Source organism: Variovorax terrae (assembly GCF_022809125.1).
GTDB lineage: Bacteria > Pseudomonadota > Gammaproteobacteria > Burkholderiales > Burkholderiaceae_C > Variovorax_A > Variovorax_A terrae.
Genome location: NZ_JALGBI010000001.1, coordinates 2964239 through 3078528, shown reverse-complemented (window position 1 = coordinate 3078528; position 114290 = coordinate 2964239). Strand labels below are relative to the sequence as shown.

Below are 114290 nucleotides of genomic sequence, written 5' to 3'. Positions count from 1 at the left end.
CGATGCGGCCGACGTTCAGGTAGGGGTGCTTGATGCCTGCGACGCCGGAGGTGACCTGCTGGTACAGCGTGTTCTGCGCGTAGAGCGCGTTCAGGATCTGCACCGCGCCCTGCAGCGCATCCACGCCGGTGTCGGGGATGGCGGCATGCGCCATCTTGCCGTGCACCGTCACTTCCATCTGCAGGCAGCCGTTGTGGGCCGTCACCACTTCGTAGGAGAAACCGGCCGCGATCATCAGGTCAGGCCGGGTCAGGCCGTTCCTGAGCAGCCAGCCCGGGCCCATCTCGCCGCCGAATTCCTCGTCGTAGGTGAAGTGCAGCTCCACCGCGCCCTTCAAGGGGGCGCCCAGCGATTCGAGCGCGCGCACGGCGAAGGTGAAGCTCGCGAAATCGGATTTACTGACAGCCGCGGCGCGGCCGTAGAGCTTGCCGTCCTCGATCTCGCCGCCATAGGGGTCGTGCGTCCAGCCTTCGCCCGGAGGCACGACGTCGCCATGCGCGTTCAGCGCGATGGTGCGGCCCTCGCCATAGCGGCGGCGCACGATCAGGTTGGTGATCGATTCGAGGCCGTAGGCCCGGACCTCTTCGGCGGGCACCGGGAATTTTTCGGCCTCGAAGCCGAAGCCCTGGAGCAGCTCGGCCGTGCGCTCGGCGTGCGGCGCGTTGTTGCCGGGCGGCGTGTCGGTCGGCACGCGGATCAGCTCCTGCAGGAAGCGCACCTCCTCGTCGAAGTGGGCGTCGATCCAGGCGTCAAGTTGTTGGTAGTCGGTCATGGGGTGTCGGAGGCAAGTTGATTCAGGAGCCGCTGGAAGGCTTCGACGGCGAGCTGCATGTCGTCGCTGGTGGTGCTTTCCAGCGGGTTGTGGCTGATGCCGGCGTTCTGGCCGCGCACGAACAGCATGGCCTGCGGCATCACCTCGTGCAGCTTCATGGCGTCGTGGCCGGCGCCGCTGGGCATGCGGTACAGCGGCACGCCCAGCGCATCGACCGCGTGCTCCCAGCGCTGCTGCCAGGCCGGTGCGCTCGGCGCGGCGGCGGCGCGCATGGTTTCTTCCACGGTGTGGCGCACGCCGCGGCGCTCGCAGATGATTGCGAGCTCGGCCAGCACGTCGGCCACCATGGCGTCGCGCTGCGCATCGGTGGGCGCGCGCAGGTCGAGCGTGAACTGGCAGCGCCCCGGCACCACGTTGGTGGAGCCGCCCGGCACCTGCAGGATGCCGATGGTGCCGACCGAATCGCCATCGCGCGCGGCGCGCTGCTCGAGGTACAGAGCCAGTTCAGCCACGGCCGTGGCCGCGTCGCGCCGCTGGTTCATGGGCGTGGTGCCCGCGTGACTGGCCATGCCGATCACCTCGCAGAGGTAGCGCACGCCGCCGTTGATCGAGGTCACGATGCCCAGCGGCAGGTCGAGCCCATTGAGCACCGGGCCCTGCTCGATGTGCACCTCGACGAAGCCGAGGTAGGCGCCGGGGTCGCGCCGCAGCGCGCCGATGGCTTCCAGCGTGGCGGGCAGGCCCGCGTGCTGCATGGCTTCGCGCATCGTGATGCCGTCGGCGTCCTTCTGCTCCAGCCACTCGGGGTGGAAGTCGTTCATCAGCGCGCCCGAGCCGAGGAAGGTGGCCTTGTAGCGCTGGCCTTCCTCTTCGGCAAAGCCGACCACCTCGAAATGGAAGGGCAGGCGCCGGCCCTGGCGTGCGAGCTCGCGCACACAGGCCAGCGGCGTGAAGATGCCCAGGCGGCCGTCGTACTTGCCGCCGTTGCGCACGGTGTCGTAGTGGCTGCCCGTGAGCAGGGTCCTGGCGCCCGGCTGGCTGGCATGGTAGCGGCCGACCACGTTGCCCACGGCGTCGATGGCCACCTCGTCGAAGCCGGCCTCGCGCATGTCTTGCGCGATGCGCTGGGCGGCCGCGCGGTGGGCGTCGGTCAGGTAGGTGACGGTGAGCTGGCCTTTCTCGGCAAAGCCCGGGTCGCTGAACTCGGCCAGCCGCTCGTGCAGGTCCCACACGAGGTTGCCGAGCGCGGGCTCGGCGCCGAACTTGTCGTTGAGCCGGATCTCGACGATGCGGTGGATGTTGCGCAGGCATTCGCGCAGCTCGTAGTCGGGGTGGTGGTGCAGCCGGCGCTCGAAGGTGTCGATGATCTCGCGCTTGTTCAACCCCGTGCCGCGCGGGCCGCGCACCGCCAGGATGAACGGGAAGCCGAACTTGGCGTTGTAGTCGGCATTGAGTTGCTGGATTTGCGCGAACTCCGCGGGCGTGCACTGCGTGAGCCCGGCCTTGCTCTGCTCGTGGGTGGATTCGGCCGTGAGCGTGTTGCTGACCATGGCCTTGCCGGCCAGTTCCGGGTGGGCGCGGATCAGCGCGAGCTGGGCCTCGCGCCCGGCCTGGTCGAGCACCTGCACCATGGTGTGCTTCAAGTGGGCCAGCGAGCGGAACGGCCGCTGCGCGATGGCGGCCTCGGCGATCCAGGGCGAATGCTCGTACAGGCCGTCCAGCATGCGGGCGGCATCGGCGGGCGTTGCCGCGTTGAGTTGGTCGAGGGTCAGGGCCATGTCAATCCTTGAAGGGGTGTACCTGCTTCCAGTGCCGCGCGAGGTCGAGGCGGCGGCAGATCCAGACGCGCTCGTGCTGCTGGATGTGGTCGAGGAAGCGCTGCAGCGCCGTGATGCGCCCGGGCCGGCCGAGCAGGCGGCAGTGCATGCCGATGCTCAGCATCTTGGGGGCTTCGTCGCCTTCGGCATAGAGCGCGTCGAAGCTGTCCTTCATGTACTGGAAGAACGGGTCGGCATGCGAGTAGCCCTGCGGCAGCGAAAAGCGCATGTCGTTGCAGTCCAGCGTGTAGGGCACGATGAGCTGCGGCACCACGCTGCCGTCGGTCTTCTTCACCTTCATCCAGAACGGCAGGTCGTCGCCGTAGTAGTCGCTGTCGTATTCGAAGCCGCCGTAGTCGGCCACCAGGCGGCGCGTGTTGGGGCTGTCGCGGCCGGTGTACCAGCCCAGCGGGCGCTCGCCGGTGAGCTGCTCGATCGCTTCCATGCCGAGGCGCATGTGCTCGCGCTCGACGGCTTCATCCAGGTTCTGGTAATGGATCCAGCGCCAGCCGTGGCAGGCGATCTCGTGGCCGAGCTCCTTGAAGGCGGCGGTCAGTTCCGGATGGCGCTGCAGCGCCATGCCGACGCCGAACACGGTGAGCGGCAGGCCGCGCTTCTCGAACTCGCGCAGGATGCGCCAGACGCCAGCGCGCGAGCCGTACTCGTAGATGCCCTCCATGCTGATGTGGCGGGCCGGGTAGGCGGCGGGGTTGAACATCTCGGAGAGGAACTGTTCGCTGCCGGCATCGCCGTGCAGCACGCAGTTCTCGCCGCCTTCCTCGTAGTTGAGCACGAACTGCACCGCGATGCGCGCCTGGCCGGGCCACTGTGCGTGTGGCGGGTTGCGGCCGTAGCCGATGAGGTCGCGCGGGTAGGGGAGGGTGCTGTCGTAGGCTGTCATATCAGTGAACTCCAGTGCAGCGAGTGGCTGCCGCGCCCAGGCCAGGAACACCGCGGGACCGGCTTCGCCGGGCCGCTGGTGTTGCACCCTGCAAGGGGGGAGGCGCAGCGAAGCGGAGCCTGGGGGTGTGCCTCATTGCAGTGCCATGGAAATGTCGTTGGTGGGAACCTTGCGGTCGAACGTGAGGTTTTCCTCGACGTGCAGCAGGTGCTCGTTCATCAGGCGCACGGCGCGTTCCTCGTCCTTGGCCGCGAGCGCCTTCACGATGTCGGCGTGCTCGTCGTTGGAATGCTCGGCCGCGCTGGTGGTCTGGTACATCAGGGTGATCAGCGCGCAGCGCGAGATCAGCTCGCCCAGCAGCTGCGCCAGCACCTCGTTGCCCATGAGCTCGGCCATGCGCACGTGGAAGTCGCCGAGCAGCTCGGTGCGGCCGGCCACGTCCTCGTTGTCGACGGCGGCTTTTTCCTGCGCCACATGCTCCCGCAGGGCCTTGATCTTGGCGGGCGTGACGCCGCGCACGAAGGCGCGCGTCATCTCGGCCTCGAGCATGCGGCGCACGGCGAACACCTGCCGGGCCTCGTCCACCGACGGCGCGGCGACGAAGGCGCCGCGCGCCGGCTCCAGGCGGATCAGGCGGTTCTGCGCGAGCTGGAACAGGGCCTGGCGCACCAGCGTGCGCGACACGCCGAAGTGGTCCGCCAGTTTCTGCTCGGCCAGCTTGGTGCCGGGATGCAGCCGGTGCTCCACAATGGCCTTGGTCAGCGCTTCGACGATGGTGCTGGTGGTGGACGATTCCATGATGTCATGATAGCCGGAATTGCAAAAAGTGTATACACTTTTGTCGACCGCCCGTTGAGTCCGGCGGATTCACCTCTTTTTTACTTTTCCCGAAAGGCGCGCGATGGGCTTGAGCACACATGTACTGGATACCATGCACGGCTGCCCCGCGGCGGGCATGGCCGTGGCGCTGTACACCACGCACGGCGACGACGCCACCCTGGTGCGGCGCTTCGTGCTGAACCACGACGGCCGCAGCGACGGCCCGCTGTACGACAACGCCAGCCTGCAGAAGGGCACCTACCGGCTGGTGTTCGACGTGGCGGGCTACTTCAAGGCGCGCGGCGTGGTGCTGCCCGAGCCCAACTTCCTCAACCGCGTGAGCCTGGACTTCGGCATCGCCCACACCGACCAGCACTACCACGTGCCGCTGCTGGTCAGTCCCTGGAGCTATTCCACCTACCGCGGCTCCTGAGGCCGCATCGCGCCATGTCCATGCGCCACACCGAGACCCTGCTGCGCCTGCTGGCGGCGCAGCCGGCCGTGCTCGTGACGGTGGAGTCGGTGCAGGGCTCGGGCCCGCGCGAGGCCGGCGCCTGGATGGCGGTGTTCGCGCAGGAGGTGGTCAACACCATCGGCGGCGGCAACCTCGAGTTCCAGGCGATCGACGAGGCGCGCGCGCTGCTGGGCTCGGCGGCGGCCGATGCGGCCCTGGCAGCCAATACGGCCGTGTCCCGGCGCTACCCGCTGGGGCCGGGCCTGGGCCAGTGCTGCGGCGGCGTGGTGCACCTGCGCTTCGAGCCGGTCGATGCCTCGCAACTGCCGGCGCTGCGCGAGCGGCTGTCGCGCGGCTTTCCGCCGGTGGCCCTGTTCGGCGGCGGCCATGTGGGCAAGGCGCTGGTGCAGGTGCTCGGGGCCTTGCCCTTCAGCGTGACCTGGATCGACAGCCGCGACGAGATCTTTCCGGCCGAGCTGCCGTTCAACGCGGTCTGCGAGCACTCGGACCCGGTGCAGGCCGCCGTGCCGGGCCTGGCACCCGGCACGCGCGTGCTGATCATGAGCTTCAGCCACGCGGAAGACCTGGACGTGGTCGCCGCCTGCCTCAGGCGCCTGCGCGTGCAGGACGACCTGCCCTACATCGGCCTGATCGGCAGCAAGACCAAGTGGGCCACCTTCCGCCACCGGCTGGAGCAGCGCGGCTTCGGGGCCGCCGAGCTGGCCCGGGTCACGAGCCCGATCGGCGTGCCGGGCATCTCCGGCAAGGAGCCCGAGGTGATTGCCGTGGCCGTGGCGGCACAGTTGTTGCAACTGCGATCCTAGGGTTTGTCCGGAGTCGTTTTCTGCACTGGGAGCTGTCGGGAGGTTCAAAAAGTGTATACACTTTTGGTGAACAGGTCGCAGCGGAGCTGGGCGCCCATCGGCGTCCTTGTTCGCGGCCGAAATTCTGCTCAGAGCGCCCGCAGTGGTGAGCAGGTTGGAAAACGACGCTGCCGCGCCACGGCATCGTGAAAGTTGAGAACACATGGAAAGCTATCTTCTCGACTGGGCCAACCTGCTGCTGCGCTGGGTCCATGTCATCACCGCCATCGCCTGGGTCGGCTCGTCCTTCTACTTCGTTTTTCTCGACAGCAGCCTCACGCCGCCGGTCGACGACGACCTGAAGAAGCAGGGCGTCAGCGGCGAGCTGTGGGCGGTGCACGGCGGCGGCTTCTACCACCCGGTCAAGTTCAACGTCTCGCCGCCGCAGTTGCCCAGGCATCTGCACTGGTTCTACTGGGAGAGCTACAGCACCTGGCTGTCGGGCTTCTCGCTGTTCACCGTGTCCTACCTCTGGAGCGCCAGCACCTACCTGATCGACAAGTCGCGCATGGACTGGTCGCCCGGCGCCGCCATCAGCGTGGCCGTGGCGTTCCTGGTGGTGTTCTGGATGCTGTACGACAGCATCTGCCAGCTCTTCGGCAAGCGCAAGAACGGCGACGCCATCGTCGGCGCGCTGGTGCTGGTGCTGGTCTGCGTGGCGTCCTGGCTGGCCTGCCACTGGTTCGCCGGCCGCGCCGCTTTCCTGCTGGTGGGCGCGATGATCGCCACCTCGATGAGCGCCAACGTGTTCTTCTGGATCATTCCCGGCCAGAAGAAGGTGATCGCCGCCATCAAGGCCGGCCAGCCGGTGGACCCGATCCACGGCCAGCGCGGCAAGCAGCGCAGCGTGCACAACACCTACTTCACGCTGCCGGTGCTGTTCGCGATGCTGAGCAACCACTACAGCTTCACCTACACCCATCCGCAGAACTGGCTGGTGCTGATCCTGATGATGTTCGCGGGCGCCGCGATCCGCCAGTTCTTCGTGATGCGCCATGGCTGGAAGCTCGGCCGCAACCGCCATCCGCTGCCCTATGCCCTGGTGGGCGTGGCGGTGATCGCGGGCGCCATCTTCTGGATGGCGCCGGCGCCGCAGGCCGCTATGAATTCTGTAGCAGGTAATGACCAGGGGGCGCGGACATCGGCCGCCAAAAACACCAAAATCGGGTTCCAGGAGGTGCAGCCGGTGCTGGCCCAGCGCTGCTACATGTGCCACGGCGCCCAGGTGCAAATGAAGAACGTGCGCCTCGATTCGCCCGAGCAGGTGAAGCAGCACGCGCAGGCCATCTACCAGCAGGTGGTGGTGACGAAGATCATGCCGATGAACAACGCCACCGGCATCACCGACGCCGAGCGTGCGCTGATCGGGCAGTGGTTCCAGGGCGGCGCCCGGACCGAATGAACCGGCCGTAGGTGGTTCCCACAGTGCGGTAGCGGCCAATGTCCCCTATGGTGTGCGATTCGGGTTCGAGTCAAAACGAGGAGACATACATGTTGCAAGTCCGACCCTGGGTCTGGAGAGCCGTTGGGGGCATGGCGCTGCTGGCGTCGCAGTGGGCGGGAGCCGCCCAGATCGTGGTGGCCCAGGTGGCGCCGCTGACGGGGCTGGACGCCAACCAGGGGCGGGCCTATTCCGCGGGCATGCAGCTCTATTTCAACCAGGTCAACAAGGCCGGCGGCGTGAACGGCCACACCTTCACGCTGGTGCGCAAGGACGACGGCGGGCACACCGAGGACACCCTCAACGGCACCCGGCAACTGCTGGCCGACAGCCGCCCGATGGTGCTGGCCGGCTACTTCGGCAGCCGCAGCGTCGCCGAGCTGGTGAGCTCGGGCCTGCTGGAAAAGGAAAAGATCGCCCTGGTGGGCTACCGCACGGCCGAGATCCGGCCCGAGGTGCCCGGGGTCTACAGCGTGCGCGCGAACCTGCGCGACGAGATCAACAAGATCGCCGAGCACCTCGTGACGGTGGGCATCAACCGGCTGGGCCTGTTGTACGAGGAGGGGCCCGGCGCCGCGGCGCTGGTCGCGGCGGCCGAGGACACCATGAAGCGCACCGGCGCGCGGATCACGGCCAAGGCCTCCTATCCCGCGGGCACCGCCAGCGTCAAGAAGGCGGTTGACGTCTTCATGGCGGCGCAGCCGCAGGCCATCATCATGGTGGCGTCGGGCGCCGCTGCCGCGGGCTTCATCGAGCAGTACCGCAGCGCGGGCGGCGCGGCCCAGCTGTTTGCTCATTCGGGGGCCGACATCGAGCAGCTGTCCAAGCGCCTGTCGGAGGAGCAGATGCAGGGCGTCGCCATCGCCCAGGTCACGCCCAGCCCCTACAAGATCGCGGGCCGGCTGGCCAAGGAATTCAACGACACGGTGACCAAGGCCGGCAACCTGGAGGTGCCCGTGAGCTACGCGATGATGGAAGGCTACATCGCGGCGAAGGTCATCGTCGAGGCCGTGCGGCGCATGGGCGCCAAGCCCAGCCGCGAGGGCATGCCGGCCGCGCTCGACAGCATGGACAACGTCGACCTCGGCGGCTACCTCATCGGCTACCGCCCCGGCATGCGCTCGGGCTCGCGCTTCGTCGAGCTGTCCATCATCAGCGGCACCGGGCGCATCCGCCAGTAAGCGCGGTTGTTGCGGCGCCTCCGTCGCGCAGCATCAGGGCAGTTTTGACCGCAGCGTGGAGTTACCGGCGGGTTACGAAGGCACAATCCGCGGTGGAGACACGCAATGACCGCCCCCAACCCCGCCGCACAGCCCCGCCAGTTCCTCGAATACCTCTACCAAGTCGCCGTGAAGCGGGCCCTGCCGCTGCACAACACGGCGGCCTGCCTGCCGCCGCCGCCCAAGGGCCGCACCCTCGTGCTGGGCGCCGGCAAGGCCGGCGGCTCGATGGCGCATGCGGTGGAGGCGCTCTGGCCGGCCGATGCGCCGCTGGAGGGCCTGGTGGTCACCCGCTACCACCACACGCCGCCGCGCCCCGAGGGGCTCAAGCAGCGCATCGAGATCGTCGAGGCCGCGCACCCCGTGCCCGATGCCGCCGGGCGGGCCGCCGCCGAGCGCATCCTGGCCCTGACGCAGGGGCTGACGAAGGACGACCTCGTGCTGTGCCTGATCTCGGGCGGTGGCTCGGCCCTGCTGACGCTGCCGGCCGAAGGCCTGACGCTCGAAGAGAAGCAGCGCATCAACAAGGCGCTTCTGGAGAGCGGTGCCAACATCGCCGAGATGAACTGCGTGCGCAAGCACCTGTCGCGCATCAAGGGCGGGCGGCTGGCGGCGGCCTGCGCGCCGGCGCAGGTGGTGACGCTCACCATCAGCGACGTGCCGGGCGACGACCCCTCCATCATCGCCAGCGGGCCGACGGTGCCCGACGCCACGTCCTGCGCCGAGGCCGTGGCCGTGCTGCAGCGCTACGGCATCGCCGTGCCGGGCGCGATCATGAGCCTGCTGGAGCAGGGCGCGCTGGAGACACCCAAGCCCGGCGACGCGGCCTTCGCAGGCCATGCGGTCCACCTGATCGCCACGCCCCAGCAGTCGCTGGAGGCCGCCGCCGAGGCCGCGCGCGCGGCAGGCCTCGACGCCCACATCCTGAGCGATGAAATGGAGGGTGAGTCGCGCGAGGTCGGCAAGGTGCATGCGGCGCTGGCGCGGGCCGTGGCGCAGCGGGGCCAGCCGTTCGGCAGGCCCTGCGTGATCCTGAGCGGGGGCGAGACCACCGTCACGGTGCGGCCGCTGCCGCCCGGCGCGGCCCGGGGGCGGGGCGGGCGGGCCGGCGAATTCTGCATGGGCCTGGCGCTTGCGCTGCAGGGCCAGCCCGGCGTCTGGGCGCTGGCGGCGGACACCGACGGCATCGACGGCGTGGAAGACAACGCCGGCGCCTTCGTCGCGCCCGACACGCTGCAGCGCGCACGGGCCGCCGGCATGAAGATCGACGCCTACCTGGACCGCAACGACGCCTACGGCTACTTCCAGCCGCTGGGCGACCTGGTGGTCACCGGGCCGACCCACACCAACGTCAACGACTTCCGGGCGCTGCTGATCCTGTAGCCCAGCGACTGACGCGGCGCGGCCCTTTTGCCTGTTTTCAGATCAAAAACAGGCGGATGTCCGCATCCCGCGGTCATCTTCTGCTATCAAAATGGAAGCGGCCGGCCCGTACCGGGCTGGCGCGCCGTCACAGATCGAGCACCAGGCGCTCGCCCTGGCTGCGCGAGCAGCAGATCATCATGGTGTCGTTCGCTGCCTGTTCGGCGGGCGAGAGGATGCTGTCCTGGTGGTCCACCGTGCCGGCCAGCACGCGCGTCTCGCAGGCGCCGCAGATGCCTTGCTCGCAGGACGAGGCCACATCGATGCCGGCTTCCTTGAGCGTGTCCAGGATGCTCTTGCCGCCCGGCACCACGACCACGCGCGCGGAGCGCGCCAGCTCGACCACGAACTCGCCCTCGGCCGACAGCGCGGTGCGGGCCTGGAAGCGCTCCACATGCACCTGCGCGCGCGGCTGCTGGCGGGTGGCGGCCTCGAAGGCGTCGAGCATCGGGCCGGGGCCGCAGCAGTAGAAATGGGTGCCGGGCGCCTGCCGCTCGGCGATGGCCTGCAGGTTGAGCCGCTCGCCCGGATGCTCGTCGTCGAAGAAGAAGTGCGCCTGCGGCAGGGCCTGCAGCTCGCGCAGGAAGGCCGCATCGGGCCGCGAGCGGCAGGCGTAGTGCAGCTCCCAGGAGCGGCCCTGCGCCTGCAGCGCCTGCACCATGGACCAGACCGGCGTGATGCCGATGCCGCCGGCCACCAGCACGCTGTGGCCGGTGGCCTCGGGCGCCAGCGGGAAGTTGTTGCGCGGCTCGCTGATCAGCAGCGTCTGGCCGACGCGCGCCGACTCGTGCAGGTAGCGCGAGCCGCCGCGGCTGGCCGCATCGCGCTTGACGGCGATCAGCAGGCACTGCGGGTCGTCGAGCCGGTGGCTGACCAGCGAGTACTGGCGCGCCAGCCCGCCGGGCAGCACCACGTCGATGTGGGCGCCGGCGTCGGCCGCCGGCATCGGCTGGCCGTCCAGCCGGCGGAACTCGATCAGCAGCGTGTCGCGCGCGGCGTAGCGGATCGATTCCAGGCGAGCGGGGAATGGCCCGGGGGCGGGGGAAGGGGTAGTCATGGTCATGCGGTGTCAGGCCCTAGCCCTTGCGGAAATAGTTGCCGGCGGGCACGCGGACCAGGTCCTGCGCGGCGTCGAAGATCAGGCCGGCCGGGTCCTGGCCGTCCTGCACGGCCTTGATCTGGCGCGCCAGGGTGCGCCGCAGCATGGCCACGCCCTTGTCGCTGGTGGCCAGGTGCTCCTCCGAGTGCTGCGTCACCGGGCCCTGGCCGACCTGGGCCTCCCAGTCGCCCGGGTACATCTGGCGCTCCTCGGGCGTCATCTTGGACCAGGGCCGCAGGTTGGGGCTGCGCGGCAGCCGGTCCACGCTCTCGGGCACCTTCATGATGATGCACAGGCGGTGGTTGGTGTCGTCCACCGGCACCACCCAGCCGACGCCGCCCGACGGGCCCTCGGTCAGCTGCACGTTGGGCACGATGCGCACATAGGGGAACATGGCCACGGTGATGCGGTCCATCTCGCGCCCGTCGTCGAGCTTGCGGTAGGCCGTGTACTGCATGCCGCTGCCGGTGTACTCCCAGTTCACGCTGGGCATCACGCCCATCTCGGGCACGAACTGCACGCCGCTGAAGCTGGTGTGCAGGATCGGGATGTGGAACGGGTCCATGATGTTCTCCCACTCCTGCAGCCAGTTGCAGGGCACCAGCTCCACGTCGTCGTCGCCGCCCGCGTAGAGGCTGGAGTGCGTCACCAGCAGCTTGTAGCCGGGCTCGACCTGCTCCAGGATGTCCCAGCGCGGCAGCACGGGCATCCTGTCGGGCGGGCCCATGTAGGCCCACACCATGCCGTAGCGCTCCTGCAGCGGATACCAGGGCTGGCGCACCTTGTCCTTGTGCTGGCCGCCGCCGGGCTCGCAGGGCTGGTCCAGGCAGTGGCCCTGCACGCCGAACAGCCAGCCGTGGTAGCAGCAGCGGATGCCTTCGGCCTCGACCTTGCCGTAGAACAGCGAGGTGCCGCGGTGCGCGCAGCGCGGATAGAGCAGGCCGGGGCGGCCCTTGCCGTCGCGGAAGATGATGAGGTCCTCGCCCAGGATGCGGATGTTCTGGGGCGTCGCGGTGACGCGCTCGGACAGCGTCACCGGATGCCAGTAGCGCCGCATGAACTCGCCGCAGGGCGTGCCCGGGCCCACTTCCGTGAGCAGGGCGTCATGCGTCGGCGGCTTGCGGCCATAGGCCATGCCAGAAAGATCGATGGGTACCCAGTCTGTCACCGTGTTCTCCTTCTCCAGTCGGTCATCACATCAGGGGGCCTGGCCAGGCAGGCCCGCGCCTTGGGCGGCGTCGGGCGATGTTAAATCAAAATTGACCGTTTGGTCAAACCTGTTGATTCAATTTTATCGGGCACCAGGCTGGCCGGGTGCGCGCGGGCTGGCGGCGCGCATCGGCCCTGGCGGGGAGGCATGGCGAAGCGGGGTGGGAAAGGGAATGAGGATGAGAGCGCTGAAAGCGCCTGGTGCCGGAGGCCGGAATCGAACCGGCACGCCTTGCGGCGGGGGATTTTGAGTCCCCTGCGTCTACCAATTTCACCACTCCGGCACGGAAGGGAAGAGAGCCTGAAATTATGGCACAGTGCATGTCATGAACTATCCCACCATCGAAGACGCCATTGGCAAGACGCCGCAGGTGGCGCTGCAGCGCATCGGCGCGGCGGAGAACGCGAAGCGCGGCAACGTGATCCTGGGCAAGCTGGAAGGCAACAACCCGGCCGGCTCGGTGAAGGACCGGCCCGCGCTCTCGATGATCCGGCGGGCGGAGGAGCGCGGCGAGATCAAGCCCGGCGACACGCTGATCGAGGCCACCTCGGGCAACACCGGCATCGCGCTGGCCATGGCCGCGGCCATCAAGGGCTACCGCATGGTGCTGATCATGCCGGAGGACCTGTCGGTCGAGCGCGCCCAGACCATGAAGGCCTTCGGCGCCGAGCTGATGCTCACGCCCAAGAGCGGCGGCATGGAGTACGCGCGCGACCTGGCCGAGAACATGCAGCGCGAGGGCAAGGGCCGGGTGCTCGACCAGTTCGCCAACCCGGACAACCCGCGCATCCACTACGAGACCACCGGGCCCGAGATCTGGGCCGACACGAAAGGCCGGATCACGCATTTCGTGAGCGCCATGGGCACCACCGGCACCATCACCGGCGTCTCGCGCTTCCTCAAGGAAAAGAACCCGGCGGTCAGGATCATCGGCGCCCAGCCCAGCGAAGGCTCGCGCATCCCCGGCATCCGCAAGTGGCCGCAGGAATACCTGCCCAAGATCTACGACCCGCAGTACGTGGACGAGATGGTCTACGTGAGCCAGGACGAGGCCGAGGAGATGTGCCGGCGCCTGGCGCGCGAGGAAGGCATCTTCGCCGGCATCTCGGCCGCCGGCGCCTGCTGGGTGGCGCAGGAGATCGCCAAGACGGTGGAGAACGCGACCATCGTGTTCGTGGTCTGCGACCGCGGCGACCGCTACCTGTCGACCGGCGTGTTTCCCGCGTGATTTTTGAAGAAATCCGGCCGATGTCCGCACGCAGCGGTCTTTCTAAGCTATCAAATCCGTAGCAAACGATGCATGAATTCAGGTTCTGCCCGAACTGCGCCACGCCGCTGCAGTTCATCGCGCAGATGGAGGACGGCGGCGAGAAGCAGCGCCTGCGCTGCGCGGCGTGCGGCTGGACCCACTGGAACAACCCGACGCCGGTGCTGGCGGCGGTGGTCGAGTACCGCGGCAAGGTCCTGTTGGCGCGCAACGCGGCCTGGCCTGGCCGGGCGTTCGGGCTGATCACCGGCTTCATGGAGGCCGGCGAGACGCCGCAGGGCGGCATCGCGCGCGAGATCAAGGAAGAGACCAACCTGGACGCCAGCGAGCTCAAGCTGATCGGCGTCTACGATTTCCAGCGCATGAACCAGGTCATCATCGCCTACCACGCGGTGGCCGACGGCGAGGTGAGCCTGTCGCCGGAGCTGGTGGAGTACCAGCTCTACGCGCCCGAGGCCGTCAAGTGCTGGCCCGCGGGCACCGGCTACGCGCTGGCCGACTGGCTCAGGACGCGCGGCCACGAGCCGCAGTTCATGGAGTGGGCCAAGCGCTAGCCAACCCGAAAATCGGGGAAAACAGCGGAAGGTCCGCATCCGCGGGTCGTTTTCTGCTATTTATTTCATAGCGACCAGCTTTTGTGCCCGCGCGGCGCGGCCGACGCCGGCTCAGTTGGTCACCGTGATCTTCTCGTCCACGATCACCTTGGTCCAGCGCGCGATGTCGGCGGCGAGAAAAGCCTGCGCTTCGGCGGCGGAGCTGGTCCAGCCCTCGGCCGCCTGCAGGCGCAGGCCCTCCAGGATGTCGGGGCGGCGCAGCGTGGCGTGGACCATCTCGTTGAGCCGGGCCACGATGGCCGGCGGCAGGTTCTTCGGCCCGGCCAGCGCATACCAGGCGCTCACGTCGAAATCGGGCACCACGGTCTCGGCCACCGTCGGAATGGCGGGGTAGAGCGAGAACCGGTTGCGCGACGTGACTGCCAGCGGCTTGACCTTGCCGCTCTCGATGTGCGAGGACATGCCCGCCATCGAGGTGTAGATGATCGGCACCTCGCCGCCCATCACCGCCATCGCCGGGGCGCTGCCGCCCTTGTACGGCACATGCGTGAGGCGGAAGCCGCCGCGCGCCTGCATCAGCACCGCGGCCAGGTGCATGCCGCTGCCGGCGCCGCCGGAGCCGTAGTCGATCTTGCCGGGCTCGGCCTTGGCCTTCTTCACCATCTCCTGCACCGTGGCAAAGCCCGCGCTCGGCCCCGCGATGATGGCGAACGGGCTGCGCGCCACCATCGAGACCATGGTGAAGTCGTTGACCGGATCGAACGGCAGGCTCTTGTACAGCCCGGGTGCGGCCGAGTGGCCCGAGGCCATCAGGAACAGCGTGTAGCCGTCGGGCTCGCTCTTGGCCACGAAGTTGGCGCCGATGGTGCCGCCCGCGCCGGGCTTGCCCTCGACGATGGCCTGCTGGCCGAACTTCTCGGGAAACTGCGCAGCGATCAGCCGCGCCAGGTTGTCCACCGGGCCGCCCGAGGTGAAGCCATGGACGATGCGCACGGGCTTGTTCGGCCAGCCCGTGCCGGCGGCCGGCGCCTGCGCGGCCACCGGCAGCGTGGCGGACGAGAGCGCCGCGACGGAGGCGAGGGTGAATTGACGGCGTTTCATATGAAGAACTCCTCGGGTTGGGGCCCGCGCTGGACCGGGCGGGAGACGAACTGGCCTTCCTCGAACATGCGCATGCGCGAGGCGAGCAGTTCCTGCTGGAGTGCGGCCAGGCGCTGCTCGTTGAAGGTGAGCTTGCCGTTGCGCTTGACGAATTCGCCGGCCACCAGCACGTTCTCGATATCGGAGGTCTCGGCGTACATCACCACGATGTGGGCGGCATTGCCGCCGGGCAGCGCCGGGAAGATGTTCATGCCGCGGCAGTCGAACATCACCAGGTCGGCCTGCTTGCCCGGCGTGATCGAGCCGGTCTTCTTGTCCAGCCCGAAGGCCTTGGCCCCGCCCATCGTCGCCCAGTACAGCGCGTCGCGCGTCAGCGTCGAGTGCTGGGTCTTGGCCGGCCACTGGCCCGCATGCCACAGGCTGCGGTTGTCCAGCTCGCGCTGGTGCAGGAAGGCATGGCGCGTAACGGCCAGCATCGAGCTGTTGAAGTAGGGATCGCAGTCGGTGCCCAGCGATGGCATCGCGCCGTGGCGGATCAGCCGCCCCAGCATCGCCGGCTGCTCGTAGTTGAGCATCTCCGTCAGGTTCGTCGCCGTGATCGTGCAGCCCGCGTCCAGCACGATCTTGAGCTCCTGCTCGTCGAAGCAGTTGCCGTGGCCGATGTTGTGGTCCGGGCCCAGCAGGCCTTCCTTTGCCAGGCGCGGGTAGCCGTCCTCCACCACGCGCTTGCCCTTGCGGCCGTAGGTGTGGGCCGAGTTGATCAGGCCGTACTCGCGCGCCAGTCGGATGTCGTGCGCGGCCACCTCGTACTCGCCCCAGTCCGGCCCGAGGATCGCCATCGCCAGCGTGACCAGGCGGTCGTCGGAGGCCAGGCGGCCGGTGCGCAGGCGGTGGATCTCCTCGCGCGGAAACGGCTTCTTGTGGTACGGCACCTCGCCCGGGCGCTCGGGCGGCTTGACGGTGCCGCGCGCGAACACGGCGCGGATGCCGGATTCCTCCAGGGCGTCGATCGCCACGTCGGTCATCTCGGCGTCGCGCAGGATGTGGCACCAGTCGACGATGGTGGTGGTGCCGTTGCGCATCTGGTTGAGCGAGCCCAGCAGGTTGCCCAGGTACACGTCGCGCACGCCGTAGCGGGTGGCGAGGTTCTGGTGCATGTTGGCGTGGTAGTCGCGGCTGCCGACCCAGTCGCTGCCGATGCCGCGCAGCTGGTATTCCCAGGTGTGGATGTGCGCATTGACGAGGCCGGGCGTGACGATGCGGCCGCGGCCATCGATCACCTCGGCGTCCGCCACGGACAGCTTGGGCGCGACGGCTGCGATCCTGCCGTCCTCGATGAGGATGTCGGCGTCGTCGAAATCCCCGACGTCGGGGTCCATCGAGAGGATGTGGGCGTGCTGGATGAGGGTGCGTGTCATGGGTTTCCTTGAAGAGAGCGGAGGTCTGGACGGGCCGGGCTCAGGCCGGCGCGCAGGCGAAGCCGGCCAACGATCGCCGGGCGGCACCGGCTCGGGGCGGGTGGCGGGGCGCGTCATGCCATTTCAGTGCAAACGTTTGCATTTCGGTGCGAAAAGAAGGGGCGGTGATCTTTTTCATTCCTTGCGAAATCCGTGCCAGTACAGGGGTGGGGCATGATCCACACCGATGGCCACCGTGCCGGGCAGAGGCCGGTGAGACCCTGGTGGCACGGCGTGCGCACCGTGGTTCCGGGCACCGGTATCCGGGCCGGCAAGCCCGTCTGGTGTTGTTCTGGCGCATGGGTCTGGGTCGTCGAACGGGAAGTGCAAACGTTTGCACATTTTCTGCAGCGAGGCCGGGAGCGTCCATGAGGGTTTCTGCCTAAGGGGCGGGATCCGGCGCTGCGCTTCGGTGCCGGGGCGGCGTCTAGAATGGCCCGCTCCATGGCTTCCTCCTCCCGCACCGGCCCCGCCGCCGTTTCCGCCCCGGTGACCATCCGCGATGTGGCGCAGGCTGCCGGCGTGCATGTGTCGACCGTGTCGCGCGCGCTCGACCCGAGGCGGCGCAGCCTGATCAGCGCCGAAGTGCTGGCGCAGGTGGAAGCGGCCGCGCGCAAGCTCGGCTACCGGCCCAACCGCGCGGCCTCGGCCCTGCGCACCGGACGCACCCACACCATCGGCGTGCTGCTGCCGGACATCACGAACGCGGTGTTCCCGCCGATCCTCGAAGGCATCGAGGCCAGCGCGGCGTCGCGCCACTATTTCATGCTCATGGCCCATGCGGCCGACAACGGCACGGCGCGCGCCATCGTCGAGCGCATGCTGGCGCAGCGGGTGGACGGCCTCGTCATGGCCACGGCCACGCGCGACGATCCGCTGATCGACTTCGTCACGGCCGCCGGCATCCCGGCGGTGCTGGTCAACCGCGCCGACGATTCCGGCCGGCTCGGCGCCGTCGTCAGCGACGACCGGCTCGCGATGAAGCTGGCCGTCGACCACCTCGCGCAGCTCGGGCATGTGCGCATCGCGCACCTCGCAGGCCCGCAGAACCTGCCGACGGGCGTGGGCCGCCGCCAGGGCTTCGAGCAGGCGCTGCGCGACCGGGGGATCAAGCCGTCCCCCATCATCGAATGCACGGCCTACAGCCGCGACGCCGGGCGCCTGGCGATGCAGCAGCTGCTGGCCCGGCCGAAGCGTCCGCAGGCGGTGGTCTGCTGCAACGACCTGGTGGCGCTCGGCGCCTACGATGCGATGCTCGCCGCGGGGCTGCAGGTGCCCCACGATTTGTCGATCACCGGCCACAACGACATGCCGCTGGTCGACCTGGTGTCGCCGCCGCTGACCACGGTGCGCCTGCCGCACCGCGAGCTGGGCTGGCGCGCCGCCGAAATGCTGTTCGAGTCGATCGCGGGCGAGGCCGGCTCGGCCTCGACGGTGGTGCTGCGCCCCGAGCTGGTGGTGCGTGCCTCGACCGCCGCGCCCCGGGTTTTGGCCGGCCATTGATCGCGTTGCCGGAGCGGGATTGGCGGAGTGCTTAAAATTCGGGCAATCCGAAGGAATTCCTGATGAACATCGACAAAGAACTCGACACCCGCGGCCTGAACTGCCCCCTGCCGATCCTCAAGGCCAAGAAGGCGCTGACCGAGATGCTCAGCGGCCAGCTGCTCAAGGTGGTGGCCACCGATTCCGGCTCGCTGCGCGACTTCCAGGCCTTTGCCAAGCAGACCGGCAACGAGCTGGTCGAGCAGCAGACGGTGGGCGGCGATTTCGTGCACGTGCTGCGCCGCCGCTAGCCGGCGCGGCGGCGGCCGCCGCCAGACGCTGAAAACAGCGAGGAGCGCTACAGCGCCAGCGACTTGAGGTAGCTGCGAAAGCGCTCGCCCACTTCGGGGTGCTGCAGCGCCAGTTCCACCGTGGCTTCGAGGAAACCCTGCTTGCTGCCGCAGTCGTAGCGCTTGCCTTCGTACTGCCAGGCGTGCACGCCCTCGGTTTCCATCAGGCGCGCAATCGCGTCGGTGAGCTGGATCTCGCCGCCCGCGCCGCGCGGCTGGTGGCGGATGTGGTCGAACACGGCGGGCGTGAGGATGTAGCGCCCGGCCACGCCCATGCGCGACGGGGCGGCCTCGGGCTGCGGCTTCTCCACCATCTGGCGCACCCGGATCAGGCGCTCGCCCACCGCTTCGCCGGCCACGATGCCGTAGCGCCGCACCTGGGCCAGCGGCACTTCCTGCACGGCGAGCAAAGATGTCTGCAGGCGCTCAAAAACGTCTGCCATTTGTGTCAGTACCGAGGCACCGCCGGGCGGGCCGGTCATCAGATCGTCGGCCAGCAGCACGGCGAACGGCTCGTGGCCCACCAGTTTCTCGGCGCAGAGCACGGCATGGCCCAGGCCCAGCGAGCGCGGCTGGCGCACATAGGAGCAGTCCATGTCGTCGGGCTGCATCGAGCGCACGAGGCTCAGCAGCTCGTGCTTCTGGCTGGCTTCCAGCTCGCTTTCCAGCTCGTAGGCCACGTCGAAATGGTCTTCGATGGCACGCTTGTTGCGTCCTGTCACGAAAATCATGTGGCGGATGCCGGCGGCATAGGCTTCTTCCACCGCGTACTGGATCAGCGGCTTGTCCACCACCGGCATCATTTCCTTGGGCTGGGCCTTGGTGGCGGGCAGAAACCGCGTTCCAAGCCCCGCGACGGGGAAAACGGCCTTGTTGATTCTTGTGACTTTCTGCATCGACATATTCGGGAATTCCCGCTAAAGTGTTTCAAATTGAACACAAATAAGTGACGAAAGCATCACTTTACCCATCTGATCACACAGAGGACAAAGGACGATATCCGGGTGGACATCTTACTTCTTGAGGCGCTGGTACCCGAAGCGATGGCCTGGCTGGAGTCGCGCCATTCCGTGGAGTACCGCCCCGAGCTGGCCGACGATGCCAGTGCCCTGCGCAAGGCCGTCTACAAGGCCGAGGCGGTCGTGCTGCCGCGCAAGGTGGTGCTGACGCGGGAGTTCCTCGATTTCGCGCCGCGGCTGCGCGCCGTGGCGCGCCTGCACGGCGGCACCGACAACACCGACCTCGAAGCCTGCCGCGAGCGCAGCGTCAAGGTGGTCCAGGCCCTGACGGCCAATGTGCGCTCCAATGCCGAGTACCTGCTGGCCGGCCTGCTGCTGCTGTTCCGGCGCGGCATCGGCTCGTCGCTGATCGGCAACCGCCATGCCGACATCCGGCTCGGCCGCGAGCTCAACGGCAGCACCATCGGCATCCTGGGGCTGGCGCCCACCGCCCATACGCTGGCGCTGATGCTGCACTCGCTGGGCGCCAAGCTGGTCGGCTACGACCCGGCCGTGCACCACACCGCGCCGATCTGGGAGCGCCTGCGCATCCAGCCCGTCAGCCTGCCGGAGCTGATGGCCCAGGCCGACGGCGTCTCGGTGCAGGTCATGTATGCCTCGCGCTACCGCGGCTTCGTCAACGACAAGGTGCTGGCGCACTGCAAGCGGGGCCAGGTCTGGGTCGGCACCAGCCGGTCTTCGCTGTTCGATCCGCAGGCGCTGGCCGGCGCGCTCGGCGATGGCCGCATCGACGCCTGCATGATCGACGGCGCCGAGGCCGGCTTCGCCTCGCGCGGTTCGCCGCTGCATGAAGTGGGCAACCTGTTCGTCACGCCGCGGCTGGGCTCGCACACGCGCGAATCGCGCCTGCGCGCGAGCTGGTATGTGGCCCACCGCCTGCATGACGCGCTGAGCGCGCCGCCCAACCTGGATTCGGTGATCAGCGCGCCGATGGGGTTGGCGGAGCCGCCGGCGGCCCGGGAAGAGCCGCAATTCATCATTCGTTGATGAAATTCGGCGAAGGTCCAGGCGGGGCGGTCCTGGGCTGCTCCTGAAAAGATAGCAACCCGCGGCGCCGGGCGCTCAGCCTCTCAACCCAGCCGGGTCAGCTGGTCCCGCACCTTGGCCAGCGTGGCGCCGAAATCCGCCATGCGCTTGCGCTCCTGATCGATCACCGCCGGCGGCGCCTTGGCCACGAAGGCCTCGTTGCCGAGCTTGGCGGTGGCCTTGGCGATCTCGCCTTCGAGCCGCGCGGCCTCCTTGCCCAGGCGGGCCTTCTCGGCCGCGACGTCGATCTCCATGTGCAGGCACAGGTGCGCCTCGCCGACCAGGGCCACCGGGGCGGCCTGCGCGGCCGCGGCCCAGTCGGCCTCGCTGTCGAACACCTTGACCTCGCTGAGCTTGGCCAGGGCCTGCAGCACCGGCGCGGCCTCGCGCAGGAAGGCGGCGTCGCCCAGCGCATAGAGCGGCAGCCGCGCCGCGGGCGACACGCCCATCTCGCCGCGCAGGTTGCGGCAGGCATCGACCAGCGACTTGAGCTTGGCGACATGCGCGATGGCGGCCTCGTCGATCTTCTGCGGCTGGGCCTCCGGATAGCGCGCGATGCTGACCGAGTCGCCAGCGATGCCCGCGACCGGCGCCACCTTCTGCCATAGCGCTTCGGTGATGAACGGGATGATGGGGTGCGCCAGCCGCAGGATGGCCTCCAGCGTGCGGATCAAGGTGCGGCGCGTGGCGCGTTGCTGCGCCGCGCTGCCGGTCTGGATCTGCACCTTGGCGATCTCCAGGTACCAGTCGCAGAACTCGTTCCAGACGAAGTCGTAGACCGTGTTGGCCACGTTGTCCAGACGGTAGTCCTCGAAGCCTTGGGCCACCTCGGCCTCGACCTTCTGCAGCACCGAGCTGATCCAGCGGTCGGCCGGGCTGAACTGCATGTAGCCCTCGAATTCGCCGCCAGGCTGGCACTGCTCCTTCGTGTGCTCCTTCAGCCCGCAGTCCTGGCCCTCGCAGTTCATCAGCACGAAGCGCGTGGCGTTCCAGAGCTTGTTGCAGAAGTTGCGGTAGCCCTCGCAGCGCTTGCTGTCGAAGTTGATGCTGCGGCCCAGCGAGGCCAGCGCCGCGAAGGTGAAGCGCAGCGCATCGGCGCCGTAGGCGGGAATGCCCTCGGGAAACTCCTTCTGCGTGTTCTTGCGCACGGTGGGCGCGGTCTCGGGCTTGCGCAGGCCGGTGGTGCGCTTCTCCAGCAGCGGCTCCAGCGAGATGCCGTCGATCAGGTCCACCGGGTCGAGCACGTTGCCTTCGCTCTTGCTCATCTTCTTGCCGTGCGAGTCGCGCACCAGGCCGTGGATGTAGACATGCCTGAACGGCACGCGGCCGGTGAAGTGCGTGGTCATCATGATCATCCGGGCGACCCAGAAGAAGATGATGTCGTAGCCCGTGACCAGCACGGTGCTGGGCAGGTAGAGGTTGTAGTCGTCGGTCTCGCCCGTTCCCTGGTGTGGCCAGCCCATGGTGGAGAAAGGCACCAGCGCGGAGGAATACCAGGTGTCGAGCACGTCCTCGTCGCGGCGCAGCGTCTTGCCCGGCGCCTGGGCCTGGGCTTCGGTCTCGCTGCGGGCCACGATCACCCGGCCGTCTTCGTCGTACCAGGCCGGGATCTGGTGGCCCCACCAGAGCTGGCGGCTGATGCACCAGTCCTGGATGTTGTTCATCCACTGGTTGTAGGTGTTGACCCAGTTCTCGGGCACGAACGTCACCTGGCCGGACTGGACGGCGTCGATCGCCTTCTGCGCGATGCTCCGGCCCGTGGGGTCGTCCTTGCCGACCTGGCTCATGGCCACGAACCACTGGTCGGTCAGCATGGGCTCGATCACCTGGCCGGTGCGCGCGCAGCGCGGCACCATGAGCTTGTGCTTCTTGACCTCGACCAGGAAGCCCTGCGCTTCGAGGTCGGCCACCACCTGCTTGCGCGCCACGAAGCGGTTGAGGCCGCGGTATTTCGCGGGCGCGTTGTCGTTGACGGCGGCGTCCAGCGTCAGCACGCCGATGATCGGCAGCTTGTGGCGCTGGCCCACGGCGTAGTCGTTCACGTCGTGCGCGGGCGTGACCTTGACCACGCCGGTGCCGAAGGCCTTGTCCACGTAGTCGTCGGCGATCACGGGAATGTCGCGGTCGCACAGCGGCAGCTTGACCGACTTGCCGACCAGGTGCCGGTAGCGCTCGTCCTCGGGGTGCACCATCACGGCCACGTCGCCGAGCATGGTTTCGGGCCGCGTGGTGGCCACGGTCAGCGATTCGCCGCTGCCGTCGGCCAGCGGGTAGCGGATGTGCCAGAGGAAGCCGTCTTCCTCTTCGCTTTCGACCTCGAGGTCGCTCACGGCGGTCTTGAGCTCGGGATCCCAGTTCACCAGGCGCTTGCCGCGGTAGATCAGGCCCTGCTCGTACAGGCGCACGAAGGTTTCGGTGACGACCTTCGAGAGCTTGTCGTCCATGGTGAAGTACTCGTGGCCCCAGTCCACGCTGTCGCCCATGCGGCGCATCTGCGTGGTGATGGTGTTGCCCGACTTCTCCTTCCACTCCCAGATCTTGGCGACGAAGTTCTTGCGGCCCAGGTCGTGGCGGCTGGTTTTCTGCTCCTGCAACTGGCGTTCCACCACGATCTGGGTGGCGATGCCCGCATGGTCGGTGCCCGGCACCCACAGGGTGTTGAAGCCCTTCATGCGGTGGTAGCGCGTGAGGCTGTCCATGATGGTCTGGTTGAACGCGTGGCCCATGTGCAGCGTGCCCGTGACGTTGGGCGGCGGTAGCTGGATCGAGAAGGCCGGCTCGCCGGCCTTGGGCGCCTGCGTGCCGCGCCAGCCCGCGGCGGCATAGCCGCGCCGCTCCCACTCGGGGCCCCAGTGGGCCTCGATGGCGGCCGGCTCGAAGGATTTGGACAGGCTGTTGAGGCCGGGTTGCTGCAGGGTGTCGCTCATGGCGTGGACTTCAAAATGACGAACGGCACCCGCAGGTGCCGTTGGATGACCGGGTGGGAAACCGCAATTTTACTTGGGGATGTCCTTTGCCGCCTCGATGCAGGCCTGCAGCACCTTGGCGTCGCCCACCTGGTTGGCCAGCAGCAGGACGAGGCGCGCGTTGAAGAGTTCGGACTGCGGCTGGCTCAGGCCCTGGTGGGCGTCCAGCAGCTGCTCGTAGAACAGGTCCGCGTCCTGGAAGTTGAGGATGGTTTTCATGCGGCCTCCTGATCGGCGCCCAGGGATTTCTCGATGGCGCGCACCAGCGCGGCGTCGATGGCCTCGCCGGTGGCGGCCACATAGCTGTCGGGGCGCAGCAGCGCCCAGGCATGGCCGGCCAGGTGGCAGGCGCCCCGCAGGTGGCCTTCAGGGTCGCGCACATGCTCGCGCACGGCGGCCGGGTCGCCGGCGCCCAGCACCTGCACGCAGCGCACGGGCGCCGCCTGGGCGAGCGCGCGCAGGCGTTGCCGGTCGGCCGCCTCGAGGCGGCCGAACACCAGCAGCAGCAGGTGGCCGCCGGCCCATTGCAGCAGGTCGTTGACGACGCCGCGGCTGCCGTCGGCCCACTGGAAGCCCACGTTCTGCACCGACAGGCCGCCGGTGCTGTCGCAGGCGCTGGAGCGGGTGTAGGGGTTGGCCACCGCCATGCGGCCGGTGTTGACGAACTGGCGCGCGAACGGGTGCTGCTTGGCCAGGCCGATGGCGGCGTCGCGGAACAGCCGCTCCACGCCGTCGGCCGGGCGCAGGAAGCGCGCCGTGCGGTTGGTCACCAGCACGTTCTGGCGCGCGGCCTCGTGGCGTTCCTCGTGGTAGCTGTGCAGCAGCGCGGGCGCGGCCTGGCCGCGCAGCACGGTGGCCAGCTTCCAGGCCAGGTTGTCGGCGTCGGCGATGCCGGTGTTGCCGCCGCGCGCGCCGAACGGGCTGACCACCTTGGCCGAGTCGCCCATGAAGAACACGCGGCCGTGGCGCATCTGGTCGATGCACTCGCTGCGGTAGGCGTAGGGGCCGACCCAGACGATCTCCACGCCGCAGTCCGCGCCGAACTGGCGCGCCAGGCGCTCGCGCACCACGTCCTCGCGGCTCACGTAGTCGGGGTCGGCGTTGGGCGCCATCTGGTAGTCGATGCGCCAGACGTCGTCGCCCATCAGGTGCTGCCAGACGGCGCGGTTTTCGTTGAACGGCGCCTCGACCCAGGTGTGGCGCTCGGTGGGCGGGCGCTTGGTGAAGCGCACGTCGGCGATGCACCAGCGGTCGTCGCCCTTCTTGGCGGTGACCGAGGCGTTGCACCAGCGCCGGAACGGGCTGTGCGAGCCGGTGGCGTCCACCACGTGGTCGGCTTCGATGCGGTAGCTGCCGGCCGGGGTTTCCACCGTGAGCGTGGCGCCGCCGGCGTTCTGCTCGAAGGCGGTGACGCGGCTTTTCCAGCGCAGGTCCACATGGCCGAGCTCATAGATGCGCTCGACCAGGAAGCCCTCGATGTAGAACTGCTGGATGTTGATGAACGGCGGCTGGCTCGAGAGGTTGTAGGCGCTTTGCTGGCGCAGGTCGAACGAATAGACCTCGTCCTCGCCCGCGAAGGTGCGGCCCACGCTCCACTGGATGCCCTTGGCCGCGATGCGTTCGTAGACGCCCAGGCGGTGGAAGATCTCCAGCGACTTCTGCGTGTAGCAGATGCCGCGCGAGGAGGCGCCCTTGACGCCCACGGTGTTGTCCTCGTCCAGCAGCACCGCCGCCACGCCCAGCCTGGCCAGCGAGCAGGCCAGCGTGAGGCCGGTGATGCCGCCGCCCACGATCACGACCGGGTGCCGCACCACCTGGCCCGAGGCCAGCTCGGGGGGCTCGACGAACGGGTATTCGGGCAGGGTGTAGCCGGCGCCCTGGGTGAATTCGTAGCCGTTGGTAAAGGCGGTGTCGGCGTAGTTTGCAGGCATGTCAGCCTCCAGCATGCGATTTCCTTGGTTTCATGGGTCTTTTGGGCCGGATGTCCAGGCGCCCTCGTGATTGTCTGCTATCAAAAATGTAGCGATTGAGGCCGCCGCGCTCATTCCAGCGTGATGCCGCGCTCCTTGATGAGCTTGTGCCAGACGCGCGTTTCGGCGGCGGTGTAGGCCACCATCATGCCCGCGTCGCTGGGCACCGGGTCCCAGGCGGCGTCGTACAGCTTCTTGCGCACGCCCGGGTTGTTGAGCGCGGCCTGCATCTCGGCATTGAGCTTGAGCTGGACGTCCCTGGGCGTGCTGGCCGGCACCACCAGGCCCTGCCAGGCGTAAGCCTCCACGTCCTTGTAGCCGAGCTCGGCCATGGTCGGCACCTCGGGCAGCTGCGGGATGCGCTTGGCCGAGAGCATGACCAGCGGCACCAGCTTGCCGGCCTTCACGGCGCTCATGCCGCTCGAGGTATCCACCATCATCAGCGGGATCTGGCCGCCCATCACGTCCTGCAGCGCGGGCGCCGCGCCGCGGTAGGGCACGTGCACCACGAACAGGCCGGTGCGGCTCTTGAGCAGCTCCATGGCCAGGTGGTGCGGGCTGCCGTTGCCGGGCGAGCCGTAGCTGTACTTGCCGGGGTTCTTTTTGAGCGTGTCGAGCAGTTCCTTCGCGTCCTTGATGCCGGCGGTGGGCGCGGCCACGATCATCAGCGGCGCGCGCGCCATCAGGCCGATGGAGGCGAAGTCCTTGGCGGGGTCGTAGGGCAGCTTCTTGTAGAGCGCGGGGTTGTAGACCAGCACGCCGTTGTCGGCGGTGAACACGGTGTAGCCGTCGCCCGGCGACTTGGCCGTGATGTCGGCGCCGATGATGGCGCCGGCGCCCGGCCGGTTGTCGATGACGACCTGCTGGCCGAGCTGCGCCGACATTTGCGCGGCGATGGTGCGCGCCAGAAAATCGGTGCCGCCGCCGGCGGGGTAGCCCACCACCCATTTGATGGGCTTGTTCGGGAAGTTCTGGGCCTGGGCGCCGGCCGAGAGCGTGGCGGCGGCGAAGGCCAGAGCCGGCAGCAGCGCGCGGCGGACGGAAGAAATCAGACGAAGCACATTTGTCTCCTCAAAGGGATGTGGCGATGAAAACGGCCCGCGGCGCTCGCTCTGCGGCGGCTGCTCGGGGCCAACGGGCTTACCTGGGGGTGAATTCGGGCCGGTCGTTCTGCTGCGGCTTGAGCGGCTCGGCGGCCCGGCCGGCGGCGCGGTCCTGGCGCCATTGCTCCTTGCGCGCCGTCCATTCCTGGAGGCGGGCGTGCGCGGTCTTGCTTTCCTGCAGCATCTGGAACTCGTCGGCCAGCTGCGCGGTGAGTTCCAGGCGCACGCCGTTGGGGTCGAAGAAGTAGATGCTCTTGAAGATGTGGTGGTCGGTCACGCCCAGCACCTCCACGCCCTCGGCCTGCAGGCGCGCCTTCATGTCCTCCAGGGCCTGCACCGAGTCCACGCGGAACGAGATGTGGTTGACCCAGGCCGGCGTGTTGGGCGAGGGCAGGGCGGCCTCGTCGTTGCCGAGGTCGAAGAAGGCGATGAACGAGCCATCCTGCAGACGGAAGAAAAAGTGCGTGTAGGGGCAGTACTCGCCGGTGCTGGGCACCACGTCGCTCTGGATGATGTGGTACAGCGGCAGGCCCAGGATGTCTTCGTAGAAGTGCCGGGTTTCCTCGGCATCCCGGGCGCGGTAGGCGTAGTGGTGCAACTGGTGGATGGGTGCCGGCGCCGGCAGGTGGGCGACGTCTTTCAGTACAGCGGCCATGACAGTCTCCTCGAAGAGGGTGAAGATTCAACTATGCGTAATGCATTTACTATAACGTAATTGCCATCTGATGCCAATCGGGAGGCGGCCTGTCTTATTGAGAATTATTATCAATACTATCGATGCCATAGCCAAATGCAATGTCATGGATTGACGCAGCTTATTAGACGGGCCGCTCTAACACGGCTAACCTGAGACGGTCTTAGACACATGGCTCACATGGCTGTTCGAGGCGACCCAGTCAGTTTGTTCAACCCACGAAGGAGATTTCCATGGCAGCACTCAAAGGCTCCAAGACGGAACAAAACCTCAAAGAGGCTTTTTCCGGTGAATCCCAGGCCAACCGCCGTTACCTGTACTTCGCAAACAAGGCCGACGTTGAAGGCCAGAACGACGTGGCGGCGCTGTTCCGTTCCACCGCCGAAGGCGAAACCGGCCATGCCCACGGCCATCTCGAATGGCTGGAGCAGTGCGGCGATCCCGCCACCGGCCTGCCGATCGGCGCCACGCGCGACAACCTGAAGGCCGCCGTGGCCGGCGAAACCCACGAGTACACCGACATGTACCCGGGCATGGCCAAGACCGCGCGCGACGAAGGCTTCGACGAAGTGGCCGACTGGTTCGAGACGCTGGCCAAGGCCGAGCGCTCGCATGCCAACCGCTACACCCGGGCGCTGAACGAACTCGTCGATTAAGCCCACCCCCGAAGCGCCTGTCGCGCTTCCCCCTCAAGGGGGCGCCACCAGCGGCCCGGCAAAGCCGGTTCCGCGGTGGCCCCCGCAAAGGAAGAACTTCCATGGCAGCACGCGAAGGCAATCTCGAAGCCCCCACACGCCACCCCATCGACTGGAAGAGCCCGGATTTCTACGACGAAGCGGCCACGCTGCATGAGATGGAGCGCATCTTCGAGATCTGCCACGGCTGCCGCCGCTGCGTGAGTCTGTGCGGCTCGTTCCCCACGCTATTCGACCTGGTCGACGAGGGCCAGAGCGGCGAGGTCGATGCCGTCGACAAGAAGGACTACTGGAAGGTGGTCGACCAGTGCTACCTGTGCGACCTGTGCTACATGACCAAGTGCCCCTACGTGCCGCCGCACGAGTGGAACGTCGATTTCCCGCACACCATGCTGCGCGCCAAGGCGATCAAGTTCAAGAAGGGCGAGGTCACGGCCGGCGAGAAGTTCCTGGCCTCGACCGACGTGCACGGCCAGTTCGCCGGCATTCCCATCGTGGTGCAGGTGGCCAACGCCGTGAACCACACCAAGCCGGCCCGTGCCGCCATGGAGAGCGTGCTGGGCGTGGACCGCAATGCCTGGCTGCCGGCGCTGGCTACGCGCAAGTTCCGCTCCGGCGCGCCCGAATCGAAGCCATACGCCGTGAAGGACGGCGCCAAGACCCCCGGCAAGGTGGCCGTCTATGCCACCTGCTACGTCAACTACAACGAGCCCGGCATCGGCCACGATCTGCTCAAGGTGCTGGACCACAACGAAGTGCCCTACGTGCTGGTGAGCAAGGAGAAATGCTGTGGCATGCCCAAGCTCGAACTCGGCGACCTCGATTCGGTGAACGCCAGCAAGGAAGCCAACATCCCGGTGCTGGCCCGCTATGCGAAGGAAGGCTATGCCATCCTCACGGCCGTGCCCAGCTGCACGCTGATGTTCAAGCAGGAGCTGCCGCTGATGTACCCCGCAGACGCCGACGTGCAGGCCGTCCAAGACGCGATGTGGGACCCGTTCGAGTACCTGATGGCGCGCAAGCGCGACGGCCTGCTCAAGACAGAATTCCCGCGGTCCCTGGGCAGGATCAGCTACCAGATCCCCTGCCACGGCCGGGTGCAGAACATCGGCAAGAAGACCGAGGAGATGCTCAAGATGGTGCCCGGCACCTGGGTCCAGACCAACGAGCGCTGCTCGGGCCATGCCGGCACCTTCGGCGTCAAGAAGGCCTACCACCAGCAGGCCCTGAAGATCGGCAAACCGCTGTTCAAGCGCATGGCCGAGCACCCCGGCTCGGGCCAGGGCGACGGCGGCCTGCCCGACTACATCAGCTCCGACTGCCCGCTGGGCGGCCACCACATCGCGCAGGGCTTCGAGGTCAACCAGCTCGGCGCGCCCAGGCTCGAGCATCCGCTGAGCCTGGTGCGCATGGCCTACGGACTCGAATGAGGAGACTTCCCCGATGACCATCACCCGCGACAGCCTCATGACGCTCGAGGCCTACAGCAAGTACCGCAAGGAGAACAAGCCGCAGATCATCGCGCACCGCAAGCTGCGCAGCGTGCACCTGGGCGAGCACATCACGCTGCAGTTCGAGAGCGAGACCAGCATCCGCTACCAGATCCAGGAGATGCTGCGCATCGAGAAGATCTTCGAGGAAGAGGGCATCGAGCAGGAGATCGAGGCCTACGCGCCCCTGGTGCCCGACGGCGGCAACTGGAAGGCGACCATGATGATCGAGTACCCCGACGTCAACGAACGCAAGCGCGAGCTGGCGCGCCTGATCGGCGTGGAGGACCGCCTGTTCGTCGAAGTCGAAGGCCATGACCGCGTCTACGCCATCGCCGACGAAGACCTGGACCGCGAGAACGACGAGAAAACCTCGGCCGTGCACTTCGTGCGCTTCGAGTTCACGCCTGCGATGCGCGCGGCAATCCAGGCCGGCGCCTCGGTGCGCCTGGGCTGCGACCACACCCACTACCCGGCGCACATGGACATCCCGGCCGACACGCTGGCCTCGCTGGCGGGGGATCTGGCGCCGGCCTGAGGTCGCGTCCGCAGCCGGCTACCGGTCGGCCCGCTCGGCCTGGACCGCCGACAGCGCCAGTCTTTCCACCAGCCCGGGGAACAGCCGCGCGAGGCGCCAGGCCACCCGTGCGCGCCCTGGAACGACGATGATGGCCTGGTTGCGCTCGATGGCGTCGAGCGCCTCCTCGGCGAAGGCCGCCACCGGATGGGGCGGGCCGGCGAGGCGCGTCAGGAAGCGGCGCATGTCGGGCACCCAGATGGGCGCAGGCAGGTCTGGCGCCCCCTTGCTGTCGAGCAGCGGCGTCTCGATGGCGGCCGGGCACAGCGCGCTGACGCGCACGCCACGCGTCGCCGCCTCGATGCGCAGGCTGGTGGACAGCCCGACCACGGCATGCTTGGTCATGGCATAGGGCGTCAGCAGCGGCCCGGGGACGAGGCCGGCCAGCGAGGCCGTATTGACGATGTGTCCGAAGCCCTGCTTCAACATCTGCGGGTAGGCCGCCAGCACGCCGTGGATCACGCCGCGCAGGTTGACGTCCAGGATCCGTTCCCACGCGACCTGCTGGATGTCGTCCGTCTCGCCGCCGACGGCCATGCCGGCATTGTTGAGCAGGTAGTCGAGGCGACCCTGCCGGTCCACCGTGGCTTCGACGATCGCGCGCACAGCGTCCGCGCTCCGCACGTCGAGCACTTCGCCGCGAACCGATGCTCCGCCCTCGGCCGCGACCTGCTGCACGGCGGCGTCGTTGACGTCGGTGGCCACCACCTGTACGCCGCGCCGGGCCAGCGCCAGTGTGAGCGCGCGCCCGATCCCCGAGCCGGCCCCGGTGACAATGGCCGTGGTGCCCTGCCAAGCCGATGTTGCCATTGCGTTTCTCCATGGTTGATGCCGCAGCGAACCCGTCGATGAGGCGATCCCGGCCGCGCTGCGTGCCGGGAGTGGGCTGTTATAGCGGGTTTGTAAGAAAATGTATGTAGGTGCCGGTGCGTGTGGCGGGCCGGCCACGCCGGGGCAGGCGTGCGCTGGGTCGCCGGCGCTGCGGCGCGGCCGGTGCATCCCGGATAATCGGAGCCTTCCGGGCGGTGGCCGCCCGTTTCTCCCGGTTTCCGGATTGCTTCATCCCTTCTCATGCTGTTTCTGCTGTCCCCCGCGAAATCCCTGGACTACGACACCCCTGTTCCTGCCGGCCTGCCGCACACCCAGCCGCTGTTCGTGAAGCAGTCCACCGAACTCATCGAGGTGCTGCGGCACCAGTCGCCGCAGCAGATCGCCGAACTCATGAGCCTGAGCGATGCGCTGTCGGCGCTCAACGTGGCGCGCTACCAGGCCTGGACGCCGAAGTTCACCGCGAAGAATTCGAAGCAGGCGGTGCTCGCCTTCAACGGCGACGTCTATGAAGGGCTGGACGCGAAGACGCTGAAGCCGAACGACCTGGCGTGGGCGCAGGACCATGTCTGCATCCTGAGCGGCCTCTACGGCGTGCTGCGCCCGCTGGACCGGCTGCAGCCCTACCGCCTGGAAATGGGCACGCGCCTGGCCGTCGGCGGCGCGAAGAACCTCTACCAGTTCTGGGGCACGCGCATCGCCGACTACCTCAACCAGCGGCTGCAGGCCGACCGCACGCCGGTGGTGGTGAACCTGGCCTCGCAGGAGTATTTCAAGTCGGTCGACCGCAAGGCGCTCAAGGCCCGCGTCGTCGAATGCGTGTTCGAGGACTGGAAGGGCGGCCAGTACAAGGTCATCAGCTTCCTGGCCAAGCGCGCGCGCGGGCTGATGGCGCGCTACGCCGCCACCCGCCGCATCATCACGCCGAAGAAGCTCGAGGGCTTCGACCTCGAGGGCTATGCCTTCGACGCGGCCGTCTCGCAGCCCGAGCGCCTGGTGTTTCGGCGCAGAATCTCATGAAGCCCGCTGCGCGCCGGCGGGCTGCCGTCTTGGAGGAGCAGAGTCCGTGAGTCAACAGCAGATCACGCCCCAGTTGCGCCAGTGGATCGTCGAGCAGGCGCAGGCCGGCCACGGCGCCGAGGCCGTGCTCCAGTCCATGCTCGCATCGGGCTGGGCGCGCGATGTGGCGGTCGAGGCGCTGGAAACCACGCTCCAGGACCATCTCGAAGAGCAGGCCGTGCGCCAGGGCCTGCCGCCCGCGGTGCAGGTGCCGGAGCCCGCGCTCGACGAGTCGCCGCTGTACCTCGATGCCGGCGACCGGCGCGTGCACGTGCTGCAGGCCATGTACAACCCGCGCGTCGTGGTGTTCGGCAGCCTGCTGTCGGACGAGGAATGCGAGGCCCTGATCGAGGCCGCGCGGCCGCGCCTGGCGCGCTCGCTGACGGTGGCCACCAAGACCGGCGGCGAGGAGCTCAACGCCGACCGCACCAGCAACGGCATGTTCTTCACGCGCGGCGAGAACGAGGTGGTGCGGCGCCTGGAGGCGCGCATCGCCCGGCTCGTGAACTGGCCCGAGGAGAACGGCGAGGGCCTGCAGATCCTGCACTACCGCCCGGGCGCCGAGTACAAGCCGCACTACGACTACTTCGATCCGGCCGAGCCCGGCACGCCCACCATCCTCAAGCGCGGCGGCCAGCGCGTGGCCACGCTGGTGATGTACCTGAGCGAGCCCGAGAAGGGCGGCGGCACCACCTTCCCCGACGTGCACCTCGAAGTCGCGCCCAAGCGCGGCAACGCGGTGTTCTTCAGCTACGAGCGTCCCCACCCCTCGACCCGCACGCTGCACGGCGGCGCCCCGGTGATCGCCGGCGAGAAGTGGATCGCCACCAAATGGCTGCGCCAGCAGCGTTTCGAGTAAAAAAGGGCCGAAGGTCCTTGTCAGACGGACACGCAATGCTATGAAAATAAGAGCAAACGGAATCGGCATCGAGGTCGAGGACACGGGCGGCGCCGATCGCCCGGTGGTGCTGCTGATCATGGGGCTGGGCATGCAGCTCATCGCCTGGCCGCCGGCCTTCGTGCAGGCGCTGGTGGCGGCGGGCTACCGCGTGATCAGGCACGACAACCGCGACATCGGCCTGTCCCAGCACTTCGACCACCTGGGCGTGCCCAACGTGCTGTGGCAGTCGCTCAAGCTCAAGCTCGGCTTCACGCCGCGCGCCCCGTATTCGCTGCAGGACATGGCGAACGACGCCGTGGGCCTGCTCGACGCGATGGGCATCGAGAAGGCCCACGTGGTCGGCGTGTCCATGGGCGGCATGATCGCGCAGCGCGTGGCGCTGACGGCCACCGGGCGCGTGCTGAGCCTGACCAGCATCATGAGCTCCAGCGGCGCGCGCGGCCTGCCCGAGGCCCGGCCCGAAGTCGTCCGCGCCCTGATCAGCCGCCCGGCCGGCAAGGGTCCGCAGGCCGTGGCCGACCACTACGTCAAGCTGTTCCGCATCATCGCCAACCCCGCGTTCCCGCTCGAGGAAGCGCAGATGCGCGAGCGCATCATGCAGGGCATCGAGCGCAACCACCATCCGGCCGGCACACTGCGCCAGCTGGTGGCAGTGGCGGCCGACACCGGCCAGCGCGCCGCGCAGCTCGGACGCATCACGGCGCCCACGCTGGTGCTGCATGGCCGGGCTGATCCGCTGGTGCCGTTCGCCTGCGGCGAGGACACGGCGCGGCGCATCCCCGGCGCCAGGCTGGTGGGCATCGATGGCATGGGCCACGACCTGCCGCCAGGCGTGGTGGAGCGGCTGCTCGAACCCCTGATTCCCCATCTGGGGGCCGCATGAACCAGCCCGAACAGTCCCAGCTCGGCAAGCCGGCGCCGTACACCGACCAGTACGACGCCTCGCTGCTGTTTCCCATCGCCCGCGCCACCAAGCGCGAGGAAATCGGCGCCGGCGGCCGCGTGCCGTTCTTCGGCGCCGACCTATGGACGGCGTTCGAGCTGAGCTGGCTCAACCCGCGCGGCAAGCCGCAGGTGGCGCTGGCGCACATCACCGTGCCTTGCGAGACACCCAACATCGTGGAGAGCAAGTCGTTCAAGCTCTACCTCAACAGCTTCAGCAACACCCGATTCGGCTCGGCCGACGAGGTGCGCGAGCGCATCCGCGCCGACGTGGGCGAGGCGGTCTGGCGCGGCGCGCCCGCCAGCGCCTCGGTCGGGGTGAGGCTGCTGCTGTCCGAGCTGTTCGACCGCGAGCCGGTGCACGAGCTCGACGGCCTGAGCCTGGACCGGCTCGACATCGAGTGCACGCGCTACACGCCGGCGCCCGAGCTGCTGACGGCGGCCTTCGACGAGCAGCCGGTCAGCGAAGTGCTGGTCAGCAACCTGCTCAAGAGCAACTGCCTGGTGACCGGCCAGCCCGATTGGGGCAGCGTGCAGATCGCCTACAGCGGCCCGCAGATCGACCAGGCCGGCCTGCTGCAGTACCTGGTGAGCTTTCGCAACCACAACGAGTTCCACGAACAGTGCGTCGAGCGCATCTTCATGGACCTGTGGACGCGCTGCAAGCCGGTCAAGCTCACGGTCTATGCGCGCTACACGCGCCGCGGCGGGCTCGACATCAACCCCTACCGCACCAGCCACCCGCAGGCCCTGCCGCCCAACGTGCGCACGGCCCGGCAGTGAAGGCGCGGGGCCGGCCGGCCCCGGCAGGCGGTAACGCTTTGTTTCGCCGCGTCGTGGAAAGATCACACGACTGCGCAGGGTGACCGGCTTTGGCGGTTTGCGGCACGGGGGCGGCTTGCCGGCCCGCGCGCAAGGGCGTAGCCTGCATCTGTCCTGGAACCGGTCCGGGCTCCCATGGAGAACTTGACATGCACTACATCTGGATGGCCCTCGTGGGCCTGGTGGTTGGCTTCATCGCGCGCGCCCTGCACCCCGGCAAGGACAACCTGGGCCTGATCATGACCGCGGTGCTCGGCATCGCGGGCTCCTTCGCGGCCAACTACGTGGGGCAGGCGATCGGCTGGTACAAGGCCGGCGAAAGCGCCGGCTTCATCGCCAGCGTGATCGGCGCCCTGGTGCTGCTGGTCATCTACGGCTTCGTCGCCAAGAAAACGGCCTGAGGCCGGCAGACCTCAGGAGCCGCCGGCGCCAAGGCTGGCTTCGCGCAGCGCCTCCAGCAGGCTGCGCGCCGCGGTGCCCAGGCCCTCGGGCCTGAAGATCGCGCCGAGCGCCTCCAGCTCCAGGCCCAGCTTGGGGTCGAGCCTGAGCATCACCAGGCCGCGCTCCTGCAGCCCGGGGCCGACCACCGAGAGCGGCATCGGCGCCACCACGCCGCCGGCCTGCAGCAGCGTAGGCAGCACCACCGGTGAGGTGGTCTGCACCGCGTAGACCTGGGGCTGCATGCGTGCCTTCTCGAACAGCGTGTCGAACAGGCGGCGGATCGGGAACTCCACCGGCGGCAGGATCCAGCGCTCTTCGGCCAGGTCGCGCAGGCGCACGCGGGCCAGCGCGGCGGCCGGATGGCGGCACGAGGCCACCAGCACCGCGCGATCGCGCCGCAGCGCCTCGAACCGCAGGCCCTCGGGCACCGGCGTGGACTGGCGCACCAGGATCAGGTGCAGCGCACCGCCGGTCAGGCCGGCGAGCAGGCGCTCGCTGCTGTCCTCGACCACCTCCAGTTGCAGGTCGGGGTGCTGCCGGTGGAAGGCGCCGATCACCGGCTCCAGCAGCCCGGTCAGCGCGGCCGGCGTGCCGCCGATGCGCAGCAGGCCGCTGGCGCCGGCCGCCAGCGCGGCCATGGTGCCGGTGGCCGTGCGCAGCGACTCCAGCACCGAGCGCCCGTGGTCGGCCAGCACGCGGCCGGCGGCGGTGGGCCGCATGCCGCGCGAATGCCGCTCGAACAGCTGCAGGGCCAGCAGCTCCTCCATCTCGCGCAGCATCTGCGTGGCCGCCGGCTGGCTGATGCCGACGGCCTCGGCCGCCTTGTGCAGCGTGGCCGTGGTGCCGAGCGCGACCACCAGGCGCAGGTGCCGCAGGCGCAGGCGCGCCAGCATGCGCTCGTTCATGACGGTGGGCGACAGTTCGGGATGGCTCTTTTTCATCGATTCGATCTGCTTATCGGAATGGCCTAAATTTTATTGGAATCGAATGACTGATGCCCGTAAGCTCGGCCTTCGCATTCCCTTCATCTTTCCCAATCACCACCCGAGGACGCCTTCATGAGCCGACGCTCTTTGTCGCTGAACAAACTCGTCTTGGCGATGGCCGTGTCGGCGCTGCCGATGCTGGGCCACGCACAGGACCTCTACGCCACCATCAACGCCAAGTCCAAGGCCATCGAGGCCAGGATGATCGACTGGCGCCGCGACATCCACCAGCATCCCGAGCTCGGCAACCAGGAAGTGCGCACCAGCGCGCTGGTGGCCAAGCACCTGCGCGCCCTGGGCTACGAGGTGCGCGAGAAGGTGGCCACCACCGGCCTGGTGGCAGTGCTCAAGGGCGGCAAGCCCGGCCCCGTGGTGGCGCTGCGCGCCGACATGGACGCGCTGCCCGTGGCCGAGGAGGTGGACGTGCCGTTCGCCTCCAAGGCCCGCGCCACCTGGGACGGCCGCGAGGTGCCGGTGATGCATGCCTGCGGCCATGACGGCCACACCGCGATCCTGATGGCCACGGCCGAGGTGCTGGCCTCGATGAAGGACCAGCTCCCCGGCACCGTCAAGCTGGTGTTCCAGCCGGCCGAGGAAAAACTGCCCAAGGGCGAGATCGGCGGCGCCAAGCGCATGCTCGAAGAGGGCGCGTTCGACGGCCCGAAGCCCGACGCGGTGTTCGGCCTGCACCTGGCGGCCGGCATGCCGGTGGGCATGATCGGCTACAAGCCCGGCGCCATCACGGCCGGCTCGGACGCCTTCCGCATGGAGGTCAAGGGCAGCCAGACCCACGGCGGCATGCCCTGGGCCGGCATCGACCCGATCGTGCTGGGCTCGCAGATCGTGCTGGGCCTGCAGACCATCCCGAGCCGCCAGATCGACGTGACCAAGGGCCCGAGCGTGCTCACCGTGGGCACCTTCAATGCCGGTCAGCGCTACAACATCGTGCCCGACAAGGCCGAGATGAGCGGCACGCTGCGCACCAGCAGCGAGGAGACGCGCCAGTTCATCATGAAGCGCGCGGCGCAGACGGCCGAGGACATCGCCCACAGCGGCGGCGGCAGCGCCCATGTGCACTGGGAGCCCAACGGCTACCCCGCCACCGTGAACGACGAGGCGCTGCTCGGCAGGATGCTGCCCAGCCTGTCGCGCGTGAGCGGCGCCAAGCCGCAGCTCGTGCCCATGGGCACGGGCGGGGAGGACTTCTCGTTCTTCGCGCAGCAGGCGCCCGGCCTGTTCGTGATGATCGGCGCCACCACGCCGGGGCAGGACATGAAGAAGGCCGCGCCCAACCACTCGCCGCGCTTCAACCCTGACGAGGCCAGCCTGCTGATCGGCCTGCGCACGATGCTCACGCTGACGCTGGACTACATGAACGGCGCCGCTGCCGCCGCGCCCGCCGCGCAGAAGTCGTAATCCGAGGAACGGCTCAGGGCGCTTCGCGGAAGCTGCCCAGGGCTGCCAGCGCCGGGAAACCGGCGCTGCGCTTTTCCTTCATCGCCGTCACCGCTTCGCGCACATGCGCGTTGCTCCAGATCGCGCCCTGCAGCCAGCCCATCTGGCGCAGCGAGTCGTCCACCGAGTGGTCGCGCGCATAGTTCACGGCTTGCTTGGTGCCCCAGATCGCCACCGGCGGCTTGGCGGCGATCTCGGCCGCGCACTGCAGCGCGGCGGCCCGCATCGCTTCGGCGGTGTCGAACACCTCGTTGACCAGCCCGTACGTCTGGGCCTTATGCGCCGGCAGGCGGCGGCCGGTGTAGGCCAGTTCCTTGACCACGGCCAGCGGCACCAGCTTGGGCAGGCGCTGCAGCGTGCCCACGTCGGCCACCATGCCGATGTTGATTTCCTGAATGCAAAAGAAGGCGTCGGCCGTGGCGTAGCGGATGCAGCAGGCCGTGGCCATGTCCACCGCGCCGCCGATGCAGCCGCCCTGGATCGCCGCGATCACGGGGATGCGCAGCGTCTCGAGCTTGGTGAAGGTGGCCTGCATGTCGGTCAGCAGGTCGAAGATGGCGGCGCGGCCCTCGGGGCTCTGGTCGTCCATCTGGATCGCGCCGCTGAAGGTCTCCAGCGCCATGCCGGCGCTGAAATGCTTGCCGGTGGAAGAGATCACCAGCGCGCGCGCCGCGCCGTCGCGGTGCAGCTGCGTGAGCACCTCGTCGAGTTCGCGCCAGAACAAAGGGTGCATGGTGTTCATGGCCTCGGGGCGGTTCAGCACGAGGTGGGCGACGTGGTGGTCGAGGGTGAGGGCGAAGCATTGCATGGCGAGTCTCCTGTGCCCGCCACTGTAAGGCTGGGGCCGGGCGGGGGCCTGGCAACTGCGTGACAAGGCCTGGCGTGGCAGCGCCTAGCGCGACGCCAGCCAGTCGCAGCGCAGCTTGTGGGCTTGGTGGGCCTTGCGCCGCCAGCGCGTGTAGAAGCGGGGCGCGAGGATGGCCGCGCCGCACAGCGGCAGGGCCCAGAACTGCTCGAAGGCATAGGCGGGCATCCAGCCGACCCAGCCCATCACCCAGACCGTGAGCACCGCGTCCCAGAGCTGGTATTCCAACGGGTGCTCCGACTTGTGGGCCACATGCCATTGCTTGATGCGCTGCAGTTCGGAGAGCGTCATGACAGCCTCCCGGAGGTGGATGCTTTAATGTAAGTTACATGTAAGCTTAAGTCAAATCCCCTGCGCGGGCGTCGGTTTCGGCAGCGCGGCAAACCGGCGCGAGCGCTCGGGGGCGCGTGCATACGCAGGCGCGGGCCGGCTGGATTCAGCGCAAACCGCTGCTGCAAAAAAAAGCTGCCGGCTGAATCCGCGGGCCGGGCGCGAGGCGTAAAGGGTAGGTCCGCAGCCACAGGGGTTGCGGCCAACCCACGATGCAACCCAGCCGGGTTGTGCTGACACCTCAAGGAGATTCTCATGCAGATCATCCAAGCTTCACGCCGTTCCTTCCTGGGCACCACGGGCTCGCTGTCCGCGGTGGCCGTGGCCCTGCTGGCGGGCCGGGAAACCCTGGCCCAGGGCATGGGCGGCGATCCGTCCAAGGACGTCTCCATCCTGAACGTGGCGCTCGGCCTCGAGCACGAGGCCATCAACGCCTACCAGCTCGGCGCCGGCAGCGGCCTGCTGCAAAAGCCGGTGCTCGACGTGGCCGTGCTGTTCCAGAGCCACCACAAGGCGCACCGCGATGCGCTGATCGCCACCATCCAGAAGATGGGCGGCACGCCGGTGGCCGAGAAGAAGCTCGACGACTACGCCCGGGCGCTGAAGGCCGACACGCTGAAGAACCAGAGCGACGTGCTGGACCTCGCGGCCCGCCTCGAACTCGGCGCCACCAATGCCTACCTCGGCGTGATCCCGGCCTTCGGCAACCGCGACCTCGCGAAGGTGGCCGGGCGCCTGGCGGCCGACGAGACCATGCACTTCACGGTGCTGACCAGCGCGCTGGGCCGCCCGGTGCCGGCCAACGCCCTGTCGTTCGGTGCGTGATGGGCGCCGGGGGATGGCCGGCGCGCCAGGCACTGGCCGCGGCCCTGCTGGCGGCCTGCGCCGCGGGCGCCCCGGCCCAGTCGGTCGAGCGCGGCCGGCAGCTCTATGAGACGCGGTGCGGCGCCTGCCACAGCGTGGACGCCAACCGCGTGGGCCCGATGCACCAGGGGGTGCTCGGGCGCCGGGCCGGCAGCGTGCCCGGCTTCGACTACTCGCCTGCCCTCGCGCACGCCGGCTTCCGCTGGGACCGGGCGCGGCTGCTGGCCTGGCTGACCGACCCCGAGGCGCTGGTGCCCGGCCAGAAGATGGGCTACCGGCTGGAGCAGGCGCAGGACCGCGAGGACGTGGTGGCCTACCTCGCCACGCTGAAGTGAGGCTGCGCCGGCTGTCAGAACAGCTGGTCCGTCAATGCTATGGAATCCATAGCGGAAGATGACCGCCGGGCGCGGACCTCCTGCTCTTTTTTCTCCAGATCGGCGGCCTCGGCCACGGTCGCCAGCGTGCCCACGCGCACGCCCAGCAGGCGCAGGCGCTGGTCCAGCGGCACGCGCTTGAGGCACAGGCCCGCCGTGTGGCGGATGGCCTTGGCATCGGCGGTGAAGTGCGCGAGCGTCTGGTCGCGCGTCACGCTCTTGAAGTTGTCGTAGCGCAGCTTGATGCCGATGGTCCTGCCCACGTAGCCCTTGCGCTGCAGGTCTTCCGCGAGCTTCTCGCACAGCCAGGTGAAGATGCGCCCGAGCTCGGCCTTGTCGCGCACCGCGTGCAGGTCGCGGTCGAAGGTGGTCTCGCGGCTCATCGACACCGGCTCGCTCTCGGTCACCACGGGGCGGCTGTCGCGGCCCCAGGCGGCGTCGTTCATCCAGGCGCCGTAGGCCTTGCCGAAGTGCTCGACCAGCCACTCGCGCGGCTTGGCGGCCAGCTCGCCGATGGTGCGGATGTCCAGGTGGGTGAGCCTGGCCTCCGCCTTGGGGCCGATGCCGTTGATCTTGCGGCAGGGCAGCGGCCAGATCTTCGCCTGCAGGTCGTCCTCGTAGACGATGGAGATGCCGTTGGGCTTGTTGAACTCGCTGGCCATCTTGGCGATCAGCTTGTTCGGCGCCACGCCGATCGAGCAGGTCAGGCCGGTCTTCTCGAAGATGCTCCTCTGGATCAGCCGCGCCAGCACGCGCCCGCCGTCGCGCTGGCCGCCGGGCACGTGGGTGAAGTCGATGTAGACCTCGTCCACGCCGCGGTCCTCCATGACCGGCGCGATCTCGGTGATGAGGCTCTTGAACAGGCGCGAGTAGCGCCGCACCTCGTCGAAATCCACCGGCAGCAGGATCGCCTGCGGGCACAGCTTGGCGGCCTTCATGAGCCCCATGGCCGAGCCCACGCCGAACTGCCGCGCTGGGTAAGTGGCGGTGGTGATGACGCCGCGGCCCACGTAGTCCTTGAGCCGCGGGAACTGCTCCACCGGCAGCCCGGCGCCCTGGTCCAGCACCTCGTCGGCCTTCCGCCGGCCGCCGCCGATCACCACCGGCAGGCCCTTGAGCTGCGGGTAGCGCAGCAGCTCCACGGAGGCGTAGAACGCATCCATGTCGAGATGGGCGATGCGCCGGGGCAAGGCGGGCGTCGCGGGGGCGGCTGGGGCAGGCTCGGTCGTCACGCTGGGGATTGTGCCGCCGCCGCGCCGGCCCTGCCGGGCGTGGGGAAGTGGTGGGCTGGTTACTCCTGATTTGATAGCAAGCAATGACCACTGGACCAGGACCTCGGCCCGATTTTGCTCAAAAACGAGCGCGTGCGGCGGCTGCCGGGGCTCCGGCCGTGCCTCAGGGGTCGTGGTGCAGGTAGGCCGCCTGGCGCGGCAGCCGCAGGGCCACCAGGAAGGCCACCACCATCATGACCGTCACATACCAGTAGAAGGCCGATTCGTGGCCGACCGACTTGAGCCCCAGTGCCACGTACTCGGCCGAGCCGCCGAAGATCGCATTGGCCACCGCGTAGGCCAGGCCCACGCCCAGCGCGCGCACCTCGGGCGGGAACATCTCGGCCTTCACGATGCCGCTGATCGAGGTGTAGAAGCTCACGATCGCCAGCGCCGCGATGATCAGCACGAAGGCCATCACGGGGCTGGCCACGTGCTGCAGGGCGGTCAGGATCGGCACCGTCGCGAAGGCGCCGAACGCGCCGAACAGCAGCATGTTGTTACGCCGCCCGATGCGGTCGGACAGCATGCCGAACAGCGGCTGCATGCACATGTAGACGAACAGCGCGCAGGTCATCACGTAGCTGCTGGTCTTGATCGGCAGGCCCACGGTGTTCACCAGGTACTTCTGCATGTAGGTGGTGAAGGTGTAGAAGATCAGCGAGCCGCCGGCCGTGTAGCCCAGCACCGTGAAGAAGGCGGCCTTGTGGTCGCGAAACAGCGCAGCGACGGTGCCGGCCTCGCGGCTGCCGCGGCTCTCGGCGCTGGAAGTCTCGTGCAGCTGGCGGCGCAGCTGCATCGCCACCACCGCCGTGATGGCGCCGATCACGAACGGGATGCGCCAGCCCCAGGCCTTGAGCTCGGCCTCGGAGAGCAGCTGCTCGAGCACCACGATCACCAGCACCGCCAGCAGCTGGCCGCCGATCAGCGTCACGTACTGGAACGACGAGAAGAAGCCGCGCTGGCCCTTGAGCGCCACCTCGCTCATGTAGGTGGCCGTGGTGCCGTATTCGCCGCCGACCGACAGGCCCTGGAACAGCCGCGCCACCAGCAGCAGGAACGGCGCCCAGGCGCCGATGCTGTGGTAGGTGGGCAGGCAGGCGATCATCAGCGAGCCCGCGCACATCATGGTGACCGAGATCACCATCGAGGTCTTGCGGCCCCGCCGGTCGGCGATGCGCCCGAACAGCCAGCCGCCGATCGGCCGCATCAGGAAGCCCGCGGCGAACACGCCCGCGGTGTTGAGCAGCTGCACCGTCGGGTCCGACTTGGGAAAGAACGAGGCCGCGAAATAGATCGACGAGAAGGCGTAGACGTAGAAATCGAACCACTCGACCAGGTTGCCCGAGGAGGCCCCCACGATGGCGAAGATGCGCTTGCGGCGCTCCTGCGGGGTGTAGTGCGTTGTGGTCATACAGAGGCCTTTGGACGAACGGAAACCGAAAGCCGGCGGCGGACCCGGGCGCGGCGGTGCCGCGGCCGTGACCCGGCCAGGAGGCTGCCTGTGCGGGCATTGTCTCGCAGGGCGCGCGCCGGCGCCACCGGCCTTATGTGCAGGATTTGGTGGATTTCCAGTCCATGCAGCGGCGCCGCGGCTTCAGCGGCGTGCCGCGGGCGTGGCGGCGCGCAGGCGCTGCTCGATCGAGGCGGCGTGCGTCTTCAGGATGCTCAGCAGCTGCGGAATGCGCTGGCGTGTGATGCGGTCGCGGATGGCGGCAAGGCTCAGCGCCGCCACCGCCTTGCCATCGGGCGCGAGGATCGGCACCGCCAGCCCGCGCACCCCGCCCAGGACCAGGCCGTCGCTGTAGGCGTGGCCCTGCCGCCGCGCCTCTTCCACGGCCGCCACGATGGCTTTCATCGTCACCGCTCCCCCGGCGGGAAGCGCCTGGCGCGTGGCTTTGTAGACCCCCGCGCGGTCTTCCTCGTCCAGCATGGCGAGCAGCATGATGCCGCCGGCCCCCACGCCGAGCGGCCGCCGCGTGCCCACGTCCACGGTGAACGCCTTGACCGGGTAGGGGCCCGACTGCCGGTCGATGCAGACGGCGTCGAAGCCCGAGCGCACGGTGAGAAAGCTGGTGTCGCCGCTGCGCTGCGCCACTTCGATCATGTGGTCGGCGCAGACCTCGCGCAGGTCATAGGGCGGCGGCGCCACGGCGCCCGCCAGCAGGGCAATCTCGGGCCCCAGCCGGTAGCGGCGCGACGCCGGGTCCTGCGCGGCCATCTGGTGCTGGCACAGCGTTTCCAGGATGCGGTGCACGGTGGGCTTGGTCAGACCGGTCTGCCGCTGCAGATCGACCAGCCGGCAGCCCTGCGGGGCCGCCGCCAGAAGGTGCAGCAGCCCGATGGCGCGGTCGAGGGTCTGGGTGCTCATGGTTTTTCTCAAATGGTCCGTAATGCGGAACATTTTCATGAAGTTTGATGGGAGGTCAAGGGGTTTCTATGATTGCCTGGAAAAGATGTTCCGTATGTCGGACCTCTGGCTGCAACTTCCTCAACAACCGCTTCCATCATGTTCAAGGTTTTCGATCTGCTGAACGGCGCACGCATGACGCGTGAATACGCCCAAGCTTCCCTGGCTCACGGCGTCGAGGCCGTGCACATCACGCTCAACAACTACCGGGGCATCAACCCGGTGCCCGACCTGCGGCATTCGCTCAACGAGCTGGCCGCGTACCGCAAGCACCTGCGCACGCTGTCCGACGTGGTGCACCTGGTGGAAACCTATGACGACTTCGCGCGCGCCGCCGCCGCCCACAAGCTCGGGGTCGTGCTGGGCTACCAGAACGTGCCGGGCGTGGAGCGTGACCTGGGGCTGATGGCCCTGTTCCACGACCTGGGCGTGCGGGTGGTCCAGATCGCGCACAACATCCGCAACCTCTACGGGGACGGCTGCGCCGAGCCCGCGGACGCCGGGCTGTCCTCACTGGGGCGTGACATGGTGGCCGCGCTCAACGAGCTGAACATCGTGATCGACCTGTCGCATGTCGGCGACCGCAGCGGCCTGGACGTGCTGGCATGTTCCCGCCAGCCCGTGGCCGTCACGCACGCCAATGCCTACGCCCTGTGCCCGAATGCGCGCAACAAGAGCGATGCGCTGATCGACGGCCTGAAGGCCAACGGCGGCGTGCTCGGCATCACCTACCTGCCGCCGCTCGTGCTCATGCCGGGGCAGACGCCGGCCGCGGCCGATGTGGTGGCGCACATCGCCTACGCGGTGCGGCGTGTCGGCGTGGAGCATGTGGGCATCGGCTCCGACTTCATCACCGGCCAGCCGCCGGAGCGCTACCAGGAATTCATGCGCAAACCCGAGGTCTACGGCACCTGGCCGTGGCGATACCCCGTCGATTCGCTCGACGCGCAGCAGGCGTTGCTGGCCTCGCTGTCGGGCATCGGCCTGTCGCCCGCGCAGATCCAGGGCGTGGCGCGCGACAACTTCATGCGCCTGTTCCGCACGGTGATGGGCTGATGGACGCGCAAAGACAGCTCTACTTGGTGTTCGCGGAGGACGTGAGCGACAGCGAAGCGCTGCGCGCGCCGCTGCGCGAGGCGCACATCGAACGGCGCGCGCAGCTGCATGCGCAGGGGCGCGTGCGGGTCTCGGGGCCGCTGGTGGACTCCGACGCGCCCGATCCCTACTGCGGCAGCCTGCTGGTTGCGGAGTTTCCGTCGCTGGAAGCCGCGCGCGCGTGGGCCGAGGCCGATCCCTACGTGGCGGCCGGCGTCTATGCGCGCATGGTGGTGCGCCGCATCAACACGCACTTTCTGGCGGGGGCATGACATGAGGCAGACAGGCAAGAGTTTTTTCAGGCGGCTGGCGGCGGGCCTCGTGCTCGCCGCGGGATGTGCCGGCGCGGCCCACGCGGCCTACCCGGAGCGGCCGATCAGGATCATCGTGGGCTTCGCTGCCGGCGGCCCCGCTGACGCGAGCGCGCGGCTTGCGGCGCGCATCCTCACCGAGTCGCTGGGGCAGTCGGTGGTGGTCGAGAACCGCGTGGGCGCTGGCGGCGGCATTGCCACTTTGGCCGTCAAGCAGGCGCCGGGCGACGGCTACACGCTGCTGCTAGCGGCCTTTGCCGACGTGCTCAACCCCATCATGAATCCCGAGGCCAGGTACAACCTCGCCAACGACTTCAAGGCGGTCACGCGCATCACGGGCGTGGGCAACGTGCTCATGGTGCACCCCAGCCTGCCGGTCAAGGATTTGCAGGAGCTGCTGGCGCTGGCGCGCAAGAACCCGGGGACGCTGAACTATGGCTCGGCGGGCGTGGGCTCGGCCGGGCATCTGGCCGGCGAGCTGATGGCGGGCCTGGCCAAGGTCAAGCTCACGCATGTGCCCTACAAAGGCACGGCGCAGGCGCAGGTGGACCTGCTGCAGGGCGCCATCCCTTTCATGTTCGACAGCCAGATCAGCGCGCTGCCCAACCAGCGCAGCGGCAAGCTCAACGCGCTGGCCGTCACCACCTCGGTGCGCTCGCCCGGCGCGCCCGGCATTCCGACCATGGCCGAGGCCGGCCTGCCCGGCTACGACCTCACCTCGTGGTTCGGGGTGGTTGCGCCCGCCGGCACGCCTGCCGCCGTGGTGGAGACGCTGGCCGCCGCCTTGCGCGAGGGCCTGAAACGCAAGGAGGCGCGCGACAGCCTCGCGATGCTGGGCGGCGCGCCCGACGACATGAGCCCTGCCGAGTTCCAGAACTACATCCGCAGCGAGAACGCGCGCTGGCGGACGCTGTTCGGCGATGGCACCGTGCGCGTTGAGCGCTGATATTTTTTTGGATGAACGACATGAGCAAGAAACCCCTGGGAAAAATCCCCGCCTCCGCCCTCCAGATGCTGGAGATCCCGCGTTATGAGCAGGCCGTGATCGACGGCTTCCTCGCGCTCGACGACCTGACCGGCACGGTGTCCGATGCGATGGACGAACTGGGGCTGGACGGCGTGGTGCCCGCCTCGGTGCTGATGCCCACCCTGCCGATGGCGCGCATGGCCGGGCCGGCGCTGACGCTGCGCAACGTCGAGCAGCGCGACAACGCCTACAAGGGCGCGCGCGAGCGCGTTTCCAAGATGGCCGAGATCGAGGCCCACAACCTCGCACAGAAGGGCGATGTGCTGGTGATCGAAGGCGTGGCCGGCATCTCCAACATGGGCGGGCTGTCCGCCGCCATCGCGCAGCGCGAAGGCGAGGCGGGCGCCATCGTGGACGGCGGCATCCGCGACGTGGCGCAGTCCCGCTCGCAGGGCTTCCCGGTCTGGTCGCGCGGCGTCAGCTCCATCACCGGCAAATGGCGGCTGGAGACGGTGGCCGTCAATGGGGTGGTCAGCATCTGCGGCAAGCAGGTGAAGCCGGGCGACCTCGTGGTGGCCGACGAGGGCGCGGTGTGCTTCATCCCGCGCGAGCAGGTCGAGGCCGTGCTGCGGCGGGCCCGCGAGATCGGCGAGGGCGAAGCCCGACGCTATGCCGACATCAAGGCGGGCATGCCCGTGCCCGAGCTCGCGCAGCGCACGCATGTCTACAAATTCAACCCGCAGCCATGATCGTCGAGCAGCGCCTTTACACCTTCCACCCCGGCAAGCTGCAGGAGTTCCTGCGCATCTACGAGGCCGAGGCCATGGCGGTGCAGCTGGAGTACCTGCCGCACATGCTGGGCTACTACGTCACCGAGGTCGGCCTGCTCAACCAGGTGACGGCGCTGTGGGGCTACGCCTCGATGCAGGACCGCATGGACCGCCGCGAGGCGCTGTTCGCCGATGCGCGCTGGATCGCCTACCTCGACAAGGTGCGCCCGCTGATGTCGGCGCAGGAGTGCCGCCTGCTCCGGCCCGCGGCCTTCTTCAAGCAGCGGCTCGCGGCGCAACTGGCATTGGCTTCAAAGGAAAACCCATGATCTCCCGTCTCACGTTCCTTCGCCGGCAACTGCCGGCCCTCTGCGCCGGCCTGGCGCTCGCGCTCGGCGCGGCCACGGCCCATGCGCAGGACGCGGCGAGCTTTCCGAACAAGCCGCTCAGGCTCGTGGTGCCGTTTGCCGCGGGCGGCGGCATCGATTTGCTGGCGCGCATCACGGCCCTGAAGATGGGCGAGATCCTGGGCCAGACCGTGGTGGTCGACAACCAGGGCGGCGGTGGCGGTGTCGTGGCCTCGCGCGCCGTGGCCCGCGCGCCGGCCGACGGCTACACCCTGGTGTTCCATTCGGTCTCGTCCGCGGTGGTGAACGCGCAGGTCTACAGCAACCTCGGTTACGACCCGGTCGCAGGCTTCGCGCCGGTCTCGCTGGTGGCGCAGTTTCCGCTGGTGATGATCGTCAACCCGGCCGTGCCGGCGCGGGACATGAAGGAGTTCATCGGCCTGCTCAAGGCCCATCCCGGCAAGTTCAGCTATGGCTCGTCCGGCGTGGGCTCGGGCATCCACCTGGCGGGCGAGCTGTTCCGCACGCTGGCGGGGGTGGACATCCAGCACATTCCCTACAAGGGCACGTCGGCTGCGCTGACCGACCTGCTGGGCGGCCGCATCGAGATGCTGATCGACGGCGTGCCGCCGCAGGTCGGCAACATCGCGCAGGGCCGCGTGCGCCCGCTAGCTGTCACCACGCGCACGCGCTCGGCCGTGCTGCCCAACGTGCCGACCATGGCCGAGGCGGGTGTGCCCGGCTACGACATTCCCTTCTGGGTCGCCATCTACGCGCCGGCGGGAACGCCCCGGCCCGTGGTCGAGAAGCTGTCGGCCGCCGTGAGCAAGGCCGTGAAGGACCCGGCCACCCTTGCCAGGTTCAAGGAAGCCGGCACCGAGGGCATCGGCTCCACGCCGGAGCAGCTGGATGCGTTCTGGAAGGAGCAGCTCGCGACCTACGGCAAGATCGCCCGGCAGGCCAACATCAAGCTCGACTCGCAGTGAGGCGCGGGGCCGCCCGCGCTACAGCTGGGCGCAGACCCCCAGCACGCCGGCGGTGACCAGCAGCAGCCCGGCCCGTTCGGCGCGGCTCAGCTTCTCGTGGAAGATGCGGCGCGACACTAGGTAGCTGAACAGCACCTCCACCAGCCCCAGGGTGCGCACGTCGGTGGCGGGCCGCAGCGAGAAGGCGGTGAACCAGCCGATCGATGCCAGCGCTCCCATCATGCCCGCGAGGGTGGACAGCCGCCAGCTCCTGGCGATGGCCCCCAGCGCCTGCGGCTGGCGCCAGGCCAGGTAGCCGCCCAGCAGCGCCGACTGGATGGCCTGCGCCCACAGCACGCCCCAGGCCCCGGTGAACAGGGGCGAGCCGCTGTCCAGCGCCAGCGCCGCGCCGCGGTAGCCCACGGCCGACAGCGCGAAGCCCGCGCCCGAGGCCAGCCCGTAGCCGGCGGCACGGCTGACCCAGCCCGCGCTGCCGGCGCCGGCCGGCGCCGCCTTGGGCAGCGACAGCAGCAGCACGCCGAGCGTGGCCACCCCCATCGCCAGAGCCGACAGCCAGCCCGGCAGCTCGTGCAGGAACAGCGTGGCGAACAGCGCCACCTGCAGCACCTCGGTCTTGGAGTAGGTGACGGCAACGACGAAGTTGCGCTCCTTCATGGCCGCCAGCAGAAAGGCGGTGGCCGCGAGCTGCGCCACGGCGCCCAGCAGCACCCAGGCGAAGTAGGGCGCGCTGAACGCGGGCAGCACCGGTGCGCCCGCCGCGAGATACAGCGCCGCGACCCACAGCGCGGCGAACGGCAGGCCGTAGAGAAAGCGCACCAGCGTGGCCGCCAGGGTGCCGACCTCGGCGGTGAGCGAGCGCTGCGCGGCATTGCGCACGGTCTGCGCGAACGCAGCCCAGATGACGATGGGAATCCAGGCCCAGGCGGCCAGAGCGGGAAGTTGCACGTGTGAACCCGATGGAACCGCGGGCCGCTGCCCGCCGAGCCGCTCAGGGTACCGCAGGCGGGGCCGTGCGACCCCTCTCGATGCGGCAGGCGGGCCTTGCGCAGCGGCGATGGGCCCGCTGGCCGCCGGCGCTCAAGACTTTGTCCACATCAAGCCCTCGGCCCGGAAGGCCTGGGCTCAGCCCGCCGGGGCCTTCGCCAGGTGTCCCTGGAGGAAATCCAGAAAGGCGTGCACCTTTCTGGAATGCCGGCGATTCGGCAGGTAGGCCGCGTGCACGCTGATGCGCTGGTCCTGCGGATTGATGTCGTATTCCTCAAGCAGCCGGCGCAGGCGTCCGGCCTGCACGTCTTCCTGGACCAGCCATTCCGCCAGCAGGGCGATGCCGAGTCCATCGAGGACGGCCTCGCGCAGGAGGTCCGAGTTGTTGGCCGCCAGGCGGCCATGGACTTCCACATGCTGCACCATTCCGTCGCGAAGAAATGACCAGCGCTGCGGCCCGGCCTGGTAGGCAAAGCGCAGGCACTCGTGCGCGGCCAGCTCCGCGGGTGTGGCCGGGGTTCCATGCCGCTCCAGATACTCGTGGCCGGCCACCACATAGCGGCGGTGCTCGGCCAGGTGGCGCACGATGAGCTGGGGCTGGCTGGCCGGCGCGCCGATGCGCACCGCCACGTCGATGCGCTCCGCGGCCAGGTCGACGTAGGCATCGGACAGCACGAGGTCCAGTGACACGCGCGGGTGCTGGCGCAGGAAGCTCGCGATGTGCGGCCCCAGGCACAGGCGGGCGAAGGTGACCGGCATGGAAACCCGCAGGGGGCCGACCGCTTCAGCGCCCGCGTCCGACACGCTGCCGTCGGCTTCGTCGAGGTCCGACATCACCCGGGCGACCTGTTCGAGGTAGGCCGCCCCCGCGTCGGTCAGCGTCACCCGGCGCGTCGAACGGGTCAGCAGCGCCGCGCCGAGCGAAGCCTCCAGGCTGTCGATCAGCCGGGTCACCGACGAGGTGGCCACGCCCAGCCGGCGCGCGGTCTTTGAAAAACCTCCCGATTCCGCCACATCCATGAAGGCGTGCAGGGCCTGGAGCTTGTCCATGTCTCACCTTTGCGTTTATTGCAATTCTAGATTGCATATGAATCGGATTCACATTGAATGACGCAAAGACTAATCTCACCACATCGCCAACGCAAGGACTCCCGCCATGAAACCCATCGAGATTCAACTCACCTACGACTTCATCTGCCCCTGGTGCTGGATTGGCCACAGGCACCTCCAGGCCGCCCTCGCACAAGCGCCGTCGGACACGGCCATGGCCATCCGCTACCTGCCTTACGAACTGAACCCCGACATGCCGAAGGACGGAGCCGATCGCAAGGCCTATCGCAGCGCCAAATTCGGCAGCTGGGCGCGCTCCCAGGCGATGGATGCGCAGGTGGCCCTGGCCGGCCGGCGCACGGGCGCCGAGTTTCACTACGACCGCGTGGCCGTCACCCCGAACACGCGCCTGGCTCATCGGCTGATGTTCTTCGCTGCCGGCAAGGGCGATGCCGCCAGCACCGAAGCGCTGTTCGAATCGGTGTTCCACGCCTATTTTTCCGAGGGCCAGGACATTGGCCAGGCCGAGCTTCTGGCCGCACTGGCGAGCCGGGCGGGGTTTGAGGCGCAGGAGGTCCGCCGTTTCCTGGCCACTTCGGCCGGGGAACGCGAGGTCGTCGCGGCAGAACGGCAGGCCCAACTCGGTGGCGTGCGCTCGGTGCCCACCCTGCGCATCGGAAACACGCTCATCAGCGGCGCGCAGCCGGCGGCGGCGCTCGCCGACGCGCTTCGGCAAGCCGCAGCGCAGAACGCCGCCGCGCCCGGCGCCTGAAGCGGCAACACCCTGGAGCACACCGCCATGCACGCCACCCGCACGCATCACACGCAACCCAGAGCCCTCATCATCGGCGGCTCCCTCGGCGGCCTGTTCGCCGCCACGACCCTGCAGGCCATCGGATGGCAGGTCGACATCTTCGAGCGCTCCCCGCACGAACTGGACAGCCGCGGCGGCGGCATCGTGCTGCAAAGCGACGTGCTGCAGGCCTTCCGATTTGCCGGCGTCGAGGCTGCGGGCGGCCTGGGGGTGCGGTCGGGCGACCGCATCTACCTCAACCGGGACGGCGAGGTCGTGCAGCGCACCTGGATGCCGCAAACGCAGACCTCGTGGAACATGCTGTACGGCGCGATGCAGCGCAAGCTGGCGGCCTCGGCCTACCACCGCGGCGAGCAGTTCGTGCGCTTCGAGCAGGATGGCCGGCGCATCCACGCCCACTTCGCCAGCGGGCGCACCGAAACCGGCGACCTGCTCATCGGCGCGGACGGCGCACGCTCCGCCGTTCGCCGGCAAGTCCTGCCCGGCCTCGCGCCCCGCTATGCGGGCTACGTCGCATGGCGGGGCCTGGTCGAGGAGGCCGGGTTGGCCGGGGATGCGGCGGATGTTCTGCGAGGGAATTTCGCCTTCCAGCAGGGCTCGGACCACCTGCTGCTCGAATACCTCGTTCCTGGCGAGGACGAATCGACGCAGCCGGGCCATCGCCGCTGGAACTGGGTCTGGTACCGCAAGGTGCGCCACGGCGACGACTTGTCCCGGCTGCTGACCGACCGCCATGGCGTTCGCCATGCCTTTTCGCTGCCGCCCGGCCTGGCCAAGGACGAAGACGTGGCCTGGCTGCAGCAGCAGTCGCGCGAACGGCTCGCGTCGGCGTTCCAGCAACTCGTCGCGGCCACCCAGGCGCCGTTTGTCCAGGCGATCCTGGATCTGCAGGTCCATCGGATGGTGTTCGGCCGGGCGCTCCTGCTCGGCGACGCGGCGTTCGTGCCCCGCCCGCATACCGCCGGCAGCACCGCGAAAGCCGCCGCCAATGCGCTGGCCCTCGCCACGGCCCTTCGCGGCACTGAGACAGGCGCCGACATCGACGCCGCGCTTGCAGGCTGGGAGGCACAACAGCTTCGCGACGGCATCGCCATGACCGAGTGGGGCATGCGCATGGGCAACCAGATCATGCACACCGCCCCTTCGGACACATCTTCCATCCCAGGTTTCCAGGAGTGACTCCCATGTCTTGCATTCAAGCCCCCGCCGCGAGCCAACAGCCTTCGCCCGCACCGTCGTCGCCCACCGGGCTGCCGCTTCCGTTGACTCTCATGCTGGCCAGCGGCGCCGGGCTGGCGGTCGCGGCCCTCTACTACAGCCAGCCGATGCTGGGCGTGCTGGGCACCGACATGGGGGCCTCCATGCCATCGGTCGGGCTGCTGCCCACGCTCACCCAGCTCGGCTATGCCCTGGGCATCTTCTTTCTGGCGCCGCTGGGCGACCGGCATGACCGGCGCCGCATCATCCTGGCCAAGGCGGCTGTCCTGTGCGCCGCACTGCTGCTGGCAGCGCTGGCGCCTTCACTGGCGGCGCTGCTGGCCGCCAGCCTGGCCATCGGCCTGGCAGCCACGATGGCGCAGGACATCGTGCCCGCGGCCGCAACGCTGGCGCCTGAAACGCACCGGGGCAAGGTCGTGGGCACGGTGATGACCGGGCTGCTGCTGGGCATCCTGCTGTCGCGCGTGGTGAGCGGCTTCGTGGCCGAGCAATGGGGCTGGCGGACGATGTTCGCGGCGGCTGCCGCCAGCATCGCGTTCGTGGGGCTGGCTGCGTGGCGCCAGTTGCCGCGCTTTGCGGCCACCACGCACCTGCCGTACTTCGCGCTGCTGCGTTCACTGGGCGCGCTGTGGAAACAGCATGCCGCGTTGCGGCGCGCCACCTGGGCGCAGGGCCTGCTGTCCATCGGCTTCAGCGCGTTCTGGTCCACCCTGGCCGTCATGCTGCACAGTGAGCCATTCCATCTGGGCGCGGCCGCCGCAGGTGCCTTCGGCCTGGCCGGTGCTGCGGGCGCGCTGGCGGCGCCGGTGGCGGGGCGCATCGCGGACCGGCACGGTCCTCGGCTCGTCACCCGCCTGGGCGCGGGCCTGGTGGTCGTCTCTTTCGCTGCGATGGGGCTGGCGGCGTTCATCCCCCCGGGCGCGCAGTTGTGGCTGCTGGTTGCGAGCGCCATCGGCTTCGACCTGGGTTTCCAGGCCGCGCTGATCGCCCATCAGACCCTCATCTACGGCATCGACGCGGGAGCGCGCAGCCGGCTCAATGCGGTGCTGTTCACGGGCATGTTCCTGGGCATGGCCGTGGGGTCGGCACTGGCCGCCGTGCTGTTCGCGCAGTTCGGCTGGATGGCGGTGACCGCGCTGGCCACGGCCACCGCGCTGGCTGCTTTCATCCTGCGGATGGTGCGGTGAGGGCATCAGAACGGCAGGATGCCCGGCAGCAGCGGCCGGTCGAGCTGCTGAATCCACCATTTGAGCGCCTCGCCCATGCGCTCGGTGCTCCAGGCCAGCCAGAACGTCTCGGGCGGGCGCGGCTCCTCGACCTGCAGTTCCACGAGCACGCCTTGCTCCAGATCGGCTCGGACACAGGCGCGAGGCAGGAACCCATGCCCCAGCCCCGCCATCTGGGCCGCGATCTTGGCTTGCATGCTGGGCACCGTGATGCGTCGCTGGCCCAGCAGCAGTCCCACCGTGCGGTCAGCGGAGGAGCGCGCGCCATCGCCCACCACGATGGCGGTGTGCTCCAGCAGGTCGTCGCGCGTGAGCGGGCGCTTCAGCCGCACCAGCGGATGCGTGGCCGTCACGCAGAAGGCAAAGTCCAGGCTGCCCACCGCCACGGCCTTGTAGCCGCCGCCGGCCGGGCCTTCGCCGGCCGCCACGATGAGATCGGCGCGACCTTCGCGCAGCATCTCCCAGGTGCCGGTGAGCGTTTCAGTGCCAATGCGCAGGCGGGTGCCGCAGTTCAGGTCCTCGAAGGCGCGAATGTCGGGGTTGAACGCGCTTGTGGGAATCAGCGAATCGTGCGCCAGCCGCAGCTCGGCCTCGAAGCCCGTGGCGATCTGCCGCATGCGCGATTCGAGTTGCCGCGCCGCGGCCAGCAGCCAGTGCCCCTCCTTGAGCATTTCCTGCCCGGCGGGTGTGAGCGTGACCCGTGGGCCATTGCGCACGAACAAGGCCAGGCCGAGCTGCTCTTCGAGCTTGGAGACGGCGTAGGAGATGGTGGACGGCACCTTGTGCAGCCGTTCCGAGGCCGCGGCGAACGAGCCATGGCGGGCGATGGTGTCGACGATTTCGATGGCTTCGAGGGAGAGTTTGAGCATGGGCCGGACTCCACGAGGTTGATCGTCGAAATTATCGATGATGAATCGCCAAAACCTTCAGCTTGGCAAGACCTGATTCGCCCGAAACTTCCCACACCGCAGCAGGAACTCATGGGAAACCCAATGCATTCCACGTTGTTCTGCGGTGGGTGAATTTCATCGAATGTCAAAAGGAGAAATCATGCTCGACATCCGCAAAGCCGACCACCGGGGCCGCGCCAACCACGGCTGGCTGCAATCGCGCCACACGTTCTCGTTCGGCAGTTACCACGATCCCCGCCAGCAGGGCTTCTCGGACCTGCTGGTCATCAACGACGACCGCGTTGCGCCGGCCCAGGGTTTTGGCACGCACGGCCACCGCGACATGGAAATCTTCTCCTACGTGCTCGAAGGCGCGCTGGCGCACCAGGACTCGATGGGCACGGGTTCGGTGATCCGCCCGGGTGACGTGCAGATGATGAGTGCGGGCACCGGCGTGCAGCACAGCGAGTTCAACCACTCGGCCCAGGAGCCGGTGCATTTCCTGCAAATCTGGATCATGACCAACGAGCGCGGCGCGAAGCCCCGCTACCAGGAAGCGCATTTCGGCGACGCCGAGAAGCGCGGCCGCCTGCGTCTGATCATTGCCCCTCAGAGTGCGGACGGCGCCCTGGCCGTGCGCCAGGACGCACGCGTGTACGCAGGCCTGTTCGACGGCAACGAGTCCACGGCGCTCGACGTCGGCGCAGACCGCCATGCGTATGTGCACGTGGCGCGCGGCAGCCTCGATGTGAACGGCGAACGCCTTGCCGAAGGCGATGGCGCCCGCATCCGCAACGCGGGCATGCTGCGCTTCGACCACGGCGACAACGCCGAAGTGCTCGTGTTCGACCTGCGGCCCAACGAACTGCCCGCCTGGTGAGGCGGGTCGCATCCGTTCATCGGTTCCTCTTTCCTCGCCTTCTCTTTCTCTGAACCCACCCCAGGAGATCTCATCATGGCCCCGACCCCCAAGCCCGTCGCCGTTGCCAAGCCCGGCGCCACGCTGCTCACGCCGCAAGACCACACGCTGGTCCTGATCGACTTCCAGTCGCAGATGGCGTTTGCCACGCACTCCATCGACGCGGTCACGCTGCGCAACAACGCGGGGCTGGTGGCCAGCGCCGCCGCCGGTTTTGGCGTGTCCACCATCCTCACCACCGTGGCCGCCAAGAGCTTCAGCGGCCCCGTGTTCGACGAAGTGACGGCGCCGTTTCCCGGCCAGGCGCTGCTGGACCGCACCTCCATGAACACCTGGGAGGACGAGGCCGTGATCCGCCGCGTCAACGAGATCGGCAAGTCCCGCATCGTGCTCGCGGGACTGTGGACCAGCGTCTGCATCGTGGGCCCGGCGCTGTCGGCGCTGGACCAGGGCTTCGAGGTCTACGTGATCACCGACGCCAGCGGCGACGTGTCCGCCGAGGCCCACGAACGCGCGGTCGAGCGCATGGTGCAGGCTGGCGCACGGCCCATGACCGCGTTGCAGTACCTGCTGGAACTGCAGCGCGACTGGGCCCGCACCGAGACGTACGATATGGCCACCGGCATTGCCAGGAAGCTGGGTGGTGCCTACGGCATCGGCATCCACTACGCCAAGACCATGTTCAACGCCCACGAAGGCTGAACAAGGCGCGGCCCCTGCCAGAGACCCGAGGAGACAAGCATGTCGCAAACCATCACCCCCGACCTGATCCTTTTCAACGGCCGCTTCACCACGCTGGACCGCGCCAACCCCACGGCCAGCGCCGTGGCCATGGCCGAAGGCCGGTTCACGCAGGTGGGCCGTGACCGCGAGGTGCTCGCGCTCGCCGGCCCGGCCACGCGCCGCATCGACCTGCGCGGAAAGAGCGCGCTGCCAGGGCTCATCGACAACCACCTGCACATCATCCGCGGCGGCCTGAACTTCAACATGGAGTTGCGCTGGGACGGCGTGAAAAGCCTCGTCGACGCGATGGCGATGCTGCGCGCACAAGTGGCCGTCACCCCTGCGCCGCAGTGGGTGCGCGTGGTGGGCGGCTTCACCGAGCACCAGTTCGCCGAGAAGCGCCTGCCCACCATCGAGGAGCTCAACGCGGTGGCCCCCGACACGCCGGTGTTCATCCTGCACCTGTACGACCGCGCGCTGCTCAACGGGGCGGCCCTGCGTGCCGTGGGCTACACCAAGGACACGCCCGCGCCCCCGGGCGGCGAGATCGTGCGCGACAGCGCTGGTAACCCCACGGGCCTGCTGCTGGCCAAGCCCAACGCGTCGATCCTGTACGCCACGCTGGCCAAGGGTCCGAAGCTGCCCTTCGACTACCAGGTCAACTCCACGCGCCACTTCATGCGCGAGCTCAACCGCCTGGGCGTCACCGGCGCCATCGACGCGGGCGGGGGCTTCCAGAACTACCCCGACGACTACGCTGTGATCCAGGAACTGGCCGACGCGGACCAGCTCACCATCCGCCTGGCCTACAACCTGTTCACGCAAAAGCCCAAGCAGGAGAAAGAGGACTTCCTGAACTGGACGGCCACGTCGCAGTACAAGCAGGGCACGGACTACTTCCGCCACAACGGCGCGGGCGAGATGCTGGTGTTCTCGGCGGCCGACTTCGAGGATTTCCGCCAGCCCCGCCCCGAGATGGGGCCCGGCATGGAGGGCGATCTCGAGGCAGTGGTTCGCATCCTCGCGCAGAACCGCTGGCCCTGGCGTATGCATGCCACCTACGACGAGACCATCAGCCGCGCGCTCGATGTGTTCGAGAAGGTGAACCGCGACACTCCGCTTGCAGGCCTGAACTGGTTCTTCGACCATGCCGAGACGATCTCGGAGCGCTCCATCGAGCGCGTCGCGGCCCTGGGCGGTGGCGTGGCGGTGCAGCACCGCATGGCCTACCAGGGCGAGTACTTCGTGGAGCGCTACGGCGCCCGCGCGGCCGAGGCCACGCCTCCCGTCAAGCGCATGCTGGAGATGGGGGTGAAAACCTCGGCCGGCACCGACGCCACGCGCGTGGCCAGCTACAACCCCTGGGTGTCGCTGTCCTGGCTGATCACCGGCAAGACGGTGGGCGGCCTGCAGATCACGCCGCAGCGCAACCTGCTGGACCGCGAGCAGGCGCTGCGCATGTGGACCGAGAACGTCACCTGGTTCTCGAACGAGGAGGGCCGGAAGGGCCGCATCGCGGTGGGGCAGTTGGCCGACCTGGTGGTGCCCGACCGCGACTTCTTCGCTTGCCCCGAATCCGACATCGCCGACACCACGGCGCTGCTCACCGTGGTGGGCGGCAAGGTGGTCTGGGGCGCCGGCGACTTTGCTGCGCTGGATGAGGCGCCACCGCCGCCGGCCATGCCCGACTGGTCGCCCGTGCGCCGCTATGGCGGCTACGGCGCCTGGGGCGCCCAGGACGCGGGCCCGCTGCGATCGGCAGCGCGCCAGGCCGCGGCCGCCTGCGCCTGCAGCAACCTGTGCAACGTGCACGGCCACGCGCACACCGGCGCCTGGAGTGCGCAGCTGCCCACCTCCGACGCCAAAGGCTTCTGGGGTGCATTGGGCTGTGCCTGCTGGGCGGTGTGACATGCAGGCGGTTCTCACGGCGCCCTGGATGCACACGCTGCTGCTGCTGTGCCTGTGTGCCCCCTACCTGCAAGGGGCGGTGCTCAAGCTGCTGGACTTTCGCGGCGCGGTGGCCGAAGTGAGCGGCCTCGGCCTGGCGCCCGCCGCGCCATTGGCCGCCGCCACGGCCGCGCTGCAAGTGGTGGCGCCCGCGCTGATCCTGAGCGGCTGGCATCGCTGGCTGGGTGCGCTGTTGCTGGCCGCCTTCACGCTGCTCGCGGCCGTGCTGGCCCATCGCTTCTGGCAAACTTCAGGCGCCAAGCGGCGGCGCCTGGGCATCGCATTCTGTGAACATGGCGCGCTGGCAGGGGGACTGCTGCTGGTCGTCTGGCAAGACCTGGGAGGACGCCATGCCTGAGACCAAGAACGCTTCAACCGCCAGCAGCTTCGCGCCGCTGCGCCAGCCGGTGTTTGCCGTGCTGTGGGCCGCCACCGTGCTGGGCAACATCGGCAGCTTCATGCGCGACGTCGCCAGCTCGTGGCTGGTGACCGACCTGTCGGCCAGCGCGACCGCGGTGGCGCTGATCCAGACAGCCGCCACGCTGCCGATCTTCCTGCTGGCCATTCCGGCGGGCGTGCTGTCGGACATCCTGGACCGCCGGCGCTTCCTGATCTTCGTGCAACTGGTGCTGGCGGCGGTGAGCGGCACGCTGCTGCTGCTCTCGCACACCGACACGCTGACGGTGGAGTACCTGATCGCGCTGACTTTCGTCGGCGGCATCGGCGCCGCGCTGATGGGGCCGACCTGGCAGTCCATCGTGCCCGAGCTGGTGCCGCGCGAAGACCTCAAGGGCGCGGTGGCGCTGAATTCGCTGGGCATCAACATTGCACGCGCCATTGGCCCGGCGGCGGGCGGGCTGATCCTGGCCAGCTTCGGCGCGGCGGTGACTTACGGGGTGGACGTGCTGAGCTATGCCTTCGTGATCGCCGCCTTGCTGTGGTGGAAACGGCCGGCAGTGGCCGACAGCACGCTGTCGGAGAACTTCCTGGGGGCTTTTCGCGCCGGGCTGCGCTACACGCGGGCCAGCACGGAACTGCACCGCGTCCTGCTGCGGGCAGCGGTGTTCTTCCTGTTCGCCAGCGCCGTGTGGGCCTTGCTGCCGCTGGTGGCGCGCCAGATGCTCGGCGGCAGCGCCGGCTTCTACGGTGTGCTGCTCGGGGCCGTGGGCGCGGGAGCCATCGCCGGTGCACTGGTGATGCCGCAGCTGCGCCGGCGGCTGGATGCCGATGGCCTGGTGCTGCTGGCCTCGCTCATCAGCGCCGCCGTCATGGGCGCACTGGTGTTCGCGCCGCCTCCCTGGCTGGCGGTGGCCCTGCTGTTGCTGCTGGGGCTGGGCTGGATCACGGCGCTGACCACCTTCAACAGCGTGGCCCAGGCCATCCTGCCGAACTGGGTGCGCGGGCGCGGCTTGGCGGTGTACCTCACCGTGTTCAATGGCGCCATGGCCGCCGGCAGCTTCGGCTGGGGCCTGGTCGCGCATGAGATCGGCGTGCCCGGCGCGCTGCTGGTGAGCGCCGCCGGCCTGGCGGCCGTGGCCCTGCTGTTCCATCGCGTCCGCCTGCCCGCCGGCGAAGCGGATCTGCAGGCGTCACGCCACTGGCCCGAGCCCCTGGTTGCCGAGCCGGTCGTGCATGACCGCGGCCCGGTCATGGTGCAGATCGAGTACCGCATCCGCCAGGAAGACCGGCCTGCGTTCCTGGGGGCGATCAGGCGCCTGTCGCAGGAGCGCCTGCGCGACGGAGCCTATGCCTGGGGCGTTGTGGAGCACAGCGCCGACGCCGAACACGTGATGGAGTGGTTTCTCGTCGAGTCGTGGGCCGAGCATCTGCGCCAGCACCACCGCGTGTCGCAGGCCGATGCGGATTTGCAGAGCGAAGTGCTGCGGTTCCACAGAGGGCCCGGCCAACCGCAAGTGCATCATTTCCTGGCGCTGTAGCCCCACCGCTCGCCATGGCAGGACGGGCCGGGCTGGCCCGGCCCCGCAGGCGCTCAGTACGTGCCCGGCAGCAGGATGCCGGCGTCCACCCGGCTGATGTCGGTGTGGCCGCAGAAGGCCATGGTGAGGTCCAGCTCCTTGTGGATGATCTGCAGCGCCTTGGTGACGCCGGCCTCGCCCATCGCGCCCAGGCCGTACAGCATGCTGCGGCCGATGTAGGTGCCCTTGGCGCCCAGCGCCACGGCCTTGAGCACGTCCTGGCCGCTGCGGATGCCGCCGTCCATGTGCACTTCCATCTTGCTTCCCACCGCGTCCACGATCGCCGGCAGCGCCGAGATCGAAGACGGCGCGCCATCGAGCTGGCGCCCGCCGTGGTTGGAGACGATCAGCGCATCGGCGCCGCTGCTGGCGGCGAGCTGCGCGTCCTCCACGTCCTGGATGCCCTTGAGGATGAGCTTGCCGCCCCAGCGCTTCTTGATCCACTCCACGTCGCCCCAGTTCAGGCGCGGATCGAACTGCTTGTTGGTCCACTCCGAGAGCGAGCCCATGTTCTCGATGCCCTTGACGTGGCCGAAGATGTTGCCGAAGTTGCGGCGCTTCGTCCCCAGCATGCCCAGGCACCAGCGCGGCTTGGTGGCCATGTTGAGGAGGTTGGGTACCGTGAGCTTCGGCGGCGCCGACAGGCCGTTCTTCAGGTCCTTGTGGCGCTGGCCGATGATCTGCAGGTCCAGCGTGAGCACCAGCGCGCCGCAGTTCGCGGCCTTGGCGCGGTCGATCAGGCGCTCGATGAAGTCGCGGTCGCGCATCACGTAGAGCTGGAACCAGAACGGCGCCTTGGTGTGGGCGGCGATGTCCTCGATCGAGCAGATGCTCATGGTCGAGAGCGTGAACGGAATGCCGAACTTCTCGGCCGCCTGAGCCGCCAGGATCTCGCCGTCGGCGTGCTGCATGCCGGTCATGCCGGTGGGCGCGATGGCCACCGGCATGGCCACGTCCACGCCCAGCATCCGGGTGCGGGTGCTGCGGTTCTCCATGTTGACAGCCACGCGCTGGCGCAGCTTGATCTTCTGGAAGTCGGCCTCGTTGGCGCGGTAGGTGCCTTCGGTCCACGAGCCGGAGTCGGCGTAGTCGTAGAACATGCGGGGCACGCGCTTTTGCGCGAGCACGCGCAGGTCTTCGATATTGGTGATGACGGTCACGAAAGAGTCTCCTAGGAGCCGTGAATCGTAGCGAGTTTGGGCCGGGGGCGGTTTGAAGAAATTTGCGCGGGCGCGCAAATTTGCTCATGCCGCGGGCGGCCGGGGCGCGGGCTCCGCAAAAAAAGAGCACCCCGCCTGGCGGGGTGCCCCAAGGCTTCTTGGATGAAGCTTGCTGGCGCACACCCGGAGGTGCAGCGCAGGCCAAGGATGGCGCACCAAGCTGTCAGTCGGCTTTCCGGCCGGTCGGGGTTTTCCCTGCGGGGCGCACGCCGGCGCCGCGCACCTCGATGCGCACCTCGTCCAGCACCCGGCCGCCGGCATCCGTCAACTGCACCACATGCCGGCCCGGCCAGGGCAGCCACTGGGCCTGTGGCCCCCGGGCCAGCGGCTTGCCGTCCATCAGCCAGCGCAGGTCCGCGCCTTCGGCGCTGAAGCTCAGGCGCTGGCGGTGGGGCGGGATGTCGGGGTCCAGCGCGACGATGGTGCCCGGCGCGGGGGCGAGGATGCGGCCGGGCGGCCCCATTTCGCCGGTTTGAGTATGTTTTTGGCCGGAGGTCCAGGTCCTGCGGTCATTGTTTGCTATTGAATTGATAGCGAACGAGGTTTGCTCCGTGCCCTGCAAAAACCACTCGCGGCGCATCGCCTCGAGCTGCGGGCCGAACTGCGCCTGCGCCTGCACCAGGCCGCTGGGCGGCGTGGGCGTGCGGCTGGGCGCGCGGCGGTGCAGGAAGTTCATGACCGCGGCCCAGGCCGGCGCCGCGCCGCTGGTGCCGCTCACGTCCCACATCGGCGCGCCGCCGGCGTTGCCGACCCACACGCCCACGGTGTAGCGCTGCGAGAAGCCGACGGCCCAGTTGTCGCGCATGTCCTTGCTGGTGCCGGTCTTCACCGCCGTCCAGAAGCGCGTGGCCAGCACGCTGTCGGTGCCGAAGGTGCGGGCGCGGGCGTTGGGGTCGCTCAGGATGTCGGCCACGATGAAGGCGGCGCGCGCATCCAGCGCGGCCGTGAAGGTGGGGGGCCGCTGCACCGGCGTGAGCGAGGTGGGGCTGAAGCGCCCGCCGTTGGCCAGTGTGCGGTAGGCGTTGGCCAGGCCCAGCAGCGGCACCTCGGCGCTGCCCAGCGCCAGGCTGTAGCCGTAGTAGCCGCCGGTTTCGCGCAGCGGCAGGCCGACGGCGCGCAGCTGGTGGTGGAAGGCGTCGGGCGAAACCATCACCAGCGTACGCACGGCCGGCACGTTGAGCGAGGCGGCCAGCGCGGTGCGCACCGAGATCCAGCCCTTGAACTGGCGGTCGTAGTTCTGCGGGATGTAGAGGCCGCTGGCGGTGGGGATCTGCGCCGAAGAATCCTCCAGCAGCGAGGCCGCGGTGAGGCGCCGCTCGGCGATGGCCTGGGCGTAGAGAAAGGGCTTGAGCGTGGAGCCGGCCTGGCGCGGCGCGGTGACGCCGTCCACCTCGGCCGCGGCGCTCAAGCTCCCCGAGGAGCCGACCCAGGCCAGCACCTCGCCGCTGGAGTTGTCCAGCACCACGAGGGCGCCGTCCTCCACATGGCGGCCGTGCAGCTCGCGCAGCTGGCGCTGCAGGGTTTCCGTGGCAAACCGCTGCAGCGGGGCGGAAAGGGTGGAGTTCACGGTGTCGGCGCGGCCGGTGCGGCTGGCCAGCAGCCGGCGCGCCGCGTGTGGCGCGATGCCCTCGCTGGCGTCGAAGGCCTTGCGCTGCAGCGCCGCAGTGGCAAACAGGTCCAGGCCCTCGCAGTCCGCGCGCGCGGCGCCGGCCGGCTGCAGGGCCCGGAGCACGCCGCAGGCGCGCTGCGCCACGAGCTGCGGCCGCGCATTGGGCGCGCGCACCAGGGCCGCGGCCACGGCGGCCTCGCGGTCATCCAGGCCGTGCGGCGCCTTGCCGAACAGCGTGCGCGAGAGCGCGTCGATGCCCACGATCTCGCCGCGAAACGGCACCACGTTGAGGTAGGCCTCCAGGATCTGGTCCTTGCGCCAGCGCCGGTCCAGCACCTGCGCGGCCACCGCCTGGCCGAGCTTCTGCGTCACGCTGCGGCCGCCGGGGCCCTGGCGCCAGTCGCCGTCGAGCAGGCCGGCGAGCTGCATGGTGAGCGTGGAGGCGCCGCGCGTCTTCTGGTTCCACAGGTTGCCCCAGGCGGCAGAGGACACCGCGCGCCAGTCCACGCCGCTGTGCTCCCAGAAGCGCCGGTCCTCGCTCAGTACCAGGGCCGTGCGCAGGGCCGGCGACACGTCGGCCAGCGCCACCCATTGGCCGCGGCGCACCGTGGCATCGGTGCGGATGCGCTGCAGCACCTCGCCTTCGCGCGAGAGGATCAAGGTGTCGGAGGGGCGAAATTCCTGCCGGACTTCGGCAAAGCTGGGCAAGGCATGGGCCGGCAGGTGCGTGGCTGCCAGCAGCACGCCAGCCAGTCCGGCGCGGCAGGCGGCCACGGCGTGGGGGCGGAGCAGGGCGCGTGCGCTCACGCCACGACCTTTTGCAGCAGGAGGCCCAGCTCGGTGGCGCGCGACGCCATGAAGCCGCGGAAGGCCGCGATGGCCGGTGACGCGGATCGATGGCGAAGGGTGACCACGCCGATCTCGCGCGAGGAGCGCGGCAGGAAATCCAGCAGGCGGCAACGCGACAGATCCAGCCCGTACAGCGAAATGCGCGGCTGCACGCTGACCCCGAGGCCGAGCCCGACCAGGGACACCAGGGCATGGGTGCCGGTCAGCTCCTGGGTCGGCTGGACCTGGATGCCGTCCGCTTCGAAAATGCGCTCCAGGGCTTCGCGCAGGTCGACGCCGCGCGGGTTGAGCAGCAGGGGGAATGCCGCGAGGTCGCGTGCCCGCACGCGCGAACGCGCACTCAGCGGGTGGCCCGCCGCCGGCACGACGGCCAGGAAATCGTCCTGGAAGAGCGGCTCGAACGCCATGTCCAGCAGCCGCATGTTGCGGGACATCAGGCTGATGTCCACCTCGCCGTCGCGCACCAGCTCCAGCGCGCGCCGGGAGTCCACGTCCTGCATCCGGATGTCGATGCCCGGGTGCAGCGCATTGAACCCCCGGATCACCTGGGGCAGCAGCGTCGAGGCGAGCGAAGGCAGCACGGCGACCCTCACCACGCCGCGCTGCAGCGCGGCTTCGCCCTTGAGCTCGGAGGCCACCTGGGCGACCTCGTTCACCAGCGGCTTGATCACGGCGTACAGGCGCTCGCCCTCGCGCGTGAGCGTGACGGAGCGGGTGGTTCGGTGCAGCACGGCAACCCCCAGTGCATCTTCGAGCTGCTTCACCTGCACGCTCAGAGCCGACTGCGACAGGTGCACCAGGCCGGCGGCCGTGCGAAAGCTGCGCACCTCGGCCACGGCCATGAAGGTGAGCAGGTGGTTGAGGTTCAGCGGATGCAGCGCTTGAAACCAGGGGAGTTGCTTCATTGATCGTGAGGGGTTATCAATGGATTGAAATATAGCGTTTGTGCGCCGGGGCGCGTGTTCATAAGATGCCCCTCAGCCCAGGCGCCCTCCCCGTGAGGCGGGCCTTGATTTTTCTGGGTGATGAGGAGACTTATGGAATCGATTCGAGTGCGCCGCCGGCGCTGGGCGGCCTGGGCCGCGCTGTGGGCCCTGCCGCTGGGTGCGGCTTTCGCCGCCGATGCTCCGGGGAGCTATCCGGAGCGCCCGGTCACGCTGGTGGTGCCGTATGGCGCGGGCTCGAGCACCGACATCCTCACGCGGGTGATCGCCAAGCAGATGAGCCAGGACCTGGGGCAGCCGGTGGTGGTGGAGAACCGCGCGGGCGCCGGAGGAGCGCTGGGCAGCGCCCAGGTGGCCAAGGCCGCCCCCGATGGCTACACGCTGGTGATGGGCACGATCTCATCGCATTCCATCAATGCCTCGATGATGAAGAACCTGCCCTACGACGTGCTGCGGGACTTCGCGCCGGTGTCGCTGGTGGCGTATTTCCCCAATCTGCTGGCGGTGAACAAGGACCTGCCTGCCAACAACATCTCCGAACTCGTGGCGCTGGCGCGCCAGCGGGGCGGCCTGAGTTTCGCCACCGGGGGCGTGGGCTCCTCGGGCCAGCTCGCGGGCGAGCTGCTGAAGCTGCGCACCGGTGCCCCGCTGAACCACGTGCCCTACAAGGAAGTGGGCCAGGCGATCACCGACACCATGGCGGGCCATGTGCCCGTGCTGTTCTACCAGGTGCCGGCCCTGGTCTCGCACATCAAGAGCGGCAACCTGAAGGCGCTGGCCGTGCTGGCACCCAGGCGCACGCCGCTGCTGCCGGACGTGCCAACGCCGGGCGAGCAGGGCATCAAGGACTTCGACGCCACCGCGTGGATGGGCCTGTTTGCGCCGGCGCGCACGCCGCCGGAACTGGTGGCGCGGCTGAACCGCGCCATCGTCAAGGCCACGTCCGACGCCGCACTGCGCACCCAGCTCGCGCCCCAGGGCTTCACGCTGGTGGGCAGCAGTCCCACGGAGTTCCAGCAGTTCGTGCGGGACGACATTGCGAAGTGGGCGGAAGTGGTCAAGGCCACGGGTGCCAGCATCAACTGAAGCCACGGGGGATTCATGAAGAAGACGATCAGCCTGCGCGAGGTGGCGCATTCGCGTTCCGGTGAAAAGGGCAACAGCTCCACCGTGTCGGTCATCGCCTATGAGATGGAGGACTATGCCCTGCTGTGCGAGCAGGTCACGGTGGAGGCGGTGCGCCGCCTCTACGGTCCGATCACGAAAGGCCGCATCCAGCGCTACGAGGTGCCGCGCATCGGCGCGCTGAACTTCGTGCTGGACGAAGTGCTGGAGGGCGGCCGCTCGCGCACGCTGGCATTCGAGGAGTCGGGCAAGGCCCTGTCCTCGCTCATGCTGTCCCTGCCGGTGGAGGTGGATGCCGGCTATGTCGGGCGCGCACAGAAGATGAGGGAGGCGACATGAGCGCCGCCTACCGGTCCTCGCGCACCTTGCAGGGGCACAAGAGCGTGCGCTTGGGCGCGGCAACCGCCTGGTCGCGCGACCGGTTCGAGCCGGCCAGCGCGCTCGTGGCGCAAGGCGACCTGGATTACCTCTGCTTTGAATCGATGTCCGAAGTGACCATGAGCGCCGCGCAGGTGGCGCGCATGGAGAACACCGAAACGCCGCCCTACGACCCCTACCTGGTGGCGCGGCTGGAGCCGATCCTGCGCGACTGCAAGGCCAGGGGCATCCGCATCATCAGCAACCAGGGCTGGCTGGACCCGGTGGCGGCGGCCGAGCGCGTGGTGGCACTGGCCGCGGCGCTGGGCATTGCGGACCTGAAGGTGGCTGCCGTGCAGGGCGGCATTCTCACCGACCGCATCGCCGGCCTGGGCCTGCGCTTCATCGAAACCGGCGAGCCCGTGGCCGACAGCCGCGAGCGCATCGTCTCCGCCGAAGCCTACCTGGGGGCGCAGGGCATTGTCGATGCGCTGGCGGCCGGCGCCGACGTGGTGATCACGACGCGGGTGGCGGATGCCTGCCTGTACTACGGGCCGCTGGCCCATGAGTTCGGCTGGAGCCTGGATGACGCGAAGCAGGCCGGCCGCGGCATGGTCATCGGGCACCTGATGGAGTGCGGCGCCCAGGTGGCGGGAGGCTACTTCGCTGACCCGGGCTACAAGCTCGTGCCGGACCTCGCGCACATTGGCAATCCGATCGTCGAAGTCACGGCCGACCGCATCGTGATGTCCAAGCTGCCGAAGACCGGCGGCCTGCTCTCACCGGCCACCTGCAAGGAGCAGCTGCTCTACGAGGTGCAGGACCCTTCGTGCTACTTCGGCCCCGACTGCGTGACGGACCTGACGCAGGTGGCGTTCCAGCAGACGGCGCCCGACGAGGTGGAGGTGCTGGTCCATGACGCGGGCTTGCCCAAGACCCCCACGCTGAAGGTCCTGGTGGGGCTGACCGAGGGCTTCATGACCGAGGAGATGGTCATCTTCGCCGGCGCGGGTGCGCTCGACCGGGCCCGCATGACGCAAACCCTGCTGGAGACGCGCTTTCGGGAAGTGGGCTTGCAGGCCCAGGAAATCCGTTTCGACTACCTGGGCCTCAATGGTGTGCACCGGGAGTCTTCCCCGCCGGTGACGGTGGAGCCCTACGAAGTCATCCTGCGGGTGGCGCTGAAGACGCTCGACCGCCGGGAGGCCGAAAAGCTCAGGCGCGAGATCGATCCGCTGGCGGTCAACGGCGTGGCCGCCACCGGCAAGTGGGCCACCAGCTCGCCAGGCTCGCGGGTGCGGCCGGTGGTGGGGCTCAATTCCTGCCTGGTGCCGCGCGAGGCCGTGCAGGTCACGGTCAGCCTGCACCACTCCAGGTGACGGCGCGCAGGCATCGTATTTCGTTTTCAATCGAAGGAGTCCGTTTCATGTTTTCGACCCTCAAGACCGGGCTGGCCCTGGCGCTGGCCGGCCTCTCGGCACACCCGGCCATGGCCCAGGAAGCCTGGCCTGCGCGCCAGCCGCTGACGATGATTCTGCCGGCCGGCGCGGGTGGCTCATCCGATCCGCTGGCGCGCCTGCTGGCCGACGAGATGGGCCGGCGCATCGGCCAGTCGATCGTGGTGCAGAACCGCCCGGGAGCGGGCGGCAATCTGGGCATGGCCCAGACGGCGCGCGCACGGGGCGATGGCTATACCCTGGTGATCTCCTGGACCGGGCCGCTGGCCACCAATCTGGCGTTGTACAAGGAGGTGGGCTACGACCCGAAGCGCGACTTCGCTCCCATCGGCATGGTGGGCTGCACGCCCAACGTGCTGGCCGTGAGCCGCGCGCTGCCCGCGAAGAATCTCAAGGAGTTCGAAGCCTACGCCATGCAGCAGCCTGGCAAGGTCAGCTATGGCACGACGGGCGTTGGCAGCTCCTGGCATATCTCCGGCGAGATGATGAGCCGCGTGGTGGGCAACTCGCTGGTGCACATTCCTTACCAGACCCCCGGCGCGGCACTGACCGATCTGCTGGGCGGGCGCCTGCAGGCGATCTTCCCCGTGATTCCCATGACCGTTCCCCACGTGCGTGCCGGCGAGATGAAGGTGCTGGCCGTGTTCTCGAAGGAGCGCTCGTCCGTGCTGCCCGAGGTGCCGACCACGGTCGAGCAGGGGCGCCCGGACCTGATCAGCGACACCTGCTTCGCCCTGCTGGCGCCGAAGGACACGCCGCCCGCCGTGGTCTCGCAACTCAACAAGAGCATGAACGAGGTGCTGGCAGACAAGGCGGCACGGCAAAAGATCGAGGCCATGGGCGTGCAGATCCGCGGTGGCGCGGCCCAGGCCTTGAGCGACTATCTGGAGGCTGAAATTCCGCGGCAGGCGATGCTGGTCAAGGCTTCCGGCGCCACGGCGCAGTAGCGAGGACCCCGGCCTCGGTTGCGGCACAAGCCTGCCCCGAGGTGCATGAAGGCATGGCCGCCGCTACCGCCCTTGCTGGCGCGGTCTGACTTTGCCGAAATGCCGCGAGAGGTGCAGGCCTATGAGCAGCACTCCCACGATGAGTGCCAGGAATCCGGCGTTGAGCCCGACCTGGATGGGCGGCCAGGTCGCGAGCGCGATGCCCGCCATCAGGTTGAAGAAGCCCCACAGAAAATTCACCAGCGGCGACGAGTCGCCCACGCCGCGCGGCTTGGCGAACGGCGTTGGAAAGGGCTCTCCCTTCAGCCCGCACACCAGGTGTGGCAGGCTGTTGCAGAGGAAGGCGCCGGCGAAGAAGGCGGCGAGGTCGTTCATCACTCCACCTTGACCTTGGCGTTCGGCGTCTCGCCGAACATCTCCGGCGCATACATCGCCTCCGCCCGCGAGGGCGGCAGCGAGAATTCGCCCACGTTGTTCAGGCGCACGGTGTACTCCATCTTGACCACGCCCTTGGGCAGGTACTCGTAGTAGCTGCGGAAGGCCTCGAAGCTGCGTTCTTCGAAGGCCGGCCAGCCAGCGCCGGAAGCGCTCTTCTGGCCCGCGGTGGCGATCTCGGAGTCGCGTCCCAGGCCGCTGCCCAGGATGGTGGCGCCGCCGGGGATGGGGTCGGTGATCACGACCCAGGTCATGTCGGCGCTGGCGTTCACCTCCAGCGTCACGCGCAGCACGTCGCCGCGGCTGTATTTGCCTTTGACGGCCTGCTCCACCGGCGTGATGGTTTTCTTGATCTGGTAGCCCGCGCTGAACGGCGCCTTGAGCTCGATGGCCGCCACCGACTGCAGCGTAAGCCAGGGCTTGCCCGTGCCCTGCTGGGTGACGCTCAAAGTGTCCTTGCCTGACGCCGGCCAGGGCAGGAACATCGTGTTGTTGCGCAGGTTGCCGGGCGAGGCGGGGGCGCCGAACCAGGTGGTCTGGTTCGGGGCGCCGGCGGCGTCGCTGGTCTTGACGCGCTCCACCTTGCTCCAGTCCACGCTGGCCTGGGCCGCGGCCAGCGTAGCGCGGGTGACACCGGCCACTGGCGTGGCCTCGAATTTCTGCGAGAACTTCTCCAGCGCCAGCCCGCCCCAGAGGTTGGCCGTGGTGGTGTGCCAGGCGCCGTTCTGCTGGCGGCCGATGAAGCCGTTGGCCAGGCGGCCCATGTCGTCCTTCCAGGCCGGGTCGTCCATCACGGCCAGCATCAGGCGCGCGGTGTTGACGTCGCCATTGGTCATGAGCCACCACCAGTAATCGCCCTGCTCGGTGCTGAAGATCAGCTTGGTGCCCTGGTAGGAGAGGCGGCTCTTGAGGATCTGCGTGGCCTCGGCCAGGCGCTGCTCGCGCTGCGGCACGTCGTTCACGCGGCGCAGGATGTTGAGCCAGTCGATCACCGCGCTGGTGGGCCACTGGTTGGGCGCCAGGGTGATGCTCTGCAGCATGCGGCCCTGGGCGCGGCCGTAGCGCGACAGCGCTTCGATGGCGGCGAGCTTGCGCACGTCCAGATCCTTGCGCGGGCTCCAGAACTCGCGCGTGATGCGGCCTTCGACGAAGGCGATCAGCCCGCGCTCCATCGGCGCGCGCACCTCGTCGGGAAGGGCGAAGGCCGGATCGAGCGAAGCCGCCTCGTGCGTGGCCGCCAGCACATAGGCGGTGAGGATGTCGCTGCCGCGGTTGCTCTCGCCGTCGCGCGGCGGGAAGTAGCTGGCCAGGCCGTCGGCATCCAGGTAGCTCGGCAGCTGGCTCACCACGCCCTGCCAGAGCTTGCCGTCGCGCAGGCCCACCGACTTGCTGGTCTTCTGCTCCAGACAGGCGAACGGGTAGTTGGCAAACCAGTCGCGCACGCCGGGCAGGCCCTCGGCCAGCTTGGGTTGCAGCGCAAGGCGCAGGCCGCCGCGCTTGGGGCCGCTGGCGGGCAGGGCATCGGCTGGCGGGTTCACGTCCAGCGTGAACGGCCCGTCAAGCTGCACCAGCGTGGCCTGCTGCACGGTGAGCGGCACGGCCGGGATGATGCGCTGGCGCGCCTTTAGGCCGTCGCGCGCGCCGCTCAGCGTGTCCCTGGCTTCGATCTCCCACAGGATGGCCTCGGCCCGGGTCTGGCCGAGCTGGGCCGGCGCAGTGACGTTCCAGGCCACCTCGCGCGCTTCACCGGCGGGGATGTCCACGGTCTGCGGCTTCAGGTCCAGCAGCGTGGCGCGCGGCGCCACCTCCACCTTCATGGCCGCCTTGGCGGTGTTGCGCAGCGTGAGCTGGGCGCGGAACTGGTCGTCCTCGCGCACCAGGGGCGGCAGGCCGCTGATGATCTGCAGGTCCTGCGTGGCCTGGATGCTGGTGGCGCCGGTGCCGAACAGGCCGGTGGCGGCATCGGCCACGGCAACGATCTTGAAGGTGGTGAGCGCGTCGTTCAGCGGCACGTTCACCATAGCCTGGCCGTTGGCGTCGAGCACCACGCGCGGGTTCCACAGGAGCAAGGTGTCCAGCAGCTCGCGCGTGTTGCTGCGCCCGCCGCCACCGCCCGCCGGCACGGCCTTGCGGCCGTAGTGGCGCCGGCCGATGATCTCCATCTGCGCGGTGGAAGTTTCCACGCCCCAGGCGCGGCGCTGCAGCATGGCATCGAGCAGATTCCAGCTGATGTTGGGCATCAGCTCCAGCAGGGCCTGGTCCACCGCGGCCAGCGCCACCTCGGCGCCGGCGGCGGGCTGGCCGTTGGGCAGCTTGGCTGTCACGGTCACGCGGGCCGTGCCGCGCACCGGGTAGCTGGGCTTGTCGGCGGCGACTTTCACGTCGAGCTGGTGGGCCTTGGTGCCGACGCGGATCTCGGCCAGGCCGAGGCGGAACGCGGGCTTGCTCAGGTCCACCAGCGCGGTGGGCGCCACGTACTCGCGGCCCTCGTACCAGAAGGCCGTCCACCACTCGCGCGGCGCCTTGTAGCCCCAGGTGAAGAAGCTGTACCAGGGCACCTCGCGCAGCCGCCCGCGCAGGGCCAGCACGCTGACGTAGACGTTGGGGCCCCAGCCGTCCTTGATCTGCAGGTTCACGGTCGGGTCCTGGCCGTTGAGCTGCACCACCTGGGTGTCGATGATGCCTTCGCGCTCCACCGCCACCAGCGCGGTGGCGAAACGGAACGGCATGCGCACCTGCAGCTTGGCCACCTCGCCGGGCTGGTAGCTTTTCTTCTCGGGCAGCACGTCGATGCGGTCGGTGTTCTCGCCGCCGAACCAGAGCTCGCCCTGTTTCGTGACCCAGACCGAGGCGGCGGCCTGGATTGCGTTGCCGGACGGGTCCTTGGCCGTTACCACCAGTTCCACCTCGCCGGCCTCCTTGAGCGCGGTCTCGCACAGCAGCAGGCCGCGCGAGTCGCTCTTGCCGCTGCAGACGCTGCCCAGATCCTTGGTCTCGGTCTTGTTGTCGTAGCTGTAGAAGCCGCCCACCATGCGCTTGCGGCTGGAGGTGGTGATGCGGGCCACGGCCTTCACCTCCAGCGCCACGTCGGCCTGGGGCTTGCCGCCGAGGTCCAGCGCCAGCGCCTGGAAGCGGATCTTCTGGCTGGCCGAGACCCAGCCCTCGGTCTTGATGCCGGCGACCACGCCCGCGGGCCACAGCGTGGCGGTGCTGCGCAGGGTCTGCACCTCGCCGTTCGGGTCGGCATAGGTGGCTTCCAGCAGCAGCTCCTGCGGCTGTCTGGCGGCCGGCACGTCGCCGATGGTGAGCTTGCCCGCGCCGTTGCGGTCCAGCGTGAGCGGCAGCTTGTCGGCGATCACGCGCTGGTCCTGGCCGGCATTGGCTTCCTCTTCGCCCTCGGACGTGGTGCCCCGGTTGCCGCGCGGCGGCGAGAAGTTGAACTCGTCGTAGTCGCTGTAGCTCAGGGACTTGCCGCGCACCAGGGCCGACACGCGCACCGGCAGGTTGGCCGCGCCGCCGCCGGCCACGTAGTTGATCTGCACCTCGGTGGGCACGGCCTTGGCGTTGATGAGCGCCTTTTTCTCCACCGGCGCCACGCGGCCTTCGAGCACCGGCAGGCGGAACTCCTCGACGCGGAACTCGCCGGTGGTGAAGCTGCGCGCGCGCGCGCCGCCGCTGCGCAGCTCCACCTGGTAGACGCCGAGCTTGGCAGCCGGCGGAATCTGGAAGCTGTTCTCGGCGCTCAGCCCGCCGGTGGCCGTCTTGCGCCAGACGATCGGCTGCGTGTACTGCTGGCCGCTGCCCACATGGGTGATGGCCAGCGTGGCGGGCTGCGCATCGGGCAGGCCGAAGCCCTGGCTGGTCTCGGTGCGGATCAGGTGCTTCATCGACACCGTCTCGCCGGCGCGCAGCAGCGTGCGGTCGAAGATGGTGTGGGCGCGCTGGTCGGGCTGGGCCTCGCGGCTGGTGGGCACGTTGAAGCGCCAGGGCTCGATGCCGCGGTACCAGTCGCTCCAGGTGAAGGCCAGGTCCTCGGTGCCGCCGGCGTCCTTGCTGCGCGCGCTCACGAAGTAGGCCGAGCGGTAGTCCTCGCCGTCGCCGCTGCCGCACTGCGGCGCCTCGGGCGACAGGCCCTTGATCTCGGCCAGGCCCTGGGCATTGGTGGTGCCGGTGGCGAGCTCCTTGCCGCGGCAGTCGGACACGCGCACCGCCGCGCCGGCCACCGGCTTGCCCTTGTCCAGCGTGGTGACCCAGGCCAGCGCGTTCTCGCGGCCGAGCTTGAAGTGCACGCCGAGGTTGGTCACCAGCGCCGAGCTGCGCACGTACATCGTGCGGCCGCCGCCGTAGCGCTCGTCCAGCAGCGAGCCGCCGAGCTTCTGCGAGGCGATCTCCACCACGTGGAAGCCCGGCGTGAGCGGGATGCCCACCACCTCGAACGGGCGCGGGTCGTTGTTCGCGGGCTTGGGCAGATCCAGCGTCTTCACGTTGGGCTGGCCGGCGAGCAGCGAGACCATGCGCGACTGCACCTCGTCCTTGTCGCGCTCCTCCAGCACCTTGGGTAGCGGGCCCTGCACGTCGCGCGCGGCCTGGCGGCGCGGCACGGTGAACTGGTCGTAGCGCTGGACCTTGCGGAACCAGGCGATGATCTCGGCATCGGTGCCGGGGCGCAGGTCGCTGACCTTGCCACCGGCATTGGCCGCCGCGCCGGGTGCGAGGCCCTTGATTTGCAGCGCCGGCTCCACGTTGCGCAGGGTCACAGGCAGCAGTGCGGGCGAGGCAGGGCCGGAGTCCGGCTCGGCAAAGCGCTCGACGATGCCGAAGGGCGCGGCCGCGAATTTGGCCAGCGGCGGCATCGGGCCGGTGGCGAGCTTGAGCGGAAAGTTGTCGGCATTGCGCAGCGTGCGGCCCGAGGCGTCCTTGAAGTCCTTGGGCAGCTCCAGCGTGAAGCGGGTCTGCTCGGGGAAGATGAGCTTGAAGCTCACGCCGTTGACCAGGCTGTCGCCGTCGCCTTCTTCCTGGTCGAAGCTGGGCTTGAACTGGTCCTTGTCTGACTTGAGGCGGATCGCCTCGGCCAGTTTGCGCGGCACCGGCGCGTTGAAGCCCAGGCGCATCGGGCGGATCGGCAGGCAGGCGGCCTGGGCGTTCTCGCGCTCGCAGCTGAAGCTGGCCTCGAACGGCTCGCGCACCTGGTAGTTGAAGCGCTTCTCCACCGAGTTGGGCACGCCGCTGGGCGTGCTCACGCCCTTGCCGTAGACCAACTGGAGCTTGGCCGAGGGCGTGAGGCGGCGGTTGCAGGCCAGGGTGATGAAGCGCAGCGGGTCTTTCTCGGCGGCCTTGTCCAGCCCCTGCGACTTGAGCAGCTCGGCGCGGTCCTTGCCGTCGATCAGGCGCACCGGTACGCGCTCGCCCAGGCCATCCACCGCGCACCAGACATTGGCCTGCACGCTGGCCAGCGTGGCCGCACCGTTGAGCTGCAGCAGGAAGAACTGTTCTTCGTCGATGCGCTGGTAGCTGCCGGGCCGGATGTTCTGCACGAACGGGCCGCCGCTATTGAATTTATAGCTGCCGGTGACCGCCAGCTCTTGACCTTTGGGCGATTTGAAGCCTGAACGCGGCTGCAGCGCGCAGCTCACGCCCGGCGGCAGGTCGTTCTCGAACTCGAAGGCCCACTCGCGGTCGCTGATCCAGCGGCCATTGCCCTGGGTGGCCTGGGCATCGCTGCAGCTCAGCGCCAGCGGGGCCGGCGCCTTGGGGTCGCCGAAGTTGACGGCGCTGTCGTCGAACTTGGCCACCACCTGCCGGATGCGCGCCACTTCGCCCTGGGGCGTGAGGCTGGTGATTTGCAGCGCCTGGGCCTGCAGGGCGCCCAGGGCGCAGCAGGTGGCGAGGAGTTGTTGGATGATTCTGGCCACGCTGTCCCTCCTGTTCAAGCGGGACAGCGTAGCCGATTTTCGAGGCGAAAAAATGCCGCCTGGCGGCGGCATCGGGCGTTACGGGCTGTAACGGGGGCGCTGTCAGCCCAGCCGCACCGGCACGAAGATCTTGTCCTCGCCGCGCTGGATCAGCAGCGCCACCGACTTGTCGGACTTGGCCACCGCCGCGCGCACCTGGTCGATGCTGCGCACCGGCGTGCCGTTGACGGCCAGCAGCACGTCGCCGGCCTCCACGCCCGCCATGGCGGCCGGGCCGCTGGCGTCCTGGATCAGCAGGCCATCGGCCACGCCGGCTTCGCGCTTCTCGTCGGGCTGCAGCGGGCGCAGGGCCAGGCCCAGCTTGCCGTGGCTTTCGCCATCGCCCTTGCTGGCGGTCTGCGTGGTCTTGTCGCCGGCATTGCCGAGCTGGGCGGTGACGGTGTCACGGCCGCCCTTGCGCCAGATTTCCAGCTTGACCTTGTCGCCGGGCGCGGCCAGGCCGAGGGCGGCCGGCAGGTCGCCCGAGGACACGATGGGCTGGCCGTTGAGGCTCAGGATCACGTCGCCCGGCTGCAGGCCCGCCTTGTCGGCCGGCCCGTTCTTCTCCACGCTGGAAACCAGCGCGCCGTTGGGCTTGTCGAGCTTGAAGGAGTCGGCCAGGGTCTGGTTGACTTCCTGCACCGCCACGCCCAGGCGCGCATGCTCGACCTTGCCGGTGGCGACGAGCTGGTTCTTGATCTTGTTGGCCACGTCGATCGGGATGGCGAACGACAGGCCCTGGTAGCCGCCGGTCTGGCTGTAGATCTGCGAGTTGATGCCGATCACTTCGCCGCGCGCATTGAACAGCGGGCCGCCCGAGTTGCCGGGGTTCACCGCCACGTCGGTCTGGATGAAGGGCACGGCGCTGTCGTCAGGCAGGCTGCGGCCCTTGGCGCTGACCACGCCGGCCGTCACGGTGTTCTCGAAGCCGTAGGGCGAACCGATGGCCAGCACCCATTCGCCGACCTTGAGCTCGCTGGTCTTGCCCAGCGTGACCACGGGCAGGTTCTTCGCGTCGATCTTGAGCACGGCCACGTCGGTCTTGGGGTCGGCGCCCAGCACCTTGGCGCGGAACTCGCGGCGGTCGGTGAGTTTGACGGTCACTTCCTTGGCGTCGCGCACCACGTGGGCGTTGGTCAGGATGATGCCGTCGGGGCTGACGATGAAGCCCGAGCCCTGGCCGCGCGTCGGCACCTCGCGTTGGGGCGCGCTGCGGCCGGGTTGGCCTTGCTGGAAGCGGCGGAAGAATTCGAAGAACGGGTCGTTGCCGAACGGGTCTTCGCGTCCGGTCGTGGCCGATTCGTCCGAGACCTTGGTGGTGCCGGTGACGCTGATGTTGACCACGGCCGGCCCGAAGCGCTCGGTGATCTGCGAAAAGTCGGGCACGGCCATCGACGCGATCGGGGCGGTGGCCGCGGCGACCACGGGAGGCGGCGTCGCATGGGCCCGGCTGCTCTGAATGAATGAGGCACTGGCGCCGCCGATGACGCCAGCCACCACGAGCGCCAGCATCAGGCGCGAAGTCTTGAGGGAGATGGTTTGCATGTGTGCTCCAGGGTTGAAACCAGTTGATGGCCCAACTGTGGCGGAGCCGCCTTAGGGGAGTCTTAAGAGCTGGCTCGCCCTAGATAGATTTAGATCTGGAAGCCGAGCCAGCGCACCAGGCCTTCGGCGATGTCGCGCCGCAGCGAGGGCCGGCGGGGTTCGTCGCAGGGCAGGTGATGGAAATGGTGGTCGATCCAGCGGGTGACGGCGGCAATGTCGTCGGGTGCGTAGAACGCCACCATCATCTCGAAGTTCAGGAACAGGCTGCGCGAGTCGAGATTGAGCGAGCCGCACAGGGCCAGGGTGTCGTCCACCACCACGGCCTTGGCATGCACCATGCCGGGGGCCAGCCGCAATTGCCCGCCGGCCGCGGCCAGGTCGCGCAGTGCCCGGGAGCGTGCAATGTCGGCGAGGCGATGGTTGGAGTGCGCCGGCACCACCAGTTCAACCTGCACGCCGCGCCGCGCGGCCAGGCACAGGGCGGTGAGCAGGCTGTCGTCCGGCACGAAATAGGGCGTGACGGCCTGCACCCGGTGGCGGGCGCGGAACAGCGCGGTGAGCAGCAGGTCGTGCACCGTGTCCTCGGCCTGGTCGGGGCCGCTGGGAACCAGCTGGGCGCGGTGCTGCGGGCCGTCTGCCGCGGCCGGGGCGGCCTCGCGCGGCGCGGCTGCGGCGGGGAGGGGGCTGCCGTCCGCAGAGTCCGGCCCCCGGCTGTGGCGCCAGTGATCGTCGAACAGGTCCTGCGCCTGCGTGGCCAGCGGGCCTTCGAGGGTGAAGCTCAGATCGACCCAGGGCGCCTGATGGCCATGGCCGTTGAAATACTCGGCGGCCAGGTTGCGCCCGCCGCTCCACAGCCGCTGGCCGTCGGCGATCGCCAGCTTGCGGTGGTTGCGCAGGTTGACGCGTCCGCGCAGCGGGTTGCGCAGCAGCGGCATGAACCAGTGCACCTGGACGCCGGCAGCGCGCAGGCGCCGCACCTGGGCCGACGGTGTGCGCCAGCTGCCCACGGCGTCGAGCAGCAGCCGCACGCGCACGCCCGCGGCGGCCCGGGCTTCGAGCAGGCGGCCCACGCGCCGGCCCAGGGCATCGTGGCCCAGCACGTAGGTGCAGATGTCCAGCTGCGTCTGCGCGCTGCCAATGAGGCTCGCGAGTTCGTCCCAGGCGGCCGGGCCGTCATCGTGAAAGCAGATCCGCTGGTTGGCCGTCGGCGGGGCCAGGCCCATGCCTTCGAGGGTGGCGATGCTGCAGCCGCGGGGACTGTCCTGCGGTGCGTTGGAGGGCGGCACGGGGCGGCGCGCCGGGCGCACGAATTTGCGCGTGCCCAGCACCAGGTACAGCGGTAGCCCCACGTAAGGCAGCAGCGTGATCGTCAGCACCCAGGCCAGGGCGGCCGAGGGGTGGCGGCGCTGCCCGCTGGTGTGGGTGCTGACCGCATAGACCAGCAGGCTGGCGAGGACGATGGCGAAATGGGCAAGGACAGGCAAAACGGTTACCGTGCTGCGTGAACTGCCATCCTAGCGCGTTGCCGTGGCGGCTGGAGCCGACAGCGCCAGGCGAACCTCCACCCGCAGGCCGCCCAGCGACGGCGAGCGCTCCAGCCGCAGGGCGGCGCCGTGCTGCTGGGCGATGGCCTGCACGATGGCCAGGCCGAGGCCGCTGCCCGTGGCGGCCGGCGCGGCGTCCGGGCTGTGGGCCCGGTAGAAGCGGTCGAAGACCCGCTCGCGCTCGGGCTCGGCGATGCCGGGGCCGCTGTCGTCCACCATCAGCCGGGCCTGGGTGCCATCGATATGCAGGCCCACATCGACGCGGCCGGGCACCGGCGTGTACTTGATGGCGTTGTCCAGCAGGTTGCGCAGCAGGACGCGCAACGCCTCCGACTGGCCCTGCACCACCACGGGGCCGGCGGGGCTGTCGTCCATCAGGCCGAGGTCGATGCCGGCGGCCTGGGCCTGCGGCAGCACGTCGGACACCGCGAGGCGCACCACCTCCTGCAGATCCACCGGCCTGTCCTGCGCGGTTTCGCCGCCGGCTTCGGCGCGGGCCAGCACGAGCAGCTGCTCGACCAGCCGGATCGCGCGGTCGATCCCCTGGTTCAGCCTCGCCACCGCGGCATCGCGCGTGCCGGCGTCGTCGGCACGGCGCAGCGCCTGGGCCTGCAGCTTGAGCGCGGTCAGCGGCGAGCGCAGCTCGTGCGCGGCGTCGGCCACGAAGTGCTTCTGCGCTTCGAACGCGGTGCGCACGCGGCCGAACAGCAGGTTGAGTTCCTGCACCAGCGGGCGCACCTCGTCGGGCAGGCCGGTATCGGGCAGCGGCGAGAGGTCTTCCGCGGCGCGCGCGGCCACCTGGCGGCGCGTGCGCTCCACCGGCGCGAACGAGCGGCTGATGACCCAGCCCACCGCGAGCATGAGCAGCGGCGCCATCAGCGCGATCGGCAGCGTGGCGCGCAGCGCCAGCGCGCGGGCGCGCGCCTGGCGCGCACTCATGTCCTGTGCGATCTGGATGGTGTGCAGCGGCGTCTGCACCGAGTAGACGCGGTAGCTGGTGCCGTTGACCGTGACGTCGGAGAAACCGAGCACCGCGCGCGGCGGCAGCCCGGAGCGCTCGGAGCGGAACAGCTGGGCGCCGTCCTGGCCCCAGATCTGGATGATGAAGTCGAGGTCGTCGATGTTGCTGTTGCCGGGCTGGGCCGGCACCAGCGGAATGCCGCCGCGCAGCGAGTAGGCCATCTGCTGCAGGTGGTAGTCGAACATGTCGTCGGCCTGCTGCAGCGCTCCCCGGTAGGCCGTGGTGCCCTGCAGCAGCGCGGCCAGCAGGATGGCCGCCAGCACGAACCACAGCAGGCGGCGGCGCAGGGAGTGCGTGGCCGGGCCGCCGGCGGCCTCGTGCCGTGCCGTGTCCGCATCGGAAGAAGGCTGGGGCGTCATGTGCGTGGCACCACATAGCCCAGGCCGCGCACGGTCTGGATCAGTTCGCTGCCGAGCTTCTTGCGCAGGCCGTGGATGTAGACCTCCACCGCATTGCTGCTGATCTCGTCTTTCCAGCTGTAGAGTTTTTCCTCGAGCTGCGCGCGCGAGAACACCACGCCGGGCCGCGCCAGCAGCGGCTCCAGCACGGCCCATTCGCGGGCCGAGAGCGAGACCAGCTCGCCGTTGACGCTGGCTTCGTGCGTGGCCGGGTTCAGGCTGACACGCTTGCCCTCGACCGCATGCTCGAACACCGGCTCGGCGCGGCCTGCGCTGCGCCGCAGCAGCGCGCGCACGCGGGCCAGCAGCTCGTCGATGTCGTAGGGTTTGAGCACGTAGTCGTCGGCGCCGGCGTCGAGCCCGGCGATGCGGTCGCCCACGGCATCGCGCGCGGTGGCCACCAGCACCGGCACCGGCTTGCGGCGCTCGCGCAGGCGGCGCAGCACGTCGAGGCCGTCGCGCTTGGGCAGGCCGAGATCGAGCAGCACCAGGTCGTAGTCCTGGCTGGCCAGCGCGGTGTCGGCCATCAGGCCGTCCTTCACCCAGTCCACGGCATAGTGCTCGGCGCGCAGCGCGTCGAGCACAGCCTCGCCGATCATGGGGTCGTCTTCGACCAGCAGCAGTCGCATCTTTTCCGTCCTTGAAGGGGCACGGCGATGATACGGCCGGCGGCTTAGGCCGGGCTTAAGCCTTCGGAATCAGGGGTACAGCCCGCGGAGCTCGCGCGTGTGCAGGATGCGCGTGCAGGCGACGATGAAGGTGGCGGTGCGCAGGCTGACCTTGTGGTCCTGCGCCACCTGCCAGATGCCCGCGAAGGCGGCCCTCATGATGCGCACCAGGCGGGCGTTGATCTCGTCTTCGTCCCAGAAGAAGCTGGAGAAATCCTGCACCCACTCGAAGTAGCTGACCGTGACGCCGCCGGCATTGGCGATCACGTCGGGCAGCACCAGGACGTTGCGCTCCTGCAGGATGTCGTCGGCCTCGGGCGTGGTCGGGCCGTTGGCGCCTTCGATCACCATGCGCGCCTTGATGCGGCCGGCATTGGTCTTGTTGATCTGGCCTTCGAGCGCGGCGGGGATGAGGATCTCGCAGTCCACCTCCCAGAACTGGTCGTTGGGCAGGGTTTCCGCCCCGGCGAAGCCCGCCACCGTGCGGTGCTCGGCCACGTGCTTGAGCAACTCGGGCACGTTGAGCCCGGCTTCGCGGTAGATGGTGCCGCCATGGTCCTGCACCGCCACCACGCGGGCGCCGGTCTCGGCGAACAGCTTGGCCGCGATGCCGCCCACGTTGCCAAAGCCCTGCACCGCCACGCGGGCCTGGGCCACGTCCAGCCCGATGTGCTTGGCGGCCTCCACGCCCACGGTGAACACGCCGCGCCCGGTGGCCTCGCGCCGGCCCAGCGAGCCGCCCAGGTCGACCGGCTTGCCGGTGACCACGCCGGTGGCGGTGGAGCCCTGGTTCATGGAGTAGGTGTCCATCATCCAGGCCATGATCTGCTCGTCGGTGTTGACGTCGGGCGCGGGGATGTCCTTGTTGGGGCCGATGATGATGCCGATCTCGCTGGTGTAGCGGCGCGTCACGCGCTCGAGTTCGGCGCGCGAGAGCCGGCGCGGGTCGACGCGGATGCCGCCCTTGGCGCCGCCGTAGGGCACGTTCACGGCGGCGTTCTTGATCGACATCCAGGCCGACAGGGCCATCACCTCGGACAGCGTCACGTCCTGGTGGAAGCGCACGCCGCCCTTGCCGGGGCCGCGCGAGGTGTTGTGCTGCACGCGGTAGCCCTCGAAGTGGGCCACGGTGCCGTCGTCCAGGTGGATCGGCACGTCCACGATCAGCGCGCGCTTGGGGCGCTTGAGCGTTTCAACCCAGCGCGCCAGGCTGCCCAGGTAGGGCGTGACGCGGTCCACCTGCTGCAGGTAGATGCCCCAGGGGCCGAGGTTGTTGGCGTCGAGGTATGAGGGCAGGGCGTTGGGGGAGGGGGCGGCCGTGGAGGCGGTGCCGGGTGCGTGTGACATGGAGACTCCTGAAGAACTGGGTGACTTGCCAGCCCGAAGGGTAGGCGCCGCCGGGCTCGATGTCCAAGGCCGGGTTGATTCAAGATTATGCAATTAATGCATAAAGTTGCTTTTTGCGCCAGCTTGGTCTTCCTGCGGCCAAGGACTTGGGCAGGACATGCAGCCCCCGCTGCAGCCCCCCTTCGGGGTGAGCCTCTGCAGTGCTCAAAACAGGCGAGCCACAGTAGAGCGGGCTTGACTCTATGGTGCGTGCCAACCCTTTGGCCTGCTTTTCCGCGCTTCGAGCCTGCAGCTCTGATCGGGCCGCATGCCCCGCCCAAGCCCTTGACCGCGAGACGGGCGTGGGGGCGCACAGGCGGTTGCGTGAAGCCTCGCCCCCGCAACGCGCCCGCTGCGCCGCAGCAGCGGGCGCCCCACCGGAGAAAACCTGCAAGAAGGGAAGCTCAGCCCAGCCGCGCCCGATGCCGTGCCACCTGCGCGCGCACCTGGGCGGGTGCGGTGCCACCCAGGACGTTGCGCGCGTCGAGCGAGCCGCGCAGGCTCAGCACGTTGTAGACGTCTTTCTCGATCTTCGGGTTGAACTGCTGCAGCACGGCGAGCGGCAGTTCGGACAGGTCCACGCCGTGCGAGATGGCTGTCTTCACCGCATGCGCCACGACCTCGTGCGCATCGCGGAAGGGCAGGCCCTTCTTCACCATGTAGTCCGCCAGGTCGGTGGCCGTGGCGTAGCCCTTGAGCGCGGCGCGCTCCATGGCTTCCGGCTTGACGGTGATGCCGCCCACCATCTCGGCAAAGATGCGCAGCGTGTCCTTCAGGGTGTCTACCGTGTCGAACAGCGGCTCCTTGTCTTCCTGGTTGTCCTTGTTGTAGGCCAGCGGCTGGCCCTTCATCAGCGTGATCAGGCCCATCAGGTGGCCGACCACGCGGCCGGTCTTGCCGCGTGCCAGCTCGGGCACGTCGGGGTTCTTCTTCTGCGGCATGATCGAGCTGCCGGTGCAGAAGCGGTCGGCGATGTCGATGAAGCCAAAGCTCTGGCTCATCCACAGCACCAGCTCCTCGCTGAAGCGGCTGATGTGCACCATGGCCAGCGAGGCGGCTGCCGTGAATTCGATCGCGAAGTCGCGGTCGCTCACGGCGTCCAGGCTGTTCTGGCAGACGCCGTCCATGCCCAGGGTGCGGGCCACGCGCTCGCGGTCCAGCGGGTAGCTGGTGCCGGCCAGCGCGGCAGCGCCCAGAGGCAGGCGGTTGACGCGGCGGCGCACGTCCAGCATGCGTTCGGCGTCGCGGCTGAACATTTCCACGTAGGCCAGCATGTGGTGGCCAAAGCTCACCGGCTGCGCCACCTGCAGGTGGGTGAAGCCGGGCAGGATCACGTCGATGTTCTTCTCGGCGATGTCCACCAGCGCCTGCTGCAGGTCGGTGAGCAGGCCGCCGATCAGGTCGATCTCGTCGCGCAGCCACAGGCGCACGTCGGTGGCGACCTGGTCGTTGCGGCTGCGTCCGGTGTGCAGGCGCTTGCCGGCGTCGCCCACGAGCTGGGTCAGGCGGGCCTCGATGTTGAGGTGCACGTCCTCCAGGTCGAGCTTCCACTCGAAGGCGCCGGACTCGATCTCCTGGGTGATCTGCGCCATGCCCTTGCCGATGGCGGCGTGGTCGTCGGCGGCGATGATGCCCTGCGCGGCCAGCATGTCGGCATGCGCCAGCGAGCCGGCGATGTCGGCCTGCCACAGCCGCTTGTCGAAGAACACGCTGGCGGTGTAGCGCTTCACCAACTCGCTCATCGGCTCGGAGAACAGGGCCGACCAGGCTTCGGATTTCTTGTCGAGTTGGTTTTTTGACATAAAAGAGGGGGCCGGCACCTGTTTGCGGGGGCGGCGTGTTGGTTCGCGTGGAGGGATCACCAATAATCGGGTGGATATCCGACTTCCGATGAAAGACTCCCAAATTTTATCGACCTTCCAGGAATTCCCGGCAGAGTCGCCGCCACCGCCCCCCCGCGTGCTGGTGTTTGACGCCTGCCACGTGGGCGTCATCCTGCGGGCCGTGCTGTTCGTGGAGGCCGTGATCGGAGTCGGCGCTATGTACGGCGCCGCCACGTTCTGGGGCTGGCTGGCCGGGCTGTCGCTGCTGACGGGGGGGGCGCTGCCGGCCACGCTGGCCTGGTTGATCGCGGCCTGCAGCCTGAAGCAGCGGCTGGCCGGCCTGCCGCGCGTCGGGCAGTATGTGGCCGGCGTCGGCCTGGGCGCGCTGGCCGGGCTGTACGGCTGCGCCCTGATGGCCCTGGTGGGGGTGGTGGAGTCGGCGCCCTGGCTGGCCAGCGCCTTCTCCGGTGCGCTGCTGTCGGCCATGCTGGTGGCGGCGCTGGTGCTGCGCGCCAAGGGCCGGGCGCCGGCCGCCACCGCGGCGCGCCTGAGCGAATTGCAGGCGCGCATCCGGCCACACTTTCTGTTCAACACCCTCAACAGCGCCATCGCGCTGGTGCGGGCCGAGCCGGCCAAGGCCGAGGCCCTGCTGGAAGATCTGAGCGACCTGTTCCGCCACGCACTGGTGGACCAGGGCGAGTCGGTCACCCTGGCCGAGGAAATCACGCTGGCCGAGCGCTACCTCGCCATCGAGCAGGTGCGCTTTGGCGAGCGGCTGCGGGTCAACTGGGTGATCGACCCCGAGGCCGGCGAGGCGCGGCTGCCGCCGCTGCTGTTGCAGCCCCTGGTGGAGAATGCGGTGAAGCACGGTGTGGAGCCCAGCGCCAGCGGGGCCGAGGTGACGGTTTCGACCCAGCGGCGCGGCGCCCTGGTCGTCGTCAAGGTGACCAATACCGTGCCGTCGGGCCAGGGGCAGCGCGGGCATGGCGTGGCCCTGGACAACGTGCGCGACCGGCTGCGGCTGCTGCATGATGTGCAGGGCCAGTTCCGGACAGCGCTGAAAGAGGGGGTGTACCAAGTGCGGATCGAAATACCCATCCATGAGGGGGAGGTGGCATGAGCTCCCGCCCGGCCGCTCCGAAGGGGGCTCGCACCGCCGTGCGGTGCACGGAGGTGATGCCATGAGCCTCAGGGTTCTGATCGTCGACGACGAAGCGCTGGCGCGCGCGCGGCTGCGCACGCTGCTGGGCGACTGCGGCGCGCCCGCGGCCCGCCTGGGCGGCGAGGCTGCCAATGCGGTCGAGGCCATCGAGCTGCTGCGCCGCGATGCCTTCGATGCGGCGCTGCTGGACATCCGCATGCCCGGTGCCGACGGCCTGGCGCTGGCGCAGACCCTGCGCACCTTGCCGCGCCCGCCGGCCGTGGTGTTCGTCACGGCCCATGCCGAGCATGCGGTGCAGGCGTTCGATCTGGAAGCGGTGGACTACCTCACCAAGCCCGTGCGGCTGGAGCGGCTGCAGGCGGCGCTACAAAAAGTAGAGCGCCAAATGACCGCGGGACAAGGACGTCGGCCCGATTTTCCTCAGGAAATGCTGATCATCCAGGATCGTGGCCGCACCGAGCGCGTGCCGCTGGGCGACGTGCTGTACCTGAAGGCCGAACTCAAGTACGTGACCGTGCGCACGGCTGGCAAGAGCTACATCCTCGACGGCTCGCTGAGCGAGCTGGAAGAGCGCCACGCCGCGCATTTCATGCGCGTGCACCGCAATGCTCTGGTGGCGCGCCGCGCCGTGCGGGTGCTGGAGAAGCATTTCGACCCCGAGGAGGGCGAAGGCTGGGCGGTGCGGCTGGCCGGCATCGACGACCTGCTCGCGGTATCGCGCCGCCAGCTCACGGCGGTGCGCGAGGCCATCGCCGCGCGCTGAACCCCGGCCGCCCACCCCATCACCCGACACGGACGCTCCATGATCGAACTGCTGACCGACCCGCAAGCCTGGATCGCCTTCGCCACGCTGACCGCGCTGGAACTGGTGCTGGGCATCGACAACATCATCTTCATCTCGATCCTGGTGGACAAGCTGCCGGCCGCGCAGCGCGGCCTGGCCCGGCGCCTGGGGCTGTTCATGGCCATGTTCATGCGCATCGGGCTGCTGCTGGCGCTGTCCTGGATCATTGGCCTGACGGCGCCGCTGTTCACGATGCCGTGGATCGGGCAGGAGATCTCGGGGCGCGACCTGGTGCTGATCGCCGGCGGCCTGTTCCTGATCTGGAAGAGCACCGGCGAGATCCACCAGGCGCTCGAGGGCGAGGAGGGGCATGCTTCCGGCGCCGTCCAGGCCACCTTCGCGGCGGTGATCGTGCAGATCATGATCGTGGACATGGTGTTCTCGCTCGACTCCATCATCACGGCCGTGGGCATGGTGGACGAACTGGCGGTGATGGTTTCCGCGGTGGTGGCCTCGGTCGGGCTGATGATGGTGTTCGCGGGCGCGATCGGCCGCTTCGTGTCGGACCACCCGACGGTCAAGATGCTGGCGCTGTCGTTCCTGGTGGTCGTCGGTGTGGTGCTGATCGCCGAGGGCTTCGACCACCACGTGCCCAAGGGCTACGTGTACTTCGCCATGGCCTTTTCGATCTGCGTGGAGATGCTCAACATCCGCATGCGCAAGAAGGCCGCCAGGCCGGTGCGCCTCAGCGAGGCCTATGTGCGCGAGTCGCCCCCGCCGCCGCCTGCGCCGTGAGGCGGCCTGGGCCGGTGCGCGCCGGGTGGCGGTCCGGCGCATGCGGCTTGCAGAAATGATGATTGACAGTCGGTCAAACCTTCAGTAAAAACCAAATCCCCTTGAGAGCCTGGCGCCGGTGCCCTGGCCCGTGCGTGGAACGGAGGTTTGAAGATGGTGGATTCAGCAGAGGCGCCGCCGCGCGTGCTCGTGGTGGGCGCGGGCGCCATCGGCGCCTTCTACGGCGGGCAACTGGCGCGTGCGGGCGCGCAGGTCTCGGTGGTGAGCCGGGCCGATTTCGAGGCCGTGCAGTCCGTGGGCTACGACATCCGCAGCCCTCTGGGCGACTTCGTTTTCCGTCCGGCACAGGTGCTGCGCAGCGCGGCCGACTGCCCCGTCCCTCCCGACTACCTGCTGCTGTGCGTGAAGACGGTGCGCGGGCTCGACCGCGCGGCGCTGATCCGCGATGCGGTCGGGCCGCACACCGTGATCGTGCTGATTGCCAACGGCATCGGCGTCGAGCAGGAACTCGCCGATGCGTTTCCGCACAACGAGCTGGTCAGTGTGCTGGCCTATGTGGCGGTCAGCCGGACCGGCCGCGGCACGGTCCAGCACCATGCGCTAGGCGCGCTGGCGATGGGCAATTTCCCCCGGGGCGTGACGGCGCGCACCGAGCGGCTGGCCGGGCTGTTCCGGGCGGCAGGGCTGAGCTGCGAAACCCAGGACGACATTGCCGCGTCGCGCTGGCACAAGTGCCTGTGGAACATCGCTTTCAATCCGATCTCGGTGCTCGGCGGCGCGCTGGACACGCGCGCCATCCTCGCGCCGCCCGAGGGTGAAGCCTTCGTGCGGCGGGTGATGCAGGAGATGTGCCGGGTGGCGGCCGCCAACGGCTACCCGATGGACGAGCAGGTCATCGAGGGCAGCATCCGCAGCACCCGCGCCATGACGCCCTACAAGACCAGCATGGCGCTGGACTACGAGAACGGGCGCGCCCTGGAGATCGATCCGATCATCGGCAACGTGGTGCGCTCCGCGCGCCGGCATGGCGTGGCCGTGCCTTCGCTCGAAGCGCTCCATGCCTTGCTGTGCATGGTGCAGGATCGGGCCGAGGCGCCTGCGCCGGGCTGAGGCCCGCCTGCCGGGCGGCCCCGGGTAATCCACTAGCAAAAACAGGCGACGGGGACTGGTCGCCGCAGAGGCTTGTCTATATATTTTTACGAATGGTCAGACCATAAGTAAATTTGCTGTGATTTTCATTCATCAGACACCTGTTCACCGGACGAAGGAGACATCGCCATGAAGCGCCAATGGGCCGAATACACCTGCCGCGAATTCGCTGCGCTCGACCGTGAGAACCTGATCGCGGTGCTGCCGGTTTCCGCCATCGAGCAGCACGGCCCGCATCTGCCGCTGTCGGTGGACACCACCATCGTCGAAGGCGTGATCGACCGTGTCATCGGGCGCCTGCCCGACGACCTGCCGGTGCTGTTCCTGCCCACGCAGCGCGTCGGCAAGAGCAACGAACATTCCCGCTACCCGGGTACGCTGACATTCTCGATCGAGACCCTGATCCGTATCTGGATGGAGATCGGCGACAGCGTGGCGGCGGCCGGCGTGCGCAAGCTCGTCATCCTGAACAGCCATGGCGGCCAGGGCATGGTGGGCGAGATCGTGGCGCGCGACCTGCGCGTGAAGCACGACATGATGGTGATCGCCACCAACACCTATTCCTTCGGCACGCCCGCAGGCATGTTCAGCGCCGCCGAGACGCAGCACGGCATCCATGCCGGCGACAAGGAAACCTCGCTGCTGTTGGCCCTGCGACCGGATCTGGTGGACATGGCGCAGGCGCAGAACTTCCGCTCCTCCGCGGAACAACTGGTGAGCGACACGCGCCATCTTTCCATCAACGCGCGGGCCAAGCTCGGCTGGCAGGTGCAGGACCTGAACCCCCATGGCGCCTGCGGCGATGCCAGCATCGCCACCGCCGAGAAGGGCGACCGCGTGATCGACCACATCGCCACGCATTTCATCGAGATGCTGCGCGACGTGCACCAGACCTCGCCGCAATGGCTGGCGCAGCAGCCGGTGTTTGCCTGAAAGGCCGCGCCCGATGACGCCCGCGCCCCACGCCGAATCCGCGGCCCGGCAGCACCCGCTGGTGCGGCTGGCCCATGTCAACAAGCGCTATTCCAACGGCACCGTCGCGCTGCGCGACATGTCGCTCGACGTCGGCGAGGGCGAGTTCGTGAGTCTGCTGGGCCCTTCGGGCTGCGGCAAGAGCACGGCGCTGCGCATGATCGCGGGCCTGCTGTCGCTGTCGTCCGGCGAGATCCGTTGGCCGGACCGCGACGGTGGCAGCGACACCGCGCGCCAGGACATCAGCTTCGTGTTCCAGGAGCCCACGCTGATGCCCTGGACCACGGTGTTCGAGAACGTCTATCTGCCGCTCAAGCTGTCAGGCGTCGACCGCGCGGCGGCCACGCCCGCCGTGAAGGATGCGCTGGCCCTGGTGGGGCTGTCGAAGTTTGCCGACGTGTACCCGCGCGAGCTGTCGGGCGGCATGAAGATGCGCGTGTCGATCGCGCGCGCCATGGTCACGCACCCCAAGCTGCTGCTGATGGACGAGCCGTTTGCCGCGCTCGACGAGATGACGCGCGCCAAGCTCAACGACGACGTGCTGCGGCTGTGGCAGGAGCGCAAGCTCACCGTCATGTTCGTCACGCACAACGTCTGGGAGTCGGTGTACCTGTCCAGCCGCATCGTGGTGATGGCGGCCCGGCCCGGCCGCGTGGTCGATGACATCCGGATCGACGCCCCCTATCCGCGGACCGAGGCGTTCCGCACCTCGCCCCTGTACACGGAGTACAGCGTGCGCGTGTCCCAGGCCCTGCGCAGCACGCTCGGAGAAAACGATGTCGACCACTGAAACCCCCGACGACCTGCCCACGCTCAACGACGCGCAGCTGCGGCGCGAGCGCAGCGAACGCCGGCAGCGCGTGATCGCGCCGCTGCTGGTGCTGGTGGCGCTGCTGGTGGCCTGGGAGCTGGTGGTGCGCGTCAACAAGATGCCGCCGTACATCCTGCCGGGCCCGATCCTGGTGCTGCAGACGCTGTGGGAGAGCTTTCCCTCTCTGCTGGGTTCGCTGGTCTTCACGGCCAAGCTCACGCTGATGGCGCTGGGGCTGGCCGTGGTGGGTGGCGTGGCCATCGGCACGCTGTTCGCGCTGTCGCGCATCGTGGAGATCAGCCTGTTCCCGTACGCGGTGGTCCTGCAGGTCACGCCCATCATCGCGATCGCGCCGCTGATCATGATCTACGTGGACAGCACCCTGGCCGCGCTGCTGATCTGCGCCTGGATCGTGGCGTTCTTCCCGATCCTGTCCAACACCGTGATCGGCCTGCGCAGCGCCGACCACAACCTGCGCGACCTCTACACGCTGTACCGCGCCACGCCCTGGCAGCGCTTTCGCTACCTGCTCGTGCCCTCGGCGCTGCCGTACTTCATGGCGGGGCTCAAGGTGGCCGGCGGCCTGGCGCTGATCGGCGCGGTGGTGGCCGAGTTCGTGGCCGGCGCGGCCGGCAAGGAGACCGGCCTGGCCTCGCGCATCCTGGAGGCGAGCTTCCGCAATGAAATTCCCCGCATGTTCGCGGCGCTGCTGCTGGTGTCGCTGTGCGGCATCGTGATCTTCCTGGCTTGCAGCTGGCTGTCGCGCAAGGTGCTGGGCCACTGGCATGAAAGCGAGCTCAAGCGTGAACACTGACGACACCCAGGCGGCTGGAACCGCCGTCCACCCGCAGGCGCTGGCGGCTTTCCAACGCGACATCGAGGGCATCGCCTGCCTGACCGACGCCAAGGACCTGCGCCTCAAGGCCCGCGACTTCTACTGGTACAGCCCGGTGCTTGACGAGCAGCTGAAGGACTGCCGCGCCGAGATCGTGGTGCAGCCCGACAGCGAGGCGCAGGTGCTGCGTGTGGCCGCGGCGGCCGCGCGCCACCGCCTGCCGCTGACGGTGCGCGGCGGCGGCACGGGCAACTACGGCCAGGCCGTGCCGCTGCAGGGCGGCATCGTGCTGGACATGACACGCATGAACCGTGTGCTGGAGGTGGCGCCGGGGCAGGTGCGCGCCCAGGCTGGTGCGCGCGTGGAAGCGGTACTGGACGCCGCGCGCGAGACCGGCCAGCAGCTCATGATCTACCCGTCGACGATGCGCATCGCCACGGTGGGCGGCTTCATCGCGGGCGGCTCGGCCGGCATCGGCTCGGTGCGCCACGGCATCCTCAAGGAGTCGGGCACGATCCGGTCCATCCGGGTGGCCACGATCGAGGCGTCGCCGCGCATGCTGACCCTGTCGGGCGCCGACATCGAGAAGGTGCACCACGCCTGGGGCACCAACGGCATCATCACGGAGCTGGAGCTGGGCCTGGTGCCGGCCGAGCCATGGCTGCACTGCATCGCGCTGTTCCCGCGCTATGGCGACGTGGTGCGCTTCGGCGCGGCCGTGCTGGCTTCCGAGATCGACGTGTTCCTGCTCAGCGGCGTGGACAGGCGCTTCGCGCCGTACTACAGCGAACTGTCTGCGCACTTCGACGGTTCGGCCGATGCGATGTTCGCGCTGGTGAACCCGCGCGACGAGCAGAAGTTCTTCGAGCTGGCTGCATCGCTGGGTGGGCGGCGCGGGCTGTGCAAGACCGAGGCGGAGATGGCCGCCGCCGGGCTGCCGCCGGTGCACGAATGCGCCTACAACCACACCACGCTGCAGGCGCTCAAGACCGACCGCGGCTGGACCTACCTGCAGATGGTGGTGCCGGCGCCGTTCGACGCCGGCCTGATCGAGGCCCAGATGGAGCGCTATGGCGACGAGATGCTGATGCACCACGAGTTCTCGCGCTTCGCGGGCGCGCCGCGGCTGTCGGGCCTGCCGCTGGTGCGCTACCTCGATGCTGAGCGGCTGGACGAGATCATGGGCGAGCTGGAGCGCGACGGCTGCACCGTCATGAATCCGCATGTCTACATCCTGGAGAAAAGCGGCCGCAAGGAAATGAGCGCCGACCAGGTGGCGTTCAAGCGCCAGGTCGATCCCCTGGGCCTGATGAACCCGGGCAAGACGCTGGCCACCGTGTGATGCGCCTGGAGGGGCGCCGTTTCATCTCGTTCGCACTGGCAACAATCGTGCGAACGGGCCCTAGACGACAGATGCCGGTGCGGCACTGCGTTACCAACCCAAGGAGACATCGATGATCTGGAGACATCTGAGGAACACGGGGCTGGGCTGCCTGGCCGCCGCAGCGCTGCTGGCCGGCGGCATGGCGCAGGCCCAGCAGAAGGTGGTGTTTGCCACCAACTGGAAGGCGCAGGGCAGCCATGGCGGCTTCTACCAGGCGGTGGCCGACGGCACCTACAAGCGCTATGGCCTCGACGTGGAAATCATGCAGGGCGGCCCCCAGGCCAACCCGCGGCCGCTGATGCTGACGGGCAAGATCGACCTGATGATCCCGATCGGCACCATCGGCATGATGGATGCCAACAAGAGCAAGCAGCCGACCATCCTGGTGGGCGCCTTCATGCAGAAGGACCCGACGGCGCTGATGGCGCATGCCGGCGAGTACAAGAACTTTGCTGACCTGCGCAACGCCAAGACCATGTACGTGGCCAAGGCCAGCCAGTTCAGCTTCTGGCAATGGATGAAGGCGCGCCACGGCTTCTCGGACGAGCAGTACCGGCCCTACAACTACGCGATGGCGCCGTTCCTGGCCGACAAGAAATCGGTGCAGCAGGCCTACGCCACCGCCGAGCCGCTGTATCTGGCCAAGGACGGCGTGAAGACCGACGTGTTCCTGCTGGCCGACAACGGCTGGGAGGCCTACGCCAACCTGATCGAGGCCCGCCGCGACATGGTGGAGAAGAACCCCGAGCTGATCCAGAAGTTCATCGACGCCTCGGCCATCGGCTGGTACAACTACCTCTACGGCGACCGAAAGGGCGCCTACGCGCTGATCCGGCGCGACAACCCCGAGATGACCGACGACAAGCTCGACCAGGAAGTCGCCAAACTGCAGGAGCTGGGCATGATCGACGCCGGCGATGCGCTGACCAAGGGCATCGGCGCGCTGAACCTCGTGCGGCTCAACCGCTATGTCGATGACATGGTGAAAGCTGGCGTGTTCAAGCCCGGCGACGTGGACATGAAGACGCTGGCCACGGACCGCTTCGTGAACAAGGGCGTGGGCCTGGACGTGCGCGCCAGGCTGGTAAAGAAGTAAGGCCGCGAACCGGCGCAGGCGTGTAAAGTGGCGCGCAGCCGCGTCGGCCGCCCAGGCGGGCGCGGACGCCGGGTTTCAGTGCAAGCAGCATACGGAGGGTGAGGGTAGCCATGTCAGACCAGAGAGCCAGTGCATTGGCGAAGAAGCGCGCGGAGATGATGGATGTCATCTACGTCGCGGCGCTGGCCGAGTTCTCCCAGCACGGGCTGAAGGGCACGTCCACCCAGGCCATTGCCGAGCGCGCGGGCATGTCCAAGCAGCAGCTGCACTACTACATCGAGAGCAAGGAAGTGCTCTACGAATCCATCCTGCGCAAGACCCTGCGCCACTGGGGCCACATCGGGCTGGCCGAGGAGGACGAAGGGGTGGATCCGGGCGACGCCATCACGCGCCTGATCCGGCGCAAGCTGGACTTCACCTTCGACTATCCCCAGATCTCGCGCCTGTTCAGCAACGAGGTGATGCGCGGCGGGCCGGTGATCCGCCAGATCTGGCAGGAGGGCACGCCGCTGGTGGACAGCGCGGTGAAGGTCATCGAAAACTGGGTTCACAAGGGCCGGATCGACCCGATCGACCCGTTCTTCTTTCTGTTCCACATCTGGGCGCTGACCCAGCACTATGCCGACTACGAGGTGCAGGTGCGTTACTTCACGCGCTGCCCCGATGACGCGCCCATCGATCGCGAGAAGGTGCGCCTGGAAGTGACCCGGCTGGTGCTGCGCGGCGTGGGCCTGCGGTTCGACCCCGAACGCTACCGCCGCGTGGCCGCCGCCGCGCCGGCCTGAATCCGGCGGTGCCCGGCCTCAGCCGGTGTTGCGCAAGCCCGCCGCGATGCCGTTGATGGAGATGTGGATCCCGGTCTGCACGCGCTCGTCGCCTTGTCCGCCGCGATAGCGGCGCACCAGCTCCACCTGCAGATGGTGCAGCGGGTCGATGTAGGGAAAGCGGTGGCGGATGGAGCGGGCCAGCGCGCTGTTGTGGGCCAGGCGCTGCTTGTCGCCGGTGATCAGCGTCAGCGCATCGGCCGTGCGGTGCCACTCGGCCTCGATGGCCGTGAAGACCTTCTTGCGCAGGCGCGCATCGCCCACCAGCTCGGCATAGCGCGAGGCCAGCGCGAGGTCGCTCTTGGCCAGCACCATGTCCATGTTGCTCAGCAGCGTGCGGAAGAACGGCCACTGGCGGTACATTTTTTGTAGCAGGGAAAGACCGTCCTTCCTGGACTGCGGGCCGTTCTGGTTCAAAAAAGCGTCCACTGCCGAGCCAAAGCCGTACCAGCCGGGCAGCGTGAGGCGGCACTGGCCCCAGCTGAAGCCCCAGGGGATGGCGCGCAGGTCCTCGATCTTCTGCGTGGCCTTGCGCGAGGCCGGGCGCGAGCCGATGTTGAGTTCGGCGATCTCGCGGATCGGCGTGGAGCCGAAGAAATAGTCGCTGAAGCCCGGCGTCTCGTACACCAGGGCGCGGTAGGCCGCCATGCTGGCCTGCGAGAGCTGGGCCGCCGCTTCCAGGAAGGCCTTGGTGGCGGGCTTGGTCGGCTGCAGCAGCGTGGCCTCCAGCGTGGCGGCCACCAGCGTCTCCAGGTTGCGCCGGCCGATCTCGGGGTTGGCGTACTTGGAGCCGATCACCTCGCCCTGCTCGGTCAGGCGGATCTGGCCGCGCACCGTGCCGGGCGGTTGCGCCAGGATGGCCTGGTAGCTTGGGCCGCCGCCGCGGCCCACGGTGCCGCCGCGGCCGTGGAACATGCGCAGCTGGATGTTGTGCGAATTGGCGAGCTCGTCGAACAGCTCCACCAGCGCGATCTCGGCGCGGTACAGCTCCCAGTTGCTGGTGAAGATGCCGCCGTCCTTGTTGCTGTCGCTGTAGCCGAGCATGATGTCCTGCTCGGCGCCGCTGCGCTGCACCAGCCGCGCCACGCCGGGCAGGGCGTAGAAGCCGCGCATGATGGGCGCGGCGTTGCGCAGGTCCTCGATGGTCTCGAACAGCGGCACCACGATCAGGTCATGGGTGGCCTCGGGCGCATCCAATGTGCCGTGCATCAGGCCCACCTCTTTTTGCAGCAGCAGCACCTCGAGCAGATCGCTCACGGTCTCGGTGTGGCTGATGATGTAGTGGCGGATGGCCTGCGCGCCAAAGCGCTCGCGCAGCCGCTTCGCGGTCTCGAAGATCGCGATCTCGCCCTGCGCCAGCGCCGAATAGGTGGCGCCCACCACGCGCAGCGGCCGGGCATCGTTGAGCAGCTTGACCAGCAGCGCCTGCCGGGCAGCTTCCTGCAGCTGGCCGTAGTTGGGCTCGATGCGGGCCGCGGCCAGCAGCTCGGCCACCACGACCTCGTGCTGGTCGGAGCTCTGGCGCAGGTCCACCGTGGCCAGGTGGAAGCCGAACACTTCCACCGCGCGCAGCAGCGGGTGCAGGCGTTGCGCGACGATGGCGGCGCCATGGTGCGCCAGCAGCGAGTCCTCGATGGTGCGCAGATCGGCCTGGAACTCGCCGGCCGAGGCGTAGGGGTTCTGCGGCGCCACGGCGTGGCGCGCGGCGTCGCCGCCGGTCAGGTTCTTGAGCGTGGCGGCCAGGCGCGCGTAGACGCCGGTGAGCGCGCGCCGGTAGGGCTCGTCCTGGCGGTGCTCGCTGGTGTCGGGCGAGCGCAGTGCCAAGGCCTGCATCTCGGGCGTGACGCCCACCAGCCGGGCCGACAGCGAGAGCTCGCCGCCCAGGTAGTGCACCTCGGTCAGGTAGTAGCGCAGCGCCACGTCGGCCTGGCGGCCGAGCGCGTACTCGAGCGTCTGTGCGCTCACGTTGGGGTTGCCGTCGCGGTCGCCGCCGATCCACTGGCCCATGCGCAGGAAGCTGTGCACCGGATGGTGGCCCAGCTCGCGCTCCAGGTCGGCATAGAGCTTGGGGATCTCGCGCAGGAAGGTGGCCTCGTAGTAGCTCAGCGCGTTCTCGATCTCGTCGGCCACGGTGAGCTTGGAAAAGCGCAGCAGCCGGGTTTGCCACAGCTGCATCACGCGGGCGCGGATCTGCGCCTCGTTGGCGGCCAGCTCGCGCGGCGCCAGCGCGTCCTTGGGCAGCGCATGGGCCTTGATCTCGTCGCGCGCCGTCAGCAGCTGGGCGATGTCGCGCTCGGCGTCGAGGATGCTCTTGCGCTGCACCTCGGTCGGGTGCGCGGTGAGCACTGGCGATACGTAGCTCTGCTCCAGCGTGCGCGCGATCGTCTTGGGCGTGATGCCGGCCCAGCGCAGGCGCGACAGCGCCACCTCGATGCTGCCTTCCTGGGTGTCGCCCGCGCGCTCGTGGATGGCGCGGCGGCGGATGTGGTGCCGGTCCTCGGCCAGGTTGGCCAGGTGGCTGAAGTAGGTGAAGGCGCGGATCACGCTCACCGTCTGGTCACCCGACAGGCCCTTGAGCAGTTTCTTGAGCGCGCGGTCGGCCTCCTGGTCGGCATCGCGGCGGAACGCGACGGAGAGCTTGCGGATCTGCTCCACCAGCTCGTAGGCGTCCACGCCTTCCTGCTCGCGGATCACGTCGCCCAGGATGCGGCCGAGCAGGCGGATGTCCTCGACCAGGGGGCGTTCGTTGTCCTTGGCGCGTCGCGACGGCGTGCTGGTGCTGGGCTTTTCCACGGTATGGGCTTCCTCGGGCTGCTTAATTTTTCGGCAGCCCGCATGCTAGCATCGACTTTTCCCCAAGGTTTACAAACAGGTTACGAGTTTGAGCAAGTTGACCATCGCCACCCGCGAAAGCCGCCTCGCCTTGTGGCAGGCCGAACATGTCAAGACGCTGCTGGAGCAGCGCGGCCACAGCGTCTCGCTGCTGGGCATGACGACCCGCGGCGACCAGATCCTGGACCGCTCGCTGAGCAAGGTCGGCGGCAAGGGCCTGTTCGTCAAGGAACTCGAAGTGGCATTGGAAGAGGGCCGGGCCGACATCGCCGTGCACTCGCTCAAGGACGTGCCGATGGACCTGCCCGAAGGTTTCAGCCTGGCCTGCGTGATGGAGCGCGAGGACCCGCGCGATGCCTTCGTCTCCAACCGCTACGCCGCGCTGGCCCAGCTGCCGGCCGGCGCGGTGGTGGGCACCTCGAGCCTGCGCCGCGTGGTGCTGCTGCGCGCGCTGCGCCCGGACCTGAAGATCGAGCCGCTGCGCGGCAACCTCGACACCCGGCTGCGCAAGCTCGACGAAGGGCAGTACGACGCCATCGTGCTGGCGGCGGCCGGGCTCAAGCGCCTGGGCCTGGAGCCGCGCATCCGCAATGCCTTCGAGCCCGACCAGATGCTGCCCGCCGCGGGGCAAGGCGCCCTGGGCATCGAGGTGCGGGCGGACCGCCGCGACCTGCTCGACGCGTTGGCGCCGCTGGCGCACCAGTCCACCTGGCTGGCCGTGGCCGCCGAGCGCGCGGTCAGCCGCGCCATGGGCGGCAGCTGCTCGATGCCGCTGGCGGCTTTCGCCACCTTCGGCGGCGAATACCTGCAACTGCAGGCCGCGTGGGGCGACCCCGAAGGCGGCGGCGCCCTGGTGCGGGTGCGCTCCGCCGCTGCCGTGGCCGATCTGGCCGCCGCTGCCGCGCTGGGCGAGGACGTGGCCGCCCGGCTGCGGGCCGGCGGCGCGCGCTGAGCGGGCCCGGGCCCATGCGTGTCGTCGTCACCCGCCCCGAGCGCGAGGCGCAGCAGTGGGTGCATGAGCTGGCCGCGCGCGGCCTTGATGCGCTGGCGCTGCCGCTGATCGCCATCGCCCCGGTGGCCGATCTGCAGCCGTTGCAGGCGGCTTGGCGGCAGCTTGGCGGCTATGCGGCCGTCATGTTCGTCAGCGGCAATGCCGTGACCCACTTTTTTGCATCAAAACCACCGGATGTCCTCGTCCCCTGGTCATCTTCTGCTATCAAAACAAGAGCGTGGGCGCCCGGCCCCGGCACCGCGCAGGCCTTGCGCGAAGCGGGCGTGGCCGAAGCCCTGATCGATCAGCCCGGGTCCGGCGCCGGCCAGTTCGACTCCGAGGCACTGTGGCAGGCCGTCGGCCCGCGCGTGCGGCCGGGCGACCCGGTGCTGATCGTGCGCGGCAGCGATGGCAGCGGCCGCAGCGTGGGCCGTGACTGGCTGGCCAGCCAACTGGCGGCCGCGGGCGCCACGGCCGACTTCGTGGCCGCCTACGAACGCCGCGCGCCGCGGTTCGATGCCGCGCTGCAGGCCGCCGCGCGCGAGGCGGCGGGCGACGGCTCGGTCTGGCTGTTCAGCAGCTCCGAGGCGATCGGCCATCTCCGGCAGGGGCTGCCCGCGCAATCCTGGGAGCGCGTGCGTGCGCTGGCCACCCATCCGCGTATCGCGCAGGCCGCGCGCGATGCGGGCTTCGGTGTTGTTTGCGAGTCACGTCCGACGCTGGACGAGGTGGTGGCCTCGATAGAATCGATGCAATGAGTTCCGAGCCTGTCACCGAGTCAGTCATCGAGCCTGCCGCCCAGGCGCAGGCGGCTCCCGCTTCGGTCTCTGCCGGCCCGCCCGCAGGTTTCGTGGCGGTGCCGCGCCTGCTGGCCTATGCCGTCGTGGTGCTCGCAGCCCTGGCCCTGCTGGTCGGCGGCCTGCTGTGGCAGAAACTGGGCCACATCCAGGAAGAGCTGGCGCGCCGCAGCGCCGACTCGGGCGCCCAGGCTGTGGAGGCCCGCACCCTGGCCCGGCAGGCGCAGGACCTGGCGCGCGACACCGCGGCTCGCCAGGCCGTGACCGACACGCGCCTGAGCGAGGTCAGCCTGCAGCGCACCCAGCTCGAAGACCTGATGCAAAGCCTGTCACGCTCGCGCGACGAAAACCTGGTGGTCGACATCGAGTCGAGCCTGCGCCTGGCCCAGCAGCAGGCCCAGCTCACCGGCAGCGTGGAGCCGCTGCTGGCCGCGCTCAAGACGGCCGACCAGCGCGTGGCGCGCGCCGCCCAGCCGCGCCTGACGCCGGTGCAGCGCGCCCTGGCGCGCGACATCGACCGAATCAAGGCCGCCAGCGTGACCGATACGCCGGGCCTGCTGGTCAAGCTCGACGAACTGGTGCGGCAGGTGGACGAGCTGCCTCTGCTCAACGCTGTGGCTTCGGCCCGGGCGGTGAGCTCCCAGCGCCCGGCCAGCGCGCCCGCAGACGCCAAGCCGCCGCCAGCCACCTTGCTGGCCGAATGGTGGCGGCGTGCCCTGGCCCTGGTGCACGAGGAGGCCCGTGGCCTGGTGCGCGTGAGCCGCATCGAGCAACCCGAAGCGGTGCTGCTGTCGCCCGAACAATCCTTCTTCCTGCGCGAGAACCTCAAGCTCAAGCTGCTCAATGCGCGGCTCGGCCTGCTGGCGCGGCAGCTGGAGTCGTCGCGCGCCGACCTGGCAGCGGCCGCTGCGGCGCTCAACAAGTACTTCGACCCTGCTTCGCGCAAGACCCAGGCTGCCGCCAGCCTGCTGCAGCAAGTGCAGGGCCAGATGAAATCGGTGGAACTGCCGCGCGTGGACGACACCCTGGCGGCATTGGCCACGGCCGCGGCGGGGCGCTGAAGGCATGACGCGCCGCCTCGCCCACTTCGTTCGCAGCCCTGAGGGCCGGCGCTGACATGCGCGCGGCTCTGTGGTTCCTGGCCCTGTTTGGCGTGGCGGTGGCCATCGCGCTGTTTGCCGGCAACAACCAAGGCACGATCACCGTGTTCTGGCCGCCGTGGCGGGTCGATCTGTCGCTCAACCTCGTGCTGCTGCTGCTGGCTGGTGCCTTCGTGGTGCTGTATGCGGCGCTGCGCGCGCTGTCGGCATTGTTCGATCTGCCGCGCCAGGCCTGGCGCTGGCGCGTGCAGCAGAAGGAGCGCGCCATGCATGCCGCGCTGCTAGATGCGCTGTCGAACCTGCTGGCCGGGCGTTTCATCCGCTCGCGCAAGTCGGCCGAGGCGGCGCTGGTCCAGGAAAAATCGTTGCACGCCACCGGTGAAATGCTGGCCAATGCCGTGCAGGTGCGCGCCCTGGCCCATCTGCTGGCGGCCGAAAGCGCCCAATCCCTGCAGGATCGGGCCGGGCGCGACGAGCACTTGAAACTCGCCCTCGAACACACCTCGCAGCGCGAGGGGCAAGAGGCCCGGGAAGGCGCGCAGCTGCGCGCGGCGCGCTGGGCCCTGGACGACCGGGAGCCGCAGACGGCCCTGAAGTGGCTGGAAGAGCTGCCGCAGGGCGCCGCACGCCGCACGCTGGCCCTGCGCATCCGCCTCAAGGCCGCGCGCCAGGCCCGCCAGACGCTGGAAGCGCTCGAAACCGCGCGCCTGCTGGCCAAGCACCGCGCGTTTTCCGCCGGGGCGGCGCAGAGCCTCGTGCGCGGGCTGGCGACCGAGCTGATCAACGGCGCACACGACACGGCCCAATTGCTGCGCACCTGGAGCACGCTGGACGGCGCCGAACGCGCCATGCCTGAACTGGCCATCCAGGCCGCCCAGCGCCTGATCACGCTGGGCGGAGACGCCGCCGTGGCGCGGGCCTGGCTGTTGCCGGTGTGGGAACGCATGGTGGAGCAGCCCGATGCGCTGGGCGACCACCTGCGCGTGAAGCTGGTGCGGGCGCTCGAAGCGGGGCGCGACTCGGTCGACGCCGCCTGGCTGGCCCGCATCGAATCAGCCCAACTGAAGAACCCGCGCGACGCCAATCTCCAATATTTGGCCGGCATGGCCTGCATGAAGCGCCAGCTCTGGGGCAAGGCGCAGCAACTGCTCACCCACGCTGCGCTAGGCCTGCAGGATGCCGGTCTGCATCGCAGCGCCTGGCGCGCCTTGGCCGAACTGGCCGAGCAGCGCGGAGACATGGCTGTGGCCGCCGAGGCATGGAAGAGGGCGGCGCAGGCCTGATGTCAACCAATGCGAACTTTTGGCTTGGGTTTTGGGGTTTTCCCGGAACTATGTCTCTGGTTTGTTGCAAAGTGCCTGCATAGCTGTCTCAAAAATCACTTGCCTTATCCCCTCTCAATGCTAAAGTCAGGTAGCAACAATTTTTTTCAATTGGGTTTTTCCAGATACATCTACGGAGGTAGTGAATGAAGTGCGCAATGAACAGGACTGGCCTTAAGTTTGCGGCCGCGGCGGCGATCGCAGCATCGCTGGCGGCGTGCGGTGGTGGGAGTGCGGATCTTTCTCGCGTTGTGTCGGTCAGCGGAACGGCGGCCAGCGGCAAGGCGCTTGGTGGCGCCACGGTGAGCATGACCTGCGCCAATGGCCTTGGTCTGAGTGGCAAGACGGGTGCCGATGGTACTTTTACGATTGCTCCGGGTACGGTTGTTTATCCCTGCGCCGGCACGGCCACAATGGGCGCCACGAGCTATCGCGGCATCCTGTTTTCAGGCGCAGTAGCCAACTTCACGCCTCTGACCGATTTGCTGGTCACCTCCGTGCTGGCCTCTTCGGGTTTGGCGTCGATTGACGCTTTCGTGGCCAAAACCAGAACGGACGCTGCATTCGCGACCAATGTGAGCCAGCCTGCAACTGTGGCCACCTATCGCGCAGCTGTTGTCACGGTGGTTCGCAATCAACTGATCGCCGCCGGTAATACGCCTGCGCAGGCCGACGCTACCTTGAGCGCTCTGAACGGTACTTCCTTCGAGTCTGTGGTGTTCGCTGCCAACGGTACAGGCCTTGACAAGGTGTTGGACATGACGGGGCCGGTCTTGCAAAACTCGGATGGAACGGTGAAGACCGCCGTCACGAACGCAGCGATCACCGAAGGCAAGAAGATCCCCGCTCCAGGCACCGGTACCACGGGCGCCAGCGGCACCTGAAGGCATCGACGGTTTCGCTTGATTTTTTAGATTAAAACCGATCGACAGGGCAGCTTGGCTGCCCTGTTTTCATTGTTGCTGTTTCTTCTATGTACCGCCCAAAGCTGCTCGTTGGAACCTTTGCTGTCTTGACCTTCCACGGCGCGTTGGCAGTGGACACATCGATGTCGCCCCAGGGCTACACCGGGCTGAGCATCACCCCCAACGCCCATCTGCTGGGGTGGGGAAAGATGGCCCTGGCGTATGACAACCAGATGCCCGGAGCGGCCAACCCGGCGGGCCACAACCTGGTGGTGGGCTTTGGGCTTCTGCCCAATCTGGAGTTGTCAGGCCGCATCGCTTCCAACACCATTCACAACAATTGCTTCACGCAAGGCTGTGGTGCGCGCGACCTCTCGGCCAATCTCAAGGTGGGCATCGGGCTGGATGCCCGCAACCAGTTCAGGCTGGCCGCCGGCGCCTCGGATATAGGCGGTCAAACGGGGCATTTTCGCGCCTACTATGGCGTACTGAGCTATGACCCGGTGGATTTTGTGAGCTTGAGCGCCGGGGTGGCCAAGCGCTCCAATGCGACGGCGCCGGCCTCTCCGTTGAAGGGGGTGTTTGGCAGTGCCGTGGTGCAGCCCTTGCCGTGGCTGCAGGCCCATCTGGAATACTCGGACAAGAACACCTGGGCCGGCGCCCGGCTGTACGCACCGGCTGCATGGTTGCCCGATGGCTGGAAGGCCCATGTGGGCGCCAATGTTCGCCTGAGCTCCAGCCGTGTGACCGAGCGTACCTGGTGGAGCGTAGGGCTGGATATTCCGCTCTACAAAGTGCCCAGCCTGCCCGGAGCCCGTGCTGCCGGAGCGAGTGCGTCCTTGCCCGCCGGTCAGTTGCGCGAGCCTACTTATGCGGCTGAAGTGCCTGCCTCCGGCGCGGCGCTGACGCCTTCCGCCGGGCAAGCCCCAGCGACGGCCACGGCTCCCGTAGCCGGGGTTGCAGACAAGCGCGATGTACCCGTGCCGCCGCCACCGGTGCTGGATCCGCAACTGCAGTCGATGGCGGAAAGCCTGCGCGCCAAGGGGCTGGAGGATATTCAGGTGGGACGCCTGCCCGATGGCGGCATCGCGGTCAAGGCCAACAACGCCACCTACAACTGGAATTCCCTTGATGCCCTGGGCGTGGCGCTCGGCGTGGTGGCCCGTGAGCTGGCCCCGGCCCGCGCGGGCTACCGGCTGGTGCTCACGCAGCGGCAGCTTCCGTTGGTGGCTGTGAGTGGGCAGACGGATTGCCTGCGCCAGTGGATCGCCGGGGAGAGCGCAACCTGCACCGCTGGCCAGCTCATGACGCCAGGCACCACTGACATGGATCGGCTGCTGCAAGGCGTGCAATGGGTGGTGAACGGGCTGGCGCCGAGCAACCATACACTGCGAGTGGGCCTCTCCCCTGTGCTGCGCAGCGCCGTGGCGCAGGAATACGGCGTGTTCGACTATTCGCTGGGTGTCAGAACGGCCTTCCAGATGCCGTTGTGGGTAGGTGCCTATGGCGAGGTGCGCTACACCTCGCCCGTGTCGAACTCGCGCAATTACGAGCCGGGCGGTGTGTTTGCCGACAGGCGTCTCCAGAGCGGCATGGACCGCGCCGTCCTGAGCCAGGCTCTTCGGATTCCGCTCGAGAAATGGCTGGGGGCCGACCCCGTGCAAGCCACGCGCCTGGGCTTGTACGCGCTGACAGCCCAGGTCAGCGCCGGCAAGATCAATCCGCAGTACAAGGGCGTGGACGCAGAGTTGCGCTGGGAGCCGGGCGAGGGCCGGCATCGCTTCGGGCTGGAGGCCGGCCGTTTCGTCCGCTCCACTCCCAGTGCGATCCCCTATGGTCCCAGCGTGCTCGAGCCCGACACCGCGAAGCTCCTGCTGGGAAGCTACCGCTACAATGTGGCCCAAACAAGAACCTATCTGGAAGCCACAGGGGGGCAGTTCATGTACAACGACAGGGGCGTGCAGTTGGGCATGCGCCAATGGTTTGCTGATACAGCAGTGAGTTTGTACTACCGCCGAACCAAGTTCGACAATGCTGCCGGTTCCCGGTCGTTCGTGGGCATCGAAATCTCGATTCCCATTGGCCCGCGCAAAGACATGTCGCCCACCGGCCCTGTGCAGATCACTGGCGCGCCGCGGTGGTCTTACGGCATCGAAACCACGGTAGGGCAGTCGGCTAATTTCGTCACGCCAGGTTACGGCGTGACGCCGGGGCTGACCTCGCTGAATGCCAACTTCAATTCGGACCGCGCCAGCCTCTTGTACTTTGAAGACAATATGCGCCGCATCCGGGATGCGGGTCGGAACTAATACACGAAAGATGCGTTTGTTTCAAATGGAAATGATCACGAGTTCGCCGAGAATAGCGAGTTGTTGTTTTGGGCTCAGGCCGCTGGCCGAGAAGAGGTGTCTTATTCCCATGGTGCGTCTTTCGAAATCCATCCGTCAGGGCATGGTCAGGCTGAGTGGTCGCATCATTGCCAGTGCCGCCATGGCTAGCCTTCTGCCCGGTTGCGCGGTGGTAACGGCTCCTGGCTTTGACTACACCGATCCCGGGCTGCGCACCAGCGTGACGCTAGGGCAGTACGTGCCGTCGGATGTAGACAATCCCCCCGAGGGCGTGATCATCCCCATCACGCCCAGCCTGATACAGGCCCAGAGCAACGTCAAACCTCGCAACTTGTCACCCGAAGTGAAGCAACTGTTTGGGGAGCCCGATTACTACAAAATTGGGCCCGGCGACGTTCTCGGCATTACCGTGTTCGATCATCCTGAACTGATGCAGGGGGCTGGGGTAACTACGCCGGTGACTCCGTTTGCTGGAGATCCGACGGGCATCGCTCCAGCGCCCGGAATCATCGTTCCCGCCTCGGGGCAGATCAGCTTTCCATATGCCGGTTTGATTGTGGCAGCGGGCAAGACCGAGTTGGAAATACAGCAGGAGCTCACAGTCAAACTGGCCCGCGTCTACAAGGATCCTCAAGTGGCCGTGCGGATCCAGGCATTCCGCAGCAAGCGGGTTTATGTAGATGGCGAAGTACGCAATCCGGGGTTGCAGGTTTTTACGGATATGCCCATGACGTTGCCGGAGGCCATCAACCGTGCCGGCGGTGTGACACCTGCAGGGGATCGTTCGCTGGTTTCTGTGACCCGCGCCGACAAGACGGTGCCTGTCAATTTGATGGCCTTGCTGGATATGGGCGTTGATCCGAACAAGATTGTCCTGCGGAGTGGGGACATGGTGACGGTCAAATCACGAGAGGAAAGCAAAGTGTATGTCATGGGCGAGGTACTGCGCCCGTCGGCTGTGCTGATGCGAAACAGTCGCCTGACGCTCAATGATGCTCTGGGTGAGGTTGGAGGCGTGAACCCCAATACGGCCAACCCACGGCAGGTTTATGTGATTCGTAACAACGACCAGGGACAGCCGGCCATCTTCCATCTGGACGCCAAGACTGCCACCGCATTGGCAATGGCCGATGGCTTTGCGCTCAAGCCTAAGGACGTAGTGTATGTCGACCCTGTACCTCTCGTGCAGTGGAGCCGCATCATCAACTTGATCTTGCCCACGGCTCAACTGACCAGCGGGGTCAACAACACATTCCGGTGATGCAGTCCATTTTGACCGTTTGCATTGGCAATATCTGCCGCAGTCCTATGGCTGAAGGCTTGTTGGCGGCTGCACTACCTCACATGGCTGTGGCCTCAGCAGGCACGGGAGCATTGATTGGCGAGCGCGCCGATGCCTTGGCCCGTGAATTGATGCAGCGCAGAGGCATCAGCATCGAAGATCATCGCGCTAGGCAGGTGATGCGCGAGATGTGCCAGCAGGCCGACATCATCTTCGTCATGGACAATGAGCAGCGGCGGTATCTGGAAGAAAAATACCCCTTCACTTGCGGCAAGGTGTTTCGCCTCTGCGAACACGCGAAGCAGGACGTGCCTGACCCCTACCGGCAGCCGCAGGCCGCATTCGAGCAATCGCTGACTTTAATTGACCAGGGTGTGAGCGACTGGTTGAGCCGCATCGCTCGACTTTGAATAACCTAGAACAACTCTCATTGATGAATCCGCCAATCCCCCCCAATGCACCGATGACCATGCCAGCGGATGCAGACGACGAAATCAATCTTGCTGAGTACCTGGATATTTTTCTTGACAACCGTTGGCTGATAGCCGGCATCACGGCCGTGGCCGTTGTGCTGGGTGGGCTTTACGCCTTTTTGGCGCGGCCGGTGTATGAGACCAACCTGTTGATCCAGGTGGAAGATTCGGACAACTCGGCCAAGAGTTTTTTAGGTGATGCGGCGGCTAGCTTCCTGCAGGTGAAGACTCCAGCGGGGGGGGAGATTGAAATTCTGCGCTCGCGTCTGGTGCTGAATCAGGCGGTGGAGAACACCAAGCTTTATATCGACGCGCGTCCGCGCTATACACCCTTGATTGGCTCCTGGCTGTCACGTCAGGCCAAGGAACTCTCAACCCCCGGTATTCTGGGTTTAGGCGGTTTTGTTTCCGGGGCAGAGAAAATTGTGGTGCCGCAGATGGAGGTGCCTGCTGGACTGGAACAAAAGCCTTTCACCATTGAAGCCAAGGGCCATGGTCAGTACCTGTTGACTCAGCCCGACTTGCCGGAGCCGCTGCAAGGCACGGTGGGCGTGCTGCTCGATCAGGTGACATCTGCAGGAAGGGTGCAACTGCTGGTAGCTCAATTGGAGGGCAAAGAAGGAGCACAGTTTCGCGTATCGCGCTCTTCCAAGTTGGCTGTTGTCGACAAACTGCAAGATGACTTGAAGATTTCCGAAAAGGGTAAACAGTCGGGTGTGATCGATGTCACGCTGCAAGATACGGATCCTCAGCGGTTGACCGTATTGCTCAACGAGATCGGACGCCAGTACGTACGGCAGAATATCAATCGCAAGGCTGCTGAAGCGGAAAAAACACTGGTGTTTCTTGATACACAGTTGCCGCAGTTCAAGAAGCAATTGGAAGTCTCCGAAGACACCTATAGCAAGTACCGAAATTTGCATGGCACCATCAGCTTGGATGATGAAGCCAAGGCAGTGCTTGCTCAAACGGTTGAGCAGCAGTCCAAACTCGTGGAGGCACAGCAGCGTCGGCGTGATCTGGAAGCCCGTTTTACTGGCAATCATCCCACCATCCAAACGCTGGATGCGCAGATAGCCGCCTATAGTAAAGAGATTGCAAAGATCAACGACAGGATCAAATCAATGCCTGTGGTGCAACAAGATGCTCTGCGCATGGAGCGCGACATCAAAGTTAACACCGACTTGTATCAATCACTGCTGAATAGCGCAATTCAACTGCGGCTAGCCAAGGAAGGTAAAGTAGGAAATGTGCGTCTTTTGGATGACGCCGTTGTACCGGAAGATCCAGTAAAGCCTAAGAAAGCGCTTGTATTGGCGCTCGCGGCGGTACTGGGTTTGTTGATAGCGGCTGTTACAGCCGTGGTTCGCACGATCTACTTGAGTGGCATTAAGAACCCTCAGGAGATTGAGGCGCACACAGGCCTCAACGTGTATTCCACTATTCCGTTGAGTGCTACTCAGGCTATGTTGGCACAGCGAGCCGCGGGGAAAATGCCAGGCATACATCTGTTGGCTAGCGAAGATCCAAGTGATTCGGCCATTGAAAGCCTGCGCAGTTTGCGCACAGCGCTGCAGTTTGCCATGTTGGAGGCCGGCAATAATCGTGTGCTCATTACCGGAGGGACACCTGGGGTAGGCAAGAGTTTTATCTCTACCAACTTTGCTGCCATCATGGCCGCGGCAGGCAAGAAAACGCTGCTGATCGATGGCGATCTGCGTAAAGGCCATATCAACCAATACTTTGGACTTGCTCGCGAAAGAGGCCTGTCGGAACTTATCGCTGGCGGGGTGACGCTGAAGCAAGCATTACGGCCTGAGGTGCTGAAGAACTTGGATTTTCTGCCGACGGGGGTAATGCCGCCTAATCCAGCCGAATTGATGATGTCCGATTCATTTGCCAGTTTGTTGAAAGATCTTTCATCTCAGTACGACTTGGTCATCATTGACACTCCTCCCGTGTTGGTGGCGGCCGACACGGCTGCCGTGGCCAATCATGCCGGCACGGTGTTGTTGGTGGCGCGGGCCAACAAATCGTCGATGGGTGAATTGATCGAAAGTACGCGCCGGTTGGCCCACGCAGGCAAAGCTGCTAACGGCGTTCTTTTCAATGCGATGGACATGAGCCGCCGAAGCTACTATGGGTACGGTTATAAATATGGGCGCTATCGCTACATTGATTACAAATACCGTAACCCGGCCTCATGATGATGGCCTTTTCTTTGGATCTCTAGGTCAATGCCAAGAACCTTGAGTTACTTTGCACCGATGGAAAATAGAAAATGAATGCACGTGCAAAAAAAATTATCAGGGTGGTTGACAGATTGCTTTTCTCTTGGATTGTATGGCTTGTCTATCCAAAATACCATAGGCCAATATATTCCTATCAGCTGAATATTAAAATATTGTTGAGATATGGAATCCTGCAGAAGATAGTAGGATTCAATAGATCTGTCCCTTGGCCAGTTCATTTTACAAGCACCGTAGTGGGGCATGAGAAGATTGAAAAAGAGTATATGTGCGATCCAGGCGATACTCCGGGGTGTTATATACAAGCATACAATGGGATAAAAATAGGATCAAATGTCGAATTTGGGGCCGGAGTGAAAATAATCTCAGCCAATCATGCGGAAGAAGATTATTCAAGGCATGTTCACGATTCACCAGTTCAAATCGGTTCCAATGTTTGGATAGGAGCGAATTCAGTCATTTTGCCTGGTATATGTATTGGTGACAATGTTATCATTGGTGCTGGATCAGTGGTTTCGAAAAATATCCCCGCCGATACTGTGGCTGCAGGTATCCCATGTCGCCCACTTCGAGCAAAATTGCCGTACGCAATAGAAACTAAAAAAATAAAGCTTAACCGAAAATTCATTTCTTGAGTTCAAGTTCAAAATAATCCCTCAATTTTCTCTATAAATAATGAATATCTTTGTGATCGGAGATATGTTCACTGGATTGCGGCCATGGTTGATAGAAGGTGGTCAACCTCGAGGAATGCCAGGGGTTCACAATTTTCTCGGGATATTAGGAAATTCGAATGAGCATTGCTTTCGCTGCATTATTATCAATAAAGAGGTCTCAAAAACTATAAAAACGAGTAATGGATCAGAAATAAGGTTATACAGACTTCCAGTTAGGCAGCACCATGCGTTTCGAGTCTTGGCACTTGCATATGCATTTATTATTGGAGCTTGGCAAGTTGGAAAAAATAGGCCGTCGGTAATATATGGGATGGCAAATTACTCGAGTATTTCCACACTACTCGGGCGTATTTTTGGGGTGATCTCCGTAAGCCGACTCTTTGGATCTCTGATTCCGGAGAAAATTGAATTGAGGCAATGGAGGTTAATATATACTCGATATATCTTGGATTACTTGGCTGCCAAATTCTCAGGGGATTTGGTCATTGTCACTAATGATGGAACTAAGTTTCAAATATTGGCGAAGCATCTTCGCATTGAAAAAAAAGTCCATCAATTGTTCAATGGCATCGAAACTGGGTTTTTAAATGAGCTTTTGAAAACCTCGATCCCATTAGGTCTCAAGAAAAATAAACTGACCATAGGCTATGTCGGGCGCCTTTCATGGTGGAAGCGGCAAGATTTAGCTATTCAGGCGTTCTCTAGATTCAAGGCTCTTCACCCAGAAATCTCTGCTGAGCTGCTCTTCATTGGAGGAGGCGAAGATGAACAAAAGCTGCGTGCCTTGGCCACCACGGAAAATATCTCAGAGCATATTAAATTCCTAGGCCATGTCGGAGGAGATACTTATATAAATGCTCTGGCATCTTGCGATGTTTTTTTGTTTCTTTATGATGCGAGCAATTTAGGGAATTCCCTGTGGGAAGTTATGTTGTCTGGGCGCCCTGTTATAGCGAGGAGTACTGGCGATACTCAATTGGTTTTAGAAGGAAAAGGCCCATTGATTGTGAATGTCGACAAGAATCTAGACGAAATTGTGAGCGCTCTGAGCAGAGTATTAGAAGATCCCGGTCATCTGAGAAAAATGGCCGCTGATGGACGAGATTTTGTCAAAGGCTTTCTGACCTCTTGGGAGGTGCGCGTTGAAAAAGAATTGCGGCTAATTGAGCAAGCTATTCTTGACCGCGCTAAAGAGCGTGCGGATGCATGAGCGCGCAGAAAATATCGTGCCTCTTGTTAGCATTGGGCGTCTCTCTATTCCCTATATATTTGCTACCCAGCGGATTACCTCAGGCCAGTCATCTGGTATTACTGGTTTTTTCTATCTGGGCATTGATTTTAAATGGCCTATCAAAAAGGCAAATCTTATCTTTAATTCCTCTCTGGGTGCTAGTATGGTTTGTGGTATCTAGACAATCTTTTTATTCGATATCAGAAAATCCTTCAGTGCTCGCTCCGGCTGCATATGTAGTTTTCAATGCGTTGATATTTTACTCAGTCTATCGGCAGCTTGTTCTTTACAGTGATGATACGTTGAAGGCTCTTAAAGGTGGAGTGATTGTTAGCGTTGCTATATCTTTGATTGGTGTTTTTGTATTAGGGTTTTCTCTTGTCGTTGGGGCTGATGACACATATCGAAACGTAGGAACTTTTAACAACCCAAATCAGTTAGGATATTATGCAGTTTGCATTGCGGGCTTAGGCTCGGTTTTATTCGTGCTTGGCCGATGCTCAAGGGTAACTTTTTTATTTATATTGACGGCTGCTTTTTTTCTGGCAGTCTTGTCGCTTTCCAAAGCAGCGATGGTTTCCATCGTAATTTATTTGGGCATCTTGACACGGCTGAGAAGATCTCTTTCTAATTTGTTGATTTTTGCTCTATTGGCTGTTTTCGTGATTGCTTTATTGCAGCACGCTGATTTTGAGCAATTTAAATTTATTCAACGTCTTGCAGACATTGGCCACGATAGTGATGATTCCTTGGAAGGGCGAGGATATCAAATACTATTTAACCCTGATATCAGGTTGATATATGGCTGGGGAGAAGGTTTTGCTTTAAATACAATTGGTTTTGAAGTTCACTCAACTTTTGGTAATTTGATAATATCATACGGCATCGTTGGCTTTGGCCTATTCCTCGTATTGATTGGAGGCCTTTTTTTTCGACTTCTAAAGGCTTGGGGCTTGGTGATTGCATCATCATTGATGTTTCCATTTGTGCTTTACGGAATTGCCCATAATGGATTTCGATTTAGCATATTTTGGATTTATCTGGCAGTGCTGTTTTTCGCTGGAAGAAATAATCATCAAGGTAGCTGATTTTTGGTGAAATATCAATCATGCGGATAGCTCTGTTTGCCAATACGGATTGGTATCTTTATAATTTTCGCCGATCCTTGGCACAATCCCTAAAAGATGCTGGGTATGACGTAATTCTTATATCCCCGGCCGGTTTATATAGTGAAAAATTAAAAGCAATGGGATTTAGATGGATTTCTGCTCCAATGGCGCGGCGGAGCCTTAATCCCTTCAAAGAATTGCTACTCATCTTCTGGCTATGGCGATTGATTAAAAATGAGAATTTTGATCTAATACATGGATTTACCATTAAGTGCGCTGTATATTGCTCGCTGGCAGGTCGAGCCGCAGGAATTTCAGCGCGTGTAAGTGCTGTTGCGGGGCTGGGTTATGTTTTTACAAACAATGGAATTCAAGCTAAGGTACTCCGCCCCTTTGTACGCTTGCTGATGAAATTTGCCTTGGGAGGGCAAGGCTCGAGACTCATCCTCCAGAACCCGGATGATGTCTCTATTTTTAAAAAATCTTCAATTATCGACCAATCCTACATCAGGCTTATATTGGGCTCGGGTGTAGATTGCTCCCGGTTTTCAGATTTTCGGCCGCATGTGCGAAGTGGACCCACTCGTGTTTTATTGGCTGCTCGAATATTATGGGACAAGGGAGTATCTGAATATGTAGCAGTGGCTGAGTCTTTGAAGAAAAAGAATTTTCCAATCCAGTTTTTACTTGCTGGCGCTCCTGATCTCGGAAATCCTGCTGCAGTATCAGCAGAGATAATAGAAAAGTGGATGAAGAATCAAACCGTCGAATGGCTGGGCCATGTTGAAGATATGCCTTTGCTTCTGTCTTCCGTAGATTTAATGGTGTTGCCAAGCTACCGAGAAGGGCTACCTAAGACATTGATTGAGGCTGCTGCATGTGGAATTCCACTCATAACGACAGATGTTCCTGGTTGCCGAGATGTTGTAACGCATGAGGTGACTGGCCTTTTGGTTCCTGCTCGCGATATAGGTGCGCTTGAGAGCGCGATTGTACGGCTGGTGGAGAACCCTGTACTTGCAACCGAGCTTGGTCGGGCGGCGAAAGAAAAAGCTCTGCAAGAGTTTGATGAAAAAATAATAATCAAGCAAACCTTGGCTGTTTATCAAGAACTCATTCCTGAAGCTTAACTAGCGATTTAGTGCTCGGGAAACCTCCTCGGTCTCTTATTCCTCAAAAAATAGAAATTGGGGGCATCTTATATTGATCTACCTCTTTCCAGTCGTACCAACGTCGTGACATTGAAGTCCGTCAATTTGAAGAATGATGGAGATGAGAAAGAGCTGATACACCGAGGAGTAGATCATCGGGTCTATCAAGCAGGCTGAGTTCGGCGCCAATCAAAGATCTGTGCCGCAAGGGCGGCTTTAAAGGTGCGACTATTCTACAAATGGCGCGCCACAAGTACGGCGGCATGGGCGTGCCCCACGCCTAGCGCTAGAGTGAGTTCGAGGCGGAGAACAACAAGCTCAAGAATCTGTTGGCCGAAGTGCATCTGGGCATCCACGCGCTGAATATGCATATGGCTTTTGGGTAAAGCGATGGTCCCGCAAGCCAAACGGGCTTGCCGTCTCCACCATGATCGAGAAATGCGACCTGAGCGAGCGACACGCGTGCAGGCTTGTGGGGCGCTCCTGCGGCAGCTATCACAATCCACTCTAGGGCGGGCTGATTCGGCTGTGGTTCTTCGAGGGCCCCCGAGTGTGCTAGCCCCGGCTAGTGTGGTGTCATGACGCAGACCCCATCTCTTTGATATTACGCGCATGTCGGCTGGCGTCAGGTCATTGAGTGCACTCTGTGAGGATGACTCTCGTCGTAGGCCTGCCGTCAAGTCTCCAGAAGCTTCTGCGCCTCAGTCAATGAGGCAAACCAATTTTCACATTCAAGCACTCGTCGCGCACGTGCCACAATCGACCCGTGAACTCCTTACCGTTGCCCACGAAGGCCGTGGCATCGCGATGGTTCAACACTCTCGATAGCATGTTCGCCTTTGAGTCGATGGCCGGCACGTACTGCCAGGGCTTCGCAAGTGAACACATCAAATACGGTTACGAGATGAGGTCGGCCGCGAGCTCCTTGAGCCGCGCGTTCTCCTCCTGTCATTGCTGGAGCTCTCGCCTGGTCAAACTCCAGGCTGCTGCACTGCTTTTTCCTGCGGTAAAAGATCTTTTCGCTGATACCGCATCTTGCGGCACGCGTTTGCCACCACTAGGCAGAGTTCGACCTGCTTGAGCACGGCCACGATCTACTCGACTGAAAAACAACTGCGTCTTACGACTTTTCCTGTACCCCTTTCCAGAGGTTGAATCGTCGGACGACTAACGTTTAAAGTGTCTCGGTTTTCTCAATGCAGATCAAAATTTATTTTCCAGACAGTGCAAATTTATACAAATTCACTTCTTCTTCAGAAACATAACGATGATTGTGCCAAAGAACGGTAAATTGTCCTCGAAATTTTTTGCATTCATTTCGCAGGTTTTGAACCTCCTCGAATGCTGCATCACTACAACCCAAATTCATATAGCGAGAATCAATAAGAGAGCATTCCATTAAAATCAGCGGCTGCTCTATCAAGGTTAACTCACGTCTTTCAATCAGATCATATACCCGATAGGGATAACATATGCCACATCGAAAGCCAGGTCTATCAGCAAAGCCGAGGGTTGAATCATAGTCAAGCCTTGCCGTTGCCCAGTGTCGCCATGTATCTGGGCATTGCCATCGAAGAATATGCTGCCTACCTCCCCAGTAATCCTGTCGAATTGATAGATTTTCACATAATCTCTTTAGTCGGCTAAACTCAGAATCGATGGCGCTAGGGTTCAGATACGTATTAAAGCTTGGGTGCAGGCCAATTTCCTGCCCCTCAAAATGCAATTCCTGAAGTAATCTCTTTATTCGCTCTTCCTCGATGTGGTAGTAGCCATCATTGACCTTTTTTCCTGTCCTGCCACTGATAAAGAAATATCTCCCTTTCACTCCGGCATTTGCATCTATTTTTACGATCTTGCTAAAGCTGTTATAAGGGTCGTTTTTTTGGTTGAAACTGCTTTTATATGCAGTACGAGCTGTCGCATAAAATTTCTCTGTAGAGCGGTCTCGGATTAGATTTTTCCCTAAGGTTCTGAGAAGCCAATAAGGTGTTCTTATTGAAGGGGAAAATGGCGAGTCAACATCGTGAGAAGGAATTACTTCAAAAGCCAATTTTCTATATTTTTCTAGCGGATAATGTGTGATCTGCTCTATCAGCTTTGCCAGAAAATCGATATACATATTTACTACCGGCTTGTTGGCAGTGCCAGTTCGCTTGCTCAGAGATTTTTCAAAGCAAAAGCGGCCAAATTCATCTCGAGAACTCGTGCGAACAGCCTCCTCATAGCGGCTGAGGAAAAAGAAGGATAATCCGAATATATCAATATCAGAGCTGGTCAGATGCTCTTTACTCTTCCAAAAAGCCGCATCGTCAGTTGTATGAAAAATAGGAATCCATATTTCCTCACCTTGAATTTCATTTGTTTTTATCCAAGTGCATGAATCAGGCAGTGTTGCAGGCTCGAGCCAGGCCGAGCTGGCTTTTTTGAAAAAGGAATCAAGGAATTCAAGGCTATAAGTCTTATCGTCGAATAGTATATTTAATTCGAATGATTTTTTTTCTTCTGACGATTGAAAATCGACATCAATTCCAAGATATTCATAAAAAATTAGCTTTGCTATGTAAATCTTTTCTGGAATACATCCTGGAGGCGATTTCAGAAGACAGCGGATTTTGCTTTTCAAAGTAACTCTTCCAAAACAAGGAAAATGCGCTTCAAGAAAAAATAAAAATACTTGCAACCTCGGCTGCAACTAAAGCCGCAGTGATGGCGAGTGTTCTTTTTGCCTTGAAAAGATGAACATCAATTATCGTCAAACTTCGCCATCCCATTAATAGCCTCAGGAAGAAATTCGCGGCTGCATAGATAATAATGGTGAAGTAAAAATCTTTGGTAAAAAACCATGGAATTAATATAGATAGAAATCTCGATGCGGCTACAATCACATTATAAATAAGCAGCTCTCTTTGTCGTCCTGTTACCGCAAAAAGCATGGATAATGGAGAGGTAGCTAAAGATAGAACAACCAAGGAAACTAGTGCTGCAGCTAGTCTGCCTGCTTCAACCCAGTTCGCTCCAAACAAAAGTTGAAATATATTTGGCCCCAACAATAATATTATGACTGTGAAGCATAACCCTAAGCCTGCGATGCGGTTATAAATGCTAATTGTAAGGAATTTTAGTGCTGGCTTATCTGCAGCATATGCCTTTGTCGCGCGCTCAAAAAAAATCTGGCTAACCGAAGCTCCT

General features: G+C 66.6%; 100 protein-coding genes and 1 tRNA gene (2 of these 101 running past the window's edge). 62 read left to right on the top strand and 39 right to left on the bottom strand.

The window, feature by feature from the left end; translation table 11 throughout:
* The 4 genes from MMF98_RS14510 to MMF98_RS14495 all read right to left on the bottom strand — a co-directional run.
* Positions 1-772, bottom strand: partial view of a M20 family metallopeptidase gene (locus tag MMF98_RS14510; protein WP_243307064.1) — the 5' portion only. Its footprint begins 452 nt before the window's first position; only the first 772 of its 1224 coding nucleotides appear in the window; it begins with the start codon at positions 770-772; its stop codon lies beyond the left edge, outside the window.
* Positions 769-2550, bottom strand: a complete 1782-nt coding sequence (uraD, locus tag MMF98_RS14505) for a 2-oxo-4-hydroxy-4-carboxy-5-ureidoimidazoline decarboxylase (protein WP_243307063.1) — start codon at positions 2548-2550, stop codon at positions 769-771. Before uraD ends, MMF98_RS14510 begins: the two co-directional genes overlap by 4 nt.
* Position 2551: 1 nt before the next feature.
* The gene (gene puuE, locus MMF98_RS14500) at positions 2552-3490 is read right to left on the bottom strand and encodes an allantoinase PuuE (protein ID WP_243307062.1); all 939 of its coding nucleotides are present in this window, start codon (positions 3488-3490) and stop codon (positions 2552-2554) included.
* 132 nt (positions 3491-3622) lie between these two features.
* A complete protein-coding gene (locus MMF98_RS14495; RefSeq protein ID WP_243307061.1) occupies positions 3623-4288 on the bottom strand; it encodes a GntR family transcriptional regulator in 666 nt (221 codons plus the stop codon).
* A 103-nt stretch (positions 4289-4391) separates the two neighbouring features.
* Between MMF98_RS14495 and uraH the strand changes: the two genes are divergently transcribed.
* The 5 genes from uraH to MMF98_RS14470 all read left to right on the top strand — a co-directional run bounded on the left by uraH (position 4392) and on the right by MMF98_RS14470 (position 9670).
* The gene (gene uraH, locus MMF98_RS14490; RefSeq protein ID WP_243307060.1) at positions 4392-4742 is read left to right on the top strand and encodes a hydroxyisourate hydrolase; all 351 of its coding nucleotides are present in this window, start codon (positions 4392-4394) and stop codon (positions 4740-4742) included.
* 20 nt (positions 4743-4762) lie between these two features.
* A complete protein-coding gene (gene xdhC, locus MMF98_RS14485) occupies positions 4763-5587 on the top strand; it encodes a xanthine dehydrogenase accessory protein XdhC (RefSeq protein WP_243307407.1) in 825 nt (274 codons plus the stop codon).
* Positions 5588-5789: 202 nt separating this feature from the next.
* The gene (locus tag MMF98_RS14480; RefSeq protein ID WP_243307059.1) at positions 5790-7028 is read left to right on the top strand and encodes a urate hydroxylase PuuD; all 1239 of its coding nucleotides are present in this window, start codon (positions 5790-5792) and stop codon (positions 7026-7028) included.
* Between the two features lie 89 nt (positions 7029-7117).
* Positions 7118-8248 (top strand): ABC transporter substrate-binding protein, encoded by a 1131-nt coding sequence (locus tag MMF98_RS14475; RefSeq protein ID WP_243307057.1) that lies wholly within the window; start codon positions 7118-7120, stop codon positions 8246-8248.
* Between the two features lie 105 nt (positions 8249-8353).
* A complete protein-coding gene (locus tag MMF98_RS14470; RefSeq protein WP_243307055.1) occupies positions 8354-9670 on the top strand; it encodes a glycerate kinase type-2 family protein in 1317 nt (438 codons plus the stop codon).
* Between the two features lie 127 nt (positions 9671-9797).
* On the opposite strand, the gene MMF98_RS14465 is transcribed toward MMF98_RS14470, so the two are convergent.
* The 3 genes from MMF98_RS14465 to MMF98_RS14455 form a co-directional block, all read right to left on the bottom strand.
* A complete protein-coding gene (locus MMF98_RS14465; RefSeq protein WP_341481304.1) occupies positions 9798-10766 on the bottom strand; it encodes a PDR/VanB family oxidoreductase in 969 nt (322 codons plus the stop codon).
* 19 nt (positions 10767-10785) lie between these two features.
* Complete coding sequence (locus MMF98_RS14460) at positions 10786-11976, bottom strand: Rieske 2Fe-2S domain-containing protein (RefSeq protein ID WP_243307053.1); 1191 nt, start codon at positions 11974-11976, stop codon at positions 10786-10788.
* Between the two features lie 240 nt (positions 11977-12216).
* Positions 12217-12301: transfer RNA gene (locus tag MMF98_RS14455), tRNA-Leu, on the bottom strand.
* A 42-nt stretch (positions 12302-12343) separates the two neighbouring features.
* On the opposite strand from MMF98_RS14455, the gene cysM reads away from it, so the two are divergent.
* Positions 12344-13246, top strand: coding sequence for a cysteine synthase CysM (gene cysM / locus MMF98_RS14450; protein WP_243307052.1), 903 nt, complete (start codon positions 12344-12346; stop codon positions 13244-13246).
* A 68-nt stretch (positions 13247-13314) separates the two neighbouring features.
* Entirely contained in the window at positions 13315-13839 is a 525-nt protein-coding gene (locus MMF98_RS14445) for an NUDIX hydrolase (RefSeq protein WP_243307051.1), read from the top strand.
* 111 nt (positions 13840-13950) lie between these two features.
* Here MMF98_RS14445 and MMF98_RS14440 read toward each other — a convergent pair whose 3' ends face one another.
* Positions 13951-14940: a tripartite tricarboxylate transporter substrate binding protein gene (locus tag MMF98_RS14440; protein WP_243307050.1), complete on the bottom strand. Its 990-nt coding sequence runs from the start codon at positions 14938-14940 to the stop codon at positions 13951-13953.
* Positions 14937-16358 (bottom strand): amidohydrolase family protein, encoded by a 1422-nt coding sequence (locus MMF98_RS14435; RefSeq protein WP_243307049.1) that lies wholly within the window; start codon positions 16356-16358, stop codon positions 14937-14939. The genes MMF98_RS14440 and MMF98_RS14435 overlap by 4 nt, the downstream gene beginning before the upstream one ends.
* Positions 16359-16841: 483 nt before the next feature.
* Here MMF98_RS14435 and MMF98_RS14430 point away from each other — a divergent pair, with 483 nt between their 5' ends.
* Positions 16842-17900, top strand: a complete 1059-nt coding sequence (locus tag MMF98_RS14430; RefSeq protein WP_243307048.1) for a LacI family DNA-binding transcriptional regulator — start codon at positions 16842-16844, stop codon at positions 17898-17900.
* Positions 17901-17962: 62 nt separating this feature from the next.
* On the top strand, positions 17963-18190 hold the full coding sequence (locus MMF98_RS14425) for a sulfurtransferase TusA family protein (protein WP_243307046.1): 228 nt from the start codon (positions 17963-17965) through the stop codon (positions 18188-18190).
* A 47-nt stretch (positions 18191-18237) separates the two neighbouring features.
* Here the strand turns inward: MMF98_RS14425 and galU are convergent, their stop codons facing one another.
* Positions 18238-19125 carry a UTP--glucose-1-phosphate uridylyltransferase GalU gene (galU, locus tag MMF98_RS14420; protein WP_243307044.1) on the bottom strand — a complete coding sequence of 296 codons (888 nt, stop codon included), beginning with the start codon at positions 19123-19125 and terminating at the stop codon, positions 18238-18240.
* A gap of 108 nt (positions 19126-19233) precedes the next feature.
* Here galU and MMF98_RS14415 point away from each other — a divergent pair, with 108 nt between their 5' ends.
* On the top strand, positions 19234-20235 hold the full coding sequence (locus MMF98_RS14415) for an NAD(P)-dependent oxidoreductase (RefSeq protein ID WP_243307043.1): 1002 nt from the start codon (positions 19234-19236) through the stop codon (positions 20233-20235).
* Positions 20236-20318: 83 nt separating this feature from the next.
* On the opposite strand, the gene MMF98_RS14410 is transcribed toward MMF98_RS14415, so the two are convergent.
* The 5 genes from MMF98_RS14410 to MMF98_RS14390 form a co-directional block, all read right to left on the bottom strand.
* Positions 20319-23201, bottom strand: a complete 2883-nt coding sequence (locus MMF98_RS14410; protein ID WP_243307041.1) for a valine--tRNA ligase — start codon at positions 23199-23201, stop codon at positions 20319-20321.
* Positions 23202-23270: 69 nt separating this feature from the next.
* The gene (locus MMF98_RS14405; RefSeq protein WP_243307040.1) at positions 23271-23459 is read right to left on the bottom strand and encodes a DUF2783 domain-containing protein; all 189 of its coding nucleotides are present in this window, start codon (positions 23457-23459) and stop codon (positions 23271-23273) included.
* On the bottom strand, positions 23456-25171 hold the full coding sequence (locus tag MMF98_RS14400; RefSeq protein WP_243307037.1) for an FAD-dependent oxidoreductase: 1716 nt from the start codon (positions 25169-25171) through the stop codon (positions 23456-23458). Before MMF98_RS14400 ends, MMF98_RS14405 begins: the two co-directional genes overlap by 4 nt.
* A 110-nt stretch (positions 25172-25281) precedes the next feature.
* Positions 25282-26262, bottom strand: a complete 981-nt coding sequence (locus MMF98_RS14395) for a Bug family tripartite tricarboxylate transporter substrate binding protein (protein WP_243307406.1) — start codon at positions 26260-26262, stop codon at positions 25282-25284.
* 88 nt (positions 26263-26350) lie between these two features.
* Positions 26351-26968, bottom strand: coding sequence for a VOC family protein (locus tag MMF98_RS14390; RefSeq protein WP_243307035.1), 618 nt, complete (start codon positions 26966-26968; stop codon positions 26351-26353).
* 272 nt (positions 26969-27240) lie between these two features.
* On the opposite strand from MMF98_RS14390, the gene MMF98_RS14385 reads away from it, so the two are divergent.
* The 3 genes from MMF98_RS14385 to MMF98_RS14375 all read left to right on the top strand — a co-directional run bounded on the left by MMF98_RS14385 (position 27241) and on the right by MMF98_RS14375 (position 29730).
* Entirely contained in the window at positions 27241-27663 is a 423-nt protein-coding gene (locus tag MMF98_RS14385; protein WP_243307033.1) for a rubrerythrin family protein, read from the top strand.
* A 101-nt stretch (positions 27664-27764) separates the two neighbouring features.
* Positions 27765-29132 carry a (Fe-S)-binding protein gene (locus MMF98_RS14380; protein ID WP_243307031.1) on the top strand — a complete coding sequence of 456 codons (1368 nt, stop codon included), beginning with the start codon at positions 27765-27767 and terminating at the stop codon, positions 29130-29132.
* Between the two features lie 13 nt (positions 29133-29145).
* Positions 29146-29730, top strand: a complete 585-nt coding sequence (locus MMF98_RS14375; RefSeq protein ID WP_243307030.1) for a DUF3501 family protein — start codon at positions 29146-29148, stop codon at positions 29728-29730.
* 18 nt (positions 29731-29748) lie between these two features.
* Here the strand turns inward: MMF98_RS14375 and MMF98_RS14370 are convergent, their stop codons facing one another.
* Positions 29749-30579, bottom strand: a complete 831-nt coding sequence (locus MMF98_RS14370; RefSeq protein WP_243307029.1) for an SDR family NAD(P)-dependent oxidoreductase — start codon at positions 30577-30579, stop codon at positions 29749-29751.
* 261 nt (positions 30580-30840) lie between these two features.
* On the opposite strand from MMF98_RS14370, the gene yaaA reads away from it, so the two are divergent.
* The 5 genes from yaaA (at position 30841) to MMF98_RS14345 (ending at position 34722) form a co-directional block, all read left to right on the top strand.
* Complete coding sequence (yaaA, locus tag MMF98_RS14365; RefSeq protein ID WP_243307028.1) at positions 30841-31617, top strand: peroxide stress protein YaaA; 777 nt, start codon at positions 30841-30843, stop codon at positions 31615-31617.
* 46 nt (positions 31618-31663) lie between these two features.
* Positions 31664-32515 (top strand): 2OG-Fe(II) oxygenase, encoded by an 852-nt coding sequence (locus tag MMF98_RS14360; RefSeq protein ID WP_243307027.1) that lies wholly within the window; start codon positions 31664-31666, stop codon positions 32513-32515.
* A 40-nt stretch (positions 32516-32555) separates the two neighbouring features.
* Positions 32556-33440 carry an alpha/beta fold hydrolase gene (locus MMF98_RS14355; RefSeq protein WP_243307025.1) on the top strand — a complete coding sequence of 295 codons (885 nt, stop codon included), beginning with the start codon at positions 32556-32558 and terminating at the stop codon, positions 33438-33440.
* Positions 33437-34282 carry an NADPH-dependent 7-cyano-7-deazaguanine reductase QueF gene (gene queF / locus MMF98_RS14350; protein ID WP_243307023.1) on the top strand — a complete coding sequence of 282 codons (846 nt, stop codon included), beginning with the start codon at positions 33437-33439 and terminating at the stop codon, positions 34280-34282. Before MMF98_RS14355 ends, queF begins: the two co-directional genes overlap by 4 nt.
* A 188-nt stretch (positions 34283-34470) precedes the next feature.
* Positions 34471-34722 (top strand): GlsB/YeaQ/YmgE family stress response membrane protein, encoded by a 252-nt coding sequence (locus tag MMF98_RS14345; RefSeq protein WP_243307022.1) that lies wholly within the window; start codon positions 34471-34473, stop codon positions 34720-34722.
* A 12-nt stretch (positions 34723-34734) separates the two neighbouring features.
* On the opposite strand, the gene MMF98_RS14340 is transcribed toward MMF98_RS14345, so the two are convergent.
* Positions 34735-35703: a LysR family transcriptional regulator gene (locus MMF98_RS14340; RefSeq protein WP_243307021.1), complete on the bottom strand. Its 969-nt coding sequence runs from the start codon at positions 35701-35703 to the stop codon at positions 34735-34737.
* Positions 35704-35820: 117 nt separating this feature from the next.
* On the opposite strand from MMF98_RS14340, the gene MMF98_RS14335 reads away from it, so the two are divergent.
* Entirely contained in the window at positions 35821-37164 is a 1344-nt protein-coding gene (locus MMF98_RS14335; protein ID WP_243307017.1) for an amidohydrolase, read from the top strand.
* Positions 37165-37177: 13 nt separating this feature from the next.
* Here MMF98_RS14335 and MMF98_RS14330 read toward each other — a convergent pair whose 3' ends face one another.
* Both MMF98_RS14330 and MMF98_RS14325 read right to left on the bottom strand, forming a co-directional pair.
* Positions 37178-38011: an enoyl-CoA hydratase-related protein gene (locus tag MMF98_RS14330; protein ID WP_243307016.1), complete on the bottom strand. Its 834-nt coding sequence runs from the start codon at positions 38009-38011 to the stop codon at positions 37178-37180.
* Between the two features lie 84 nt (positions 38012-38095).
* Complete coding sequence (locus tag MMF98_RS14325; protein ID WP_243307013.1) at positions 38096-38359, bottom strand: hypothetical protein; 264 nt, start codon at positions 38357-38359, stop codon at positions 38096-38098.
* Between the two features lie 294 nt (positions 38360-38653).
* Here MMF98_RS14325 and MMF98_RS14320 point away from each other — a divergent pair, with 294 nt between their 5' ends.
* Together MMF98_RS14320 and MMF98_RS14315 are read left to right on the top strand one after the other, a co-directional pair.
* Complete coding sequence (locus MMF98_RS14320; protein WP_243307011.1) at positions 38654-39223, top strand: ferritin-like domain-containing protein; 570 nt, start codon at positions 38654-38656, stop codon at positions 39221-39223.
* Entirely contained in the window at positions 39223-39597 is a 375-nt protein-coding gene (locus MMF98_RS14315) for a c-type cytochrome (RefSeq protein WP_243307008.1), read from the top strand. Before MMF98_RS14320 ends, MMF98_RS14315 begins: the two co-directional genes overlap by 1 nt.
* A 14-nt stretch (positions 39598-39611) precedes the next feature.
* Here the strand turns inward: MMF98_RS14315 and MMF98_RS14310 are convergent, their stop codons facing one another.
* The 3 genes from MMF98_RS14310 to MMF98_RS14300 all read right to left on the bottom strand — a co-directional run bounded on the left by MMF98_RS14310 (position 39612) and on the right by MMF98_RS14300 (position 43278).
* Positions 39612-40799, bottom strand: a complete 1188-nt coding sequence (locus MMF98_RS14310) for a Y-family DNA polymerase (protein ID WP_243307405.1) — start codon at positions 40797-40799, stop codon at positions 39612-39614.
* A gap of 232 nt (positions 40800-41031) precedes the next feature.
* Complete coding sequence (locus tag MMF98_RS14305; RefSeq protein WP_243307006.1) at positions 41032-42321, bottom strand: MFS family transporter; 1290 nt, start codon at positions 42319-42321, stop codon at positions 41032-41034.
* A gap of 183 nt (positions 42322-42504) precedes the next feature.
* The gene (locus MMF98_RS14300; RefSeq protein ID WP_243307004.1) at positions 42505-43278 is read right to left on the bottom strand and encodes an IclR family transcriptional regulator; all 774 of its coding nucleotides are present in this window, start codon (positions 43276-43278) and stop codon (positions 42505-42507) included.
* 138 nt (positions 43279-43416) lie between these two features.
* Here MMF98_RS14300 and MMF98_RS14295 point away from each other — a divergent pair, with 138 nt between their 5' ends.
* From MMF98_RS14295 to MMF98_RS14270, 6 genes are read left to right on the top strand one after another with little or no spacing between them, the layout of a single operon-like run.
* Positions 43417-44373: a dipeptidase gene (locus MMF98_RS14295; RefSeq protein WP_243307003.1), complete on the top strand. Its 957-nt coding sequence runs from the start codon at positions 43417-43419 to the stop codon at positions 44371-44373.
* The gene (locus tag MMF98_RS14290) at positions 44373-44684 is read left to right on the top strand and encodes a YciI family protein (RefSeq protein ID WP_243307001.1); all 312 of its coding nucleotides are present in this window, start codon (positions 44373-44375) and stop codon (positions 44682-44684) included. Before MMF98_RS14295 ends, MMF98_RS14290 begins: the two co-directional genes overlap by 1 nt.
* Before the next feature lies 1 nt (position 44685).
* A complete protein-coding gene (locus MMF98_RS14285; RefSeq protein WP_243307000.1) occupies positions 44686-45669 on the top strand; it encodes a Bug family tripartite tricarboxylate transporter substrate binding protein in 984 nt (327 codons plus the stop codon).
* 20 nt (positions 45670-45689) lie between these two features.
* Positions 45690-46439, top strand: coding sequence for an RraA family protein (locus MMF98_RS14280; RefSeq protein ID WP_243306999.1), 750 nt, complete (start codon positions 45690-45692; stop codon positions 46437-46439).
* Positions 46436-46789, top strand: coding sequence for an NIPSNAP family protein (locus MMF98_RS14275; protein ID WP_243306997.1), 354 nt, complete (start codon positions 46436-46438; stop codon positions 46787-46789). Before MMF98_RS14280 ends, MMF98_RS14275 begins: the two co-directional genes overlap by 4 nt.
* Positions 46786-47793, top strand: a complete 1008-nt coding sequence (locus MMF98_RS14270; RefSeq protein ID WP_243306996.1) for a Bug family tripartite tricarboxylate transporter substrate binding protein — start codon at positions 46786-46788, stop codon at positions 47791-47793. The genes MMF98_RS14275 and MMF98_RS14270 overlap by 4 nt, the downstream gene beginning before the upstream one ends.
* 18 nt (positions 47794-47811) lie before the next feature.
* Here the strand turns inward: MMF98_RS14270 and MMF98_RS14265 are convergent, their stop codons facing one another.
* Both MMF98_RS14265 and MMF98_RS14260 read right to left on the bottom strand, forming a co-directional pair.
* Entirely contained in the window at positions 47812-48738 is a 927-nt protein-coding gene (locus MMF98_RS14265; RefSeq protein WP_243306994.1) for a DMT family transporter, read from the bottom strand.
* A gap of 177 nt (positions 48739-48915) precedes the next feature.
* Positions 48916-49827, bottom strand: a complete 912-nt coding sequence (locus tag MMF98_RS14260; RefSeq protein ID WP_243306993.1) for a LysR family transcriptional regulator — start codon at positions 49825-49827, stop codon at positions 48916-48918.
* A gap of 106 nt (positions 49828-49933) precedes the next feature.
* Here MMF98_RS14260 and MMF98_RS14255 point away from each other — a divergent pair, with 106 nt between their 5' ends.
* The 3 genes from MMF98_RS14255 to MMF98_RS14245 are packed head-to-tail and all read left to right on the top strand — an operon-like array spanning position 49934 to position 53046.
* Entirely contained in the window at positions 49934-50599 is a 666-nt protein-coding gene (locus tag MMF98_RS14255) for a DsbA family oxidoreductase (protein ID WP_243306990.1), read from the top strand.
* 27 nt (positions 50600-50626) lie between these two features.
* Positions 50627-51820, top strand: coding sequence for an FAD binding domain-containing protein (locus MMF98_RS14250; protein WP_243306989.1), 1194 nt, complete (start codon positions 50627-50629; stop codon positions 51818-51820).
* Positions 51821-51825: 5 nt separating this feature from the next.
* The gene (locus tag MMF98_RS14245) at positions 51826-53046 is read left to right on the top strand and encodes an MFS transporter (RefSeq protein WP_423837601.1); all 1221 of its coding nucleotides are present in this window, start codon (positions 51826-51828) and stop codon (positions 53044-53046) included.
* A gap of 5 nt (positions 53047-53051) precedes the next feature.
* On the opposite strand, the gene MMF98_RS14240 is transcribed toward MMF98_RS14245, so the two are convergent.
* Entirely contained in the window at positions 53052-53954 is a 903-nt protein-coding gene (locus MMF98_RS14240) for a LysR family transcriptional regulator (RefSeq protein WP_243306988.1), read from the bottom strand.
* 181 nt (positions 53955-54135) lie between these two features.
* Between MMF98_RS14240 and MMF98_RS14235 the strand changes: the two genes are divergently transcribed.
* The 5 genes from MMF98_RS14235 to MMF98_RS14215 all read left to right on the top strand — a co-directional run bounded on the left by MMF98_RS14235 (position 54136) and on the right by MMF98_RS14215 (position 59501).
* Positions 54136-54855 (top strand): pirin family protein, encoded by a 720-nt coding sequence (locus MMF98_RS14235; RefSeq protein WP_243306987.1) that lies wholly within the window; start codon positions 54136-54138, stop codon positions 54853-54855.
* Positions 54856-54930: 75 nt separating this feature from the next.
* Positions 54931-55596 carry a hydrolase gene (locus MMF98_RS14230; RefSeq protein ID WP_243306986.1) on the top strand — a complete coding sequence of 222 codons (666 nt, stop codon included), beginning with the start codon at positions 54931-54933 and terminating at the stop codon, positions 55594-55596.
* 39 nt (positions 55597-55635) lie between these two features.
* Positions 55636-57525 carry an amidohydrolase gene (locus MMF98_RS14225; RefSeq protein ID WP_243306985.1) on the top strand — a complete coding sequence of 630 codons (1890 nt, stop codon included), beginning with the start codon at positions 55636-55638 and terminating at the stop codon, positions 57523-57525.
* 1 nt (position 57526) lies between these two features.
* A complete protein-coding gene (locus MMF98_RS14220) occupies positions 57527-57922 on the top strand; it encodes a DoxX family membrane protein (RefSeq protein WP_243306984.1) in 396 nt (131 codons plus the stop codon).
* Positions 57915-59501 carry an MFS transporter gene (locus MMF98_RS14215; RefSeq protein ID WP_243306983.1) on the top strand — a complete coding sequence of 529 codons (1587 nt, stop codon included), beginning with the start codon at positions 57915-57917 and terminating at the stop codon, positions 59499-59501. The genes MMF98_RS14220 and MMF98_RS14215 overlap by 8 nt, the downstream gene beginning before the upstream one ends.
* Positions 59502-59554: 53 nt before the next feature.
* Here MMF98_RS14215 and MMF98_RS14210 read toward each other — a convergent pair whose 3' ends face one another.
* The 3 genes from MMF98_RS14210 to MMF98_RS14200 all read right to left on the bottom strand — a co-directional run bounded on the left by MMF98_RS14210 (position 59555) and on the right by MMF98_RS14200 (position 64123).
* Positions 59555-60700 carry an alpha-hydroxy acid oxidase gene (locus tag MMF98_RS14210; protein ID WP_243306982.1) on the bottom strand — a complete coding sequence of 382 codons (1146 nt, stop codon included), beginning with the start codon at positions 60698-60700 and terminating at the stop codon, positions 59555-59557.
* Positions 60701-60923: 223 nt separating this feature from the next.
* Positions 60924-63143, bottom strand: a complete 2220-nt coding sequence (gene pbpC, locus MMF98_RS14205; protein ID WP_423837624.1) for a penicillin-binding protein 1C — start codon at positions 63141-63143, stop codon at positions 60924-60926.
* 29 nt (positions 63144-63172) lie between these two features.
* Positions 63173-64123 carry a LysR family transcriptional regulator gene (locus tag MMF98_RS14200; protein WP_243306979.1) on the bottom strand — a complete coding sequence of 317 codons (951 nt, stop codon included), beginning with the start codon at positions 64121-64123 and terminating at the stop codon, positions 63173-63175.
* A 132-nt stretch (positions 64124-64255) separates the two neighbouring features.
* On the opposite strand from MMF98_RS14200, the gene MMF98_RS14195 reads away from it, so the two are divergent.
* Genes MMF98_RS14195 through MMF98_RS14180 form a run of 4 tightly spaced genes read left to right on the top strand, consistent with a single transcriptional unit; the run spans position 64256 to position 68048 of the window.
* The gene (locus MMF98_RS14195) at positions 64256-65248 is read left to right on the top strand and encodes a Bug family tripartite tricarboxylate transporter substrate binding protein (protein ID WP_243306978.1); all 993 of its coding nucleotides are present in this window, start codon (positions 64256-64258) and stop codon (positions 65246-65248) included.
* Positions 65249-65263: 15 nt separating this feature from the next.
* Positions 65264-65626, top strand: coding sequence for an AtuA-related protein (locus tag MMF98_RS14190; RefSeq protein ID WP_243306977.1), 363 nt, complete (start codon positions 65264-65266; stop codon positions 65624-65626).
* On the top strand, positions 65623-67023 hold the full coding sequence (locus tag MMF98_RS14185; protein WP_243306976.1) for an acyclic terpene utilization AtuA family protein: 1401 nt from the start codon (positions 65623-65625) through the stop codon (positions 67021-67023). Before MMF98_RS14190 ends, MMF98_RS14185 begins: the two co-directional genes overlap by 4 nt.
* A 47-nt stretch (positions 67024-67070) precedes the next feature.
* The gene (locus MMF98_RS14180) at positions 67071-68048 is read left to right on the top strand and encodes a Bug family tripartite tricarboxylate transporter substrate binding protein (protein ID WP_243306975.1); all 978 of its coding nucleotides are present in this window, start codon (positions 67071-67073) and stop codon (positions 68046-68048) included.
* Between the two features lie 63 nt (positions 68049-68111).
* Here the strand turns inward: MMF98_RS14180 and MMF98_RS14175 are convergent, their stop codons facing one another.
* The 8 genes from MMF98_RS14175 to argH all read right to left on the bottom strand — a co-directional run bounded on the left by MMF98_RS14175 (position 68112) and on the right by argH (position 82798).
* Complete coding sequence (locus MMF98_RS14175) at positions 68112-68423, bottom strand: hypothetical protein (protein ID WP_243306974.1); 312 nt, start codon at positions 68421-68423, stop codon at positions 68112-68114.
* The gene (locus MMF98_RS14170; protein ID WP_423837600.1) at positions 68423-74467 is read right to left on the bottom strand and encodes an alpha-2-macroglobulin family protein; all 6045 of its coding nucleotides are present in this window, start codon (positions 74465-74467) and stop codon (positions 68423-68425) included. Before MMF98_RS14170 ends, MMF98_RS14175 begins: the two co-directional genes overlap by 1 nt.
* A gap of 30 nt (positions 74468-74497) precedes the next feature.
* Entirely contained in the window at positions 74498-75979 is a 1482-nt protein-coding gene (locus tag MMF98_RS14165) for a DegQ family serine endoprotease (protein ID WP_243306973.1), read from the bottom strand.
* Positions 75980-76068: 89 nt separating this feature from the next.
* Positions 76069-77463, bottom strand: coding sequence for a phospholipase D-like domain-containing protein (locus MMF98_RS14160; RefSeq protein ID WP_243306971.1), 1395 nt, complete (start codon positions 77461-77463; stop codon positions 76069-76071).
* Positions 77464-77493: 30 nt separating this feature from the next.
* Positions 77494-78903 (bottom strand): ATP-binding protein, encoded by a 1410-nt coding sequence (locus MMF98_RS14155; protein WP_243306970.1) that lies wholly within the window; start codon positions 78901-78903, stop codon positions 77494-77496.
* The gene (locus tag MMF98_RS14150; protein WP_243306968.1) at positions 78900-79571 is read right to left on the bottom strand and encodes a response regulator; all 672 of its coding nucleotides are present in this window, start codon (positions 79569-79571) and stop codon (positions 78900-78902) included. The genes MMF98_RS14155 and MMF98_RS14150 overlap by 4 nt, the downstream gene beginning before the upstream one ends.
* 69 nt (positions 79572-79640) lie before the next feature.
* Entirely contained in the window at positions 79641-80957 is a 1317-nt protein-coding gene (locus MMF98_RS14145) for a Glu/Leu/Phe/Val family dehydrogenase (RefSeq protein WP_243306967.1), read from the bottom strand.
* Between the two features lie 443 nt (positions 80958-81400).
* Entirely contained in the window at positions 81401-82798 is a 1398-nt protein-coding gene (argH, locus tag MMF98_RS14140) for an argininosuccinate lyase (protein ID WP_243306966.1), read from the bottom strand.
* Between the two features lie 88 nt (positions 82799-82886).
* Here argH and MMF98_RS14135 point away from each other — a divergent pair, with 88 nt between their 5' ends.
* The 10 genes from MMF98_RS14135 to MMF98_RS14090 all read left to right on the top strand — a co-directional run bounded on the left by MMF98_RS14135 (position 82887) and on the right by MMF98_RS14090 (position 92592).
* A complete protein-coding gene (locus MMF98_RS14135; RefSeq protein ID WP_243306965.1) occupies positions 82887-83939 on the top strand; it encodes a histidine kinase in 1053 nt (350 codons plus the stop codon).
* A 61-nt stretch (positions 83940-84000) separates the two neighbouring features.
* Positions 84001-84744: a LytR/AlgR family response regulator transcription factor gene (locus MMF98_RS14130; protein WP_243306964.1), complete on the top strand. Its 744-nt coding sequence runs from the start codon at positions 84001-84003 to the stop codon at positions 84742-84744.
* Between the two features lie 39 nt (positions 84745-84783).
* Positions 84784-85560 (top strand): TerC family protein, encoded by a 777-nt coding sequence (locus MMF98_RS14125; RefSeq protein WP_243306963.1) that lies wholly within the window; start codon positions 84784-84786, stop codon positions 85558-85560.
* A gap of 153 nt (positions 85561-85713) precedes the next feature.
* The gene (locus MMF98_RS14120) at positions 85714-86670 is read left to right on the top strand and encodes a ketopantoate reductase family protein (protein ID WP_243306962.1); all 957 of its coding nucleotides are present in this window, start codon (positions 85714-85716) and stop codon (positions 86668-86670) included.
* Positions 86671-86838: 168 nt separating this feature from the next.
* Positions 86839-87642, top strand: coding sequence for a creatininase family protein (locus MMF98_RS14115; RefSeq protein ID WP_243306961.1), 804 nt, complete (start codon positions 86839-86841; stop codon positions 87640-87642).
* A 13-nt stretch (positions 87643-87655) separates the two neighbouring features.
* Positions 87656-88471 (top strand): ABC transporter ATP-binding protein, encoded by an 816-nt coding sequence (locus tag MMF98_RS14110; RefSeq protein ID WP_243306960.1) that lies wholly within the window; start codon positions 87656-87658, stop codon positions 88469-88471.
* Positions 88458-89306, top strand: coding sequence for an ABC transporter permease (locus tag MMF98_RS14105; protein ID WP_243306959.1), 849 nt, complete (start codon positions 88458-88460; stop codon positions 89304-89306). Before MMF98_RS14110 ends, MMF98_RS14105 begins: the two co-directional genes overlap by 14 nt.
* On the top strand, positions 89296-90669 hold the full coding sequence (locus tag MMF98_RS14100; RefSeq protein WP_243306957.1) for an FAD-binding oxidoreductase: 1374 nt from the start codon (positions 89296-89298) through the stop codon (positions 90667-90669). The genes MMF98_RS14105 and MMF98_RS14100 overlap by 11 nt, the downstream gene beginning before the upstream one ends.
* 112 nt (positions 90670-90781) lie before the next feature.
* Positions 90782-91807: an ABC transporter substrate-binding protein gene (locus MMF98_RS14095; RefSeq protein WP_243306956.1), complete on the top strand. Its 1026-nt coding sequence runs from the start codon at positions 90782-90784 to the stop codon at positions 91805-91807.
* A 110-nt stretch (positions 91808-91917) separates the two neighbouring features.
* Complete coding sequence (locus MMF98_RS14090) at positions 91918-92592, top strand: TetR family transcriptional regulator C-terminal domain-containing protein (protein ID WP_243306955.1); 675 nt, start codon at positions 91918-91920, stop codon at positions 92590-92592.
* 18 nt (positions 92593-92610) lie between these two features.
* Here the strand turns inward: MMF98_RS14090 and ppc are convergent, their stop codons facing one another.
* On the bottom strand, positions 92611-95424 hold the full coding sequence (gene ppc / locus MMF98_RS14085) for a phosphoenolpyruvate carboxylase (RefSeq protein ID WP_243306954.1): 2814 nt from the start codon (positions 95422-95424) through the stop codon (positions 92611-92613).
* An 88-nt stretch (positions 95425-95512) separates the two neighbouring features.
* Between ppc and hemC the strand changes: the two genes are divergently transcribed.
* The 13 genes from hemC (at position 95513) to MMF98_RS14020 (ending at position 111077) form a co-directional block, all read left to right on the top strand.
* Positions 95513-96415, top strand: a complete 903-nt coding sequence (gene hemC, locus MMF98_RS14080; RefSeq protein WP_243306953.1) for a hydroxymethylbilane synthase — start codon at positions 95513-95515, stop codon at positions 96413-96415.
* A gap of 14 nt (positions 96416-96429) precedes the next feature.
* Positions 96430-97212 (top strand): uroporphyrinogen-III synthase, encoded by a 783-nt coding sequence (locus tag MMF98_RS14075; RefSeq protein ID WP_243306952.1) that lies wholly within the window; start codon positions 96430-96432, stop codon positions 97210-97212.
* The gene (locus MMF98_RS14070; protein ID WP_243306951.1) at positions 97209-98312 is read left to right on the top strand and encodes a uroporphyrinogen-III C-methyltransferase; all 1104 of its coding nucleotides are present in this window, start codon (positions 97209-97211) and stop codon (positions 98310-98312) included. The genes MMF98_RS14075 and MMF98_RS14070 overlap by 4 nt, the downstream gene beginning before the upstream one ends.
* Before the next feature lie 56 nt (positions 98313-98368).
* Positions 98369-99634: a heme biosynthesis protein HemY gene (locus MMF98_RS14065; protein WP_243306950.1), complete on the top strand. Its 1266-nt coding sequence runs from the start codon at positions 98369-98371 to the stop codon at positions 99632-99634.
* A 197-nt stretch (positions 99635-99831) separates the two neighbouring features.
* Positions 99832-100557: a hypothetical protein gene (locus MMF98_RS14060; protein WP_243306949.1), complete on the top strand. Its 726-nt coding sequence runs from the start codon at positions 99832-99834 to the stop codon at positions 100555-100557.
* Between the two features lie 128 nt (positions 100558-100685).
* Positions 100686-102887, top strand: coding sequence for a YjbH domain-containing protein (locus MMF98_RS14055; protein ID WP_243306947.1), 2202 nt, complete (start codon positions 100686-100688; stop codon positions 102885-102887).
* 109 nt (positions 102888-102996) lie between these two features.
* Positions 102997-104187, top strand: a complete 1191-nt coding sequence (locus tag MMF98_RS14050) for a polysaccharide biosynthesis/export family protein (protein ID WP_243306945.1) — start codon at positions 102997-102999, stop codon at positions 104185-104187.
* Positions 104187-104618, top strand: a complete 432-nt coding sequence (locus tag MMF98_RS14045) for a low molecular weight protein-tyrosine-phosphatase (protein WP_279343571.1) — start codon at positions 104187-104189, stop codon at positions 104616-104618. The genes MMF98_RS14050 and MMF98_RS14045 overlap by 1 nt, the downstream gene beginning before the upstream one ends.
* Positions 104619-104641: 23 nt before the next feature.
* Positions 104642-106888 carry a polysaccharide biosynthesis tyrosine autokinase gene (locus MMF98_RS14040; RefSeq protein WP_243306942.1) on the top strand — a complete coding sequence of 749 codons (2247 nt, stop codon included), beginning with the start codon at positions 104642-104644 and terminating at the stop codon, positions 106886-106888.
* A 74-nt stretch (positions 106889-106962) separates the two neighbouring features.
* Positions 106963-107565 (top strand): acyltransferase, encoded by a 603-nt coding sequence (locus tag MMF98_RS14035; RefSeq protein WP_243306941.1) that lies wholly within the window; start codon positions 106963-106965, stop codon positions 107563-107565.
* Positions 107566-108052: 487 nt separating this feature from the next.
* Positions 108053-108817 (top strand): glycosyltransferase family 4 protein, encoded by a 765-nt coding sequence (locus MMF98_RS14030; protein WP_243306939.1) that lies wholly within the window; start codon positions 108053-108055, stop codon positions 108815-108817.
* Positions 108814-109926: an O-antigen ligase family protein gene (locus MMF98_RS14025; RefSeq protein ID WP_243306938.1), complete on the top strand. Its 1113-nt coding sequence runs from the start codon at positions 108814-108816 to the stop codon at positions 109924-109926. Before MMF98_RS14030 ends, MMF98_RS14025 begins: the two co-directional genes overlap by 4 nt.
* A 20-nt stretch (positions 109927-109946) precedes the next feature.
* Positions 109947-111077: a glycosyltransferase family 4 protein gene (locus tag MMF98_RS14020; RefSeq protein ID WP_243306936.1), complete on the top strand. Its 1131-nt coding sequence runs from the start codon at positions 109947-109949 to the stop codon at positions 111075-111077.
* A gap of 1231 nt (positions 111078-112308) precedes the next feature.
* Here MMF98_RS14020 and MMF98_RS14015 read toward each other — a convergent pair.
* Positions 112309-113724, bottom strand: coding sequence for a polysaccharide deacetylase family protein (locus tag MMF98_RS14015; protein ID WP_243306935.1), 1416 nt, complete (start codon positions 113722-113724; stop codon positions 112309-112311).
* A 31-nt stretch (positions 113725-113755) separates the two neighbouring features.
* On the bottom strand, positions 113756-114290 hold the 3' end of the coding sequence (locus tag MMF98_RS14010; RefSeq protein WP_243306934.1) for a lipopolysaccharide biosynthesis protein. Its footprint extends 767 nt past the window's final position; only the last 535 of its 1302 coding nucleotides appear in the window; its start codon lies off the right edge, out of view; its stop codon occupies positions 113756-113758.

Coding starts and splice junctions, on each gene's coding strand:
- uraD (WP_243307063.1), bottom strand. CDS start 2,550: ATGGCCCTGACCCTCGACCAACTCAACGCGGCAACGCCCGCCGATGCC.
- puuE (WP_243307062.1), bottom strand. CDS start 3,490: ATGACAGCCTACGACAGCACCCTCCCCTACCCGCGCGACCTCATCGGC.
- MMF98_RS14495 (WP_243307061.1), bottom strand. CDS start 4,288: ATGGAATCGTCCACCACCAGCACCATCGTCGAAGCGCTGACCAAGGCC.
- uraH (WP_243307060.1), top strand. CDS start 4,392: ATGGGCTTGAGCACACATGTACTGGATACCATGCACGGCTGCCCCGCG.
- xdhC (WP_243307407.1), top strand. CDS start 4,763: ATGCGCCACACCGAGACCCTGCTGCGCCTGCTGGCGGCGCAGCCGGCC.
- MMF98_RS14480 (WP_243307059.1), top strand. CDS start 5,790: ATGGAAAGCTATCTTCTCGACTGGGCCAACCTGCTGCTGCGCTGGGTC.
- MMF98_RS14475 (WP_243307057.1), top strand. CDS start 7,118: ATGTTGCAAGTCCGACCCTGGGTCTGGAGAGCCGTTGGGGGCATGGCG.
- MMF98_RS14470 (WP_243307055.1), top strand. CDS start 8,354: ATGACCGCCCCCAACCCCGCCGCACAGCCCCGCCAGTTCCTCGAATAC.
- MMF98_RS14465 (WP_341481304.1), bottom strand. CDS start 10,766: ATGACTACCCCTTCCCCCGCCCCCGGGCCATTCCCCGCTCGCCTGGAA.
- cysM (WP_243307052.1), top strand. CDS start 12,344: ATGAACTATCCCACCATCGAAGACGCCATTGGCAAGACGCCGCAGGTG.
- MMF98_RS14445 (WP_243307051.1), top strand. CDS start 13,315: ATGCATGAATTCAGGTTCTGCCCGAACTGCGCCACGCCGCTGCAGTTC.
- MMF98_RS14440 (WP_243307050.1), bottom strand. CDS start 14,940: ATGAAACGCCGTCAATTCACCCTCGCCTCCGTCGCGGCGCTCTCGTCC.
- MMF98_RS14435 (WP_243307049.1), bottom strand. CDS start 16,358: ATGACACGCACCCTCATCCAGCACGCCCACATCCTCTCGATGGACCCC.
- MMF98_RS14430 (WP_243307048.1), top strand. CDS start 16,842: ATGGCTTCCTCCTCCCGCACCGGCCCCGCCGCCGTTTCCGCCCCGGTG.
- MMF98_RS14425 (WP_243307046.1), top strand. CDS start 17,963: ATGAACATCGACAAAGAACTCGACACCCGCGGCCTGAACTGCCCCCTG.
- galU (WP_243307044.1), bottom strand. CDS start 19,125: ATGCAGAAAGTCACAAGAATCAACAAGGCCGTTTTCCCCGTCGCGGGG.
- MMF98_RS14410 (WP_243307041.1), bottom strand. CDS start 23,201: ATGAGCGACACCCTGCAGCAACCCGGCCTCAACAGCCTGTCCAAATCC.
- MMF98_RS14405 (WP_243307040.1), bottom strand. CDS start 23,459: ATGAAAACCATCCTCAACTTCCAGGACGCGGACCTGTTCTACGAGCAG.
- MMF98_RS14400 (WP_243307037.1), bottom strand. CDS start 25,171: ATGCCTGCAAACTACGCCGACACCGCCTTTACCAACGGCTACGAATTC.
- MMF98_RS14390 (WP_243307035.1), bottom strand. CDS start 26,968: ATGGCCGCTGTACTGAAAGACGTCGCCCACCTGCCGGCGCCGGCACCC.
- MMF98_RS14385 (WP_243307033.1), top strand. CDS start 27,241: ATGGCAGCACTCAAAGGCTCCAAGACGGAACAAAACCTCAAAGAGGCT.
- MMF98_RS14380 (WP_243307031.1), top strand. CDS start 27,765: ATGGCAGCACGCGAAGGCAATCTCGAAGCCCCCACACGCCACCCCATC.
- MMF98_RS14375 (WP_243307030.1), top strand. CDS start 29,146: ATGACCATCACCCGCGACAGCCTCATGACGCTCGAGGCCTACAGCAAG.
- MMF98_RS14370 (WP_243307029.1), bottom strand. CDS start 30,579: ATGGCAACATCGGCTTGGCAGGGCACCACGGCCATTGTCACCGGGGCC.
- yaaA (WP_243307028.1), top strand. CDS start 30,841: ATGCTGTTTCTGCTGTCCCCCGCGAAATCCCTGGACTACGACACCCCT.
- MMF98_RS14355 (WP_243307025.1), top strand. CDS start 32,556: ATGAAAATAAGAGCAAACGGAATCGGCATCGAGGTCGAGGACACGGGC.
- queF (WP_243307023.1), top strand. CDS start 33,437: ATGAACCAGCCCGAACAGTCCCAGCTCGGCAAGCCGGCGCCGTACACC.
- MMF98_RS14345 (WP_243307022.1), top strand. CDS start 34,471: ATGCACTACATCTGGATGGCCCTCGTGGGCCTGGTGGTTGGCTTCATC.
- MMF98_RS14340 (WP_243307021.1), bottom strand. CDS start 35,703: ATGAAAAAGAGCCATCCCGAACTGTCGCCCACCGTCATGAACGAGCGC.
- MMF98_RS14335 (WP_243307017.1), top strand. CDS start 35,821: ATGAGCCGACGCTCTTTGTCGCTGAACAAACTCGTCTTGGCGATGGCC.
- MMF98_RS14330 (WP_243307016.1), bottom strand. CDS start 38,011: ATGCAATGCTTCGCCCTCACCCTCGACCACCACGTCGCCCACCTCGTG.
- MMF98_RS14325 (WP_243307013.1), bottom strand. CDS start 38,359: ATGACGCTCTCCGAACTGCAGCGCATCAAGCAATGGCATGTGGCCCAC.
- MMF98_RS14320 (WP_243307011.1), top strand. CDS start 38,654: ATGCAGATCATCCAAGCTTCACGCCGTTCCTTCCTGGGCACCACGGGC.
- MMF98_RS14315 (WP_243307008.1), top strand. CDS start 39,223: ATGGGCGCCGGGGGATGGCCGGCGCGCCAGGCACTGGCCGCGGCCCTG.
- MMF98_RS14310 (WP_243307405.1), bottom strand. CDS start 40,799: ATGGATGCGTTCTACGCCTCCGTGGAGCTGCTGCGCTACCCGCAGCTC.
- MMF98_RS14305 (WP_243307006.1), bottom strand. CDS start 42,321: ATGACCACAACGCACTACACCCCGCAGGAGCGCCGCAAGCGCATCTTC.
- MMF98_RS14300 (WP_243307004.1), bottom strand. CDS start 43,278: ATGAGCACCCAGACCCTCGACCGCGCCATCGGGCTGCTGCACCTTCTG.
- MMF98_RS14295 (WP_243307003.1), top strand. CDS start 43,417: ATGTTCAAGGTTTTCGATCTGCTGAACGGCGCACGCATGACGCGTGAA.
- MMF98_RS14290 (WP_243307001.1), top strand. CDS start 44,373: ATGGACGCGCAAAGACAGCTCTACTTGGTGTTCGCGGAGGACGTGAGC.
- MMF98_RS14285 (WP_243307000.1), top strand. CDS start 44,686: ATGAGGCAGACAGGCAAGAGTTTTTTCAGGCGGCTGGCGGCGGGCCTC.
- MMF98_RS14280 (WP_243306999.1), top strand. CDS start 45,690: ATGAGCAAGAAACCCCTGGGAAAAATCCCCGCCTCCGCCCTCCAGATG.
- MMF98_RS14275 (WP_243306997.1), top strand. CDS start 46,436: ATGATCGTCGAGCAGCGCCTTTACACCTTCCACCCCGGCAAGCTGCAG.
- MMF98_RS14270 (WP_243306996.1), top strand. CDS start 46,786: ATGATCTCCCGTCTCACGTTCCTTCGCCGGCAACTGCCGGCCCTCTGC.
- MMF98_RS14260 (WP_243306993.1), bottom strand. CDS start 49,827: ATGGACAAGCTCCAGGCCCTGCACGCCTTCATGGATGTGGCGGAATCG.
- MMF98_RS14255 (WP_243306990.1), top strand. CDS start 49,934: ATGAAACCCATCGAGATTCAACTCACCTACGACTTCATCTGCCCCTGG.
- MMF98_RS14250 (WP_243306989.1), top strand. CDS start 50,627: ATGCACGCCACCCGCACGCATCACACGCAACCCAGAGCCCTCATCATC.
- MMF98_RS14245 (WP_423837601.1), top strand. CDS start 51,826: ATGTCTTGCATTCAAGCCCCCGCCGCGAGCCAACAGCCTTCGCCCGCA.
- MMF98_RS14240 (WP_243306988.1), bottom strand. CDS start 53,954: ATGCTCAAACTCTCCCTCGAAGCCATCGAAATCGTCGACACCATCGCC.
- MMF98_RS14235 (WP_243306987.1), top strand. CDS start 54,136: ATGCTCGACATCCGCAAAGCCGACCACCGGGGCCGCGCCAACCACGGC.
- MMF98_RS14230 (WP_243306986.1), top strand. CDS start 54,931: ATGGCCCCGACCCCCAAGCCCGTCGCCGTTGCCAAGCCCGGCGCCACG.
- MMF98_RS14225 (WP_243306985.1), top strand. CDS start 55,636: ATGTCGCAAACCATCACCCCCGACCTGATCCTTTTCAACGGCCGCTTC.
- MMF98_RS14220 (WP_243306984.1), top strand. CDS start 57,527: ATGCAGGCGGTTCTCACGGCGCCCTGGATGCACACGCTGCTGCTGCTG.
- MMF98_RS14215 (WP_243306983.1), top strand. CDS start 57,915: ATGCCTGAGACCAAGAACGCTTCAACCGCCAGCAGCTTCGCGCCGCTG.
- MMF98_RS14200 (WP_243306979.1), bottom strand. CDS start 64,123: ATGAAGCAACTCCCCTGGTTTCAAGCGCTGCATCCGCTGAACCTCAAC.
- MMF98_RS14195 (WP_243306978.1), top strand. CDS start 64,256: ATGGAATCGATTCGAGTGCGCCGCCGGCGCTGGGCGGCCTGGGCCGCG.
- MMF98_RS14190 (WP_243306977.1), top strand. CDS start 65,264: ATGAAGAAGACGATCAGCCTGCGCGAGGTGGCGCATTCGCGTTCCGGT.
- MMF98_RS14185 (WP_243306976.1), top strand. CDS start 65,623: ATGAGCGCCGCCTACCGGTCCTCGCGCACCTTGCAGGGGCACAAGAGC.
- MMF98_RS14180 (WP_243306975.1), top strand. CDS start 67,071: ATGTTTTCGACCCTCAAGACCGGGCTGGCCCTGGCGCTGGCCGGCCTC.
- MMF98_RS14175 (WP_243306974.1), bottom strand. CDS start 68,423: ATGAACGACCTCGCCGCCTTCTTCGCCGGCGCCTTCCTCTGCAACAGC.
- MMF98_RS14170 (WP_423837600.1), bottom strand. CDS start 74,467: ATGCCGCCGCCAGGCGGCATTTTTTCGCCTCGAAAATCGGCTACGCTG.
- MMF98_RS14165 (WP_243306973.1), bottom strand. CDS start 75,979: ATGCAAACCATCTCCCTCAAGACTTCGCGCCTGATGCTGGCGCTCGTG.
- MMF98_RS14155 (WP_243306970.1), bottom strand. CDS start 78,903: ATGACGCCCCAGCCTTCTTCCGATGCGGACACGGCACGGCACGAGGCC.
- MMF98_RS14150 (WP_243306968.1), bottom strand. CDS start 79,571: ATGCGACTGCTGCTGGTCGAAGACGACCCCATGATCGGCGAGGCTGTG.
- MMF98_RS14145 (WP_243306967.1), bottom strand. CDS start 80,957: ATGTCACACGCACCCGGCACCGCCTCCACGGCCGCCCCCTCCCCCAAC.
- argH (WP_243306966.1), bottom strand. CDS start 82,798: ATGTCAAAAAACCAACTCGACAAGAAATCCGAAGCCTGGTCGGCCCTG.
- MMF98_RS14135 (WP_243306965.1), top strand. CDS start 82,887: ATGAAAGACTCCCAAATTTTATCGACCTTCCAGGAATTCCCGGCAGAG.
- MMF98_RS14130 (WP_243306964.1), top strand. CDS start 84,001: ATGAGCCTCAGGGTTCTGATCGTCGACGACGAAGCGCTGGCGCGCGCG.
- MMF98_RS14125 (WP_243306963.1), top strand. CDS start 84,784: ATGATCGAACTGCTGACCGACCCGCAAGCCTGGATCGCCTTCGCCACG.
- MMF98_RS14120 (WP_243306962.1), top strand. CDS start 85,714: ATGGTGGATTCAGCAGAGGCGCCGCCGCGCGTGCTCGTGGTGGGCGCG.
- MMF98_RS14115 (WP_243306961.1), top strand. CDS start 86,839: ATGAAGCGCCAATGGGCCGAATACACCTGCCGCGAATTCGCTGCGCTC.
- MMF98_RS14110 (WP_243306960.1), top strand. CDS start 87,656: ATGACGCCCGCGCCCCACGCCGAATCCGCGGCCCGGCAGCACCCGCTG.
- MMF98_RS14105 (WP_243306959.1), top strand. CDS start 88,458: ATGTCGACCACTGAAACCCCCGACGACCTGCCCACGCTCAACGACGCG.
- MMF98_RS14095 (WP_243306956.1), top strand. CDS start 90,782: ATGATCTGGAGACATCTGAGGAACACGGGGCTGGGCTGCCTGGCCGCC.
- MMF98_RS14090 (WP_243306955.1), top strand. CDS start 91,918: ATGTCAGACCAGAGAGCCAGTGCATTGGCGAAGAAGCGCGCGGAGATG.
- MMF98_RS14075 (WP_243306952.1), top strand. CDS start 96,430: ATGCGTGTCGTCGTCACCCGCCCCGAGCGCGAGGCGCAGCAGTGGGTG.
- MMF98_RS14070 (WP_243306951.1), top strand. CDS start 97,209: ATGAGTTCCGAGCCTGTCACCGAGTCAGTCATCGAGCCTGCCGCCCAG.
- MMF98_RS14065 (WP_243306950.1), top strand. CDS start 98,369: ATGCGCGCGGCTCTGTGGTTCCTGGCCCTGTTTGGCGTGGCGGTGGCC.
- MMF98_RS14060 (WP_243306949.1), top strand. CDS start 99,832: ATGAACAGGACTGGCCTTAAGTTTGCGGCCGCGGCGGCGATCGCAGCA.
- MMF98_RS14050 (WP_243306945.1), top strand. CDS start 102,997: ATGGTGCGTCTTTCGAAATCCATCCGTCAGGGCATGGTCAGGCTGAGT.
- MMF98_RS14045 (WP_279343571.1), top strand. CDS start 104,187: ATGCAGTCCATTTTGACCGTTTGCATTGGCAATATCTGCCGCAGTCCT.
- MMF98_RS14040 (WP_243306942.1), top strand. CDS start 104,642: ATGAATCCGCCAATCCCCCCCAATGCACCGATGACCATGCCAGCGGAT.
- MMF98_RS14035 (WP_243306941.1), top strand. CDS start 106,963: ATGAATGCACGTGCAAAAAAAATTATCAGGGTGGTTGACAGATTGCTT.
- MMF98_RS14025 (WP_243306938.1), top strand. CDS start 108,814: ATGAGCGCGCAGAAAATATCGTGCCTCTTGTTAGCATTGGGCGTCTCT.
- MMF98_RS14020 (WP_243306936.1), top strand. CDS start 109,947: ATGCGGATAGCTCTGTTTGCCAATACGGATTGGTATCTTTATAATTTT.